This is a genomic window from Herbaspirillum sp. C7C8, assembly GCF_022627875.1.
Classification (GTDB): domain Bacteria; phylum Pseudomonadota; class Gammaproteobacteria; order Burkholderiales; family Burkholderiaceae_D; genus Herbaspirillum.
In genome coordinates, this window is record NZ_JABXGG010000005.1 from 57,672 (window position 1) to 171,094 (window position 113,423).

Below are 113,423 nucleotides of genomic sequence, written 5' to 3' on the forward strand. Positions count from 1 at the left end.
GAGTCCGAGTTCTACGGCGCCATGGACGGTGCCTCCAAGTATGTGCGCGGTGACGCCATCGCCGGCATCATCGTGACCGTGGTCAACATCGTCGGCGGCCTGGTGGTGGGCATGGTGCAGCATGACCTGGCCTTCGATGCAGCCCTGAAGAACTACACGTTGCTGGCCATCGGTGACGGCCTGGTGGCGCAGATTCCCTCGCTGATCATCTCGACGGCCGCCGGTGTGGTGGTCTCGCGCGTGGCCAACGATCAGGACGTGGGCGGACAGCTGATCAATCAGCTCTTCGCCAAGCCGGAGGTGCTCTACATCACCGCCATCATCATCGGCGGCATGGGCATGATCCCGGGCATGCCGCACATTGCCTTCCTGCTGCTGGCGGCGGCCATGGCGGGCGGCGCTTATGCCATCGGCAAGCGTACCGAAAAGGCCAAGACCGAGGCTGCTGCGTCGGCGCCCCAGGCAGCGGCTTCGGCCGCCGCGCCCTCCGAGGCCGAGGAGGCCACCTGGAACGACGTGATGCCGGTCGATACCCTGGGCCTGGAAGTGGGTTATCGCCTCATTCCGCTGGTGGACAAGGGGCAGGGCGGGGAACTGCTCAAGCGCATCAAGGGTATCCGCAAGAAGTTCGCCCAGGAGGTCGGTTTCCTGTCGCCGCCGATTCATATCCGCGACAACCTGGAACTGAAACCCTCGGCCTATCGCATCACCTTGAAGGGCGTGGAAGTGGGCAATGGCGAGGCGCATGCCGGCCAGTACCTGGCCATCAATCCCGGCATGGTGACCGGTCCGCTGCCGGGCATGATGACCTCGGACCCGGCCTTCGGCCTGCCGGCCGTGTGGATCGACAGCGGCCTGCGCGAACAGGCTTCCACCATGGGTTATACCGTGGTCGATGCCGGCACCGTGGTAGCGACCCACCTCAATCACCTCATCACCACCCATGCCGCCGAGCTGCTGGGCCGCCAGGAAGTGCAGAGCCTGCTGGACCACCTGGCCAAGGAAGCCCCCAAGCTGGTGGAAGACCTGGTGCCCAAGATGCTGCCGCTGGGCACCCTGCAGAAGGTCTTGCAAAACCTCTTGCTGGAAGGGGTGCATATCCGCGATATGCGCACTATCATCGAAACATTGGCCGAGCATGCCGCCCGCATTCAGGACCCGACCGACCTCACGGCGATTGTCCGGATTGCCTTGGGCCGGGCCATCGTGCAACAGATTTTCCCGGGCGAGAACGAGCTGGCCGTCATGGCCCTCGATTCCAAGCTCGAACGCCTGCTCATGCAGGCACTGCAAGCCAGCGGCGAGACCGGCGGTATCGAGCCGGGCCTGGCCGATTCGCTGGTACAGCAGACCGAGATGGCCGCGCAACGCCAGGAACAGATGGGCCTGGCGCCGGTGCTGCTGGTCGGCGCACCGCTGCGGACCTTGCTGGCGCGCTTCTTGCGCCGCGCCATGCCGCAGTTGCGCGTGCTGTCGCACGCTGAAGTCCCCGAGTCGAAAACGATTAAAGTTACCAGCCTAGTTGGAGGGCAAGCATGAACGTCAAGAAATTTATCGCCAATTCTTCTCGCGAGGCCTGGCGCCAGGTTCGCGAGGCGCTTGGTCCGGATGCCGTCATTCTCTCCAACCGCAACATTCCTGACGGGGTGGAGATCCTGGCCATGGCCAACGAGGACATGACCACCCTGGTGGCGCCGACCGGCGCACGCGATCCGAATGGACGTGCCCAGGCGGCTTCGCTGCAGCAGCAGTCGGGCTTGCCCAGCGCCCAGCAGCCGCGGCGTCCGGCCCTGCTGTCCTCCCCGGTGGCGCAGCAGCCCACTCGCGCAGCACGCCCCGAGAACGCGCCACTACTGGATCAGCCCGCCCAGGCGCGTACCCCGGCGCGCGCGGCAGAACCTGCATCGGCCAGCGACGCCCGCGTCTGGCGCAGCCGCCGCGCCGAGCAGGCCGCTGGCGGCCGGGCAGCGACCTCGGCGCAGCAGGCGCAGGAGTCCGGCGAGCAGGATATGCGCCCGCGCTCGGCGCTGCCCGAATTCGATGGCAAGGACTATGACGAAATCCTGTCCGAGGTCATGAGTGAAATCCGCTCCATGCGCGGCGTACTGGAAACCCAGTTGGCCGAGATTTCCTGGGGCGGTACGCAAAAACGCGACCCGCTCAAGGGTGTGGTCCTCAAGGAAATGCTGGCGGCCGGTTTTTCGGCCAGCCTGTCGCGTCTGATTACCGAAAACCTGCCCGCCAACTCGAAGTCGCAGGACATCATGTTCTGGGTCAAGTCGGTGCTGGCACGCAATCTCAACACCCTGGCCAACGAAAACGAGCTGCTCGAAAACGGCGGCGTCTTCGCCCTGGTCGGCCCCACCGGCGTGGGCAAGACCACCACCACCGCCAAGCTGGCGGCGCGCTGCGTGATGCGCCACGGCTCCGGCAAGCTGGCCCTGATCACCACCGACGGCTACCGCATCGGCGGTTACGAACAACTGCGCATCTACGGCAAGATCCTGGGCGTGATGGTCCACTCGGTCAAGGATGAGACCGACCTGCGCATCGCTCTGGAAGAGTTGAAAGGCAAGCACACCGTGCTGATCGACACCGCCGGCGTGGGCCAGCGCGATCAGATGGTGGCCGAGCAGGACGCCATGCTGGCCGGTGCCGGCGTGGACATCAAGCGCCTGCTGTGCCTGAACGCCACCGCCACCGGCGGGACCCTCAACGAAGTAGTGCATGCCTATTCCAGCTCCGGTCTGGCCGGCTGCATCATCACCAAACTCGATGAAGCCGCCACCATCGGCAATGTGCTCGATGTGGTGATCCGCCACAAGCTCAACCTGCATTACGTGGCCAATGGCCAGCGCGTGCCGGAAGACCTGCACGTGGCCAACAAGCTGTATCTGGCCGACCGCGCCTTCAAGCAGAAGCGCGAAACCGCGCCCTTCGAGTTCCAGGAGGGCGAGTTGCCGGGCGTGATCGGGCCGACCGCGATGTCGATGAATGACAAGGGCCTGCGCGAGGTGAGCTTTGGCTAGTTACGACATCGACCAGGCAGCAGGACTGCGCCGGATGCTGGAAAGGCCGGTGCCGCGACTGTTTACCTTCTTCTCCGTCCTCGGCGAGGAAGAGAAGAGCGCCATGCTCATCAACCTGGCGGCCTCGCTGTCCCAGGCCAAGCACAGTGTGCTGGTCGTGGATGGCGACGTGGCCAGTACCGGACTGTTGACGCGCATCGGTTTGCGCCATGACGTGGCCACGCTGCAGGAGGTGGCGCGCATGGAGCGTCCCTTGATCGAGGCTACCCGTCTGCTGCCGGAAGGATTTTCGATGGCGCGCATCGCCCGCCGCAGCGTTCCTTCGGCCACCGACCCGCACGCAGGACGGCTGGCCGAGATCTTCGACAGCCTGATTGGCCAGGCCGAGATCACCCTGGTCAATGGCGTGCTGGCGCGCGACCTGTCGCTGCCGGTGCCGACCATGGAAATGGGCGAGATCGTGATCCAGGTCTCGACCACGGCCTCGTCGATCAAATCGGCCTATGTGCTCCTGAAGAGCCTGAGCGACCGTATCGGTCGCCGTCCCTTCAGTCTCATCGTCAACGATGCCACCGAAGCCGAAGCCCGCACCGTCTATGCCAACATGGCCCAGGCTGCCAGCCGCTACCTGGCGGCGCAATTGAATTTCATGGGGTCGATTCCGGCCGATGACCATATCCGCCGGGCCACCGGGCAGGGCCGGGCGGTGATGGACGTGTTTCCCTTCGCCGGGGCGGCGCTGGCGTTCCAGCGCCTCTCCAAGCGCTTTACGGCGACCCCGGACGCGACCGGCAGCAGCTACCGCATGGCCACCGACGGTGCCAGCCTGGGAGTGTGACGTGCATGTATAACGTCAAGGGAAAAAAGGGCAAGAACGATGTGCTGGAGCAGCATGCGCCGCTGGTCAGGAAGCTGGCGCATCAGCTCAAGGCCAAGCTGCCCCCCAGCGTAGAGGTGGACGACCTGATCCAGGCCGGCATGATGGGCCTGCTCGACGCCGTCAACCGCTATGAGGAAACCCATGGCGCGCAGTTTGAGACCTATGCCGTGCAGCGTATCCGTGGCGCCATGCTCGACGAACTGCGCAGCAGCGACTGGCTGCCGCGCAGCATCCGCCAGAATGCGCGCAAGGTGGAAGAGGCCATGCAGACCCTGCTGCAGCAACTGGGCCGCCAGCCGCAGGAGGCGGAAGTGGCGCAGCACATGAAGATCAGTCTGAGTGATTACCAGGCCCTGCTGACCGACTGTGGTGGCCATCAACTGATTTATTACGAGGACTTTCACGACGACGAGGGCGGTCATGAGCACTTCCTGGACCGCTATCAGACCGGCGAGGGTGAGGATGATCCGCTGCAGACCCTGATCAACGGTGGTTTCCGTGAAGCAGTGGTGGATTCCATCAAGGCCCTGCCCGAGCGTGAGCAGCTCCTCATGGCGCTGTACTACGAGCAGGAAATGAACCTCAAGGAAATCGGTGCGGTCATGGGTGTCTCCGAATCGCGCGTATGCCAGCTGCACAGCCAGGCGATTTCGCGCATGCGTTCCTATCTGCGCGAGCATTCCTGGAGCGGGGTGGCCTGAGTCCGCAGTACGACAATGAGCAGCATGCCGTATTTGCCGATGCCTCATTTGCAGACACGTTAACGACAAAGCCCGGCCATGCCGGGCTTTTTGCTGGTACCGCGCCTGAGCGGGAAGCGCTACACCACACCCAGTCGACGGCCCGAGGATTTGATGCTGTTCTGACCGTCGGGGCCATAGAAATTGCCAGTGCCGGTCTTGCCTTGCAGAATCGTGAGTGCGCTCTGGTTGATGGAGAGCTTCTTGCCGATCAGCAGGCCATTGACGCGGTTCAGTTCCTTGGCATCCTGGGCCAGTTCGAAGAGGCCGGCCCAGAGATCGCGGTCGGCCTCGCTGGCCTGTTCATTCATCCACTTCTGCATGCCGGCTTCATCTGCGCTGTAGCCCAGCGTACCCAGCAAGGCATGACGGTTGCCAGCCAGGGTGGACATTTCAGCAACGATGGCAGCTTTTTCGGAAATGATGTCGGTCAGCCCTTCCGCAGTGGCTTCGGCCAGCAGAGCCTGTTCCTGGGTCAGTTTTTCCACCAGGCGCGACATGGCAGCGTGTTCCTGGGACAGTTTGCTGGCCGGATTCATGCGAAAGATCCTCTGCAAAAACGAAAGGTGATCAGGCCGGGCGGGCGCTGATGAGGGTCTTGACGGTATCGATCAGGCCATTGGCGACCTTCTCGGGATCGATCTGGAAGGTGCCATTGGCAATGGCGGCCTTGATCTCGGCCACTTTCTTGGCGTCAAAGCTGCTGCTCTTGCTGTCGCCCTTGGTTTCCAGCGCCTGGTAGGTGCTGGACAGGCGCACGCTGTCCGAGGTGGCGGCGGTGGCAGCCGCGCTGTTGCCGGCGGCAGCGCCGCCCTGGGCGGTGGTGCGGGCTTGCGTCTGCGTCTGCTCGGTGTTGAGGGCAGCGGATTTGAGGGCGTCGTTAACGTTCACGGCAGTATTCCTTGTAGGGTGGGGGCGCAGCGCACCCGCCTGTCGTATGGATTATCGACCAGTTCTGGGCAAACTTTAACATTCCCGCACCTGAAATCAGCGCATTTCGGGTACTTTTCTTCACATTCCTGCCAGGGCGATCCGCTGCGTTCCGCCTGGGCATTGTTCTCCGGGAAATTGCTTCATATCAATAAAGAAACCGGCCTGGCCGGCTCAATAATTGATTTCCAGGATCCCGCCGGCCTTGGCAATGCCGCTGACGACCTGGCCGGTTGCCGTGCGGGCCTGGGCCATCTGGCCTTCGTTGGCATTGGTCAGGGCGCGTGCTTCGGTGGAGATCTGGAAACCCGGTCCCGTCGAAACCACCCGCACCGCCTGGCCCTGCTGCACCACGCGCTGGTTGCGGATGGCATCCAGGCGCAGGGGCGTGCCGGCGCGCAGAGACATGTTGGCCACCCGGCCGATCACTTGCGATTCTTCGGTGACGACCCCGCTGGGCAGGGTCGACATGTCACCATGGATGCGGGTGACGTCACTGGCGCTGATGGTCTGGCCCTGGGCCAGCGGTACGGCGGCGACCAGGTAATCCGAGATCACCTGGACGTTGGCGCGCAGGTAAATGGTCCAGGGGGAGGGCGCCACGCACTTGACGCCGACCGTGGTGCGGCCGAACAGGCGGCCGCCATTGGGCATGAAGGCTTGCGGTTCCAGGCAGGCCGCCAGCGTGAGGCGTGTATCGACCGGATCGATGGTGACCGTGACGCTGCCGGGCAGGCCCGAGGTCTGGCCTTTCAGGAATTCTTCCGCCACTTGTTGCAAGGCTGATAAGTCCTGCTTTTGCGCAGTATTGGGCGTAGCGGAAATATTGGCCGTGTTGGTGCTGTTGGGGCTGCTCTGGGCGTGGGCAGGTGCAAGCGTCCCCAGGCCGGCTGCCAGCAGGGCGAGGGCGGCGAAGGTGCGGCGCAGGGCGCGCAAGGGGTGGTTCAGGTGTTTCATGTTGTGCAACTTGCCGGCAGGGCGTAGGCGAATCTTGGCAGTGATGTTACTTCGCGCGCGCGAGGTCAAAAGCGCAAACAGGGGAGGCTTTTCTCTCTTTATCGCCCCTTAGAGTCCGGGGACCGAACGTATGATCAAGCCTACGTAATTCCATCATCGGCGCAGTCCGCAAGCGGCCAGGCAAGGGCAGGCGAGAGCGGCGCAGCGACGGTATTTCCGGAGGACCCGATGGTCTCTAAGCTCGACGATTTTTTCCGTTTCAACGAGATGGCGCTGAACCTGCGGGCCCAGCGCCAGCAAGTGCTGGCGTCCAACATCGCCAATGCGGACACGCCCAACTACAAGGCGCGTGACGTCAACTTTGCCGATGCGCTCAAGAATGCGCTGGACAGCAAGAGCACCACCCTGCCGCCCCTGCAGCTGGAGCGCACTGCCGCGGCCCACGTGGCCGGTACCGCGCCCGACAATGGTCCGGGCAGCATCGGCGGTTCGCCCTTGCAGTACCGTACGCCGGCCCAGGGCAGCGTGGACGGCAACACGGTCGATCTGGACGTGGAACGCAATGAATTCGTCGACAACGGCCTTCGCTACGAAGCCGGCGTCACTGCCGTGAACGGCCAGATCAAGGCCATGTTGAACGCCATCCAACCGGGTTGATAAACCATGTCTCTTTCCAACATCTTCAACGTGGCCGGCTCGGCCATGAGCGCCCAGGCCCAGCGGCTCAATGCCACGGCCAGCAACATCGCCAACGCCGACAGTGCCACCAGCCCCGACGGTACGCCCTACAAGGCCAAGCAGGTGGTGTTCGAAGCCATTCCCGTGGGCGGGGTCAAGGACAGCGGCGTGAAGGTCGCGGCCGTGGTCGAGGACCAGGCCCCGCCCAAGCTGGTCTATGACCCCAAGCATCCCATGGCCGATGGCAATGGCTACGTGGCCATGCCCAACGTCAATCCGGTCGAGGAAATGGTCAACATGATCTCGGCTTCGCGCTCTTACCAGACCAATGTGGAAACGATGAACACGGCCAAGGCCATGCTCGTCAAGACCCTTACCATCGGCCAATAACCAGGACCTGAATCATGGCAATCGTCTCCAGTGACCTGCTCACCGCAATGAATGGTACGAGCAGCAGCTCGTCCACCACCACCAGCTCTTCCAGTCTGGACGACAACAGCCCGGACGCGATCCAGAATCGCTTCCTGACGCTGCTGATCGCGCAGATGAAGAACCAGGATCCCAGCAACCCGATGGACAACTCGCAGCTCACCACCCAGATGGCGCAGCTCTCGACCGTCTCGGGTATCAGCCAGTTGAACAACTCGCTGTCCACGCTGATGGGCAATCTCAATTCCTCGCAGGCACTGTCCACGGCCAACATGATCGGTCACAGCGTGCTGGCCCCGGGCAACAGCATCCAGCTGACCTCCGATACCACCAAGGACAGCAGCGGCAATGATGTCACCAGCCAGAAGGCCGTCTTCGGCGTGAACCTCTCCGGTACCGCTTCCTCGGTGGTGGTGACCATCAAGGATTCCACCGGCGCCGTGGTGCATACCACCGATCTCGGTACCCAGGCAGCCGGCGTGGTGCCGGTGATCTGGGATGGCACCAACAACACCGGCGGCAAGGTGGCCGACGGCAACTACACCTTCACGGTCAGCGCCTCCAACAACGGTACGGCGGTGAGTGCCTCGACCTTGTCCTTCGGCACCGTATCAAGCGTCTCGACTGCGTCGGACGGCGTCAAGCTCAACGTCTCCAACATCGGCACCATCAAGCCGACCGACGTCGTGCAAATTCTTTAATCGTCATTACCGACAACATTCGGAACAAGGGGATATCTCATGAGTTTTCAACAAGGTCTGAGCGGACTGAATGGCGCAGCCAAGAGCCTGGACGTCATCGGTAATAACGTGGCCAACGCCAGCACGGTGGGTTTCAAGCAGTCGCAGACGCAGTTTGCCGATATGTATGCCAATTCGATGAACCGTTCCGGCAATTCGCCGGTGGGCATCGGCGTGACCGTGGCCAACGTGGCACAACAGTTCACCCAGGGCAACATCAGTTCGTCCAACAATCCGCTGGATATCGCCATCAATGGCGATGGCTTCTTCCAGGTGGCTCCGTCGCTGACCGACCTGTCGCCGATGTACGGTCGCAACGGCCAGTTTCAGCTGGACAAGAATGGCTACATCGTCAATCCCAGCATGAACGGCGCTTACCTGATGGGCTGGGCGGCCGGTACTTCGGGAGGGGACCCGGTTGCGCTGCAGATCGATACCTCGGCCATTCCGGCCACCACGACGACTTCCATCACCACCAAGGTGAACCTGGATTCGCGCCTCGATACGCCGACCACCACGCCGTTCAATGCGGCCGATCCGACGACCTACAACAATTCCACGGGCGTGACCATCTACGACAGCCTGGGTAATCCGTACAGCGTCCAGACCTACTACGTCAAGCACGACCCGGACACCACCGTGACGCCGCCCACCACCAGCTGGGACGTCTACGCCAAGGTGGGTGACAAGACCCTGGTGACCACCAGCGGCGGTTCGGTCCCGCTGTCCCTGGGCACGATGACATTCGATTCCACCGGTGCGCTCATCAGCGGCGGCACGATGAGCATCGACCTCACCGCGACCGGCGCGAACTCCGATGTGGCTGCCGGCGGCGGCAACTTTGCCAGCGCCATCTCGCTCAGCTATACCGGCTCGACCCAGACCGGTTCGGCCTTCGTGAACCTGGCGCAGAGCCAGAACGGCATGCCGCCCGGCACCCTGTCCAGTTTCTCGATCGACAAGGACGGTTCCATCGTCGGCTCCTACAGCAATCAGCAGACCAAGAACCTGGGTACCGTGGTGCTGGTGAACTTCGCCAACCCGAACGGCCTGCAGCCGCTGGGCAACAACCTGTACCAGGCTACCGGCGCAGCCGGCAGCGCGCTGGTGGGCAAGCCGACCACCGGTACCTTCGGCACTCTGCAGGCGCGTGCGGTGGAAGACTCCAACGTCGACCTGACCGCCGAGCTGGTCAACATGATCGTGGCCCAGCGCGTCTACCAGGCCAACTCGCAGACCATCAAGGTGCAGGACACCGTGCTGCAGACCCTGGTCAGCCTGCGCTGATAAGTTTCACAGGATGTGCCCGGCGCGCCGTGCGGCGCGCCTGCTTCAAGGCTGCCGGCGTCGTCGGTGGCCGGTTTGAACCGATGGCGCCAGGGATGGACGCCATTACTAAGGGGTGATATGGATCGTCTGATCTATACAGCGATGTCGGGTGCCAAGCACACGCTTGAGCAGCAAGCCAGCGCCAGCAACAACCTGGCCAATGCCACGACCACGGGTTTTCGCGCCCAATTGAATACCTTCCGTTCGGCGCCGGTGGTGGGCCCGGGCCTGCCCACGCGCGCCTTCGTGGTGGATTCCACGGCCGGCAACGATTTTTCCCAGGGGCCGATTCAGGATACTGGCCGTGCTCTGGATGTGGCAGTGCAGGGCCGTGGCTGGATCGCGGTGCAGACCGCTGACGGTGGCGAAGCCTACACCCGCAACGGCAGCTTCAAGATCAACGAGAACGGCATCCTGCAGACCCAGAACGGCCAGTCCGTGCAGGGCGACGCCGGTCCGATCACGATTCCGCCGGATACCACCGTGGCCATTGCTGCCGACGGCACGGTGTCCTCGATCCCGACCAACGGCATTCCCAATGCGGTCAACGTGCTGGGTCGTATCAAGCTGGTCAATCCGGACGACAAGAATCTCCAGCGTGGTGATGACGGCCTGTTTCGCACCATCACCGGTGCCGCCCAGCCCGACGCCAACGTGCGCCTGGCCAGCGGTGCGCTGGAGGGCAGCAACGTGAACGTGGTGGAAGCGATGGTCAACATGATCAACCTGTCGCGCCAGTTCGAAATGAACATGAAAGTGATCCAGACCGCCGAGAGCGATGCGACCAAGGCGACCTCGATCCTGACGCTGTCCTGATGCTGGTCACGCACTTGACCTCAATGATGTACCCGCAGCGCAAGCGCTGATTACCGGAGAAACAAATGATTCGTTCCCTGTGGATTTCCAAGACCGGCCTGGATGCGCAACAGACGCAGCTGGACGTGATTTCCAACAACCTGGCCAACGTCAGCACCAATGGTTTCAAGCGCTCACGCGCCGTCTTCGAAGATCTGCTGTACCAGACCGTGCGCCAGCCCGGTGCCCAGTCTTCGCAGCAGACGCAATTGCCCTCGGGCCTGCAGATCGGTACCGGCGTGCGTCCGGTGGCCACCGAGCGCATCTTCACCCAGGGCAACGTCAACCAGACCAACAATGACAAGGACCTGGCGATCCAGGGCAATGGCTTCTTCCAGATCCTGCTGCCCGACGGCACCACCGCCTACACCCGCGATGGCTCCTTCCAGACCGACAGCCAGGGCCAGATGGTGACCTCCAGCGGCTACACCCTGCAGCCGCCGATCACCATTCCGCTCAACACCACCAAGCTGACCGTGGGCCGTGACGGTACCGTCTCGATCATGCAGGCCGGTTCCACCGCTACCACGCAGATCGGTACCATCCAGGTCGCCACCTTCATCAACCCGGCTGGCCTGGAAAGCCGTGGCGAGAACCTGTACGTCGAAACCGCCGCTTCCGGTACACCCAACCCGAACACCCCGGGGACCAACGGTGCCGGTGCCCTGTGGCAGGGTTACGTGGAAACTTCCAACGTGAACGTGGTGGAAGAGCTGGTCAACATGATCCAGACACAGCGCGCCTATGAAATCAACAGCAAGGCCATCACCACGTCCGACCAGATGCTGGCCAAGCTTTCGCAGCTGTAAGGCTTCGCGCGGTGGATGTTGAACAAGGTAGTCGGTAGCAGAAGAAGGACGAGGCAGAGATGAAGAGCATGCTGAAATTGGTCACCATGGCGGGCGTGTTGAGCGTGAGTGCTTGCACCACCGTTCCCGACAGTATCGTGACAGGTCCCAAGACGGCGCGTCCGCAGCCGGCGTCCTACGCGCCGCCGACCTCGGGTGCGATTTTCCAGTCGGCGGTCTATCGCCCCTTGCTGGAAGACCGTCGCGCGCGTTTGGTCGGTGACACGCTCACCATCATCATCAACGAGAAGACCAGTGCCGCCAAGTCCGCCGCGAGTTCGGCCAGCAAGACCGGCGAAGTGGCCTCGCCCGCACCGACCATCTTCGGCACCTCGATCAAGGAATTGTCGGCCTCCGGCAGTTCCTCCTCCAAGTTCGATGACAAGGGCGCCACGACCTCCAGCAACACCTTCACCGGTACCATCGGCGTGACGGTGGTGGAGGTGCTGCCCAACGGCAACCTGGTGGTCTCGGGCGAAAAGCAGGTGTCACTGGACAAGGGCGTGGAATACGTGCGCTTCTCCGGCACCGTCAGCCCCGACAACATCCAGACCGGCAACACCGTTTCCTCCACGCTGGTGGCGGATGCGAAAGTCGAATACCGTACCAACACCCGCGTGGACATGGCTGACTTCATGTCTTCGCTGGGCCGATTCTTCTTCAGCGTTTCTCCTTTCTGATGTGGAGTAGTGCAATGACCCGGAAAGGATTTTTCGCCATGGACATGATCAGGATGGGCAGCAAGCTGCTTTCGGCGGCAGCCGTCGCAGCGCTGTGCCTGGCAGCGGCCATGCCGGCCCATGCCGAGCGTCTCAAGGACCTGGCCAGCATCCAGGGCGTGCGCCAGAACCAGCTGGTCGGTTATGGCCTGGTCGTGGGTCTGGATGGCAGTGGCGACCAGACCACGCAGACGCCGTTTACGGTGCAGAGCGTCATCAGCATGCTGCAGCAGCTGGGCGTGAACGTGCCCTCCGGCACCAGCAGCAACATGCAGTTGAAGAACGTGGCTGCCGCCATGGTCACGGCCACCTTGCCAGCCTTCGCCCAGCCGGGCCAGTTGATCGACGTGACGGTGTCCTCCATCGGCAATGCCAAGAGCCTGCGTGGCGGCACGCTGCTGATGGCCCCCCTGAAGGGTGCTGACGGCCAGATCTACGCCATCGCCCAGGGCAACATCGTCATCGGCGGTGCGGGCGGTTCGGCTGCCGGCAGCAGCACCATCGTCAACCAGCTGTCGGCCGGCCGCATTTCCGGCGGAGCGACCGTGGAACGGGCCGTGCCCAGTTCGCTCGGCGGCGGCGACGCAGTCGTGCTGGAGCTCAATGACTATGATTTCTCGACTGCCAGCCGGGTGGTCGATGCGCTCAACAAGCGTTTCGGCAGCGATACCGCCGTGGCTCAGGATGGCCGTGTGATCCGCGTGCGCGCGCCCATTTCCAGTGGCGACCGGGTAGCCTTCCTCGGTGCCCTGGAAAACGTGGATGTCACCCCCGGCAAGCTGGCGGCCAAGGTGATCTTGAATGCCCGTACCGGCTCGGTGGTGATGAACCAGAGCGTGATGCTGGAGACCTGCGCGGTCTCGCACGGCAACCTGTCGGTAGTGATCCAGGCCGACAATGCGGTCAGCCAGCCCAATGCCCTGGCCGGTGGCCAGACGGCGGGGGTGCAGAATGCCCAGGTCTCCATCAACAAGGAGCCGGGCAAGGTCATGCTGTTGAAGGGCGGTGCTTCGCTGTCGGATGTGGTCAAGGCGCTCAATGCCATCGGCGCCACGCCCCAGGACTTGCTGGCGATCCTGCAGGCAATGAAGGCGGCCGGTTCCTTGCGCGCCGAACTCGAAGTGATCTGACGCTGCAGGCCGATCCAACATCCAACGCTTTCCACCAAGGTCATCCATGCTCAACAAGATCAACCCATCCAATCCGACCGAGAGTCTTGCCGTCGATGCGAATGGGCTGAATGGCCTGCGCGAGGCGGCCAAGCAGAATTCACCGGAATCCATCAAGGGTGCCGCCAAGCAGTTCGAGGCCATGTTCCTGAACATGGTGATGAAGAGCATGCGGGATGCCACGCCGCAGAACGGGCCGTTCGACAACGAGCAGACCAAGATGTTTACCTCCATGCTGGACCAGCAACTGAGCCAGAGCCTGGCCCAGCGCGGGGTCGGGCTGGCCGATGTGCTCACGCGCCAGCTCTCGGCCTCGCTGCCCAAGAAGCTGCCTGATGCTCAGGACCTGGACGGCAATTCCACACCGGGCGATGATGGCCTGCCGATGGGCATCCCGCTGGTCAAGGACATGAGCGATGCCGACCGCGCCAAGTTCATCCAGAGCTTCGCCAGCCAGCAGGCCGCCGAAAGCACCGACCAGGACGGTCGCAACAAGCAGCGCCGCAGTTCCAACAAGCCGGCCCATGTGGAAGCCTTCCAGAACCGTTTGCAGGCCGATGCCGAACTGGCCAGCAAGATGACCGGCATCCCGGCCAAGTTCATGCTGGCGCAGGCGGCGCTGGAAACCGGCTGGGGCAAGAAGGAAATCGTCACCCGCGACGGTCGTTCCGCCCACAACCTGTTCGGTATCAAGGCGACCGGCAACTGGACCGGCAAGGTGGTTGAGGCCACCACCATCGAATACATCAACGGCAAGCCGCAGAAGCGCGTGGAAAAATTCCGCGCCTATGATTCCTATGCGGATGCCTTCAAGGATTACGCCAACTTGCTGCGCAGCAATCCGCGCTACGAGAAGGTCCTGGCCAGCGCCCAGGATGCCCACGGTTTCGCCTACGGTCTGCAGCGCGCCGGTTATGCCACCGATCCGCACTATGCGGAAAAGCTCTCGCGCATCATCCGTACCTCACTGTCGGCCTGATCCCGCGCCGCCGCAGGGCATGATCGCGCGGCAAGCTCATCGGTTCCGACCGGAAACAAATTCGGGCCGGAGCCGCTAAAGTTTTGGTCAATCCTGCCGTTGACTTGGTTATTCCGCTAAAAGCTTTCAGGGACGACAACCTAGCATGGCAACTAACATCTTCAGTATCGGGCAAAGCGCGTTGCAGGCGGCCATGGCGGCGCAGGCCACCACCAGCCACAACATCTCCAACGCCACCACTCCCGGCTACAACCGCCAGGAAGTCGTGCAAAGCTCGGCCGGCGGCATCAACTATGGCTACGGCTTCGTCGGCCAGGGTGCCCAGGTCACCCAGATCAAGCGCATCTACAACGATTTCCTGACCAAGCAGGCACTGGCCTCGCAGAGCTCGGCGAGCTCGCTGGATTCGTATTACTCGGAGATCTCGCAGATCAACAACACGGTGGCCGACACCAAGGCCGGTCTGTCGCCGGCCCTGCAGGATTTCTTTGCGGCCGTGCAGAATCTGGCCTCCAACCCGAATACCCAGGCCTCGCGCCAGTCGGTGCTGTCGCAGGCGTCGACCCTGGTGGCGCGCGTGTCCAGCATCAACGACCAGCTCGCCCAGAGCAGCGCCAGCGTCAACAGTCAGATCACCTCGACGGTGACCACCATCAATTCCTACGCGCAACAGCTCGCCCAGTTGAACCAGGCCATCGTCAATGCCGTGGGGACCGGCGGCGGGCAGCAGCCCAACGATCTGCTGGATCAGCGCGACCAGTTGGTGGCGGAGCTCAACAAGTACGTCAAGATCACCACGGTGCCGCAGGATACCGGGGCGGTGAGCGTGTTCATCGGCACCGGCCAGTCGCTGGTGACCGGTGACCAGGTGACCCAGCTGGCGGTGACCAATTCGCCCACCGATGTCTCTCGTCTGCAGGTCGGCCAGGTGCTGCCCGGTGGCGGCACGGCGACCATTCCCGACAGCTTCTTCTATGACGGTGGCAGTCTGGGTGGCCTGCTGAAGTACCGTACGGAAACCCTGGATCCGACCCAGAACGCCCTGGGCCGCATCGCCATCGCCATGGGGACCGCGTTCAATGAACAGCAAAAGCTGGGGCTGGACCAGAACGGTAACGCGGGCACCGACATGTTCAACGTCAGTTCGCCCAACCTGATCGGCTATCCGACCAATACCGGCACCACCAACCTGACGACGACCATCAGCGACCCCTCGGCGCTGAGCACGAGTGACTACACGCTGACCTACGACGGCACCAACTACACCTTTACGCGTCTGTCGGACAACACCAAGACCGTCAAGGCCGCCGGCGACTTCCCGGTCACGCTCGACGGCGTGACCTACTCCGACGGTGGCTCTCCGGCGGGCGCGCCGACCATGGCCAGCGGCAATATCTACAAGATCCAGCCGACGGCCAACGGTGCCGCGGCCTTCTCGCTGCTGCTGAGCAATACCCAACTGCTGGCCACGGCCGCGCCGATCTCGACCTCGATCAACGCGACCAACAACGTCAACGCCAGTACCGGCGCCAGCAACACCGGCAACGCGATCATTTCCAACACCTCGCTGGATCCGAGCTCGTTCAAGCAGGGTTCGTCGGTATCGTTCAGCACTACGCTCGATACCACGGTGACGCCGAACCAGCTCCAGCTGGCCGCCACCTGGACCAACAATACGCCCGCGCCGGACGTGACCTATACCAACCCGGACGGGACCACCGGTACGGCCACGGGCGGGGCCGCGTTCAATTACACGCCGGGCATGACCATCAGCAGCGGCGGCGTGACCTATACGCTGACCGGTACGCCCAGCACCGGTGACACGTTCAATTTTGCCCCGGTGGCGGCCAACAAGGGCACGGCGACCATCAGTACCGGTTCGGTGACGGCGGACTACCTGACCACGACCACGCCGCTGACCAAGCCCACCACGCTGAGCTACGACAGCACGGCCACGCCCCCGGTGTTCGTCATGTCGCCGGCAGCGCCAGGTACAGGCACCATTACCCATCTGGATGGCACGACCACCACGATCAATGCGGGTGATACCAACATCCCGTACAAGGCCGGCGATACCTACGAGATCAGCGGTGTGAAGTTCCAGATCTCCGGCCAGCCCTCCAATGGCGACCAGTTCACCATCTCGGCCAACACCAATGCGGCGTCGGACAATCGCAATGCGCTGGCCATGGCCAACCTGCAGACGGCCAACACCATCAATGGCACCAGCTTCCAGGGTTCCTACTCGCAGCTGGTGGCCACCATCGGCAACAAGACCAACGAGATCAACGTCACCAATACGGCCGAGAAATCGCGCCTGACGGCGATCCAGACCCAGCAGCAGTCCGAGTCCGGTGTCAACCAGGACGAGGAACTGGCCAACATGATCCGCAACCAGCAGCAGTACCAGGCTGCGGCCAAGATCATCCAGGCCGCCAGCGACATGATCAATGTCCTGCTCACCCTGGGCAGCTAATCAGCTAAAGGAAGATGACCATGCGTATCAGCACCCAGATGCTCTATCAGTCGAGCAACAATGACCTGACCAGCATGCAGGGCCAGATCCTGAAGCTGACCCAGCAGGTGACGGCGCAGCAGAAGGTCTTGCTGCCCTCGGATGATCCGGTGGCCGCCGCCCGCGCCCTGGACATGACCCAGACCTCGGCCCTGAACGACCAGTACAAGACCAATCGCCAGAACGCCAACAGCGCCCTGTCGACCGTGCAGGGGACCCTGGACAGCCTGACCAACATGCTGACCAAGCTCAAGTCCAATGTCATCACTGCAGGCAATGCCTCGTATTCGAATGCCGAGCGCATCAACATGGCTTCCGAGATCAAGGGCAACCTCAACGAAGTGCTGGGCTATGCCAATGCCCAGGACGGCCAGGGCAATTACATCTTCGCCGGTTTCAAGAGCACCACCCAGCCCTTCACCCTGGACGGCACCGGCGGCGTGGTCTACAACGGCGACCAGGGCGCCATGACGCTGCAGGTCGACTCGACCCGCCAGATGGATATCAGCGCCTCGGGCCAGACGGTGTTTCAGGGCAATGGTCAGGATATCTTCAAGACCATGACCAACATGATCAATGTGCTGTCCGTGCCGGTGACCGAAGCGGCCAACACTGCCGACGAGACCGCTGCCAACAATTTCGAATATCCGTCCGGTTCCGGCCAGACCCCGATTGCCGCCTACAAGACGGCACAATCTGAACTGGATGCCCTCAAGCCGGACGATCCGACCTATCAGGCCAAGTTCACCGAAACGGCGGCGCTCAAGCTGCAGGCCGATGCTGCCGATGCGGCGCGTACGCCGGTGGCGGGCAGCCAGGCAGCGCTGTCGCGCAACCTGGCCAAGTTCAATACCCAGATCGACTCGATTGCCAGCAGTGTCTCCACCGTCAAGGCGTCCATCGGTGCCCGCCAGAACGAGCTGGACAACCTGGATGCGGCCGGTGAGGTCAACAAGGAAAACTACACCCAGACCATCAACAACCTGCTGGGCCGCAATCTTTCCGATACCAGCGAGCTGATCAGCGACCTCACGCTCAAGCAGACCTATCTGTCGGCAGCCCAGAAGGTCTTCGTCACCACCAGTGGCCTGACTTTGCTGAATTACCTCAAATAATGAAGTTACCTTCACAGCGACGGCGTTGCAGGCCGATCGCAGTGAAGGAAAATGCAAAAAGGCGAACCCGCGGGTTCGCCTTTTTGCTTGGGGCCATCGCGTTTCACCGGGGAGGAGTCGCGCGGGCATCGCCACCCAAGGCCTGGTATAGCGTCATCTGGTTCTTCAACTGGTTCAGCCGCACCTGGGCCAGGGTGTCCTCGGCGCTGCGGCGCTTGTCCTGCTGGTCCAGCCAGGCTTGCAAGGTGGCCGAGCCGGCCCGGTAACGCAGCGCGTAGAGCTGCTCGGCCGCGCGTGCCACCTCGACGTTGCGGGCCTGCAGCGCCTGCTGCCGGGCATATTGCTCGCGCGCCGACAGGGCGTTTTCGACATCGCTGAAGGCGGCGTACAGGGTCTGGCGGAACTGCGTCAGAGCACTGTCGTAGTCGGCTTGGGAGACGCCGACCTTGAGCTTCATCTGGGTCTGTTGCAGGAAGGGCAGGGTCAGTTGTGCGGCCAGCGAAGCCACCGGATTCTGCACCAGACGCAGCAGGGCATCGCTGCTGGTGCCGAGCGAGCCGGTCAGGCTCAGCTGCGGATAAAAGCCGGCCCGTGTCAGGTCGACATTGGCCAGGGCTTCGCGCAGTCGCAATTCGGCTGCCCGCAGATCCGGACGTCGTCCCAGCAGTTCGGCCGGCAGGCCCGCCGCCAGGGACGGCAAGGGCTGCTCCGGCAGGGCCGGCGGCAGTTGGCGACGCTGGCCGGGCGGACTGTCGAACAGGATGGCCAGGGCATTGTCATTTTCCACCCGCTGCTGCACCAGTTCGGTATAGCTGGATTGCTGGCTCAGCAGGTTTTGCCGGGCCGTGAGCACCTCCAGGGATGACACCGCACCGGCACGGTACTGGGTATTGACCAGGTCCAGCGTCTTCTGCGCGTAGGCGATGCTTTGTTCGGCGTTCTGGATGCGCTGGTTCAGGTAGGCACCGGTCCAGTAGAGGTTGGCGGTGGTGCCGACCAGGGCCAGGGCAGTGGCGGCGCGGTCCTGCTCGGTGGCCAGGGCTTCCCAGCGGGCCACGTCGTAGTTGGCGCCCAGGCGGCCCCACAGGTCGACTTCATAGGACAGGCTCACCGAATTCTGGCTGGCGCGGGTGGTCTGGCCGTTGCCATCGAGCGCTTTGCCGGCACTGCTGCCGAGCTGGGCGCTGAGGGCCGGGACGAAGGCATCGTTGGCGATCCCGGCCTGCAATTGGGCGCGCCTGAGCTTGATGGTCGCCACCGCCAGGTCGTTGTTCTTGCGCAGGGCCTCATCGATGAGGCCGTTGAGGGTCTGGTCGTCGAAGGCTTGCCACCACTGGCTGGCGTTGACGCCAGCGGCCGGATCACCCTGTTGCCAGGCCGCAGGGGTCCGGGTCGCCGGTGCGGTGTAGGGAGTGCGCACCAGGCTGCTGCAGCCGCCCAGCAGGGCCAGTGCCAGCAACAGCGTCAGGCGGGAAAGTGAAGGGAAATTCGGGAGCTTGGACATGACGTGCAATTTCATTCGCGGGCGAGGGCGTCCACCGGATTGAGGCGCGCGGCATTGCGCGCCGGCAGGAAACCGAACACCACGCCGATCAGGGTGGAGCAGGCAAAGGCGCTGACGATGGAGACAGTCGAATAGATCAGGTGGAAACTGCTGACGAAGTGGGCAAACACCGCGCCAAAGGACAGCGCCACCAGCACGCCCAGCAGTCCGCCGGCCAGGCAGACCAGCACCGCTTCGATGAGGAACTGCTGCATGATGTCGCCCTGGCGCGCGCCCACGGCCATGCGCACGCCGATCTCGCGGGTACGCTCGGTGACCGAGACCAGCATGATGTTCATCACGCCAATGCCGCCCACCACCAGCGAGATCAGCGCAATCATGGACACCAGCAGGGTCAGCGTGGCGGTGGCCTTCTCGATGGTCTGGCGGATGCTGTCGGTGTTGAAGATGTAGAAGTCCTTGGTGCGATGGCGCAGCGTCATCAGTTGCGTAATGCCCTGCTCGGCGGCCGCGCTGGGGACCTTGTCGCTGACCCGCACGGTGATGCCGCTCAGGTAACGCTGGCCGATCACGCGGGTCATGGCGGTGGTGTAGGGCACCCAGACATTGAGGGCGCTGTTGTTGCCGAAGCCGTTCTCGCGCTTCTGCGTCACGCCGATCACGCGGCATGGCACGCTGCCCAGGAAGATCACTTCGCCCAGTGCATTGCCGCCGTTGGGGAAGAGCTTCTTGTAGGTATTGGCATCGATCACCACTTCCTGCGCCTGGCGGCGGATGCCGTCGTCGTCGAAGCTCATGCCCTGCGCCATCTTCAGCCCGCGTACGCGGAAATATTGCTCGCCCACGCCGTTGATGGTGGCGCTGACCGAGATGTTGCCATAGCGTGCGGAGGAGGCCGTGGACACGCTGGGTGTGACGCTGTCGACGTAGTTCTGCTCGGCCAGGGCGGCGGCATCTGCGGGCGTGAGGGTGCGGATGGCGGCTGATTTCATGTCGCCGAAATCGGTGCCGGGGAAGATGTCGATGGTATTGGTGCCCATGGCGCTGATGTCCGACAGGATCTGTGCACGCGAACCGCTGCCCAGGGCGACCACCGATACCACCGAGGCGATGCCGATGATGATGCCCAGCATGGTCAGGAAGCTGCGCAGGCGGTGCGCATTCATGGCCAGCAAGGACATGCGCAGCGCTTCCTTGAAGCGATCCAGTCCGGCGCGCCAGGCGCTGGCCTGTCGGCTCTGCTGGCCTTGCTGCTTGTGCGCGCTGCTCACCGCTGCCGCTGCGGGTACCTGGTTGCGGCGATCCGCAACGATCACGCCGTCCTTGATCTCGATGATGCGCTGGGCATTGCCGGCCACCTGCATGTCATGCGTGACGATGATGATGGTGTGGCCTTCGGCATGCAGTTCCTTGAGGATGTTCATCACCTCGTGACCGCTGTGGCTGTCCAGCGCGCCGGTCGGTTCGTCGGCCAGGATCACGTCGCCGCCATTCATCAGCGCGCGCGCAATCGAGACGCGCTGCTGCTGCCCGCCCGAGAGCTGGCCCGGCTTGTGGTGGCCGCGCTCGGCCAGGCCCAGTCGCGCCAGCAGTTGCGCGGCGCGCTGGCGGCGCTGGGCCGGTTCCTGACCGGCATAGACCGCCGGTACTTGCACGTTGGCCGTGGCATCCAGGTCCGAGAGCAGGTGGTAGCGCTGGAAGATGAAGCCGAAATGCTCGCGCCGCAATTGCGCCAGTTCGTCCGGCTCCAGCTTGCCGGTCTCGCGTCCGGCGACCAGGTAGCTGCCGGCACTGGGCTTGTCCAGGCAGCCGAGGATATTCATCAGAGTCGACTTGCCCGAGCCGGAAGCGCCGACGATGGCGACCATCTCGCCGGCAGCGATGTCGAGGTTGATGTCGTTGAGCACGGTGATGGTGTCATCACCGGCGGGAAAGTCGCGGCGCAGTCCGCGCAGTTGCAACAGGGGCGTCGTCATGGCCGCCTTACATGCGCGGCGGCGGGCCACGGCGCTCGCTGCTGCTGTCGGCGCTGCCCGCCAGGGCGGTGCCGGTCACCACGCGCTCACCGGCCTTGAGTCCTTCGATGATCTGTACCTGGGCATTGGTGTTGATGCCGATGCGCACCTGGCGCTCCTGTGCCTGGCCTTGCGCATCCAGCACCCGCACGGTGTAACGGCCCTGCGCATCCTTGGCCCCCAGTGCGGTGGAGGGCACCACCAGCGCATCCTTGGCCTCGGCCAGCACGATGTTGACCTGCGTGGTCATGGAGATGCGCAGCTTGCCATCCGGGTTGGGCAGGTCCAGCAGGCCGTTGTAGTAGATCGCCGTGGAGCTGGAACTGCTGCTGGTGCTGGTCGTGGTGCTGGTACTGGTGTCGTCCTGCAGGATCGAATCCGGGGCCGGCTCGATGGCGCGCAGGGTGGTGCGATAGCGGTGGTCGGGGTCGCCCAGGATGGTGAAGTACACCGGCAGGCCAGGCTTGACGCGGACTACGTCGGCTTCCGAGATCTGCGCCTTGACCGTCACGGTATCCATGCGGGCCACCTTGATGATGGTCGGAGTGGACTGGTTGGCGTTCACGGTCTGGCCTTCCTGCGCCACGATGGCCACCACTTCGCCGTCGATGGGTGCGGTAATGCGGGTATAGCCCAGGTTCAGGCGGGCGGTATCGACCTTGATGGCGCCGTCCCTGATCTGCGCCTGCAGGGCGGCGATGTCGGCGCGGGTGGAGTTCAGGGTCGCCTCGGCGCTCTCGAAGTTTTCGCGCGAGCTGGCCTCACCGGCCAGCATCATCTGCTGGCGCGCATAGGCCAGTTGCGCCTGCTTCAAGGTGGCTTGCTTGGAACGCAACTGGGCCTGCAGGTTCTGCAGCGAGTATTCGGCGCTGGCCAGCGCATTGGCCTGGGTCAGGGAATCGATCTCGGCCACCAGTTGGCCCTTCTTGACGTGGTCTCCGAGCGCGACCTTGAGTGACTTGATCTGGCCCGACACCTGGGCTCCCACGCTGACCTGCTTGTAGGCCTTGACGGTACCGCTGGCCAGGACCACGTCCTGGATGTCGGCGATGGCCGCGGTGGCGGTAAGGTAGGCGGGCGGCGGCGGCGGGGTGAAGGCCCGGTACCCCAGATAGCCTGCGAGCAGCAGGATGGCAAGCGCGGCGAAGATGATCTTGGGACGGCGGAAATAGGCGATGTTCATGCGTCAGAAGGCAGTGCGAAGGAAGGCCCTGCGGACCTGGCCGCAGAGGCGACAGTGTGAGGCAATTCGGCCGGAGTGCACGTCAGGAGACGTAAATTTTGTGCAAGCGGAGGTTGCCGGCCTCAGGGCCTGGGCAAGGCATTGACCGGCGGTACGCTGCCCAGCAGCCGCACCATCTCCACGCCCTCGACCAGGAAGCGCTGCAAGGGGGTGAGCATGTAGGGCAGGGCCAAGGCGATCAGGACGAAGCCAGCCAGCATGGTAATCGAAAACCCGATGCCGAACAGATTCAGTTGGGGAGCCGCACGGGTAAGGATGCCCAGGGCAAAGTTGGTGATGAGCAGGGCGATGAGCAGCGGTAGCGACAATTGCACCCCCATGCTGAATACCTTGGCGCCCCACAGGCCCAGTTGATGGAAGCCTTCGGTGGTGATCGGTACGCCGGTGATGGGCAGGGTGTGAAAGCTTTCGGCCATCACCTGCAGCAACACCAGGTGGCCATTCAGGCTCAGGAAGACCATGGTCGCCAGCAGCGAGAAAACCTGGCCAATGACGGCTGTGCGCCCCTGTGTCTGGGGATCGAAGAAGGCCGCGAAGGACAAGCCCATGGTCGAGCTGGTCAGCTCCCCGGCGGCCTCCACGGCGGCAAAGACGATACGCATGGCAAAGCCCATGGACAGACCGATCAGCAGTTGCTGCAACAGGATCAGCAGGCCCGTCATCGACATCGGATCGATGGCCGGCGGCACCGGCACATCCGGTGCCAGCACCGCGCCGATGGCAATGCCCAGCAGCACCTTCACCAGCATGGGGACACTGGTGCTGCCGAAAGGCGGCGCAATGGAGAGCAATCCAAGGATGCGCGTGGTCGGCCAGATGAACATGGCGACCCAGGCATAGAGCTGCTGGCTGGAGAAGGTGAGCATGGTCGGCAAGCGCAGGGCGGCGGCCCCGCGCGCGGGCGTGCTACTGGACCATGGCGGGGATGCCGCTGAACATGGTGTGCATGTAATCGAGGATGATGGTCAGCATCCAGGGACCGGCGATGATCATGGCCAGGAACACGCCGACCAGCTTGGGGATGAAGGCCAGGGTCTGCTCGTTGATCTGGGTCGCGGCCTGGAAGATGCTCACCAGCAGTCCGATGAACAGGGCAGTGAGCAGCATCGGGGCCGCGACCAGGAGGGTGACTTCGATGGCCTGGCGGCCCATGGTCATGACGCTTTCGGGTGTCATAGTGATCCTTGCCTTGGTCGGCGACTAGTAGAAACTCTGGGCCAGGGAGCCGATCAGCAACTGCCATCCGTCCACCAGCACGAACAGCATCAGCTTGAAGGGCAGCGAGACGATGGCCGGCGACATCATCATCATGCCCATCGACATCAGGATGCTGGCCACCACCATGTCGATGATGAGGAAGGGAATGAAGATGGCAAAGCCGATCTGGAAAGCGGTCTTCAGTTCACTGGTAACGAAGGCCGGTACCAGCAGGCGCAGCGGCACGTCTTCCGGGCCTTGCAGGGCCGGTCCGCGCGAGAGCTTCACATACAGTGCCAGGTCGGCCTGGCGGGTCTGCTTGAGCATGAATTCCTTGAGCGGTGCGGCCCCCTTGTCGAGCGCTTCCATCATCTGGATCTTGTTTTCCGAGAAGGGCTGGTAGGCCTCGGTGTAGATGCGGTCGAACACCGGACTCATCACGAAGAAGGTCAGGAACAGCGACAACCCGACCAGCACCTGCGTGGGTGGCGTGGACTGGGTGCCCAGTGCCTGGCGCAGCAAGGACAGCACGATCACGATGCGGGTGAACGAGGTCATCATCAGCATCGCCGCCGGAATGAACGACAGCGAAGTGAGCAACAGCATGGTCTGGATCGGCAGCGAATAATTCGTGCCGCCGCCTGGGGCGGGCATGCTGTTGAGCGCGGGCAGGCCCTGCTGGGCCGAGGCCGCCAGCGGCAGGCACAGCAGCGCCAGCCACCAGTAGGGGCTGCGCAGCAACGCGGCGGTGCGGTGGCGCAGGAAAGAGAGTGTGCCTCGCGGCTTAGGATGTGCTGCCATCATTACCCGGACGGTCGCCGTTGCCGGTACCGCCATTTCGTTTGTCCATGGTGTGCTTGAGCCAGGTGGCAAAGGCCGGTCCGGCCGTGACCGGCTGGGCCGCCACGCCTTCCTGGCGCGGCAGGGTGGCCAGGGCATTGACCCGACCGGGAGCCACACCGACCACGATCCACTGGTCGCCGACTTCGACCACCATCACCCGCTCGCGGGTACCCACCGACACGCCGCCGACGACCTTGGCCACGGCATTGCCGCTCATGCCGCTGGCCAGGCCGAAGCGCTTGAACAGCCAGGCGACTGCGGCCATCACGGCCAGTACCGCGACCAGCCCCAAGAGCATGGTCAAGACACTGCCGGTGGAGGAGGGAAGAGCGCCGGCTGCTGCCGGTGCCGGGACAGCGACGCTGCCGGCGGTGGTGTTGTCGGCCCGGCTTTGGGCCGTGACGGCCAGACTGCCGCCCAGAAAGATCAGGGCGGACACCAGGTCCGCCCGGGACTGACGCAAGGCTTGTCTCATCGATGCTGCGTAAATACGTCTCATGAAACGGAAGTCATTGCGCTCAGCGGTTGAGCTTGCGAATGCGTTCGGCCGGCGTGATGATGTCGGTCAGGCGGATACCGAACTTGTCGTTGACCACCACCACTTCGCCTTGTGCGATCAGGCAGCCGTTGACCAGTACGTCCATCGGTTCACCGGCCATGCCATCGAGTTCCACCACCGAGCCCTGCGCCAGTTGCAGCAGGTTCTTGATGGCGATCTTGGTGCGGCCCAGTTCCACGGTGAGTTGTACCGGGATATCGAGGATGAAGTCGATGTCGTTGGGGGTATTGGTCTTGATATCGGCCGCACTCAGGTCCTTGAAGACGGTGGCCATCGCAGGGGCTGCGGTGATGCCTTTCTCGTCTTCCATCTCGCCTTTTTTCTGCGCCTCTTCGGCCTCGCTCTGCTCGGCCATGGCCGCGCCCCACGGATCGTCTTCCGCTGCGCCTGCGCCTGCTACGTTCTCATCAGCCATTGCTAATCTCCTTGAAAGCTTTCCGGTGTTTCTTGATGGGTGATGGACAGCAGTTTCTCCACGCGCAGGGCGTATTGACCATTGGACTGGCCATAGCTGCATTCCATCACCGGTACGCCGTCAACCTGTGCCTCGACGGTCGTATTGGTCTGCAGCGCGATGACGTCGCCGACCTGCATGTTCAGCAGATCGGTGAAATTGACTCGGGCAGTACCGAAATTGACGATCAGTTCGACCTCGGCGGTCTGGATCTGCTGCTTCATCAGGCGGATCCAGCGCTTGTCCACTTCCAGCGCTTCGCCCTGCATGCTGCTGGTGAGACGGTCACGCACCGGCTCGATCATCGAGTAGGGCGTGCAGATGTGGATCTCGCCCGACACCGGCCCCAGCTCGACGGTGAAGGTGGTCGAGACCACCACTTCGTTGGGCGTGGCGATGTTGGCGAACTGGGTATTCATTTCCGAGCGGATGAATTCGAATTCGATCGGATAGATCGGTTCCCACGACTTGGCGTAGGTCTCGAAGGTGATCTCCAGCACGCGCATGATGATGCGCTGCTCGGTGGGCGTGAATTCGCGGCCTTCGATGCGGGTATGGAAGCGACCATCGCCGCCGAACATGTTGTCCACCAGCATGAACACGAACTGCGGGTCGAACACCACCAGCCCGATGCCACGGAAGGGCTTGATGTGGACCAGGTTCAGGTTGGTCGGGACCACCAGGTTGCGGATGAATTCACTGTACTTGGACACCTTCACCGGACCGACCGAGATCTCGGCGGTACGGTGAATGAAGTTGAACAAGCCGATGCGGAACAGACGCGCGAAACGCTCGTTGATGATTTCCAGCGTAGGCATGCGCCCACGCACGATGCGTTCCTGCGTGGCCAGGTTGTAGGTACGTACCGTACCAGGAGCTTCTTCGACGATTTTTTCTTCGTCTTCATCTCCCGTCACGCCCTTCAAAAGGGCATCGACTTCTTCCTGTGATAGAAAATGCTCGGCCATGGTCGACGATCTCTGACTTCGATACGGTGTTACTGCTGTTGGATCACGAACGAGGTGTAGAACACGTCGGTGATCTGCGGTCCCTTGCCCTTGCCCGAGAACGGCTCGCCCAGTTGGTCGATGATCTCGTCGGTCAGACGGCGCTTGCCTTCGCTGGTGAGCAGTTCGGACGCCTTCTTGCTGGAGAGCACCATCAGCAGGCGGCTGCGCACCTGGGGCATGTACAGCTTGAGGGCTTCGGCGGTCTGGCTGTCCGGCACCTGCAGGGTCATGGCCACTTGCAGGTACTGGTCGCCGGTTTCCTGCTGCAGGTTCACCACAAAGGGTTCGATCACCACGAAGGTCGGCGCCTTGGCCTCGACCTTCTCTTCGGCATGATCCTCACCCTTCTTGCCCTTGCCACCCATCATGAAGAAAGCTGCTGCACCACCGATCACCAGTACCAGCACGACACCGACGATGATGAAGAGCATCTTCTTGCTGGATTTTGCCGGTGCTGCTTCTGCTTCAGCTCCCTTGGCCGGGGCTTTTCCTTTTGTTGCCATCTACTATTCCTTTCAGTTCGTCAGCGCGGGTTGAGGGCTTATCTGCTTATCGGCAGCCAAATCGCATTGTTGAGTCCCGCACGGACGAAAATTGCATGTTTTTTAAGGTTTCCGGTCTCGGCGCTTACACGAAGGTATCGACCAGGCCCAGTCCACTGGAGGTTGCGGCTGCCGTGACGCTGCCGCCGAGGGCGACGTCGCCCTCCTGTTCCTTGCCGAAGCTGGAGGAGGACCCGCTGCGCGCCTGCTGCTGGCCATTGCCTGCCCCCTGATGCTGGTTGGGCATGCCGGTCTGGACATTGGCCTGGCCGAGCTGGATGCCGGCCTGGTCCATCATTTCGCGCAGCTTGGGCAGGGCCGCTTCCAGCGCCTGCTTCACTTCCGGCTGGGCGGTGATGAAGGTGGCATCGGCTTGTTGGTTGTGCACGTTCAGGACCACCTGCATCGGGCCCAGGTCCGGCGGGTTCAGGCTCAGCGAGGCACTCTGCATGCCGGCGGTGGCCATCCAGGTGATCTTGGTGCCCAGGGCCTGGTTCCAGCCGGCGCTGCCGACGTTGGACTGGATCTTGTCGCTGTAGGCCGGGGCGAACACGGCCTGCGTCTGGTTGGCCGCAGCGGTTTGCTGCATGACGGGCAGGGCCAGCGGCTGCGGGGCTGCCTGGGCCTGGTCCTGTCGGGCAGGCGCTGCCATCTCGGGCGCGGTCTTGTTCAGCTGGGCACGTGCGGCCAGGGCACTGGCATCTTCCTTGGGCTCGGCCTTGGCGGCGGCGCTGAGGTCGATGGCTGGCTTGCCGTCCTTGCCGTGGCCGTTTTGCTGGGGCGGGTTGGCCTCGGCGTTGCTCTTGCCGGCCAGTTCGCCGGCGGCGGCACCCTGCTTGCCTCTGGCGGCAGCCAGGGCATCCTGCAGGGCGGCCGGATCGAGCTTGCCTTGCTTGTCTTCGGCCAGGGCTTGCTGCTGATCCGCCAGGGACAGCTTGCCACCGCCGCGCTTGGCCTGGGCCAGCAGGTCGGCCTCGCTGCTCTCGCCCTTGGCCTTGCCATCGCCGGGCTTGACGGCGTTCTGGGCGATGTTGGCCACCAGGGCCAGCAGTTCGGCCGAGGCCTGGGTGGTGGTGTCGCTGCCGTCTTCGTCCTTGTCCTTGTCGCTGACCTGGCTGCTCTCGTCACTGCCGTCGCTCTTGCCGGCGTGACTGGCGCTGTTGGCGGCGTTGGGGGATTGCTGGCTGGCAGCCGATTGACTGGCGGCCGCCTGTTTGGCCGCAGCCTGGGCATTGGCGGCCTGGTTGTCGGCGTTCTGCTGGGCCTGGCGCGCCTGGGCCTGGTTGTCCTGCACGCGCGTGCTGACCTGGCTGTTGAGCACCTGGTTGAAGGGGACATCGGCCGAGAAGCTGTCGGCAGGATTGCCCGAGCGCGCGCCTGTGGCGGCCTGGGAGCCGGTAATCACGTTCAACAACGGCAGGGAAGTGTTCATGATGGTGGGCCTGTCGGTAAGTGCTGTCTGCTGCTCTAGGATGCGGGTTGTGGTGCGTTGCGTACGGTTTCGGTATTGCGTGGCCGGGCGTTTCAGCGCTCAGCGCTTGTAGAAACTGATGCGGGCGGCATGCTCGTCCATGGACTTCTGGTCGCGCTTGTTTTCCTTGCGCTGCTCCTGGTCCCGGGCGCGGGTGGCCAGGGTGTCATAGGACATGCGCTTGCGCTCGCAGGCCTGCCATGCTGCACGGGCTTCGGCCACACGCTGCTGGCTGCTTTGTACCACGTTGACCTGGCCGTCGATGGCGTTGTCGATCTTTTCCAGGAACAACTGGAAATTGCGATAGGCCAGCGCAGTCAGGCCATTGGTCAGTGTTTCCTGGAAGCGCGCGGCGTAATCGTCGCGGTATTGCTGCAGGATGCCCAGCTTCTGCTGTGCTTCTTCACTCACGCGAATAGCCCGACCGAGGCGCTTGGTCGCTTCGTCGGTCTCTTTGGTCGCCAATTCAATCAGCGTATCAAGTGCGGAGGGAGTAGCCATGATCGCTCTGATTATATTTTTGAGGATGCGCGCTCAATCACCCGAATAGAGCGGTAAGTTGCCTCAAGCTCTCTGATACATCGGCTTGCTCATGGATGCCTTGCTGCAAAAAGGCTTCCATTCTTGGCAACAAGGCAATGGCTTCATCCAGGATGGGATCGCTGCCGGCGGCATAGGCGCCCACGCTGATGAGGTCGCGGTTGCGCTGGAAACGTGAATACAATTGCTTCAGATGGCGTGAACGGCGCTGATGGTCGGCGTCGGTAATGCTGTGCATGGCACGGCTGATGGATTGCTCGATGTCGATGGCCGGATAGTGGCCGGCTTCGGCCAGCTGGCGGTTGAGCACGATGTGGCCGTCCAGGATGGCGCGGGCGGCATCGGCGATCGGGTCCTGCTGGTCGTCGCCTTCGGTCAGCACGGTGTAGAAGGCGGTGATGGAGCCGCCTCCCTCATCGCCATTGCCGGCGCGTTCCACCAGGGCCGGCAGCTTGGCGAAGACCGAGGGCGGGTAGCCCTTGGTGGCCGGCGGCTCGCCGATGGCCAGGGCGATTTCGCGCTGCGCCATGGCATAACGGGTCAGCGAATCCATGATCAGCAGCACATCCTTGCCCTGGTCGCGGAAATACTCGGCAATGGAAGTGCAATAGGCGGCGCCCTGCAGGCGCATGAGCGGCGGGGTGTCGGCCGGTGCAGCCACCACCACCGAGCGTGCCAGGCCCTCGGCACCAAGGATCTGTTCGATGAATTCCTTCACTTCGCGGCCGCGCTCACCGATCAGGCCGACCACGATCACATCGGCGCTGGTATAGCGCGCCATCATGCCCAGCAGCACGCTCTTGCCTACGCCCGAGCCGGCGAACAGGCCCATGCGCTGGCCCCGTCCTACGGTAAGCATGGTGTTGATGGCGCGAATGCCGGTGTCCAGGATGTCGCGGATCGGTGCGCGTCCCAGCGGATTGGCGGCACGCACGGCCAACGGGGCCGAGCGTTCGGTATGCAGGGGGCCCAGATTGTCCAGCGGCCGACCGGCACCGTCGAGCACACGGCCCAGCAGTTCGTCACCGACCGGCAGGCGGCGGCTGTGCTCGTCGGCGCGGCGCGGGGTGAAGCTGATGGGGCCGGTGCGCGGCGGTGGACGCACCGGTTCGACGGGATAGACGCGGGTGCCGGGAACGATGCCTTCGACATCGCTCTGCGGCATCAGGAACAAACGTTCATCTTGAAAACCGACGACTTCGGCTTCGATCATCGTGCCGTTGGGCAGCGGCACATTGCAGGGGCTGCCCACAGGAAGCTTCAGTCCGACCGCTTCCATCACCAGTCCGGCCACGCGCGTGATGCGCCCGGCCGTGCGGGTAGGCTCGGCCATGGCCACCAGGCTGCGACAGTTGTGCAGATAGGCTTGCCACAGGCTGCTATGGGATGGCATCGGGGAGTTCATGCGGGTCTCCCGTTCAGGTCGGTATCACGGCGGACACCTCATTCCAGCCAGTCGAGCTGCTTGGACAGCGACTCGCCCAGACGCTGCCAGCGCGTCTGGGTGGTGGCATCGATCTGATTGGTGCGGGTTTCGACACGGCAGCCGCCGCGGTCGAGCAGGGCGTCTTCCTCGATCTTCCAGCCTTGCTGGGCCAGTTCTTCGCCCAGGTGCTTGCGCACCAGCGCGGCATCGTCCGGGTGCAGTGTCAGGCTGGCCGGCAGTTGCAGCACGGGCAGGGCGTGGATGGCGGCACTCACCGTCGGCAGGATCAGTTCGGGGCGCACGTTCAAGGCCGTCTTCAACATGGACTTGGCCAGGTCCAGTGCCAGGTCCAGCAGTTCGGGGGCCATCTTTTCGCTGCACTGGGAGACTTCGGTGCTGAAGTTGACGGCGATCTGGCGGAAGTGCTGGATGACTTCGTTGACTTCCTGCTGGCCTTGCTGCAATCCGGCCATATAGCCCTCCGAGCGGCCGGCCTGCAGGCCGTGCCCGCGGCCTTCGGCAAAGCCCTCCTGGCGTGCGGCCTCGCGGATGGCGTCGAGCTGCTCGGCCGTCAGTTGGGGGACTGGCGGCGGTTCTTCCAGAAACTCTTCCTCTTCCGGCAGCGGTTCCGGCTCCGGTTCGGGCTCTTCGTTGAAGGACGCCAGCTCCCAGCGCTGGTAGGGCGTCATCTCTTCCTTGGGTATGATCTTTGCACGCATGGCTTCTTTGACTCCTCAGGCCGGCATGCCGACAGCATCCTGCATGGACCGCTTCAAGTGCATCAGATGAACGCGTCCTCGCCCTTGGCACCCAGCACGATCTGACCTTCGTCGGCCAGGCGGCGCACGATCTGCAGAATGGCCTTCTGTTGCGCATCCACTTCGGACAGGCGCACCGGTCCCTTGGACTCCAGGTCTTCCTTCATCATCTCGGCCGCACGCTGCGACATGTTGGCGAAGATCTTGTCGCGCAGGCCTTGCGAGGCGCCCTTGAGGGCCACGATCAGCGACTCGGACTGGACTTCGCGCAGCAGCAGCTGGATGCCGCGGCCGTCGATATCGATGATGTTCTCGAAGACGAACATCTCGTCCATGATCTTCTGCGCCATGTCCTCGTCGTAGGAGCGCAGGTTGTTCATCACCGAGGTCTCGTTCTCGCCCGACATGAAGTTGAGGATCTCGGCCGCAGTACGGATGCCGCCCATCTGTTGCTTCTTGAGGCTTTCGTTGCCGGTCAGCAGCTTGGTCAACACGTCATTGAGTTCGCGCAACGCGGCCGGCTGCACGCCGTCCAGGGTTGCAATACGAAGGATGACGTCGTTGCGCAAACGTTCCGTGAAATTGTTGATGATGCCGCAGGCATGGTCGCGCTCCAGGTGGACCAGGATGGTGGCGATGATCTGCGGGTGTTCGTTGCGGATGAGCTCGGCCACCGACTGCGCGTCCATCCACTTGAGGCTTTCGATGCCGGACGCATCGCGTCCGCCCAGGATGCGGTTGAGCAGGGAGGTGGCCTTGTCGTCGCCCAGGGCCTTGGTCAGCACGCTACGGATGTATTCGTCCGAATCCAGTCCCAGCGAGGAGGCCTGGCCGGTCTCGGCGACGAAGGCTTCCAGCACTTCGTTGATTTCTTCGAAGCTGACATTGCGCAGGGCCGACATGGCCGCGCCCAGCTTCTGGACCTCTTTCGGGCCCAGATATTTCATGACTTCGGCGGCCTCATCCTCGCCCAGGGCGAGCATCAGGATGGCGCCTTTTTGAACGCCGTCGTTACTCATTGTTCACCCATGACTTGATGATGCTTGCCACCAGTTTCGGATCATTCTTGGCCCACTGCTTGGCGGTTTCCAGATTGGCCTTGTACTGGGCACGTTCGTCCACTGCCGGCTCGCCGGAGAGGTTGACGATGGCGTCCGGATCGTCCGGATCGAAGCCGGCGGCAACCGCTGCGGCAGCGGCGGCGGCTTCGGCCTCGGCCTTTTCCTTGGCCAGGCGTTCGCGTTCTTCGCGGCCCGACAGCTTCCAGACGATGGGGCGCAGCACGCGGAAGTAGAGGAACAGCAGGACCGCGGCCACCAGCACGTACTTGCCGATTTCCTTGGCCAGTTCGATCATGCCCGGCTGCTTCCACAGCGGCACTTCCGGTTCCATGTCGGTGCTGAACTGGGTATTGACCACGTTGAGCGAGTCGCCGCGATCCTTGTTGTAACCCATCGCCTCCTTGACCAGATCGGTGATCTGGTTGCGCTCGGCTTCGGTCAGCGGGCGCATGACGATCTTGCCGGTGTTGTCCAGGGTGCGCTTGTAGTTCACCACCACGGCCACCGTCAGGCGACGCACGCCACCCATGGGTTGCTGGGTGTAGCGCACCGTCTTGTCGACCTCGTAGTTGATGGTCTCATCCTTGCGCGAATTGCCGCTGGCCGCAGGAGTCGGTGCTGCGCCATTGGGCGTGGCCGCAGTATTCTGGTTGGCTGCACCATTGGCGGCCGCCGGATTGACGATCTGGGCGGTGGCCGGGGCAGGGGGCTGGTTGGTCAGCGCGCCGGGTACGCCCGACGTGCCGGAGGTGGCGCTGTTGGACTCGCTGCTCTGCTTGCTGCGAACGGCGGCGGTGTCGCGGGTCTGATTGGGCTTGTAGGCTTCGGAAGCCTGCTCGGAGCGGGAGAAGTCCACATCGGCCGTGGCCTCGGCACGCACGTTGCCGTTACCGACGATGGGTGCAATGATGGATTCGACGCGCTTGACGATATCCTGCTGCAGATCCTGGACATACTTCAGCTGGGTCGGATCGAGGGTGTTGGTCTGGCCTTGCTTGGTGGTGTCGGAGAGCAGATTGCCGTTCTGGTCGACGATGGTCACGGCCTTGGGCGAGAGCTCGGGGACGCTGCTGGCGACCAGGTGCACGACGGCACTGACCTGTTGCTGATCGAGGTAGCGGCCCGGATAGAGGCTCAGGATCACCGAGGCGGTCGGCTTTTGCTGGTCGCGCACGAACACCGAGGCTTTGGGCAGGGCCAGGTGCACACGGGCGGTCTGGACCGGCGCCAGGGATTCCACCGAGCGCGCCAGTTCGCCTTCCAGGGCGCGCTGGAAATTGACTTGTTCCAGGAACTGGGAAATGCCCAGCTTCTGGTTCTCCATCAGCTCGAAGCCGACATTGCCGCCCTTGGGCAGGCCCTGAGCGGCCAGTTTCAGGCGCGCGTCATGCACCATGTTTTCGGGCACCAGGATGGCCGTGCCGCCTTCGGAATACTTGTAGGGCACGTTCATCTGCTGCAACGAGGCCACGATGGCGCCGCCGTCGCGGTCATTGAAGTTGGCGAACAGGACGCGATACTCGACCTTCTGGCTCCACAGCCAGATGCCGGCCATCAGCGCCAGAGTCGCGGCGGCGGCAATGATGAGCAGAATGCGCTTGCCCTGGGGCGAACGGGCGTAGCCCATCATGCCGCCCTGGGCGGACTGCCCCTGGGGCATGCCCTCGTTGTTGCCGAGTTCGCCCGAATTGTTGGTCTCGCCGGTCATCGTGCCGTCGGCTGCTACCGCCATGATTTCCCCTCTGGCGTTCCCTCGATTGCCAGCTTGATGAATACTTTGATCACTGCCTACCTTTGTGAGGTTTTTTGCTCAGTGTGGATTGTCCGTTGGTAGCGGGAATTTGATCGGCCGAACAGAATGGCAAATTCCCCGCTTATTGGTGCGATTTGTCAATGCAGCAGTGTTAAGGTGCTGCTGTAGATGGCGAAGGTGCGCGTGGTACTTTTGCCAGGCGGCAAAATGAACTCAAGAGGTGGGAAATGGCAATTGACAGCGTGATCGACACCAGCAAGATCGAAGCAATGGTAGCCCAGCTGAAGGCGGCAGCGGCCCGCGCCCAAGGAGGTGTGGACCCGGTTCAGAGCAGCGTGGCAGCCGAAAAACCGGCCCAGCGGGTGGATTTTGCCGACGTGCTCAAGGGCGCGATCGACCAGGTCAACGATTCTCAGCAGAAGGCGGCCAAGATGTCGCAGGCCTTTGCCATGGGGGATGACAACGTGAACCTGTCGGATGTGATGATCGCTTCGCAGAAAGCCAACATTTCCTTCCAGACCAGTATCCAGGTGCGCAACAAGCTGGTCTCGGCTTACCGTGACATCATGACCATGCAGGTGTGAAGTTTTCTGCTTGAGGTCGCCCCTGGCAAGGGACGGTTGTACATGACAAAACACCCCAGAACCGGTGATCCGGTTGCTGGGGTGTTTTGTCATTGGCGCGCCCGGCAGGGCGCACCGGCTTACATCATGCCTGAGGCCTTGGCGTTCTGTTCGCGTTCCAGCTTGGTGATGAAGCGCTGGATCGCGGCCAGCACCGTACGCGGGATGTCGATGAACTGCAGACCGAAGCGATTGACCACCTTGCCATTGGTCATCTTGAATTCCTTGCAGTCGCGCACCTGCAGCTTGACCGATACCAGGGTATTGTCACCCAGCTCCAGCTGGCAATCTTCGTAGGTCACGCCCGGAGTGGTGGGGAGCAGCTTCTTTTCGTCGGTGATGCCCACGCCGCCGGCGCTGATATTGTTGAGCAGCGTAACGACCGTGATGAAGGAGCCATCCGGCTGGGTGATGCGGAAAGTGCAGCGCAGCGGCTTGGCGATCGGCGTGGGGATGCGGAAATACTCGCGGCGCTGCAGGCGCACCAGGCTTTCGGGGATATCGACCCGCAATGCCGGGCGGCTCTGGTATTCGACCTGGCGTGCGCCATCGACGGCAAAGGTAATGCGGATGCTGTTGTAGAGCGCCTCGAAATTGATGCGCTTGCTCGACACGATGCTCTCGTTGAGCATGGCGCTGGGGGCGGCGTCGATGATGAGCGAGTCGTCATCGTCATCGACTTCCAGAATGGAAGTGATCACGGACTCGGATCCGCCCTTGATCAGCAGGCTCAGGAGCTGGTTCTTCTCCATCATGCTGGTCAGCAGGGCAATGATCTCCCTCCGTGAATGAACCCGGTATGGGCTGTCGTCGTCGATCTCGTCGTGGTTAGCCATCTGTGCGTCTTGTACGTCTGAATTCAGCGAGTGGGATCGCTTTCCCCTGAGGATTTGTTGGAATAATTTAACCCCGTATCATACATCACTGACCCGCTTAATTGCATATTTTCAATACGATATAGCCAGGCCAGCAATTCCGCCACGGTGCGGTACAGGGCAGGGGGGATCTGCTGGTCCAGTTCGACCTGCATCAGCAGCGAGACCAGCTCCTTGGATTCATGGACATAGACGCCCGCATCGCGCGCCCGCGCAATGATGGCTTCGGCCACCAGGCCGCGGCCCTTGGCCACCACCTGCGGGGCTGCCTGGCTGGCGTTGTAGGCCAGGGCCACGGCGTTTTGCAGGGGGATATTAGGTTTCTCCATCGGCTTGCTTGACAATCAGTGAGTCCAGGGAGGTGCCGGCAGCCGCCATGGCACCGGAAAACAGCGCGCTGTTGCCGCGCAGGGCAGCGGCGGCGGCTTCGTTGTCGGCTTTCACCTGTACGTGGATCTGCTGACCAATCAACCGGATCGAGGCCGAGACGCTGCCCAGGTGGGCAAAGTTGAAGCGCACCACGCTATGCCAGGTGGGCGTGTTCTCGTCCTCGGCGCCGGCTTGTTCGCGGCTGTTCTGGCCCTGTTCCTGATTGATTTCCCATTCCATCTTCTGGCCGGGCCAGACTTCGCCGTGCCAGACCACGCGCTGCTGTTCCAGGGCGTTGAGCTGGAGGTTGATGATCTGTCCCAACTGATTCTGGGAGGGATCGCTGTCGCTGAGCAGATTGATGTCGCCACCCTGTCGCGCAGCGACCTGGGCTTGCGGTTCCTTCATCAGGTCTGCGGCCGGACGTTGTCCGGCGGCCCAGGCGGCCACGTGCGACTCGTAGAAGACGCCGCTGTTGGCAATGGCATCCTTCAAGGCCGCGGCCATCTGTTCGGGGGCGACCCCGGCCTTGGGCAGCAAGGGGGTGGCCGCATTGATGTGATCGGCCACGTCGCCCTGTTGGGATGCGTGCAACAGCGTGTCGATCAGGCGGCCGGCATGGCTGAGCGTGGTGGTGGTACTGGCGGGAGCGCCCGATTGCCCCTGGCGAGGGCCTTTGGCCTGGGCATCGGCAGCGATATCCTCGTTCTGCGCGATCTGTCCCGCACCGCTTTCGTCGCGGGTAACGAACTGCAGCGACTTCAGATCCTTCTGCATCGCGCGCCCGGCACTGCTCAAGGCCACGGAGGCGCTTTCCTCGTCAGGGTGGATGCTGCCTTCGTTGACCGAGAAAGTCGGGCGGGGATCCTTCGAGACCAGCGTCAGGGTCAGGGTATCGCCTACCTTGGCGCTGTTGGGCAGCACCATGCGCGCGGCCGTATTGGCGATGCGCACCAGGAAGGTGCCGTCGTTGAAATTGGAGAGGATGCGGCCCGACATCTGCTGGCCCACTGCAATCTGGGCCAGGCGACTGAAGGCTTCCTGCCGCGCATCGGCAACCGAAACGACGGCGGTCGCCGCTTCGACAGGATTGACGGGCTGGACGGCGCTGGCAATATCGGCCCGCGGCAACATGGTCAACTACCCATGCCGTAGGTATTGAGGAGCTTCTGTTCGGTCTGGTTGCTCTGGATCATTGCCGACAGTTTGCGCAATCCCGGTTCGGTGAGGTTGCGGATGTCGCGGTCGTCTTCGAGGATCTTCTTGATGATGTCGACCTTGCGATGGCGCAGCGGCTCGGGCAGGGCGACATGTTCCTCGCTGTCGCGCAGGCTGGCGATGTGCTTGCCGCACTGGGCTTCGAGTGCGGCCAGCAAGTCCCAGTCACCGGCACGGGCGGCCGACAGCATCTCGTTGGTCAGCTTCGAGATGGACTCGTAGAGCGCGATGACGTCGTCACCGTTCATGTCAGTCATGCCTTTGCAAAGCTGGAGAGAGGGACGTCTTGCACCATGGTCATCGGCGCAGCGGGCTGCGCTGCATTCGGACCGATCTGTTCCCACGCGGAACGGATATCCTCAAGCAGTCCGTGGATCTCGTCGAGGATGGCCGGGTTGTTGGTCGCGTTGGCCTCGAACAGGCGGCGGCTCATGTATTCATAGAGCGAATCGAGATTGAGCGCCAGTTCGCCGCCGACTTCCTTGTTCAGGCTGGCGCGCAGGCCGTTGTCGATGATCAGGATGGCCTTGGTGATGGATTCGCCCTTGTCCTTGATGTTGCCCTCGCCCATGGACTTCCTGCCCAGTGCGATGGCCACCAGTGCGCCGTCGAAGAGCATGGTGATGAGCTTGTGCGGACTGGCCGCAACCACCCCGGTTTCCACGCCGATATTTGCGTAGGCGTTGGCCCCGCGTTTCATGGTTCCGAACATGACGTTCTCCTATGTTCGCGGTGTCACTTCAACTGCTCTTGGCCAGGCTGGCCAATTGCTGGGTCAGGTAGCTCTGGGTGGACTGCATGCTGGCCAGCGTGACGTTGAGGCGGTTGAACTGATTGGTATAGTCGTCTTTCAGATTCGACAGACGGGTCTGCACCGCGGTCTGGCGATCCTGGTTGATCTTCAGACTGGCTTGCAGTCCGTTGGTCTTGGAGGCAATGATGCCGGTATCGCTGAGCAGATTGGTCATCAACGTCTGCAATTTGGTGACGATACCATTTTTGGACGATGTGGTGTTGGTCGGATCCGGATCAGTGGCAGTGAACAGATTGGCAATGCCCGCGAAGTTGTTGGTGGTCGCCGTCGACAGCTTGGTGGCATCCAGTGCCAGGGTGCCGTCCTTCTGGAAGGCGATGCCGATGTCGGAGAGGGTGCTGATGCCGTTGCCGCCATCCACACTGGAGAACAGGGTGTTGCGCAGCTGGCTCATGATGGTCTGCACCGACGACTCGCTGGCCAGCGGTGCCGACGTATTGGCCTCGCCCAGGGTGGTCGAGGGTGTCTGCGAGGTCATGCTGGCCACGGCCTTGGCCAGGGTGTTGTAGGCCGATACGAAACTGTTGGCCGCCGTGGTGATGCCGGAGGTGTCGTTGCTGATGTTGAGCGTGAAGCTGTCGGACGAGGTGGTGACCTTGGACAGGTTCAGTGTCACGCCCGAAATGACGTTTTCGACCTTGTTGCTGGTGCTGGTCACGGTCACGCCGTCGATGGACAGCTTGGCATCCTGTGCCTTGAGCAATTGGCCCATGCCGCTCATGGTCAGCCCGGAATAATCACCGGTCCCGGTCAGTGAAACAGCCGCCGTCGCGCTGCTGCCGGTGGGTGTGAGCACCAGGTGGTCGTTGCTGCCATCGTTGCTGATGGAGGCGGTCACGCCTGCGCTGGCACTGTTGATGGCGCTCATGACCTGGTTCAGGTCGATGTTGCCGCTGCCGTTGGCAGTGGGGTTGATGGCCACGGTGGTGTCGCCCACCTTCAGGTTCAGCGTGCCGGAACTGTAGGTCTGGCTGGTGCTGACGTTGGGTGAGATCACCGTGCCGCTGGGGTCCGAGCTGAACACCGAATAATTGCCGGTGCCGGTGATCTTGATGGTGTTGGCCGCACCGCTGTCCTTGGCCGTGATGACCAGGTGGTCGTTGGTACCGTCGCTGACAATGGTGGCGTTCACGCCGGCATCGCTGCTGTTGATGGCATCACGCACGCCGGTCAGGCTATTGGTGGCAGGCTGGATGATGGTAGTCGAGCCGGTGCCGGTCTTGATGGCCAGGATGCCACTGTCGAAGGTGGTGCCGGGGGCGATGCTGGCCGAACTCAGCTTTTGAGTTTGCGCCAGCTGCGACACGCTGACCGAATAAGTGCCCGAGGCCGCCTTGGTGGCGTCACGCGGCGCCTGGGTCTGGGTCATGGTGCTCGGTGTCGAGCTGGACGGGTCGTAAGCGAAGGCGGACAGGCTGTTGTTGGCGCTCACCTTGATGGTGTTGGCCGTGCCGCCGGTGTTGGACTCCAGCACCAGGTGATCGCCGCTGCCATCGGTGACGACGGAGGCGGTCACGCCAGCCTTGGCGGCATTGATCGCGTCGCGTACGCCGGCCAGGGTAGCGTTGGCCTTGAGGGTGATGAAGGTCGGTGAACCCGTGCCGATCTTGATCGCAATCGAATCCCCGGCATTGTAGGTGGTGCCGCTGCTTACGCCGGCCGACTGGATCTTCTGCGCCAGGATCTTGGTGGAGTCGTCGCCGTTGATATCGGCGGTGAACGGATCGGTGGTCAGAGTGGACCCGGTACCGGCGTTGTTGACTGTGCTTTTCTGCGAACTGAAGCTGGCCGACGTGAGTGACTTGATCGCCGACTGGTAGCTCGACAATGCACTCTTGAGGCTTCCATACGCGGAGATGAGCGTGTTGTAGCTGCTCGCCTGGGTGGTCAGCGGGGTCAGTTGCGATTGACTCTCGGCCGAAACCAGCTGGCTTACGAGAGTGGCTACATCAAGCGGGCCTGCCGATGTGGAAATGGTGCCGGTGGAAGTCGCCACGGTTCAACTCCTGATACTTTGCGTGAAGCACAGCGCTGTGCAGTTTCCAGCGCGGTCAAGAGGAGACGGGCTCTCGAGTACGGCGTCGGGGAAAGAGGGACGCTGTGCGGGATGACTATCTGAATCCGTTATGAACTAGAGTAGTCGAATCCGACATGCGCAATGAGCGAGCATTGGCGCATGCGGTTATTCGAGCCACTGCAGTTCGTACCAGACTCGAGCTGACACTCAAGCCTTGTCCTTGATCAACAGGCCTTGCATCTTGTCGATGGACTTTGCGATGGCAATCGCTTCTTCGCTGGGAATCTGGCGAATCACGGTGTCAGTCGCAGTATCAACGACCTTGATGATGGTCTTGCCGGTATCCTGGTCCTTGGAGAAATTCAAGGCGGCGGCATTGGCGGCGGCAAAATCGTTGAGTTTGCCGACGGCATCATTGACTTCGCTTTCGGTTGCGCGGCGGGCTTCCGGAGTGGCCGCCGGTGCGACCGTCGATACCACGGGATTGGGCTTGTCGGCAGCCTTCGGTGCTGCATATGCAGTACCGGAGTCGCCAGCAGCAGTGATGTTAAGTGGGGCAATCGACATGGTACTACTCCCTTCCTTAAAGGAACGTGCGGAGAATAAGGTCTATCCCCCGCACGTCATCCTACCTAGCTATCAGGCTTATTTCAACAGCGACAGCACTTGCTGGGGTGCCGAGTTCGCCTGCGACAGCATGGCGGTACCAGCTTGTTGCAGGATCTGCGCACGGGTCAGGTTCGCGGTTTCCTGCGCGTAGTCGGTATCCATGATACGGCTGCGCGACGAGGTGATGTTCTCGCTCGACACTTGCAGGTTGCTGATGACGGCGCTGAAGCGGTTCTGCACTGCACCGAACTCTGCGCGCTTGGAGGAGATCAGGCTGATGGCCTTGTCCAGGTTCTTGATCGCCTTCTGGGCATCGCTCTGTGCCGACGGAGCAGCCACTGCCTTGTCCAGGGACAGCTTGGCGCTGTCCACGGCCTTCTGCAGGGTCACAGCCGAAGCAGCCAGGGCGCTGGCCGACAGCGAGGAGCCGGTGGCGAACAGGTTGTCCAGGGCAGCCTTGGCCGAGGTGTAGGTGGTTTGAGCAGCGCTCACGCCGGAGGTGTCGCCCAGACCGATCAGACCCTTGGCGCTGGTGCCGATGACGTCGGCCATGGTGCCGTTGTTGGACAGGTCATCCAGAGTGATGGTGATCTGGTCGTTGAGCTTGTTGTCCGACACGTTGGCGCCGACCTGGAAGGACAGGGTCAGCGAAGCCTTGACGTTGGCCGACGAAGAGCCCACGCCAGCCGAAGCACCTTGACCGACACCGGTGAACAGGTTCTGGCCGTTGAAGCTGGTGCCGTTCAGAACGCGGAACACTTCCTGCGACAGCTGGGTATATTCGTCGTTGAGGGTCTTGCGGTCTTGTGCGCTGTTGGTGCCGTTGGCAGCCTGCACAGCCAACTCACGCATACGTTGCAGGTTGTCGCCGACGGTCGACAGAGCGCCTTCAGCGGTCTGCGCCATCGAGATGCCGTCGTTGGCGTTACGCTGTGCAACTGCCAGGCCCTTGATCTGGGCGTTCATGCGGTCGGCAATGGCCAGACCGGCGGCGTCGTCCTTGGCGCTGTTGACGCGCAGGCCCGACGACAGACGTTGGATCGAGGTGTTCAGCGACGCTTGCGACGAATTCAGATTGCGCTGGGTGTTGAGCGACGCAATGTTGGTATTAATGACTGCTGCCATGTTAATTCTCCTAAGATTTGAGACCGATGATCCGAGTTTCAGTGCTTAACTTTGGTCTTCTACCCATGAGCCCCAGGCGTTTCAACCGCTGTTGATTGCTTTATCGGGCAGTCTTGGAAAAAGTTTAGGGTTTGCTGCAAAAAAATCTTTTTCAAGGCTTTCCGACCTAAAACTACGTGCTTTGAAACTCCAAGCACATGTTTTTCGACGGCACTTCAGAAAACTTTAGCGATTTTTTGTTGAAACTGAGAAATTTTGTCCGCCGCTGACAAAAAGCCCCGCTGGTGCTGCGCACAAAGCGGGGCGGTCTCTGGAGAAGGGCGTCTTATCCCTGCATTTTTTTCTGTTGCAAGATGACCAATTCGTCGGCAAGCCGGGTCAGGACCGAGTCCCAGTCACTGATGGCGGGCTGGCGGAACAGGCGCATGCTCGGATACCAAGGGGAGTCGTCGCGATTCTGGAGCCAGCGCCAATCCGGTACATGTGGCACCAGGGCCCAGGTCGGATGGCCCAGGGCACCGGCCAGGTGAACCACGGAGGTGTCGACGCTGATCATCAGGTCCATATTGTGGATGGCTGCGGCGGTATCGGCGAAGTCCGTGCACAGATCGCCCAGGTTGTGAACCTTCTGGTCTGGCGGCAGGGTGCGCAGCCCTTCAGTGGGCTTGCCTTTCTGTAAAGAGTAGAACTCGATGTTCGGCAGGCTGAACAATCTGGCAAATTTGTTCAGGCTGATGGAGCGATGGCGGTCGTTGCCGTGTTCCGGATTGCCGGCCCAGACTACGCCCACACGCAGCTTGCCGGGTGCCGCGCCGCCCATGGCGGCGATGCGCTCGCGCCAGACCTCGACCAGGGCCGGATCGGCTGCCAGATAGCTCGGGAATGCCGGGATGTCTTCCACCGTATCGGTTCCCAGTGCGTAGGGCAGGCTCATGAGCACATAGGCGCAGTCGCAGGGTGGCAGCGGATCGCTTTCGCGGATGAGCGTGATTTCCGGTGTGAAGGACTGGAACAGCCGGTACAGAGGATTCTTGACGTGCAGCGCCACCCGCGCGCCCTGTGCGACCAGCAGCCGGACATAACGGAGGAACTGGATGCTGTCGCCGAAGCCTTGCTCGTGCATCAGGAGGATGTACTTCCCGGCCAGCGAGGACTTTCCATCCCATTTCGGGATGATGCCGAAGAGCTTGTGGATCAACTTGTAGACATGGGCGCGCTCGCGCGTGACCAGACGGCTTTCGTGGCAGGCCCAGCCTTCCTTGAGTTCGCCGTGCAGCAACAGGCTCAAGGCCAGGTTGTGTTGCGCCGTCGGATAGTTGGGGCGCAGCGTCAATGCCTTGCGGAAGTTGGCTACGGCCTCATGGGTGTCGCCGTGATCATGCAGGACCGCGCCCATGTTGTTGTAAGTCAGCGCCTGCCTGGGATCCAGTTCGAGGGCCTTGTTGAAGAGCTGCATGGCATCCTCGAAGCGGTCCTGGGTCGCAAAGAGGCTGGAAGCAAGGCGGATGTAGCTGTTGGGATCCCTGGGGGCAATCTCGATGATGCGTTGCAGGTGCTCGTGCGCTTCGCTGATTTTCTCCAGTTTCAGATAGGCATCGGCGATCTTGATCTGGGCATAGGTGTCTTGAGGGTCGAGCAGGATGGCCGTCTTGAGCGATTCCAGTGCTTCCTTGTACATCTCCATGCCGTAAAACGCCTCGCCCAAGGCGGTATGTCCGGGTGCGAAACTGATGTCCAGTTCCAGCGATTTGAGAATCGTGGCCACCGCCTCCTGGTAGCGTTTGGCCTCGACCAGGGCGCGACCGAGGTGGGACAGGGGGCCGGGGGCATCCGGCTCCCGTTTGACCGCGTCCTCGAAGTAGGCAATGGAGGCTTCCGGGTCATTCTTTTCGTGCAGCGCATTGGCCAGGCCGATGCGTGCTGCCCGGTTTTCCCGGTCCAGCGAGATGGCCTGCTCGTACAGCTTGATGGCCTCGTCCACCCGGTCCTGTGCCAGCACGGCGGCGGCCAGGTTGCTGAGGTATTCGGCATTGGCGGGATCGGCCGCAAAGGCCTTGCGCAAATAGTGCTCAGCCTCCGGGTGCAGGCCCTCCTGGGTGGCGATCAGGCCGCGCGCGTGATTGGCAAAGACCAGTTCAGGGTCGCGTTTGAGAACGGCCACGCAGATGGCCTTGGCTTGTTCGGTCTGGCGACTGTCCAGCAGATCGAGACTCTTGCGGACATCCAGCAGATCCTGCAGGTTGGCCTTGGCGGCGGCCGGGGCCGGAACGGGTTTGCCGTGCTTGTTGCTGCTCTTGCGCGTCGACATCGAAAGGGGTCCTCTTGGTTGGGCGCATCGCTGGCGCCGGACATAGCTATCCAGCAGACATGATATGCGCAACCCGTCACTTGCGAAGAGCTGAATAGAAAGCAAAAAACCTCCGTTTTAGGCGGAGGTTGATGCAGCAAGAGACGGCGCGCAGCCTGCTGGAGCGGCTTGCGGCCTGCTCGCCTGGTGCGGGGTGGTGGGCCGCCCCGGGCTCAGTTCCAGCTGCGCAGCAATCCGACGGCCAGTCCTTCGAGGGCGAACTGGTCTTCTTCCGGCTTGACGATGATGGGTTCGAATTCCGGATTCTCGGGGAAGAGGGTGATGACGCTGCCGGTCTTCTGATAGCGCTTGACCGTGACTTCATCGGCCAGGCGGGCCACCACGATCTGGCCGTTGCGCGCCTGATCGGCGCGGCGCACTGCCAGCAGATCGCCGTCGAGGATGCCGGCGTCGCGCATGGACATGCCGCGCACCTTGAGCAGGTAATCCGGCTTGGCCGGGAACATGGCCGGGTCGACCTGGTAGGTCTTTTCCACATGTTCCTGGGCGAGGATGGGCGAACCCGCCGCCACCCGTCCGATCAGTGGCAGGCTCAGCTGCATCAGCGCCGGATGGGGCAGGGCCATTTGTCGTGCTGCCACGGATCCTGGGAGTGCGCCGGACTCGCGCAGGCGGATGCCGCGCGAGGTGCCGGGAGAAATCTCGATGGCCCCCTTGCGGGCCAGGGCCTGCAGATGCTCTTCGGCCGCATTGGCGGAGCGAAAGCCCAATTCGGCGGCGATCTCTGCGCGCGTGGGAGGGAAGCCGGTGTTCTCGATGGCGTTCTTGATCAGGTTCAGGATCTGTTCCTGGCGCGCAGTCAGTTTGAGCATGGGGGTGGCCTTTCTCGGAGGGAAGGCTGTCTGGATGAACAGTCTGTATTTTTATACAGGTACAATCCTTGTGTCAACGGCAACATGCACTTTGCGAGGCGGAAAAGGCAATCTTTCTCCTGCATATATATAGGCAGACACATGAGATTTGATGCCGCCAAGTCGGAAAGTGTGGCGCGCTGACCGCTCGATCTCACCGCCGGGGCGGCGTTTGTGGGCTCCGACATTGCCCTGGTGGGCGAAAGCTAGTATGATCTCTGGTTTTCTTCTTCCCACACCCGTCTTGACGCCGGGGTGGGCGTCTTCAATAAGTCCATAAGGAGTCTACATGCGTCATTATGAAATCGTATTTATCGTCCACCCGGACCAAAGCGAGCAAGTGCCGGCGATGATCGAGCGTTACAAGGGCATCGTCACCACCCGCGGCGGCAAGGTCCACCGTGTCGAAGATTGGGGCCGTCGTCAACTGGCCTACCAGATCCAGAAGCTGGCCAAGGCTCACTACGTCTGCCTGAACATCGAAGTCGACAGCGAAACGCTGGCTGAAATCGAAACCGGCTTCAAGTTCAACGACGCCGTCCTGCGCCACCTGACCGTCAAGATGAAGAAGGCCGAAACCGGTCCTTCCCCCATCCTGAAGGCAGTGCAGAAGGAAGACGCGGCCAAGAGCCGTACCGAAGCACCGGCAGCTTAAGCGCTGCGAACATCGCGGAGAGTGAACCAGTTTCAAGTCATCGCCAGCCTGGCAGAACGTGATGTTTTACGTTACACGCCGGCCGGTATCCCGATTGTCACTGCCAGGTTGCAGCATCAGTCGGAACAGATGGAAGCTGGCATGCAGCGTCAGGTCGAATTCGAGATCGCAGCGCTGGCAGCAGGAGAAATCTCCGGTGCGCTCAACAGGGCAGCGCTGGGGGAGGTCTTCCGGTTCACCGGCTTTCTGGCCCGCAGGAATCGCAACAGCAAGAGTGTCGTGTTTCATATCGTTGATTTTGGCCCGGTCGCGTCGGATTGAAGACGCAAGGTAGCCAAACAGACCTTACCCAATTTTTAGATACAGGAGCCAACCATGGCATTCGGTAAAAAGTTCGATAAAAGCAAGCTGAAAAACAAGCGTCAACAGCAAAACCCGCTGTTCAAGCGCAAGAAATTCTGCCGTTTCACCGCCGCTGGCGTTGAACAGGTCGATTACAAGGACGTGGACACCCTGAAGGACTTCGTCCAGGAAAACGGCAAGATCATGCCGGCACGCCTGACCGGTACCAAGGCCCACTACCAGCGTCAAGTTGACACCGCCATCAAGCGCGCGCGTTACCTGGCCCTGCTGCCGTACACCGATCTGCACAACGCCTAATCAGCGTCGAGAAATAGGAGAAAAACATGCAAGTCATTCTGTTGGAAAAAATCGTGAATCTCGGCGGTCTGGGTGATGTCGTGCGCGTCAAGGACGGTTTCGCACGCAACTTCCTGATCCCGCAACGCAAGGCCCGCCGCGCTACCGATGCAGCCATCGCTGAATTCGAAGCCAAGCGCGCCGAGCTGGAAAAGGCCGCTGCCGAGAAGCTGGCCGCCGCTCAAGCCCAAGGCGAAAAGCTGGCTGGCGCCACCGTGGAAGTCGCTCAGAAGGCCGGTGTTGACGGTCGTCTGTTCGGTTCCGTGACCAACTTCGACATCGCTGAAGCGCTGGGCAAGAAGGGCTTCGCCGTCGAAAAGTCGCAAGTGCGTCTGCCCAACGGCCCGCTGAAGATCGTTGGCGAACACCCGGTGTCGGTGGCTCTGCACACCGACGTGGTGGTCGACGTCACCATCGCAGTCAAGGGCGAGCAAGCGTAATACGCCTGTTTGCTGCAATTCGTTTTGCAATGGAAAAGCCGGGTTCGCCTGGCTTTTTTATTGTCTTTGCCTCCGGCGTCCCGCTGGCGGTCGTCGCGATCCGCCGGGATGTCGGGGGCTTCATATGGCATTCGTTCATATGAAGCGGCAGGTCGTGCAAAAACGTTCGGCCTGACCTACGGCTTCACATCAGCAGGTTATAATGCGCGCCATGAAAGAATCGTCCCGCGGCAATCCAGAATTTTTCCGTGGCCAGAAGGAGTCCTCCGATCCCCAGATCGATGCGCTCCGCGTGCCGCCACACTCCATCGAGGCCGAGCAGTCGGTGCTGGGCGGCCTGCTGCTGGACAACGCAGCCTGGGACCGCATTGCCGATTTCGTCAGCGCTGACGACTTCTATCGCTACGACCATCGCATCATCTTCGAGCACATCGTCAAGCTCATCAACAGCACCAAGCCGGCTGACGTCATCACCGTCTATGAAGCCATGTCCACCAGCGGCAAGGCCGAAGAGGTGGGTGGCCTGGTGTATCTGAATGCGCTGGCGCAAAACACCCCTTCTGCTGCCAACATCCGCCGCTATGCCGAGATCGTCCGTGATCGCGGTATCCTGCGCAAGCTCATCACGGTGGCCGACGAAATTTCCGGTAACGCCTTCAATCCGCAGGGCAAGGATGTGAAGTCCATGCTGGACGAGGCCGAATCCAAGATCTTCGCCATCGCCGAAGAAGGTTCGCGTGGCTCCCAGGGTTTCATGGAAATCCAGCCGCTGTTGACGCAGGTGGTCGAGCGCATCGACGAACTCTACAACCGCGACAGCTCCAGCGACATCACCGGCGTACCCACCGGCTTCATGGACCTGGACAAGATGACTTCCGGCCTGCAGCCGGGTGACCTGATCATCGTCGCGGGTCGTCCTTCCATGGGTAAAACCGCTTTCTCGATCAATATCGGCGAACATGTGGCCATCGAGTCGGGTCTGCCGGTGGCCGTATTTTCCATGGAAATGGGCGGGGCCCAGCTGGCCATGCGTATGCTGGGTTCGGTTGGTCGGCTGGATCAGCACCGCCTGCGTACCGGCCGCCTGCTCGACGAGGACTGGCCGCGCCTGACGCACGCCATCCAGAAGATGAACGATGCTCAGTTCTACATCGATGAAACCCCGGCGCTGTCGCCCATCGAATTGCGCGCACGTTCGCGCCGCCTGGCGCGTCAATGCGGCAAGCTGGGCCTGATCATCATCGACTACCTGCAGCTCATGTCCGGCAACGGCGGCAGCTCTTCTGAAAACCGCGCCTCCGAAATCTCGGAAATCTCGCGTAGCCTGAAGGGCCTGGCCAAGGAACTCAATTGTCCGGTGATCGCCCTGTCGCAGCTGAACCGCTCGCTGGAACAGCGTCCCAACAAGCGTCCCGTGATGTCCGACCTGCGCGAATCGGGTGCCATCGAGCAGGATGCGGACGTCATTTTGTTCATTTACCGCGATGAAGTTTACAATCCGGACTCGCCCGACAAGGGCACGGCGGAAATCATCATCGGCAAGCAGCGTAATGGCCCCATCGGCAGCATTCGCCTGTCCTTCCTGGGGATGTATACCAAGTACGACAACTATATCGGCAATCTGGCGCAGCCTTACGGCGGCGACTGAGGCCATGGGCGACGCGCCGGTCAGGTGCGTCGCCGGAGGATCACGGGCAGCCTTGGGGCGCCCGTGGCATGCAAGGCGGACGGCTCCCAAGGCCGTTCGTGCAGGACCGGCAGGGCGGGATACCGGCTTCCATGGGGGCAGCCGCAGGCCGGTTCGAAACGGCGCTTGAACCGGGCGCTAACCATTGATGAGAGAGAAAAATGTTTGGACGATTGATGCCGACTGAAGGCAAATTCTTTGACCTTTTCAATCAGCATGCAGAGCTGGCGGTCAAGTGTGCGAAGGAAATGGTAGCGCTGATGACCAATTTCGATGACCTCGAAATCCGTGTGCATGCCATTGAAGCCGTCGAGAAGGAAGCCGACAAGATCACGCACAATGCCATCGAACTGCTGCACAAGACTTTCATCACGCCGCTGGACCGTGATGACATCCACCAGCTGATCACGCGCATGGACGATATCCTGGACCTGCTGGAAGACGCTGCCCAGACCATTTCGCTGTACGACATCAAGTCCATCACGCCGGAGGCCAAGCGCCTGGCCGAGCTGTGCCTGTCCTGCGCCGAGAAGGTGCAGGCGGCCGTGGGCCTGCTGTCGAACATGGACAATTCGCGCCAGATCCTGGCGATCTGCCAGGAAATCGACCGCCTGGAATCCGATGCCGACCACGTCATGCGTGCGGCCATGTCCAAGCTGTTCCGCGATGAACCTGATGTACGCACCCTGATCAAGCTCAAGGCCATCTACGAAATCCTGGAAACCGTCACCGACCGCTGCGAAGACGTGGCCAACATCATCGAAGGCATCATCGTCGAAAACGCCTGATCTGTCGGCGTAGCGGCGATTCCCTCGATTTCCGACGGGGACGCCGCTGCTTTCACACAACGGTTTCCCCATGCAAACAATCCAAATCAGCTTACATATTCTCGCGTTGTTGATCGTCCTGGCCTTGCTGTTCGATTTCATGAACGGTTTCCACGATGCCGCCAACGCGATCGCTACCGTGGTCTCGACCGGCGTGCTGCGCCCGCAGACCGCCGTGGCCATGGCGGCCTTCTTCAATCTGGCCGCCGTGTTCGTGTTTCACCAGCTGCACGTGGCGGCCTCGGTGGGCAAGGGCACCATCGAGCCAGCCATCGTTGACCAGTACGTCATCTTCGGTGCCCTCATCGGTGCCATCTTCTGGAACCTGGTGACCTGGTACTACGGTATTCCGTCCTCGTCCTCGCATGCCCTGATCGGCGGCCTGGTCGGTGCGGCCGTGGCCAAGGCCGGTACCGGGGCGCTGATCTCGGCGGGTCTGTTGAAGACGATTCTCTTCATCGTGCTGTCTCCCTTGCTGGGCCTGGTGTTCGGCTCGCTGATGATGCTTGCGGTATCGTGGATCTTCTACCGCTCCACGCCGCGCAAGATCGACGGCTGGTTCCGGCGCCTGCAATTGCTGTCGGCCTCCATGTACAGCCTGGGCCACGGCGGCAATGATGCGCAGAAGACCATCGGCATCATCTGGATGCTGCTGATCGCCTCCGGCTATTCCTCGCCGGATGCACCGCCGATGTGGGTCATCATTGCCTGCTACTGCGCCATCAGCCTGGGTACGCTCTTCGGTGGCTGGCGCATCGTCAAGACCATGGGCCAGAAAATCACCAAATTGAAGCCGGTCGGTGGTTTCTGCGCCGAAACCGGTGGCGCGATCACTCTGTTCATCGCCACGGCGCTGGGCATTCCGGTCTCGACCACGCACACCATCACCGGCGCCATCGTCGGCGTGGGGGCAGCACAGAAGATGTCGGCCGTGCGTTGGGGCGTGGCCAGCAACATCGTCTGGGCGTGGATCTTCACCATCCCGGCCTCGGCCTTCGTGGCGGCGATCGCGTGGTGGATCGGCGTGCACGTGCTGTAAGTCGTTCCCGTTGGCGCGGCACTCGCCGCGCCGTGCAAAAGCAAAAAGCCACGTTTTCACGTGGCTTTTTGCATTGATGCTGAAGAAAAATGATTACAACACGTCGCTGGCGTGATCGGCCAGGCGCGAGCGTTCGCCCCGCGCCAGGGTGACATGCCCGCTGTGCGCCCAGCCCTTGAAGCGGTCGACCACATAGGTCAGGCCGCTGGAGCCTTCGGTCAGGTAGGGCGTGTCGATCTGGGCAATGTTGCCCAGGCAGACGATCTTGGTGCCGGGACCGGCGCGCGTGACCAGGGTCTTCATCTGCTTGGGCGTCAGGTTCTGGGCCTCGTCGATGATCAAGAACTTGTTCACGAAAGTGCGGCCGCGCATGAAGTTGAGCGACTTGATCTTGATGCGCGAGCGGATCAGATCCTGGGTTGCAGCGCGACCCCATTCACCGGCATCGCCATCGGACTTGTTGAGCACTTCGAGGTTGTCATCGAAGGCGCCCATCCAGGGGCCCATCTTCTCTTCTTCCGTGCCCGGCAGGAAACCGATGTCTTCACCGACCGGCACCGTCACGCGGGTGACGATGATTTCGTTGTAGAGCTTGGTCTCCAGCACCTGCGCCAGGCCCGAGGCCAGTGCCAGCAGGGTCTTGCCGGTACCGGCCTGGCCCAGCAGGGTGACGAAATCACACTCCGGGTTCATCAGCAGGTTCAGCGCGAAGTTCTGCTCGCGGTTGCGTGCAGTGATGCCCCAGACACTGTTCTTGGCATGGCCAAAGTCGCGCAGGGTCTGCAACACGGCGGTCTTGCCGTTGATCTGGCTGACCTGACCGTAGAAGGCCGGCTCGCCATTCTTGGGTTCGATGAAGACGAACTGGTTGACCAGCAGCGACGGCACGTAGGGGCCGGTCACACGGTAGTAGGTATAGCTGCTGCCGTGGCGGCTTTCCTGCCAGGACTCCATGCCTTTGCCGTGCTTGTTCCAGAAGTCATCCGGCAACTGCTGGATACCCGAATACAGCAGGTCGGTATCTTCCAGCACATGGTCATTGAAGTAATCTTCGGCGGGCAGACCGATGGCACGCGCCTTCAGACGCATGTTGATGTCCTTGGAGACCAGCACCACCGGACGTTCCGGATACTGCTGGTCCAGCGCGCGCACCACACCCAGGATCTGGTTGTCGGCCTTGCCCTCGGGCAGGCCTTCGGGCAGGGCGGCGTTCTGCAGCTTGGTCTGGAAGTACAGACGACCCTTGGCATCCTTGTTGCCCAGCTTGGACAAGGGAATGCCCAGGTCGATCGCATCTTCGGCAATATCCGACACCAGCGCATCCAGCGAACGCGAAATCTGGCGCGCATTGCGGGCCACTTCGGACATGCCCTTCTTGTGGTTGTCCAATTCTTCCAGCGTGACCATGGGCAGGTAGATGTCGTGTTCCTCGAAGCGGAACAGCGAGGTCGGATCGTGCATCAGCACGTTGGTATCCAGCACGAACAGCTTGGACTTGCCCAGCTTGTCGGCCACGCGGCTGGTGGGCGACTTGGGACGGACTTCGGTGCTCTTGGGAGCGACCTTGGGTTTCTCGGCCACGGCGGCAGTCTTGCCGGTGATGCGCGCACGGGGCGCTGCGACCTTGGTGTCGGAGACGTCGGCAACGGCAACTGCAACTTCTTGTGGTGCAACTACGGGAGCGGAGGTTTCAACGAGAGTGATGTTCGGTTTGACGGGCTTGTTGCGATCGGCCTTGGGATAGTCCTCGGGAGACAGCATCGAAGCTGGTTTGCTCGGCATTTTGGGCAGGGGCATCAGGACCTCGGAAGTGGATGAAGAAAACACCGCTTTGTCAGAGCGAACAGGTGAAGCAATACATCAGACAGCAAAGGGAGGGATCTTGCTGCGGGGCCGGGCATGCCAATGAAATCCTTGCACCTGTCGTGCAGCGTGCCGGACGGGTCCGGACGGTATGCCGACAGGCAATGGGCGAGGGCTTGATTGGCCTGGACGGCGAGGGTGGCAAAGTAAAAAGTAAAAAAGCCGTTTCGGCAGGCCTCGGGCCTTAACCTGAAACGGCTTCCAGCAAACGTTTTTCTGTTTGAATTCAATGGCTTGTATCGTTTGACCGCATGGTTGGAACACGTCGCAGGCACTTGCCAGGTACCGGCGCCGCGGCCTGAATCGAAGTCTGCTGCCGGAGGCTGGACGCAGCAGCCTGATGGGCTATTGCGATGCAGCAACCGGACCGCTCGTTCAGGTATGAGACTTCATTCAGGCCAGGGTTTTGATGAAGGACAGCACCTCATCCACGTGTGCAGGAACCTTCACTCCACGCCATTCTTTCACCACTTTGCCTGCGGCGTCAATCACAAACGTGCTGCGCTCCACGCCGCGCACCTGCTTGCCATACATGTTTTTCATCTTCATGACATCGAACATGGTGCACAGGCTTTCGTCGGGATCGGAGATCAGCTCGAAGGGCATGCCCAGCTTGCCCTTGAAGTTTTCGTGGGACTTCAGGCTGTCGCGGCTGATGCCGAAGATTTCGGTATTGGCGGCCTGGAACTCGGGATGCAGGTCGCGGAACTGCATGCCCTCGGTGGTGCAGCCGGGGGTGTTGTCCTTGGGATAGAAGTACAGGACCAGGTTCTTGCCGCGATAGTCGGCCAGGTTGAAGGTCTTGCCACTGGTCATGGCGGCCGAGAAGTCCGGCACGGTCTTGTTCAGGAGGGATGGTCGGTCTGTCAAAGTGGCGCCCCGTAGGTGAAATCTTGTTGGTGGAGGGTTGGCTGGCGGGATTACATGGCCTGCACGATCATCTCGCCTGAACGGCCGGGCAACTCGCCCCAGGCGATCGGCAGGATGGGCAGGACGTCATTCTTGATGCTCTGGTAGTAGTCGCCCATGGACACCAGTTCATAGCCTTGGGCACGCCAGCCGGTGAGCAGTCGTTCGAAAATGGGGCCGAGTTTCTGTCCTTCAAGTTCCGCGTGCAGAGTGAAAACGTGATCACGTGGTTCTTTGGTCAACTGAAGCAAAAACTCAGCGGCATTGTCCGCATCGATCATCTTGCCGCCGATCTCGCGGCCCAGGATTTCGTCCAGCGTGGGCAGCGTGGTCGGCAATTGCACGCAGGACAGCGGTTTGCCGAAGGCCGAGAGGCGATGCGGGCCCGCATCGGCATCGGCCAGGCGGCCATCCTCGCGCAACTGCGCGCGGCCGTCCGAAGAATAGGCCATGCCGAACTGGTCCAGCTGGACGAAGGCGTGATCATTCATCTGCCAGCCGGCTGCACCGTGGGTACGCGGCGCCTGGCCGAAGATCTCGCGGTAGCGGGCATGGGAGCGGTGCATGGTTTCGACCGTCCATTGGGCCGGGGCGGTGCGCACGTCGTCCTGCCAGACGCGGTGGTCCCAGGTATGGATGCCGCATTCGAAGCCGGCATCCCGGGCTGCGCGCATGAATTGCGCGCAGGTCTTGCCGATATCGGGGGCCGGCAGCAGGGTGCCGTACATCAGGGTCTTCAGGCCGTAGTGTTCCACCACCGAGGTGCGCGAGACCTTGCTGAAGAAACCGGGGCGGAAGATCTGTTTGAGTGCCCAGCCGGTATGGTCCGGGCCCAGCGAAAAGAGGAACGTGGCGCCCGCACCATGGCGACGCAGCTGATTGATCAGGTTGGGGACGCCCACGCGGGTGCCGCGGTAGGTATCGGCGTCGATCTTGAGAGTGAGTTTGGGCAATTCGCTGGACCGGAAAAGAAGGTAATCGGCGGTGGTCCGCCATGTTCTGGGCGTGGCGCCAGGCGTTGGTCTGCGGTGACGGACGACAAGTTGCGAGACTAGCATCCTGCGCGGGATAGAACAATATGCAGCGGCGCAGCATTGAGGGGCAATGCAGTGTCAGCTAAGGGATCTGTTCTGCATTCAAGCCGGCCGGGAAATGAGCAAAAAAGCAAAACCGCGCCGAAGCGCGGTTTGCCTTGGTCCATCTGACAAGCAGACGATCAGTCCATCAGCGCACGAGCCTGAGCCACCTGGCTGCGGTAGGCGTCGAAGATATTGCGCAGGGTGTCGGCCATGGTGGTCTTGGGCGCCCAGTTCAGTTCTTCGCAGGTGTTGGTGATCTTGGGCACGCGGTTCTGCACGTCCTGGTAACCCTTGCCGTAGTAGGCCGCGGAGGTGGTCTCGACCAGTTGCACCTGCTTGGCGGTCTCGGCGTACTCAGGATACTCGGCGGCCAGCTTCAACATCATGTCAGCCAGATCCTTGATGGAGTAGTTGTTGGTCGGGTTGCCGATGTTGTAGATCTTGCCGGAGGCTACGCCGCCTTCGTTGGCGATGATCTTCATCAGGGCATCGATGCCGTCATCGATGTAGGTGAAGGCGCGCTTCTGCTGGCCGCCGTCGACCAGGGAGATGTTCTCGCCACGGACGATGTGGCCGAAGAACTGGGTCACCACGCGCGACGAACCTTCCTTGGGGGTGTGGATCGAGTCCAGGCCGGCGCCGATCCAGTTGAACGGACGGAACAGGGTGAAGTTCAGGCCCGATTCCATGCCATAGCCCCAGATCACGCGGTCCATCAGTTGCTTGGCGCAGGAGTAGATCCAGCGCGGCTTGTTGATGGGGCCGCAGATCAGTTCGGATTCTTCCGGATCGAACTCCTCGTCATGGCACATGCCATAGACTTCCGAGGTCGAGGGGAAGACCAGGTGCTTCTTGTACTTGGCCGCCGAACGCACGATCGGCAGGTTGGCTTCGAAGTCCAGCTCGAAGACGCGCAGCGGGGCATTCACGTAGGTCGACGGGGTGGCGATGGCCACCAGTGGCAGGATCACGTCGCACTTCTTGACGTGATATTCCACCCATTCCTGATTGATGGTGATGTCGCCCTCGAAGAAGTGCATGCGCGACTTGTAGGCCTCGTTTTCCAGAATGTCGGTGATGCGGTCGGTCATCATGTCCATGCCATAGACGTGCCAGTCCGTGGTTTCCAGGATGCGCTTGGACAGGTGATGGCCGATGAAGCCGTTGACGCCGAGAATGAGGACTTTTTTCATAATGTTGAGAGCTAGTGAATGGCCGGACTTCAGGAGGCCATGTATTTCAGGTAATTGTTGAGTGAAGCATCCTGATCATTGATCTGGATGCCCAGAATCTGCAGGAAGTTGCCATCGCCACAACGGGCGTACAACTTGCCACCTTCGAAGAACTTGTCCTGCGTACCGTGGGCCCGCTGCAGCGCGGGATGGGCCGCTGGCGGAACCAGCCGGGTTCTCGTGACCGTAATTTTATCACCCGCGATTTCTTCGAAGGCGCCAGGATAGGGCGGGGCCACCGCGCGCACCAGATTATGGACCTCGCCGGCGGTACGGCGCCAGTCGATGCGGCCATCTTCGGGCTTGCGGCCGCTGAAGTAGCTGCCTTGCGAGAGCTCATTGGGCAGGTTGGGGGTCTGGCCGGCCAGCATGGCCGGCAGCACGTTCCAGAGCGTCATTTCGGCGGCCACGACGACCTTGCCGAAGACTTCATGGGCGGTGTCGTCGGGCAGGATGGGCACGGCCGTCTGCGCCACGATGGCGCCGGCGTCCGGCTTGACCGTCATTTCATGCAGGGTGGCGCCGGTCTCGGTTTCGCCGTGCAGCACCGCCCAGTTGATGGGCACGCGCCCGCGATACTTGGGCAGCAGCGAGCCGTGCATGTTGTAGGCACCGCGCCTGGCGCAGGCCAGTACTTCCACCGGCAGCATATGGCGGTAATAAAAACTGAAGATAAAGTCCGGCTGTGCGGCCTGCAGCTGGGCCAGCAACTGCGGCGAGCGCGCATCGGCGGGGGTGATGCAGGCAATGCCGTGCTCGCGGCACAGGCCGGCCACCGAACCGAACCAGATGTTCTCGGCAGCGTTGTCCTCATGGGTGACCACCAGGGACACCTGCACGCCGCGGGCGAGCAAGACCTTCAGGCAGCGTACACCCACATCATGGTAGGCAAAGACGACGGCGTTCATAGGGCTTGCTTGTCTTCTGAAGTAGCTTGCTCAAGGATGGCCTGCACCACATAGCGCGGGCGCGAGCGCACCTGCATGTAGATGCGGCCGATGTATTCGCCCAGCAGGCCGATGGAGAACAGGATCACGCCCATCAGGAAGAAGGTGATGGCGAACAGCGTGAACACCCCGCCCACTTCGGCACCGATGAGCAGGCGGCGCAGCACGATGAGGATGAACAGCGCGGCCGAAGCGAACGACAGGGCAATACCCAGCAGCGAGAAGAATTGCAGCGGCACCAGCGAGAAGCCCGTCACCAGGTCGAAGTTCAGGCGGATCAGGCTGTAGAAGGAATATTTCGATTCCCCGGCCGAGCGTTCTTCATGTTCCACTACGATCTCGGTCGGATTGCGCGCGAAGGTGTAGGCCAGCGCCGGTACGAAGGTATTGACCTCGCGGCACTGATTGACTAGGTCAATGACATTGCGACCATAGGCGCGCAGCATGTTGCCCTGGTCGGTCATCTTGATGCGGGTGATCTTTTCACGCAGGCGGTTCATGGCCTTGGAGGCATAGGTGCGCCAGGCCGAATCCTGGCGCTTGCGGCGGATCGAGCCGACGTAGTCGTAGCCTTCACGCATCTTGGCCACCAGGTTGCCGATTTCTTCGGGCGGATTCTGCAGGTCGGCGTCCAGGGTCACCACGACTTCGCCACGGGTGGCCTCGAAGCCGGCCATGATTGCCATGTGTTGACCATAGTTGCCATTGAAGAGCACCACGCGCGTCACATCCGGGCGGATGCGGTATTGCTCGGCCAGGATGCCGGCGGAGCGGTCGCGACTGCCATCGTTGACGAAGATGACTTCATAGCGGTATCCGAGGGCGTCCAGCGCCGGGTAGAGGCGCTCGAACAGTTTGGAGAGCCCGGATTCCTCGTTGTATACCGGGATGACGACGGACAGTTCTGGTTTCATCAAATATCGTAAATTGCTGGAATTGCGTGGTGTCGGCACGGACGGAGCCGTATCGACGTCCATAAATCAAAGGCCCGATGCGCCACGATCAGCTTCATCGCGGCGTTCAGGCCAGGGAGTGTGCTGCTGCGACATTGCAGGAATGCAAATAAATCGAATTATGCCGAATTTCTTCGCATCAACCGCAAAAATCAGCCAAGCACCGATTTTACCGTTTCAACTGCGCGCTCAACGTCTTCTTTACTCATTGCATTGAACATGGGCAGCGAGACGATGCGCTGGCCGACGCGCTCGGCCACCGGGAACATGCCTTCCTTGAAGCCGCGTTCACGGTAGAGCTTGAGCAAATGAATGGCCGGGTAGTGATAGCCAATGCCGATCTGCTTTTCCATCATCTTTTCCATGAAGGCGGCGCGGGTGATGCGTTCTGGCAGGACCAGCTGGAACATGTGCCAGTTGGAGTTGTCGAGATCGGCCACCGGCAGCTGGGCGCCGTAGTTGGCTTCGAAGTCGCTGCCGAAGCAGGCGAAATAGTGGCGTGCCAGCGCCTTGCGATGGGCGGTAATGGCGTCGATATGGGCGAACTGCCCCAGGCCGATGGCGGCGGCCACATCGGTCATGTTGAACTTGCCACCCAGGACGTCCACTTCCAGGCCGTCGAAGCCGCTGCGGGTGACGCCCTGCAGGCGGTATTTCTCGGCCAGGCGGGCTTCCTCGGCATTGTTGAGCACCAGGAAACCGCCTTCGGAGCTGGTGACGTTCTTGTTGGCCTGCAGGCTGAAGGAAACGAAGTCGCCGAAGGCGCCGATGCGCTTGCCGTTCCAGGTCGATCCCAGTGCCTGGGCGGCGTCTTCCACCACGCGCAGCTGGTGCTTGGCGGCAATGGCGTAGAGGCGGTCCATGTCCACCGGCAGGCCGGACAGGTAGATCGGGATGATGGCCCTGGTACGCGGGGTGATGGCCGCCTCCAGCTGATCCAGGTCGATGTTGCGGGTGACCGGATCAATGTCGGCAAAGACCGGGGTGGCGCCGGTCTCCAGGATCACGTTGGCGGTGGCGACCCAGGAGATCGGGGTGGTGATGACCTCATCGCCCGGCCCGATGCCAGCGATGCGCAGGGCGATTTCCATCGTGCAGGTGCCGGAACTGAAGGTGCGTACGATGCGCCCGTCCAGGTACTCCGACAAGGCCTTTTCGAAGGCCTGCACCTTGGGGCCGCTGGTGATCCAGCCCGATCGCAGCACGTCGCCGACGGCGGCGATGGTGGCTTCATCGATGGTGGGTTTGGCAAACGGCAGAAAGGGCAGGCTCATGGTGAAATCCGGTCAGACGATATTCAGGGGGGAGGGCCGCGCCAGGCGGCAGGGCTGTTGCCGGCGCGCCGGGCGCACGGCAACGCGGTATTGTAAATCAGCTTCTGGTCAGCAAGACCACACCGACGATGATCACGCCAATGGCCAGCAGGCGCTGCGGGGTGACCGCCTCACCCAGGAAGTACCAGGCACCGATGGCATTGATGATGTAGCCCAGGGAAAGCAGCGGGTAGGCGATGGTCACATCCACGCGCGACAGGCCGATGATCCACACGCCGACCGAAATCACGTAGCAGGACAGGCCACCGATGATGGGCAGCTGGGTGGCCAGCTTGAGCCCGGTGGAAAACCAGTTGTCCGCCGTCAGGTGGATCGCGCCGACGGCATTGGTGCCGGCCTTGAGCAGCAATTGTGCAACTGCGTTCAGGCAGATGCCGACAAAGATGAAGCCAAATGTCGTCAGGTTCATTTCGCGGCCTTCTTCTCGCCAGCGGCCGGAACGGCGGGGGCCGGATCATTGGCCACGATCACCCGGCGCGGGTCCTGGCCGATCAGGCGCATGGGCAGCTTGCGCTCGACCAGCTGCTTGTAGATGGTCGGATCGATGATGGCGATATCCTTCTTGCCGGCGGCATGGTCGGCCACCCACTGTGCCACGAAGGCATCGACGGTCGGCAGCCACAGTTGCGGTTCCTGCTTGAGGCCGAACTCCATCTCATCGGCATGCTCCACCAGGATCATGGTGCGGCGCAGATAGAAGGGCAGGGCCTGTTCATAGCGGCCGACCAGATAGATCGGTGTTTCCGGCTTCAGTTCGGCCTGCAGGACGGGCACGTAGTCCACGCCTGCGGAATAGCGGCCTTGCGGGTCATGGCCCAGCATCAGCAACTGGCCGGCCAGGAAGGCGGTGGTCGCCAGTGAGGTCACGGCCCAGTCCTTGTGCTGACGCGCCAGACGGATGGCGGCGATGCCGCCGACGAAGAAGATCAGGGCACCCGCATACAGGTAGGGCACGTGGGCTTCGATCAGCGGCAGGGAGTAGGCGTTCTTGGCCAGCGAGGGCACGCGCGGGATGAAGGCCAGCGCCACCGCCGAGGGCAGGGCCACCAGCGAGCCGGCCCAGGCCAGCGCCTTGTAGTCGGCTTCTTCCAGATAGCAGGCGATCAGCAATGCCAGCGCCGGGAAGATCGGCAGGATGTAGGAGGGTAGCTTGGAGTCCGAGATGCTGAAGAACACGAAGATGAATACCGCCCACACCAGCAGCAGTCGCTTGGGCTGGAAGCGTCCGCCGTTGAGACTGTTGTAGCCGGCCGTATCGCGCTGTTCGCGGGTGCCTTTCCACAGGCTCTGGAAGAACACGCCCAGCCAGGGAATGATGCCCAGTACCAGAATGGGGATGAAGTAGTACCACGGACCGGTGCGGCTATGAATCTTGGTGGTGAAGCGCTGGAAGTGTTCGTGGATGAAGAAGAACTGCGGGAACTCCGGATTGCGCAGCGACACCGCCAGGAACCAGGGGGTGCAGATCGCAAAGAACAGGATCAGGCCCTTGATCAGGTGCAGCCGCTTCCAGATCGCCCAGTCGCGCGCGAAGATTGAATAGAGTACCAACACCGCGCCCGGCAGGACGATACCGATCAGACCCTTGGACAGCACCGCCAGCGCCATGCCGGCCCAGCACAGCAGCATCCAGTTGCGCTGGCTCTCGCGGGAGGCGCCGTCGCGCTGCGCCATCAGGAGCGAACAGAGGGCGATGGTCATCATCCCCGACAGCCCCATGTCCAGCGTATTGATGTGGCCCATGCCCGCCCAGAAGAAGCTGGAGGCCAGCACCAGTGCCGCATAGAAGCCCACGCGGCCATTGAAGATGCGGGTGCCGGTATAGCTCGCCAGGCCGATGCCGAGCAGGCCGCACAGGCCCGTCCACAGGCGCGCCTGCCATTCACCCAGGCCAAACAGCTCGAAGGTGATGGCATTCATCCAGGTTTGCAGGGGTGGCTTCTCGAAGTACTTGATGCCGTTCAGGCGGGTGGTGATCCAGTCTTGCGTGGCCACCATCTCGCGCGCCATTTCGGCATAGCGGCCCTCGTCGGTGGGCACCAGCACGCGGGCGCCCAGCATCCAGAACCAGACCAGCAGGAAGAGAATGATCAGCGTCCAGACGAACGCCTTGGATTTGTACAGTTCGCGCATTGACAGCGGTTCCTTGTTGCGTGTTCTTCGGTTTCTTGTCGCGGCAGGTGCCGGCGTCAGGCCTGGGGTGCGATGATCAGCGCCAGGGCCACCTTGCGCCCTTCGGCCATGAGAATGTTGTAGGTGCGGCAGGCCGCCTGGTTATCCATGCACTCCACGCCGATGCGGCGCGCGGTCAGCGCCGTGGTCAGCCTGGGATGCACGAAGCGCTGGCGTTCGCCGGTGCCCAGGATGACCACATCGGGCGCGGTAGCATCGATCTGGGCGAAATGCTCGGTGGTGAGTGCCTCGAAGCGCTCTACCGGCCACGGCACCGGTTCACTTTCGGGCAGTACCAGCAGGCTGTTGGTGAACCGGATGGCATTGAGCTCGACACCGTCTTCGTCGTAGGCGGTGACGGTCTGGTATTGCTTGGTTTCGGTCGAATGGAGCTTCATCGCAGATGGGCAGGATGGGTTGCAGGCGGCCCCGCGGGGCGAACGTCCAGGCCATGATGTCAGGTCGACATACATCGCGGCAACCTGGTCGTAAAGTGCGCCATTGTAGCCGTTTCCGACCCTGGCGCACGCCTATTTGATTGATAAAATGCTTAGCTTTGGGCAAAATGGCCGGTTCCCGGCAAGCCCATGGGGCGCCGCCGCAGGCCTCTTTGCAAGTGCTTTACACTGCACTGCAGCAGGCAAAAACATGCAGGAAAATGACGGCAAGCGTGGTAATGGAGAGAACCGCGAGGTAAAGGTTCCGGTCCGGCGCATGCGGCCGATGAAGCAGGGCAGGCCCGGCCGGCAGCCGGTGCGGCCTGGCGCGAAACGAATAGAGGAAGAGCTGTGCGACCGATTCAGAAATCCAAGAAGCTGGCAGATGTGTGTTACGACATTCGGGGTCCCGTGCTGGAAAAAGCGCGTCAGATGGAGGAAGAGGGCCACAAGATCATCAAGCTCAATATCGGCAACCTGGCCGCCTTCGGCTTCGATGCGCCCGACGAGATCGTGCAGGACATGATCCGCAACATGGGCAATGCCTCCGGCTACACCGATTCCAAGGGCCTGTTCGCCCCGCGCAAGTCGGTCATGCACTACACCCAGCAAAAGAAGATCGAGGGTGTCACCATCGATGACATCTATCTCGGCAATGGCGCCTCCGAACTGATCGTCATGAGCGTGAACGCGCTGCTCAACACCGGTGACGAAGTGCTGGTCCCTTCGCCCGACTATCCGTTGTGGACGGCGGCGGTGAGCCTGTCGGGCGGTACTCCGGTCCATTACGTCTGCGACGAGCAGCAAGGCTGGCAGCCCGACATCGCCGATATCAAGAAGAAGATCACGCCCAACACCAAGGCCATCGTCGTCATCAATCCCAACAACCCGACCGGCGCGCTCTATTCGGTGGACGTGCTCAAGGAAATCATCGAACTGGCGCGTCAGCACCAGTTGATCATTCTGGCCGACGAGATCTACGACAAGGTGCTCTACGACGGCAACACCCATACCTCGCTGGCCTCGCTGGCCGATGACGTGCTGTTCATCACCTTCAACGGCCTGTCCAAGAACTATCGTTCCTGCGGCTACCGCGCCGGCTGGATGGTGGTGTCGGGGGAGAAGAAGCATGCCCGCGACTACATCGAAGGCTTGAACATGCTGGCCTCCATGCGCCTGTGCGCCAATGCGCCTGGCCAGTTCGCCATCCAGACCGCCTTGGGCGGCTATCAGAGCATCAACGACCTGGTGGCGCCCAATGGTCGCCTCACCAAGCAGCGCGACCTGGCACACCGGCTCCTGACCGATATCCCCGGCGTGACCTGCGTGAAGCCCAAATCGGCGCTGTACATGTTCCCGCGCCTGGATCCGGAGATCTATCCGATCAAGGACGATCAGGAATTCGCCTACGAGCTGCTGGCCGAGGAAAAGGTGTTGATCGTGCAGGGCACCGGCTTCAATTGCCCCACGCCGGACCACTTCCGCGTGGTGTTCCTGCCCAACACCGACGACCTGACCGAGTCCATGGGGCGCATTGCGCACTTCCTGGAAGGCTACCGCCGTCGTCACGGTACGGCCTGATCCGTTTCTGCAGTCCCCGTCATGCTGCGGCCAGCGGCGTGACGGTCATTTTTCATCAACCACGAAGACAATATGAAATCCATCAAAGTAGGTTTGCTCGGCATCGGCACCGTGGGTTCCGGTACTTTCAATGTTCTCCAGCGCAACCAGGAAGAGATTGCGCGCCGTGCAGGCCGGGGCATTGAAATTACCATGGTCGCCGCTCGCAATACTGCCCGCGCGACCGAACTGACCCAGGGAAAAGTCAAGGTCGTCAACGACGGCAACCTGGTGGTGAACGATCCCGGGATCGATATCGTCGTGGAACTGATCGGCGGTGATGACATCGCCCGCGACCTCGTGCTCAAGGCCATCGCCAACGGCAAGCACGTGGTCACGGCCAACAAGGCCCTGATCGCCAAGCACGGCAATGAAATCTTCAAGGCGGCGCAGGAAAAGGGCGTCATGGTGGCCTTCGAGGCCGCCGTGGCCGGTGGCATCCCCATCATCAAGGCGCTGCGCGAAGGTCTCACCGCCAACCGCATCCAGTGGGTCGCCGGCATCATCAACGGCACCACCAATTTCATCCTCTCCGAGATGCGCGACAAGGGGCTGGACTTCGACGTGGTGCTCAAGGAAGCGCAACGCCTGGGCTATGCCGAAGCCGACCCGACCTTCGACATCGAAGGCGTGGACGCGGCCCACAAGCTGACCATCATGGCCTCGATCGCCTTCGGCATCCCGGTGCAGTTCGACAAGGCCCATGTGGAAGGCATCACCAAGCTGCAGGCCAGCGACATCACCTACGCCGAGAAGCTGGGCTATCGCATCAAGCTCCTGGGCATTACCCGCCAGACCGAGAAGGGCATCGAGCTGCGCGTACACCCGACGCTGATCCCGGCCTCGCGCCTGATCGCCAATGTCGAGGGCGCGATGAATGCCGTGGTGGTGCGCGGCGATGCCGTGGGCGAAGCGTTGTACTACGGCAAGGGTGCCGGTTCCGAGCCGACCGCCTCAGCGGTCATCGCCGACCTGGTCGACATTACCCGCCTGGCGACCGCCGATCCGGAGCACCACGTGCCTTCGCTGGCCTTCCAGCTCAATGCCATGGCCGATACCCCGGTGCTGCCGATGAGCGAAGTGGTGACCAGCTACTACCTGCGCATCCGCGTGGCCGACCAGGCTGGCGTGCTGGCCGATGTGACGCGCATCCTGGCTGATTCGACCATTTCCATCGATGCCATGCTGCAGAAGGAGCCGGCCGAAGGCGAGCAGCAGACCGACATCATCATGCTGACCCACCAGACCCAGGAAAAGAACATCGAGGCCGCCATCGCCAAGATCGAATCCCTGGCGACCGTGGTTGGTCAGGTCACCAAGATCCGCCTGGAAGAACTGGGCTGATCAGCGCTCAAGGCAGCAATGAAAAACGGAGCTCGCGGGCTCCGTTTTTCATTAAATCGGGAAAGGGGGTGGTCAAGGCCCCCTATGATCATTTCTTCAGTTCGAAATTGCAGACCGCCTGCAGCATGGCGTCGCCCACCGACATCGGTTTGGGCTTGTTGAACTCTTGTCCCTTCAGGGCATCGCTGTGGTCACGCTTGTCGCCCTTGCCATCGTTCTCGGCGAAGATGATTTCACGCACCAGCTTCATGGAGCCGGCCTTGCAGTTGTACTGGTGCAAGTCCTTGTAGGACTTCAGGGTCGGGAAGCTCGGGTCGCCGTTGTTGGGGCGGGCTTGCTTGAAGTTCCACATCGACCAGGCCTCGCGGATGCCGCCGGATTCGATGATGGAGTCGGTGTCCACCAGCAGCTCGGAGCTGTCCGTGCCGCCCAGCGATTGCCAGTTCTCGGCATGCGCCGGCAGGCTCGCCAGCAGGGCGCCGAACAGGCCGGCCGTGGCCAGCAGGGTCTTGATCTTGTGGTTCATGCCGTTTTCCATCCTTTTGAGTGTGAAATGCGTCTTTGATGTGGCCAGCGCGCAAACATTCCCGCCATCCCGGCGGTGCTGCACGAAGTGGCGCAGCATAGCCCGGCCATGCGCGGCTTTCAAGGGCGGTAACGTTTTATTTCAGCTGCCCTCCATGCCATGATGATTCGGTGCAACATTGGCCGTGCACGACCAGCATCGTTGGCCATGGCACGGCATCCCGGTGCAGCTTTCTTCCATGCCGCGCTTTTGTGCAGCGCCCGCTGGCCGTATAATCGAGGACTTTCCTCCCACTCCACGCTCTCGCCGCCTGCCGGCGCATCCTATCGACATGCACTACGTTTCCACCCGCGGTCACGCTGCAACTCCTTCCTTTTCTGACATCCTGCTGGGCGGCCTGGCCCCTGACGGCGGCCTGTACCTGCCGGCAGCGTATCCGCAGGTCAGCGGCGCCGAACTGGATCAGTGGCGCACGCTGTCGTATGCCGACCTGGCCTTCGAAGTCCTCAAGAAATTCGCCACCGACATTCCGGAAGCGGACCTCAAGGCGCTGGCCCACAAGACCTATACCGCCGACGTCTACCGCAACGCCCGCGTCGGTGAAGATGCCAGCCAGATAACCCCGCTGCGTACCCTGCAGGACGAGCAAGGCAAGAAGCTGGTGCTGCAAAGCCTGTCCAACGGCCCCACGCTGGCCTTCAAGGACATGGCGATGCAATTGCTGGGCAATCTGTTCGAATATGCGCTGGCCAAAAAGGGCGCGGAATTGAACATCGTCGGCGCCACCTCAGGCGACACCGGCAGCGCTGCCGAATACGCCATGCGTGGCAAGAAGGGCATCCGCGTCTTCATGCTGTCGCCGCACAAGAAGATGAGCGCCTTCCAGACCGCCCAGATGTTCAGCCTGCAAGACCCCAACATCTTCAACCTGGCGGTCGAAGGCGTCTTCGACGATTGCCAGGACATCGTCAAAGCCATCTCCAACGACCTGGAGTACAAGGCCACCAAGAAGATCGGTACCGTCAACTCGATCAACTGGGCACGCGTGGTGGCCCAGGTGGTGTACTACTTCCGGGGCTACCTGGCCGCGACCACCAGCAATGAGCAGAAGGTGTCCTTCACCGTCCCTTCGGGCAACTTCGGCAACATCTGCGCCGGCCACATCGCCCGCATGATGGGCTTGCCCATCGACAAGCTGGTGGTGGCCACCAACGAGAACGACGTGCTGGACGAATTCTTCCGCACCGGCCACTACCGCGTGCGCAAGTCGGCCGAGACCTACCACACCAGCAGCCCGAGCATGGACATCAGCAAGGCCTCCAACTTCGAGCGCTTCGTCTATGATTTGCTGGGCCGCGACAGCGCCCGCGTGAAAGCCCTGTTCCACAAGGTCGAGACCGAGGGCGGCTTTGACCTCAGCGGCCAGGCCGGCAGCGACGGCAATGAATTCGCCAGCGTCATGCAGTACGGTTTTGCCTCCGGCAAGTCGACCCACGCCGACCGTCTGGAGACCATCCGCTTCGCCGAGAAGGCCTATGGCATTACCGTCGACACCCACACTGCCGACGGCATCAAGGTGGCCCGCGAACATCTGGTACCAGGCGTGACCATGATCGTGCTGGAAACCGCCTTGCCGGCCAAGTTCAATGAAACCATCCGCGAAGCCCTGGGCCGCGATGCCGATCGTCCCGCCGGTTTCGAGAACATCGAGGCGCTGCCGCAGCGCTTCGAGGTGATGCCGGCCGATGCCGCCCGCGTGAAGGCTTACGTGGCCGAGCATACCGACCTGTAAGCCGCGCAGTCGTCATTGCAACGCCGTCCGCGCCCAGCGCCCGGACGGCGTTTTTCATGGAGCGCGGCGGGGCGCTGATTGCATTAGAATGTCGGGTCGCTGTATCGACCAGAAAACAACGCTCACCCGTCATCCGATCTTCTCCCTCAGGCTTGCCATGTCCTCCACGTCCACTCCCACCGTCGCCCCCTCATCCGACCAGCCGCCCCGTGCTCCCATGCAGGACGTCAGCCAGGCGCTCGACACCTTGCTGGCGGCTGCCGTGCCGGTGCTGGAACACGAGAGCGTTGATGTCCTGGAGGCTGGTGGCCGCGTGCTGGCCGAGCCGGTCACGGCCTGCATCGACGTGCCCGGCATGGACAATTCGCAAATGGATGGCTACGCCGTGCGTGCGGCCGATTGCGCATCGGGCCAGGCCCGCCTGCGCGTGTCGCAGCGCATTCCGGCGGGCCACGTGGGCCAGCCGCTGGAACCGGGTACGGCGGCGCGCATCTTTACCGGTGCGATGATGCCGCAGGGCGCTGACGCCGTCGTCATGCAGGAAGCCTGCGAGACCGAGGGCGACTACGTGGTGATCCGCCATGTCCCCAAGAGCGGTGAATGGGTGCGCATGATCGGTGAAGACATCCGCCAGGGCAGCACCATCCTCGCGGCCGGCACCCGCCTGCGCCCGCAGGAACTGGGGTTGGCGGCCTCCATCGGTCAGGCGCGGCTGCAGGTGCTGCGGCCGGTGCGTGTGGCGGTGTTCTTCACTGGCGATGAACTGACCATGCCCGGCCAGCCATTGAAGCCGGGCGGCATCTACAATTCCAATCGCTTCTTGCTGCGCGGCCTGTTGCAGAAACTGGGCTGCCAGGTGAGCGACTTCGGCATCGTGCCCGACAGTCTGGAGGCGACCCGCCTGACCCTGCGCGAGGCCGCTCGCGAGCACGACCTCATCATCACCAGCGGCGGCGTCTCGGTGGGGGAAGAAGACCATGTGAAGCCCGCTGTCGAAGCTGAGGGCCGTATCAACATGTGGCAGATCGCCATGAAGCCTGGCAAGCCGCTGGCGTTTGGCCAGGTGCGGCGCGGAACAGAGGTGGGTGAAGAGGGAAGTGAAGCTTTCTTCCTGGGATTGCCGGGCAATCCGGTGTCGTCCTTTGTGACCTTCCTGCTGTTCGTACGGCCCTTCATCCTGCGCCTGCAAGGGCTGCCGCACGAGTCCGTGTTGCCGCAGCCGGTGGCCATGCGGGCCGACTTCGACTGGCCGCGCGCCGACCGCCGCCGGGAATTCCTGCGGGTACGTCGCAACGCTCAGGGCGGGCTGGATCTTTTCCCCAGTCAGGGGTCGGCGGTGCTGACCTCGACCGTCTGGGCCGATGGTCTGATTGACAATCCGCCCGGACAAACCATCGCTGCCGGCGATACGGTGCAGTTCCTGGCGTTCGATGCGCTGCTGAACTGAAGCCGACGGAGCTCCGATGAGACTGGCTGACATCGATCAGTACCTGAGCAGCAGCATTCCCAGCGAGGCCACCGGCTGGCGTCGCTTCGTGCTGGAATTTCTCGTGTTCGGCATCAAGGAAGCGCGCTGTTGCCTGTTTGCGGGCCTCTTCTTCGCCGCCGTTTTCCTGATGCCGCGCGCTGGACTGCTCGGCCTTCCCCGCTATGATGCCTTGCTGCTCTTCGCCTTGCTGGTGCAGGCATGGATGGTCTCGACCCGGATCGAAACCATGGCCGAACTCAAGGCCATCAGCGTCTTCCACGTGGTCGGTTTTGCGCTGGAGGTGTTCAAGACCTCGGGGGCGATCCAGTCCTGGAGTTATCCTGACTTCGCCTATACCAAGCTGTTCGGGGTGCCGCTGTTTTCCGGATTCATGTATGCCGCCGTGGGCAGCTACATCATCCAGGCCTGGCGCCTGTTCGACCTGCGCATCCAGCATCATCCCCCGTACTGGATGGCGACCCTGATCGCCTTGCTGATTTACGTCAATTTCTTCACGCATCATTACATCGGCGACTACCGCTGGTATCTGGCGGCTTGCGCACTGGGTCTGTATGCCCGCTCCACGGTGCTGTTCCGCCCGCTGGACCGGGACCGCAAGATGCCGCTGCTGCTGGCGTTCCTGCTGATCGGGTTCTTCATCTGGCTGGCCGAGAACATCAGTACCTTCTTCGGCATCTGGCGCTATCCCAACCAGATGGGGGCCTGGTCCACCGTGCACCTGGGCAAATGGAGTGCCTGGTCGTTGCTGGTGATGATGACCTTTACCATCGTGGTTCATCTCAAGCATATCCGCAGCAAGATTCATATCGCCCACTGAGGGTCTGCTGCCATCATCAAGGACATCCCATGAAAATCGAACTCCGTTTCTTCGCCAGCGTGCGCGAAGCCCTGCAGACCTCGCAGGAAATCATCGAGCTGCCCGACAGCGTCAAGACCGTCGGCGACGTGCGCGCCTTCCTGATGGGCCGGGGCGGCATCTGGGCCGAAGTGCTGGGACCGGAAAAGAACCTGCGCATGGCCTACGACCATGAAATGACTGAGGCCGATACCGAGATCGTCGATGGTGGCGAGGTGGCCTTCTTCCCGCCCGTCACCGGGGGCTGACATGAGCATCGGTCGCGATCCGGTAGTGGGCACGATTGCGCACTACAGCAGCAACGCGCAAAGTTTCCGCGAGGGGACCTGGGATCATGACGTCAGCCAGAACATGGCGGCCCTGCTCGATGCCCTGCACGCCAGGTCGGGGCCAGCCGGGCAGGGGCCGTTCACGATCCTGGACCTCGGCTGTGGTCCGGGACGAGACCTGATCGAATTCACCCGGCGTGGCCATGTGGCCGTGGGGCTGGACGGCACGGCCGAATTCGTCGAGATGGCGCGCGCGGCCAGCGGCTGTGAAGTCCTGCATCAGGATTTCCTGCAGCTGGATCTGCCGCTGGCACGCTTTGACGGCATCTTTGCCAATGCCTCGCTGTTTCACGTGCCGTCCACCGAGCTGCCGCGCGTGCTGGGACAGCTGCATGCCAGCCTGAAGCCGGGTGGCATCCTCTTCAGTTCCAATCCGCGCGGCAATGATCTGGAAGGCTGGAGCGGTCCGCGCTATGGGGTCTGGCATAGCCTGGAAGGCTGGCGGCGCTATGTGGTGCCAGCGGGCTTCGTTGAATTGCGGCATTATTACCGCCCTGACGGTTTGCCGCGCGAGCAGCAACCGTGGCTGGCCAGCGTCTGGCAAAAGATGTAAGACCCGCATCCAGCGGGCTGAGACCGGACATTCGGCATGCCGGATTCTTTGGGAGGAGACCAGGCCTGCCCCAAACAGGCTTGCGGAGGGGTGCAAAAGACATCGTTCAATGAAGCGATGCGCATTCATCCACACCTGTAGAAGGATCTATCTTGATTTCGACGCATCTGGCCGCCTGGGCGGCCCAGGACACGCAATTGCTGCTGGTGACGCTGGCCGCACTGGTCACCATTGTGGTGCTGATCAGTTTCCTGTCCATCGCTCCTTTCCTCTCCATCCTCATCGGCACCTTCGTGGCCGGCATCGGTGCCGGCCTGCCGCTGGAAGACATCGCCAAGGCCTTCAGCAAAGGGGCCGGCAGCCTGCTCGGTGAAGCCGGCATCATCATCGCGCTGGGCGCCATGCTGGGCGCGCTCATGGCCGAATCGGGCGCAGCCGACCGCATCGTCAACACGCTCCTGCGCTATGCGCGCGGCAGCATCATCCCCTGGATGATGGCGCTGGTGGCGCTGGTGGTCGGCCTGCCGCTGTTCTTTGAAGTGGGGCTGGTGATGATGGCCCCGATCATCTTCGTCATGGCGCGTCGTTCCGAACTGCCGATCATGCGCGTGGCCATTCCCGCGCTGGCAGGCATGACCACCTTGCACGCGCTGCTGCCGCCGCATCCGGGCCCGCTGATCGCCGTTTCCGCGCTGCATGCCGACCTGGGCACGACCATGTTGCTGGGCTTCATCGTGGCCATTCCGGCGGTGATCATTGCCGGTCCGCTGTACGGCAACTTCATCGCGCCGCGCCTGAACCTGGCCGAACCGGACCAGATCGGCAAACTCTTCAGCGCCCGTGAAGGCCAGTCGCAGCCCAGCTTCCTGGTGGCGCTGGTGACCATCCTGCTGCCGGTGGTGCTGATGCTGGGCCGCACCGTGGCGCGCATCTGGGTCACGCCCAAGACCGAGCTGTTTGAAATGCTCAACTTCTTCGGTGAACCGATTATTGCGCTGACCGTGACGGTGCTCTTTGCCGTGGTGGTGCTGGGCTGGGGCCAGGGCAGCAGCCGCTTTGAAGTCGGCGCCACGCTGCGCCGTGCCTTGCCGCCCATCGCCGGTCTCCTGCTGACCATCGGCGCGGGTGGCGGACTGAAGCAGACCCTGCTGTCGGCCGGTATCAGCGACACCATCACCAAGATCGCCGATGGCACCCACGTCCCGCTGATCCTGCTGGCCTGGATCATCGCCGTGGCGCTGCGCCAGGCAACCGGTTCGGCCACCGTCGCCACGACTGCCACCGCCGGCATCGTCGCGCCGCTGGTGGCGGGCCTTTCTGCCACCCACAATTCGCTCATGGCACTGGCCATCGGTGCGGGCTCGGTGTTCTTCTGCCACGTCAATGACGCCGGCTTCTGGATGGTCAAGGAATACTTCGGCCTGAACCTGAAGCAGACCCTGGCCACCTGGTCGGTGATCCAGACGCTGGTCTCGGTGATCGGGCTGGGCATGACGCTGCTGCTATGGGGACTGCTGGTCTGATCCCGCTGCACTCGCGGGCGGGCTGGCGCTGGTAGAATCGCAGCCTGCATTCATTTCCGGTTGAACCATGCCCGTCCGCGTCCAGACTGCCGATTTCGATCTCTCCACTGAAGTGGCGCAGCTGCGCCTGGCCAATCCGCGCGTCGGCGCAGTAGTCAGTTTCGTGGGCACCGTGCGCGATCTCAATGAGGGCGCGGCGGTCTCGGAGATGGAGCTGGAACACTATCCCGCCATGACCGAGCGCGCCCTGGAACAGATCGTGGAGCAAGCCAAGGCACGCTGGCCGATCTTCGATGCGCTGGTGATCCATCGCGTCGGTCCCATGCAGCCGCGCGAGCAGATCGTGCTGGTGGCGGTGACTTCACCGCATCGCGGCGAAGCCTTTGCCGCCTGCGAATTCATCATGGATTACCTCAAGACCCAGGCCCCGTTCTGGAAGAAAGAACAGACGCCGGACGGCGCACGCTGGGTCGACGCCCGCGAGAGCGACGACACGGCGCTGGCCAAGTGGGCGCAATAAGGCAGCATCGCCCGGGACGTTGATCCCGGCGACGCCATCAACGGCACACAGGGGGATTTTCGTCTTGCCATTCACTTTCCGCTTTCCCCGCATCCCGGGTTTGCCCACGACGGCCACGGCTCCGTTCTGCCCTTCCGAAGTCGCCGGTACCGTCAACGTACCGCGCGGTGCTTCGGTCTGGCAGAAGCTGCGCATCTACGTGGGGCCGGGCCTGCTGGTCTCGATCGGCTACATGGACCCCGGCAACTGGGCGACATCGATCCAGGCAGGTTCACAGTTCGGTTACCAGCTGCTGTTCGTGGTGATGCTCTCCAGCCTGGCCGCCATCGTGCTGCAATGCCTGTGCGCGCGGCTGGGGATCGCTACCGGCAAGGACCTGGCAGTGCATTCGCGGGAGCACTATCCACCGGCTGTGGGCAAGGGCATGTGGGTGCTGGCCGAGCTCTCCATCATCGCCTGCGATCTGGCCGAGGTGCTGGGCTGCGCGCTGGCCTTCAACCTGCTGTTGGGAGTGTCGCTGCCGGTGGGCGTGCTGCTGACGGCGCTGGACACGCTCATCGTGCTGGGATTGAAGGGCAGGGGATTCCGCCAGGTCGAGGCCATCATCCTGGGCCTGGTCATCACCATCGCCGCCTGCCTGCTGGCGCAGCTGGCCTTCGTCAAGGCGGACTGGCATGAGGTGATGCAGGGCTTCGTCCCCTCGCTGCAGGCCATCTCCAGCCGCGAACCGCTGTACCTGGCCATCGGCATCATCGGTGCCACGGTGATGCCGCACAATCTCTACCTGCATTCCTCCATCGTTCAGACCCGCAGCGTGCAGCGTGATCCGGCGTCGCTGCTGGAGGCGGTACGCTACACGCGGGTCGATACCACGGTCTCGCTGTTGATCGCCATGGTCATCAACGCCACCATTCTGATCCTGGCGGCAGCGGCCTTCCACAAGAGCGGCAATACGCAGGTCGCCGAGCTGGATGAGGCCTATCACCTGCTGGACCCCATCACCGGGTCGGCCATGGCCGCCATTCTGTTTGGCGTAGGCTTGTTCGCTTCCGGACAGAGTTCGACCTTCACCGGCACCATTGCCGGGCAGGTCATCATGGAGGGTTTTCTCAAGCTCAAGATTCCCTGCTGGCAGCGCCGCGTCATCACCCGCGCGCTGGCCCTGGTGCCCGCGTTGATCGGCGTGCTCACCCTGGGACCGCATTCGGTAGGCAAGCTGCTGGTCGCCAGCCAGGTGGTGCTGTCGCTGCAGCTGCCCTTTGCCATGTATCCGCTGATCCGCCTCACCAGCCGCCGGGATCTGATGGGCGACCTGGTCAATCGCTGGTGGGTGAGCGCGGTGGCCTGGCTGCTCTTCGTGACCATTTCGGCGGCCAATGTGTGGTTGGTGTGGCAGGTGTTTGCGGAGTAGCAAAAAGACATTTGCACATCAAACTATCACGATTATCATGGCTTTTCGGGTCAATGATGATAGTATGATGTGTATATGAAGACTTCCTGCACACTTCAAGTTCATATCGACGGGGCCTGGCGGCAGGCCGGTGCGTTGTCGTTGACTGCGCCGGTCGAGCTGGGCATGGCTGCCTCGACTTACTTCAGCTATGACGCCGTGCACGCCATCGATTACATGGGCAGGCGCGATGCTGCGGCCTTGTCGGTGAACGTGCCGGTGGGGTTGGAGAGCCTTAGTGAGGCGCGCTGGCCAGCTTGCCTGATCGATCTGCTGCCGCAAGGTTACGGTCGTGGCGAACTGTTGCGCCAGCTGGGTCTGGATGAGCGCGCCGAAGCCAGCGCCGACTGGCCGCTGCTATGTGCTGGCGCGGGCAATCCCATCGGCAACCTGCGCGTGCAGGAAGCCTGGGAGTGGGCGCAGGCGCGCAGCGGACCGCAGCTGCGCGGCTTTGCGATGGAGGACATCGCTGCACGCTCCGAAGACTTCAATGAATACCTCGCCCAGCATGGCCTGTTCCTGGCGGGCTCGTCGGGGGTACAGGGCGAGTGGCCCAAGATCCTGCTCACCCGTGCCCGCGATGGCCTGTTCTACCTCGACCACGCCTTGCCCGATGAGCTGGCCGAGCGCCATTACATCGTCAAGTTCGGACGCGGGCCCGACCCGGATCTGGCGCACATCCTGCGTCTGGAGGCACCCTACATGCAGCTGGCGATGCACTTGGGCCTGAAGGTCCACGGCGCGCTGGAACTGCATGGCAAGGCCTTGTTCATCCCCCGTTTTGACCGCGAAGTGCGCGGGACCGCAGTCGTGCGCCACGCCCAGGAAAGCATTGCTTCCCTGTGCGGCGTGACGGGCTTTGCGGCCATCCCGTCACACAATGCTGTCTGCGCCAGGCTGGGTGAAGTCGCCACCGATCCGCTCCCCGAGATCATCGAATACCTGAAGCGCGACATCGCCAACATCGTCCTGCGCAACAAGGACAATCACGCCCGCAATACCGCCATCCGGCGCGATGCGCAGGGGCGGATCGGCCTCACGCCGCTGTTCGACTTTGCCCCGATGTGGCTGCATCCGGATGGCATTGCACGGCGCATGCGCTGGGAACGCGACGATGGGGGCTCGCCGCAGTGGGCCAGCGTCATCACGCAGGCCTGCGAAGCCGCGCAGATCGAACAGTTACCGGTCAGGTCGGCCGTGCGTGGGATGGCATTGCCGTTGGCGGACTTGCTGCAATATGGCCGCAGCCTGGGTATCGAAGGCACTTTCCTCGATCCGCTGGCGGCCACCGTGGACCAGGTACGGGCACAGCTGGAGGCGCTCTGAATGGACAAGCGCTTCAAACCCCTGAGCGCCATCGAGCAGATGGAAGAGCGCCGCGCACTCTTCGATGAACTGGCCGCCGATCCCACCTTGCCGGTACCGGCCGTGGTTCGCAAGATTCGCACCACCTTGCGCCTGACCATCGCCGAATATGCCAAGGTGTGCGGCGTATCGGCCCGTACCCTGCAGGACATTGAACGCGGTGAATCCAGTCCCACCCTGGCCACGGCCGACAAGCTGCTCAAGCCGGTCGGCATGTGCGTTGGGGCCGTGATGCGCAAGCGCCCATGAAAAAGGCGACCCGTCGCCAGGTCGCCTCATCGTTTCATCTCACTGCAAGGTCATCAATTCTTCGCTACCGGCTGCTGCTTGCCGCTGCCCGGCTCCAGCACCACCGTGCAGGTCAGTCCCGAGGCCAGCAGCACGTTTTCCGGCACCTTGTCGAGGTGGATACGCACCGGGATGCGCTGGGCCAGGCGGACCCAGTTGAAGGTCGGGTTGACGTCGGCCGTCAGTTCGCGGCTCTGCGGGTTGTCGCGGTCGTAGATGCCGCGGGCGATGCTGTCCACGTGGCCTTCCATGGAGGCGCCGTTGATCAGCTGGATCTTCGCACGGTCACCGATGGACAGCAGTGGCAGCTTGGTTTCCTCGAAGTAGGCATAGACCCAGAAGGAATGGCTGTCGATCAGCGCGATCTTGGCCGCACCGGCGGCGGCATAGTCCCCCCGCCGCACGTTCAGGTTGGTGATGTAGCCATCCACCGGTGAGAAGACCTTGGTGCGCTCCAGGTTCAGCTTGGCGGTATCGCGTTGCGACAAGGCTGCCTGGTATTGCGCCTGGGCGCCTTGCAGCTGGGCCTGGGCCGCTTCCAGCTGGGCTTGCGAGGCGGTGACCTGACTGCCGGCATCCTCGCGGGCTTCACGCGAGACCACCTGGGCGTCCACATCGGCGCGGCGGCGGGCTTGCGCACGGCGCATGTTGAGCTCGGCGCGGCGAGCGTCCACTTCTGCCTTGCGCACCTCCAGCTCGGCCTTGCGGGCGGTGACGGCGGCGTCGGCCTGCTGCAGCGCCAGCGTGTAGCGAGCCGGGTCGATCTCCATCAGCAGGTCACCTTTCTTGACCAACTGGTTGTCACGGACCGGCAATGCCACGATCTGGCCGGAGACATCCGGAGCGACGTTGACGACCTCGGCACGGACGCGACCGTCGCGCGTCCAGGGCGAGTGCATGTAATGCTGCCACAGGCTCCAGGCCAGCAGGATGGCCAGCAGGAAGATGGCCGAGGTGATGAGAACGCGGAAAATCGATTTGACCGACATGGTGAACTACTCCTGTTTGTTTCTTTATCTTTTCGTAAGGGATGCGTGCGTCAGGGGCGCCTGGCTAGCGGTATACCGCCAGCCCCAGCAAGGCCGCCAGGCAGACGAACAGGCTCACCCGGAACAGCGCCGGATGCCAGGTCAGCTCGTAGAAGCCCAGGCGCACCAGCACGCGGTCGGCCAGCATGGCCAGCACGGCGGCCACCACGGCCAGCAGCAGGACGGTCGGGATGTAGGCGTCGAAGAAGGAAATCTCACGTGGCATGGCGGGCTCCCGTTGTATTGTGCGCAGCCCCGGCGCGCATGGTGTGCAGCGGCGATTGCTCGTCGAGCAGGGCGGTACGGATGAAATGCAGATAGCTCAAGGTGCGTTGCAGACGATGGCGTTGGCTGCGTTCGCGGTAATGCGGGCCAATGGCGGCCTGGACTTCGGCGATGGTGGCATCGTTGGCGGCCAGGGCGGTGGCCAGGCTCGCCGCCGAGGGCCGGGCGAACAGCGCCGGGATGGCTTCGCGCAGGCGGTTCAGGGCAGCATAGGCGGAGGCCGGCAGCAGATCCGGTGCTTCCGTACGAATGCCTTGCAGCTCGTTACGCAGTTCGATGATGGCGTGGCCCACTTCCAGCGTAGCGAACATCCAGCCCAGCGCCTTCTGGCGCAGTAGCGGACGGCTGCTGGTGAACATGGTGATCTGGTGCATCAGGTCGCGGGTGCCGCTCTCGAACTTCAGGGCCAGATGAGCGAGCTTGCCGAAGCAGGCATCGACCACCTGCTTGCGCAACTGTCTCTCCAGCACGCGCACGGTCCAGTCAGTGGTCGGCGGCAGCAGCACCATGAAGGCCGCGGCCGTGACCAGCAGGGAGATCACCAGCGCCACCGATTCGTTCAGATAAGCCGCCGCATTGAAGTGCGCAAAGTTGTCCGGCACCGCCAGGAAGGGGAAGAAAATGCAGATCCCCAGGCCGTAACCTGCATAAGCGGGACGGGTGGTCAGGTAGACGGCCAGCATCAGTACCGGCATCAAGGCGCTGGCCAGCATCCAGTACCCATCCAGGCGCGGCAGGATATGGAAGGTGTAGACGTAACCGGCCACGGCGGCAAACAGCACACCGATGGCAACCGTCCGGGTGGCCTTGGCCGGATCGGGCGCAGCCGAGGTGATGGCGCAGAAGGCGGCGGCGTTGAGCACGGCCACGTCACCGCTGGGCCAGCCGCTGGCGATCCAGAATCCGGCCAGGGCCAGCATCACGATGGCCGCACGGGCACCGGCAATGAGGGCGGTGGTCATGCTGGTCTTGGGGGCGTACGAATGTTCCCACTGCTCGCGCTCGTGGTGGCGCTGGGTCAGGGAGGCATAGGTCAGCGTGTAGGCGTGCAGTTCCTCGATGACGCGATAGAGCAGCTCGGAGGCCGTATCGAAGTCCAGCATGGCGCTGTCGCTCTGGCACTGTTCGGACAGCGTGTTGCGGGTGGCACGCACGCGGCGCGGCAGATCGCGCTTGTAGGCGTCCAGCTTCAGGGCCGCATCGGCGGCGTCCAGCGCACTCATGACCGGCTCCCCGCTGGCGCGGGTGAGCAGGGGCTGTACTTCGCGGTAGTAGGGAGAGAGGGCGTCGATCACCACCTGTGCGCCGGGTGCCGGGTTGGCGTGCAAGCGGTTCATCAACTGGTGCAATGCGTGCATGCGGGTGGACAGGGCCATGAACTCGCTGTTCATGCGTGTGAGACGGCCACTGCGCAGACGTACTTCGGGATCCTCGAAGATGGCCGAACTGCGCATGGCCTCCAGCCCGATGATGTCGCCCACGAAGCGGGCATTGGCGGCTTCGAGCTGCTTGCGGTCAGCGCTGCCGCCGAGCGTGGCGCTGATCAGATCGACGAAGGCCGTGAAGCGGCCACGGATGACGCGTACCAGCCCCGGTGCGCTGGCCTGCGGGAACACCAGTGCGCTGACCAGGCCGACACAGACGATGCCGACCATGATCTCGCTGACGCGCGTCATCACCGAATCGAAAGTGATGGCCGGATGCAGGGCCGACGGCAGGCCGATCAGGGCGACCGTATAGCCCGAGAGCACGAAGCCATATGAACGAAAATTCCGGTTATGGGCCGAGCCCACGGTACACAGACCGATCCACAACGCCGAGGCCAGCAGGAACAGTTCCGGTGTCTGTGCAAACAGATCGACGAAGACCACAATGGCTGCCGAGCCGACCAGAGTGCCGATGACCCGATAAAAGCTCTTGGCCAGGATCATGCCGCTTTGCGGCTGCATGACGATGAACACGGTGATGAGCGCCGAGCGCGGCGATTCCAGGTCCAGCCCATAGCCGATGCCCAGTGCCAGCAGGCCGGCGAAGACCATCTTGAAGACATAGACCCAGGTGGCTGCATCGCTGCGCCACCAGTCGGTGGCAGCCTCGCGCAACTGGGCCTTCAGGGAAAGGGCAGGGGTATTCATTGCGCCGCCACCCTGGCAGGTGCTTCATCGTCGATGCCGCCCCCCAGCGCCGTCTGCAGGGCCGCAAAGGCGGCCAGTCGCTGTGCCTGCAATTGCTGCACGATCTGCTGCTGACGCAGCCATTGGGTTTGCGCATGCAGCACGTTGAGGTAGTCGGTCAGGCCGCGCTGGTAGGCACGGGTGGCGATGTCCACGTTCTTCTGTGCGGCCCGCACCGATTCCTGCGCCTGCTTCTGCTGGCGCACTACCGATTGCAGGGTCACGACCTGGTCGGAGATCCCTTTCAAGGCCTGCGACAGCAGGCCGTTGTAGTGCTCCACCGCAATGTCATACCCGGCACTGGCGGCACCGAGCTGGCCGCGCAGGCGCCCGCCCTCGAAGATCGGCAGCGAGATGGCCGGGCCGTAGGTGGTCTGCAGATTGGGCGCGGAGAGGAAGGAGAACAGCCCGCCGCCGGCCGCCGCCGGGCCGATGCCGGCCAGCAGGTTGATATTGGGATAGAAGGCCGCCTTGGCCACCGATATGCCCTTGGCCGCCGCCTCCACGCGCCAGCGGGCGGCACTGATGTCCGGACGGCGACCCACCAGATCAGCCGGCAGCACGCTGGGCAGGCCGAGGGTGCTGTGCAACTGCAGGGTCGGACGGGTGATGCCGTCGGCGGCACCGGGGCCGGCGCCCAGCAGCGCGGCCAGTTGATTGCGGATCAGGGCGATGTTTTCCTGCAGGGCTTCGATCTGACGACGGGTTTCCGGCAGCGGCGCTTCGGCCTGGGTGATCTCCAGCTGGGTGCCAAGCCCCCCCGTGAAGCGGCGCCGGGCCAGGTCGAGGATATTCTGCTCTTGCTTGAGCATGGCTTCGGTGTTCTCCAGCAGCCCGTATTGCAGTGCCAGTTGCACATAGGTGCGCACCACATTGCCTTCCAGGTCCAACTGGGCGGCGCGTGCATCAGCGGCCACGGCGTGCATTTCATCCTGGGCGCGCAGGGTGGTGTTCTTGTTGCGGTCCCACAGGTCGACGTTGTAGGACAGGCCCAGGGTCGCCGTGTTGTTCCAGGTCAGCTTGTCGCGGAAGGCTGCACCGTAATAGACGTTGTCGGACCAGTCCTTGCGGCCGACCGCCACATCCAGTTGGGCGCCGGGCAGTTCACCGGCATGCGCCACCACGGCCATCGACTGCGCCTGGCGCACACGGGCTGCGGCCACCGCCATGCCGGGATTGCCCGCCACCGCGCGGAGCACCAGCGCATCGAGTTGCGCATCGCCGTAGGCCTGCCACCAGGCGCGCTGCGGCCAACCGGCCTCGCTGGCGGCCCGGCTGATGGCCTGGCCGACATCGAGCACGGCCACGTCCCGCACCTGGGCCTGTGGCTGGATGCCGCCCTGGTCGGCACAGCCGGCCATTGTCAGCGAAAGCGCAATGACGCTCAGCGCGGGCAGCTTGGAGAAGGCGATACGTGTCATGGAATTACCCAAAAATATGCAAATATCAGAAGTTACGTATTCTATTTTGTAAATATCTCAGAAAAAATCCGCTATTTGGCAAAGGTTTATATCGAATACAGCAATAATGATTGATCCATTCTGAGTAACAATGCTGCCGTGGCGTAGTGCGTCTTTTTGCAGGCAGTGTTGTGTCTGTGCATGCCTGCGCCTTGTACAGTGATAGGAAAACGATGGATACCCTGCAAAACATGCGCGTGTTCGCGCGCGTGGTCGAGGCTGGCAGCTTCACCCAGGCGGCCCAGCAGATGGGCTTGACTACGGCCCATGTCTCGCGGGCGGTGGCCGATCTGGAGCGTCATCTGCGCACGCGCCTGATGAACCGAACCACCCGGCGCATCGCCCTGACCGAAGCGGGCGAACGCTATCTGCTGCGCTGCCAGCAGATCATGGCCTATGTCGACGAGGCCGAGGCCGAGGCCAGTGCGGCCTACGTCAAGCCCTCCGGGCGCCTGCGCATCCATGCCATGACCAGCTTCGGGCAGCGCTACGTGATCCCGTCGATCTCGGGCTACCACAAACGCTATCCGGACGTGGCGGTAGAGCTGACGCTGGCCCAGCGCATTCCGGACATGCTCGAAGAGGGCTATGACGTCTCGCTGGTGCTGGCGCGCGAATTGCCCGATTCCGGCCTGATTTACCGCCAGCTTGGTACCACCTTCAGCATGCTGTGCGCTGCACCGGCCTATCTGGATAAATACGGTGTGCCGCAGCAGCCGGCCGATCTGCTCAATCATGCCTGCCTGCAACTGGTGAGCCCCATCTCGCCGCTGGACGAGTGGGTGCTGGAAGGGCCGGAAGGCGGGGCGGTGATTGCCGTCAAGAGCAATTTCCAGGTCAACGTGGCCGAGGCCATGCTCACCGCCATCCGCGAAGGCATGGGCATTGGCGTGCTGCCCATCTATTCGGCGGTGGACGCCCTGCGCGCCGGCACCATCGTACGGGTGCTGCCGCAGCATCGCCTGCAGGACATGGGCGTCTATGCACTGTATCCTTCCCGTCAGTATCTGGACGCCAAGATCAGCACCTGGGTGGACTGGATGCACGAAACGGTGGACAAGACCTTGCAGGAAGATCATCAGGCCCTGGAACGCCTGGGCAGCCTGCGCGAGGAAATGCAGGGCCTGGCGCTGCGCGGCGGCCAGCTGGCCTGATCAATCAAGGGAGAGCGCCATGGGATGGCTGGCAGTGGGAATGGGAGCGGCACTGGGCGCCTGGCTGCGCTGGCGTATTTCGGTCGTCTGGAACGTCGACGGTCACTTCGTGCCGCTGGGCACGCTGGCGGCCAACTGGATCGGCGCCTACGTGATCGGCTTCCTGGTGGCCTATTTTGAGCAGCATCCGGCGCTGGCGCCCGAATGGCGGCTATTTGCCGTCACCGGGGTGCTGGGCGGACTGACCACCTTCTCGACCTTCACGGCCGAATCCATGATCCTGTTGCAGCGCGGTGATTACCTGTGGGCCATCGGCCACTCCGGCCTGCATCTGCTGGGTTCCATCGTGCTCTGCGTTGCCGGCTTTGCAAGCTATCGTGCATTGGCCGGATGATCACTCCGCGCGACCTGATGCAGATCAAAACGGACGGCACGATCATTGCTTGAAAATCGCAGGCGCAGGCCCAACTTTCATCTCATTGAAAAATTGGAGCGAACCATGCGTCTCGACAAACTCACCACCAAATTGCAGGAAGCGCTGGCCGATGCGCAATCCCAGGCAGTCGGCCACGACAATCAATACATCGAACCCGTTCACCTCATCCTGGCACTGCTGAACCAGGATGACGGCGGCGCCCGCTCGCTGCTGCAGCGCGCCGGGGTGAACGTCAATGGCCTGACCACGGCCTTGCAGGCGGCCGTCAAGCGCCTGCCGCAGGTGTCCGGCAATGGCGGCGAAGTGCAGGTCGGCCGCGAGCTGGTGGCCTTGCTCAACCTGGCCGACAAGGAAGCGCAAAAGCATGGCGACCAGTTTGTCGCCAGCGAAATGGTGCTGCTGGGCCTGGTGGACGACAAGTCCGAGGCCGGCCGTGCCGCGCGCGAGAACGGCCTGACGCGCAAGTCGCTGGAAGCCGCCATCACGGCCGTGCGCGGCGGTGCTTCGGTGTCCTCGCAACAGGACGAAGGCCAGCGCGAAGCCCTCAAGAAGTACACCCTGGACCTGACCGAGCGCGCCCGCGCCGGCAAGCTCGACCCGGTGATCGGCCGCGACGATGAAATCCGCCGCGCCATCCAGGTGCTGCAACGGCGCAGCAAGAACAATCCGGTACTCATCGGCGAACCCGGCGTGGGCAAGACCGCCATCGTTGAGGGCCTGGCCCAGCGCATCGTCAATGGCGAGGTGCCGGACAGCCTCAAGTCCAAGCGCGTGCTGTCGCTGGACATGGCGGCCCTGCTGGCCGGCGCCAAGTATCGTGGCGAATTCGAAGAGCGTCTGAAGGCGGTCCTGAAGGAAATCGCCCAGGACGAAGGTCAGACCATCGTCTTCATCGATGAGCTGCACACCATGGTCGGTGCCGGCAAGGCCGAAGGCGCCATGGATGCCGGCAACATGTTGAAGCCTGCCCTGGCGCGCGGCGAACTGCACTGCGTGGGCGCCACCACCCTGGATGAATACCGCCAGTACATCGAAAAGGATGCGGCCCTTGAGCGCCGCTTCCAGAAGATCCTGGTCGACGAGCCCAGCGTGGAAGCCACCATCGCCATCCTGCGTGGTTTGCAGGAAAAATATGAAGTGCACCATGGCGTGGACATCACCGACCCGGCCATCGTGGCGGCCGCCGAGCTGTCGCATCGCTACATCACCGACCGCTTCCTGCCGGACAAGGCCATCGACCTGATCGACGAAGCCGCTTCCAAGATCAAGATCGAAATCGACTCCAAGCCGGAAGTCATGGACAAGCTCGACCGTCGCCTGATCCAGCTGAAGATCGAGCGCGAAGCCGTCAAGCGCGAGAAGGACGAAGCCTCGCAGAAGCGCCTGCAACTGATCGAGGAAGAGATCGAGAAGCTCGAGCGCGAATATGCCGACCTGGAAGAAATCTGGAAGGCCGAGAAATCGACTGCCCAGGGTGGCCAGCAACTGAAGGAAGAAATCGAGAAGGTGCGCCTGCAGATGGAAGAGGCCACCCGCAAGAGCGACTGGCAGAAGGTCTCCGAACTGAAGTACGGCAAGCTGGCCGAGCTGGAAGCCGCCCTGGAAGTGCAGAACAAGAAGGATGCGGCAGGCGTCAAGAACGAGAAGCCCAAGCTGGTCCGTACGCAAGTGGGCGCCGAGGAAATCGCCGAGATCGTCGCGCGCGCCACCGGCATCCCGGTCTCACGCATGATGCAGGGCGAACGTGAAAAATTGCTGCATATGGAAGACGTGCTGCATGAACGCGTGGTCGGCCAGGATGAGGCCATCGTGGCCGTCTCCGACGCCATTCGCCGTTCCCGCGCGGGTCTGGGCGATCCCAGCAAGCCCTACGGTTCCTTCATGTTCCTGGGCCCCACCGGCGTGGGCAAGACCGAGCTGTGCAAGGCCCTGGCCTCCTATCTCTTCGATACCGAGGAAGCCATGATCCGCATCGACATGAGCGAATTCATGGAGAAGCATTCCGTGGCCCGTCTCATCGGCGCGCCGCCTGGCTATGTCGGCTACGAGGAGGGCGGCTACCTGACCGAAGCGGTGCGGCGCAAGCCCTACAGCGTGATCCTGCTCGATGAAATCGAGAAAGCGCACCCGGATGTCTTCAACGTGCTGCTGCAGGTGCTCGATGATGGCCGTATGACCGATGGCCAGGGCCGCACCGTGGACTTCAAGAACACCGTGATCGTCATGACTTCCAACCTGGGTTCGCACAAGATCCAGAGCATGGAAGACAGCGATCCGGCGCTGGTCAAGCTGGCAGTGATGGCCGAGGTGCGTACGCACTTCCGCCCGGAATTCATCAACCGGGTGGACGAGATCGTGGTCTTCCACGCCCTGGACGCCAAGAACATCGGCGCCATCGCCAAGATCCAGCTGCGCATCCTGGAGCAGCGCCTGGCCAAGCTGGAGATCGGCCTGGAGATCAGCGAGGCCGGCCTGCAGAAGATCGCCGAGGCCGGCTTCGATCCGGTCTACGGTGCCCGACCGCTCAAGCGCGCCATTCAGCAGGAGATCGAGAACCCGCTGTCCAAGCAGATCCTGGCCGGCCAGTTCGGTCCCAAGGACGTGGTCCACGTGACGGTGCAAAACGGCCAGCTGGTCTTCAGCAAGGCTTGAAGGAGCAGGCCCGGGCCTGCGTCATCGAGGTGAAGGCCCCTGCGCCGGCAGGGGCAGAAGCGGCGGGTACATGTTCATGTCCCGCCGCTTTTTTATGGCGCTTGTGGCAATAAAGGTGCAAGGACGAGTCCTGGTATTGGACAGGCGTTCCCGAAAGTTGTAATACATTTAGAATGCCAGGTGAATTTCCATTCCTCCGCGCCCAGTGCGGGTCCTGGCGAGGTTGACGGTCGTGCTTTATTACGCCGCATTGCAAAAAAACCTCCCCGAGAGAGGGGGAATGTGATATTTACTTCAGTCTTAGGGGGACGCGCCTGAATTATCGAGACCGGTGCGCCATCGATGAAAGATGCAAGCCAGCGCGGCTGCGGCCGGGTCGGTTTGCCATGCTGGCAGCAAGGAATTCATGGTCATATCCGTCAATTGCGGTCACGTCAGCAGCACCGGCGTATGGGGGCGATTCTGAAGCGATCGTCCCTGCAGCGGCTGTTCATCTTGCCGTTCATCTTCCTGATGGTCTGCCTGATGCTGACCATCGGCTGGTTTCTGTATCGGGCCGGCGATGACGCCACCGAGGTCCTGGCGCGCAATGCGCTCACCGAAGTGATGGGGCGCGTGAGCCAGGCCATCACCCGCCAGACCATGGGTGCCCGCGAAACCCTCAACGTGATCGCACCGCCGCCGGTACCGCCGGCCGAGGCCGGGCAGGCGCCCGCTGCGCTGCCTTTCCCAAAGAGTCGCAAGGAGCTGGAAGACCGCCTGTGGTTGGCCAATTCGCTCTTCGACGCGCCCAGCTACGTCTATTTCGGCGGCGCTGACGGGAGTTTCCTGGGGATCAAGCAGGAGCAGCCTTCGCTGTTCATGTACAGCGTGCGCGAGCCGGGCGAGAAGAATTTCGTGTATTACCTGCGCGGTCCCGGCACCGAGATGAAGCTCACCGCCGTGCAGGACTACGAACCACGCAAGCGGCCCTGGTATCTGCAGGCAGTGCAGCAAGGGCGGGAGACCTGGTCACCGGTCTATGTGGATTACCGCAACAAGGCCATTGTCGGCATCAACCTGTCCAAGCCGATCTACGCCGAGGACGGCAGCCTGCTGGGCGTGGCCAACAGCAGCATCGGTCTGCAGCAGCTGACCGATCTGTTGCGCCAGGTACCGCTGAGCGCGCAGGGGGTCGCCTTTGTCACCGAGTTGAAGGGAGATATGGTGGCCACCTCCCTGGATGAACCGATCTACCAGGCCGGCGAGGGTGGCGGCGAACCCTTGCGGCTCAATGCCAGCCAGAGCAGCTCGCTGCTGGTTCGGCAAGCCTATGAGGAGGTGCGGCGCTACCTGAGCGTGCACACGGGCGAGCCCGACAGGCTGGTCCTGCTGGGCGCACGTAGCCAGGGCAGCAAGATCGAGGTGGCGTTCCGCCTGGTGCGCGATCCGGCCGGGCTGGCATGGCTTGCCATCAGCGCGGCACCGCGCTCGGATTTCCTGGGGTCGGTGACCAGCGGTGTCTATCAGACCCTGGTCCTGGGCCTGATGGCGGTCTGCCTGACCTTCGTGATCGGTTTCCTGCTCCTGCGCTGGGTGCTGCGCGACATCCGCAAGCTGACCCTGGCGGCCAAGAGCATCGGCAACGGCAGCCCCTTCCCGGCGCTCAACATCGACCGCAACGATGAAATCGGCCAGCTCGCCCAAAGCTTCGTGGAAATGGAGCGCAACCTGCGCACCGACCGCCTCACCAACGTCCTCAATCGCGATTCGCTGATCGCCCAGATCGATTTCCGCCGTCGCAACAGCTCGCAGGCGGTGCCGCTGCATTTCGCCTTGCTCTTCATCGATCTCGACCGCTTCAAGGCGGTCAACGATGAATACGGCCACGACGAGGGCGACAAGGTCCTCATCGCCATCGCCGATCGTTTGCAGCATAGCCTGCGCCATGATGATTCGGTGGCGCGCTTCGGCGGTGATGAATTCGTCGTCTACCTGCATGGCGTGACCGAGATGGAAGTGGCGCGCAGCATTGCCGACAAGATCCGCCACGCCGTCAACAAGCCCATCGAGGGACGCGATGGCCAGCGCTACACGGTGGACGCGTCGGTGGGCGTGTCGCTCTACCCGGACGACGGCCTGGATGTGGAAACCTTGCTGCGGGTGGCCGATTCACGTATGTTCGACCAGAAGCGCCTGCATCGCATCTTGTCGGTGTAACCGCAGCCGCAGCTCCCGACCATCCCATCCATCCCATCGAACGTTCCGGAGAAATTCATGACCCTTGCCAGCTTTGCCACCTGCGACCTGTGCGACGCCAACGAAGACAAGCTGGCCGCCGGGACGCTGCACGTATTGCCACCGATCTTTGCCTCCTTCGGCCGCAGGCAGGTCTTCGCCGGTCCGGCCAGGACGCTCAAGGTCTTCGAGGACAACGTGCTGGTGCGCAAAACCCTGGAGACCCCGGGCAATGGTCAGGTGCTGGTGGTCGATGGCGGCGGCAGTCTGCGCTGCGCGCTGGTCGGTGGCAACCTGGCGCAACTGGCCCAGGACAACGGTTGGGCCGGCATCCTGGTCAATGGCTGTGTGCGCGATGCGGCTGAACTCAATGCCTGCGAGGTCGGTATCCGGGCACTGGCCACCCATCCGCAGCGCAGTTTCCGCAAGGGGGCAGGGGATGCCGATATCAAGGTCGGCATCGCCGGCGTGGCCGTGCATCCCGGCGACTGGATCTATGCCGATGTGGATGGAGTGCTGGTGTCGCGCAGCCAACTTTGAGCGTTTTTCTTCAGTTTCCCTGGTGCACCCGCAAGCCCGCCACGCGCGGGCTTTTGTTCCTGCCCGCGCAGCCGCTCAGTCCGGCGCCTTGCGCAGTACCTGATCGATGGCCGCAGTCTGGCTGACAATTTCCTTCAGATCCTGATTCAGCAGGCTGGTACGGCGGCGCAGGTTGTCCCAGCCTGACCAGGCGCTGGCTTCGACCGGCACCGGTTCCGGCGCGACCGGCCCGATCAGTTCGATCTTGCCCGACAGGGCCTTGTCCTCGGCGGCTTCGGGCGCCACCACCACGGCACCGCCGCGCTTTCTCGGCTGAGGTGCCAGCAGGCGCTGGGCTTCGGCCAGGTGCTGGCTGGCTTCGAGGTAGGTTTCTTCAATCAGCCGGGTCACTGCGCTGTGCGGCATGTTCTCCTGATGACGCCGCAGCATCAGGCGCAAGGCGGCGATGTGGGCCGCCACCAGGTAGTTCTGCACGATGAAGCGGTTCAGTTCGCGTACGGCGCGCTGTTTGGTCGCCGGTTCGTCCATCATGCGCACCAGGGCCGAGATGAGCGCGGCCAGGCTGTCCATGAAGCCCTTGCGGCAGACCCGGTAGAAGAAGTCATCCTTGACCTTGCCTTCCAGCAGGTCGCGGCTGGCCGTCAGATAGCGCTGGCTGGCCTTGAGCACGTTGCGCAGCAGCTTGGGCAGGTCGCGGTACTCCCAGGCCGGCAGTACGTAGCTGAAGACCGTGGCGATGAGCACCCCGATGATGGTATCGATGAGCCGCTCGCCGATGACGCCCTGATGCCCGGCCGGCACCAGCAGGTTGAGCAGCATCAGGATCTGCACCGAGGCGGCAATGGCGGTGTAACGGTACTTGATGTAGGTGAAAGCGGGCGCGGCCACGCTGGCGGCAAACAGGACCGCCAGCTGGCCCAGCGGATTGTGAACGAAGCGCAGGATCAGCATGGTGATCAGGCAGCCGATGATGGTGCCGATCAGGCGGTCCGACATGCGCTGCTTGGTGGCGCTGAAATTGGGTTTGAGGATGATGACGATGGTCAGTACGATCCAGTAGCCGTGCGACATGTAGGGCAGGTGGTCGGCGATCCACAGGCCCGTGGTCACCGCCAGCGCCACGCGGATGGCAAAGCGGAAGATCGGCGACTGCCAGCGCAGGTTCACCAGCAGCATGTTGAACTTGAATTTCTGCTGGGTCAGGAACGGCGTCATGTCCGAGCCCGGCAGGATGGGCAAGGGATCCACCGGGTTCTGCGTGGCCTGGTGCAACTGGCCGATGAATTCAATGATGTCGCCGATCTTGTTGTAGGTCACCCGCAGCAGGGTCAGGGCTTCCCGGGATGCCTGGCGCGGCCCGGGCTGGGCCAGTTCCTGCATCTCGAACTGCACGGCGCGCAGTTCGGCCTTGTAGTTCACGCTGGGTTCGGAAGCCTTCTTGCGGGTAATCGCATAGGCGATCGATTCGATATCCTGCGCCGCCTTGGTCGCCAGGTCGCGCAGGAAGATCATCACGTCGGACTCGCCGAAGTGCTGGCGCAGCAAGGCATAGTCGGCGTGGGTCGAGAGCACCTGTTCATAGAGCTCCAGCATCGACAGGTGCACCTGCACCAGCAGGCCATCCTGCTTGGTATGCAGGTCGCGCAGAATGAGGTCGCGCGAGGCTTGCTGCTTGTCGGCCACCACGATCTGCTGGCGCACCAGCTGGTTGAACTGGCTGGCCAGGTCATGCCTGACATCGTAGAAGTCGGCCTTGATGCGCAGGTAGCGCGCCAGCTCGAAGAGCGCCTCGGCCAGTACCTGCTGCTTGATGCGGCGGCGCAGGAACCACGACACCGTCATCGAATAGGCCAGGTAACCCAGCCCGCCGCCCAGGAACAGGGCCGCATGCAGGAAGGCATCGGTGATGGGCACCTGGTTTTCCATCGACAGGGTCATCACCATGAGCGCGGCGAACTGCAGCGGCATGGTCTTCTTGCCGTAGACCACCATCATGCTGGCAAAGAAGCTCACCACCACCATCATGGCGCTGACCAGCCAGGGCACCGGCGCGCACAGGCTGATGACCAGCATGACCACGGTACAGAGCAGCACCCCGGCCAGCATTTCGTTGAACTTGTGGCGCAGCGGGCTGGGCAGGTCCATCAGGCTGGTACAGAGTGCACCGAGGAAGACCGTCATCGTGGTCGGCATGTCGGCCACGTTGAACACCAGCAGGGTCAGGCCGACCACCCCGATCGCGATCCGCACACCCGTATAGAAATAATGACTGAAGAGGAAGGTGCGAATGTCCAGGGCGTAGTGCATGTAGACAGGGCGGCGTTGCATCGCCGTTTCTAGAATGAGTCAGGGGCTTATTCTCTGCCTTCTTTTCCAATTAGACAACCCGAGTGCATCGGGTGAAGAAAGACAGTTAAACAAGCGGCAAGATGAACAAAAAAGCTGATTTCGTACCGCCTTGGCGGCCCGGATCGGTAAAAAGCATCATCAATGATCGCGTTGCTATGAACAATACGCGTGCAAGAGGTTTCATATCGGCGTCTTTTTTACGATACGAAATCGCCATTTCGTATTGTGAAAAGCTCGAGTGCGCTGCATCAAAATTCTTTTTCATTCTCCGGATTTTCGTTTCGTATCGCAAAATAGAGTGTTCAAGTCATTGATTTAATTGGTATAAAAATTTTACAGATATCTTATATAAGACATTGTTGCTCCGCGCCGCCAGGCCTACTATGAAGTCATGGAATCAACGATTTCATCCGGTTTCAAGCCACTTCATATTGACCAACAAGGAGATCCACATGAGCACACGTGAACAGCAAATCCAGGCCCTGGAACGCGATTGGGCAGAGAACCCGCGCTGGAAGGGCATCAAGCGCAACTACAGCGCTGCCGACGTGGTCCGCCTGCGCGGCTCGCTGCAGATCGAGCACACCCTGGCCAAGCGCGGTGCCGACAAGCTCTGGAACCTGGTCCACAACGAACCCTTCGTCAACGCCCTGGGCGCGCTGACCGGCAACCAGGCCATGCAGCAGGTGAAGGCCGGTCTGAAGGCGATCTACCTGTCTGGCTGGCAAGTGGCCGGCGACGCCAACCTGGCCGGTGAAATGTATCCCGACCAGTCGCTGTACCCGGCCAACTCGGTGCCGATGGTGGTCAAGCGCATCAACAACACCTTCGCCCGCGCCGACCAGATCCAGTGGTCCGAAGGCCGTGACGACATCGACTTCTTCGCGCCCATCGTGGCCGATGCCGAAGCCGGTTTCGGCGGCGTGTTGAATGCCTTCGAACTGATGAAGTCGATGATCGAAGCCGGTGCCGCCGGCGTGCACTTCGAAGACCAGCTGGCCTCGGTCAAGAAGTGCGGCCACATGGGGGGCAAGGTGCTGGTGCCGACCCGCGAAGCCTGTGAGAAGCTCAACGCTGCCCGTCTGGCCGCTGACGTCATGGGCACCAAGACCTTGGTGATCGCCCGTACCGATGCCGAGGCCGCGGACCTGCTGACTTCCGACGTGGATGCCAATGACAAGCCCTTCCTGTCGGGCGAGCGCACCGTGGAAGGCTTCTTCAAGACCCATCCGGGCATTGATCAGGCGATCTCGCGTGGCCTGGCTTATGCCGAGTATGCGGACATGGTCTGGTGTGAAACCGGCAAGCCCGACCTGGCTTTCGCCAAGACCTTCGCTGAAGCCATCCATGCCAAGTTCCCGGGCAAGCTGCTGGCCTACAACTGCTCGCCGTCCTTCAACTGGAAGAAGAACCTGGACGATGCCACCATCGCCAAGTTCCAGCGCGAGCTGGGCGCCATGGGCTACAAGTTCCAGTTCATCACGCTGGCCGGTTTCCATGCGCTGAACTACTCTATGTTCAATCTGGCCCATGGCTATGCCCGCAACCAGATGTCGGCCTTCGTGGAACTGCAGGAAGCCGAATTCGCTGCCGCCTCCAAGGGCTTTACCGCGGTGAAGCACCAGCGCGAAGTCGGCACCGGCTACTTCGATGCCGTGACCCAGGCCATCCAGCAAGGCCAGTCGTCGACCACGGCGCTGCACGGTTCGACCGAAGATGAACAATTCTTCGATGACAAGGCCAAGAAGGCGGCCTGAAGCGAGACAGTTCCGAGTCCTGAGTGAATGTGTGTGAGGAAAACCGGCCCGCATCCTTGCGCGGGCCGGTGGGGCGATCCCCGAACTTGATGCCGTACTCCACAAGAGTGCGGCTTTTTTTCGTCCCTGTTGGGCGATCAGCCGTGATGCAGGCGACCGTCGCGCAGTTCGAAGACGGTCTGCCCCAGTGCTTGTACATCGGCCGGATCGTGCGTGATCAGCAGCATCGGCACCTGCAGCCGGGTTTGCAGCTCGGCCAGCTCGCTGCGCATGCGCTGGCGCAGCGACAGATCCAGGGCCGAGAAGGGCTCGTCCAGCAGCAGCATGTCGGGTTCGGCCACCAGTGCCCGCGCCAGCGCCACCCGCTGGCGCTGGCCGCCGGAGATCTGGGCCGGGCGGCTGTGGGCGATGGCTTCCAGTTCAAACGCCTGCAGCCACTGGCGCACCTTGGGATGTTGCGCCGGGTGGAGCAGGTTGAAACTGCCGCGCGCCAGGCCGAAGGCGATGTTCTGCGCCACCGTCAGATGCGGGAAGAGGGCGTAATCCTGGAACAGATAGGCGACGTTGCGCTCCTGCACCGGTACATCGATGCCTTGCGCTCTGTCGAAGAGCGAGCGTCCCTGCACTCGGATGTGGCCGCTGTCAGGCCGCATGAGCCCGGCGATGGCCTTGAGCGTGAGGCTCTTGCCCGAGCCCGAGGGACCGTAGAGCACGATACGCTGACTGTCCGAGGCGAGGGTGATATCGAGCGAAAAGACACGGTCGGCGGCGCGCAGTTGCTTCTGGAGGTGGAGGTCGACGCTCACGTGATCGTTCAGGTAACAGGAGAAAAGAGGAAGAATCTTAACGGAGCGGCAGCCGCGCGCGGTCCGGCATCAGGCGCCCGGCCACCATCAACAGCACGATGCAGGTGAGCGAGGTCACCACGACCAGGAAGGTGGCCGTGCCGTCGTCACCGGCCTGCACGGCTTCGTAGATGGCGACCGACAGGGTTTGCGTGCGTCCCGGCAGGTTACCGGCCACCATCAGCGTGGCACCGAACTCGCCCAGCGCGCGCGCGAAGGCCAGCAGTACGCCAGCCGTGATGCCGCGCGCAGCCAGCGGCAGGCTGACGCGGAAAAACACGCCCGCTTCGGACACGCCCAGTACGCGGGCGGCATCCTCCAGTTGGTGATCCACGCTCTCGAAGGCCGCCCGCGCCGCCTTGAGTACCAGCGGAAAGGCCACGACGGTGGAGGCCAGCACCGCCCCCTGCCAGGTGAAGACCAGCTCGATGCCCCATTGCTCCAGCCAGGCGCCCAGCGCGCCACGGCGGCCGAACAGCACCAGCAGGTAATAGCCCAGTACGGTCGGCGGCAGCACCAGCGGCAGGGTCAATACCGAATCGATGAAGTCGCGCAGCGGCGAACGCCAGCGTGAGAGGCCGAAGGCCGCCGCCACGCCCAGCACCAGGTTGAGCAGGGTGGCCAGTCCCGCGACCTTCAGCGAGAGCAGCAGGGGTATCCAGACCGGGTGCATCAGGCGCGCCGCGTCGGGGCTTCAGGGTTTCTGGAAACCGTAGCGCATCAGCACCGCCTGTCCGTTGGCCGACAGCACATGGGCCACGAACTGCGCCGCCAGCGCCTGTTGCCGGCTACCAGAGGTCACGGCGATGGGGTAGGTGGCCGGGGTGGTGGACGGGATGCGCAGGGCGACCTTGACCTTGTCGGGCATGATGGCCGCATCGGTGGCAAAGACGAAGCCGGCATCGACCTCGCCACGCGCCACGTAGTCCAGGCTGGTGCGCACGTTTTCGGCCAGTACACCCTTGGCCTGTACTTGCGTCCACAGTCCGGCCTGCTCCAGCGCTGCCTTGGTGTAGCGGCCGAAGGGGACGGAGGCCGGATTGCCCAGGGCAATGCGCTGGTAGGCCGTGCCGGTCAGGTCGGCCAGCGTGGCCGGTTGCTCCCTGGCGTCGTGCGGGACGATGAGCACGATCTGGTTGGCGGCAAAGGTCTTGCGCGTGGCCGGGTCCACAGCCTTTGCTGCAACGGCCTTGTCCATGGCGGTCTGGTCGGCCGAGGCGAAGACGTCAGCCGGAGCGCCGCGCACGATCTGCTGCATGAGGATGTCGGAGGCGCCGAAGTTGGTAATGACCTTCACGCCGGGATGCTGCTGTTCGAAGCTCTGTGCCAGTTCCTTGAAGGCATTGGTCAGGCTGGCTGCCGCCGACACCACCAGGTCGGTGGCGTGCGCGCTGGTAGTAGCCAGCAGCAGCGTGGCGGCGCAGACGGCGCCCAGGGCGGCCTTGAGGCGGGCGGTTTTCAACATGGTGCAGTCCTTGGTCGTGACAACTGAAGAAAAAGACAAAAAAACGAAGCAAGTCAAGTCGGCGAAATATACGCAAGGATATAACGAACGTCAATTGCGTGCAGCTGCCTCGCCGCTTTGTCTGCCCGCTAGTACAATCACGCGCATGAATGATTCCAAGACCCTAAGAGTGCGCGTGATGCAGGGGCAGACCATTGCCTTCGGCCCGGGGAAGGCCGACCTGCTGCAGGCGATCGCGCAGACCGGTTCGATTTCCGCGGCGGCGCGCAAGATGCAGATGTCCTATCGGCGTGCCTGGCTGCTGGTGGAGGAGATGAACCGCTGTTTTGCCAGTGCGCTGGTGGCCACCGCCACCGGGGGCGCACGCGGGGGCGGGGCGGCGGTGACCGAGCTGGGGCAGGAAGTGCTGGCGCGTTATCGCCGCATGCAGAAGAAAGCGGCGGCCAGCATCGCCGCCGATCTCGCGCATCTGCAGGGGCTCATGCGCGCCCCTGACGACGCCGGCCATGCAGCGCGCGATGAAGAGGGTGACGGTCACGATGCGTGAACTCTGGATCAAGTCCCGGCTGCGCGTCTTGAATGCCTGCCGCGTGTCCGAAAACCATTCCATGCTGCTGTGGGGCGCGCTGGCCGGCTTCGTCGGTGCACTGGCCACGATTGCCTTCCGGGAATGTATTGCGCTGCTGCAGATCTGGCTCACCGGTCACGATGGCAGCTTTGTCGATATCGCCAAGGGCTTGTCCTGGCCGGTGCGCCTGCTGCTGCCGGCCTGTGGCGGGGTCGTCGCCGGCTTGTTCCTGGTCTGGGCCAAGCGCACGCCGGCCGGCAATGGCGGCGACTACATGGAAGCGGTGGCCATCGGTGATGGCGCCATCCCCGTGCGCAATACGCTCTTGCGCAGCATTTCCTCGCTGGCCTCGATTGCCTCTGGGGGCTCCATCGGTCGCGAAGGTCCCATGGTGCAACTGTCGGCACTGTGTGCATCGCTGATGGGCAAGTTTTCGCATTTTCCTTCATCTCGCCTGCGCCTGCTGGTGGCCTGCGGGGCCGCAGCGGGCATTACCTCGGCCTATAACGCGCCCATCGCGGGCGCTTTCTTCATTACGGAGATTGTGCTCGGTTCGCTGGTGATGGAAAGCTTCGGCCCTGTCGTGGTGGCCTCGGTGGTGGCCAACATCACCATGCGCGAACTGCCCGGCTACCGCGCCAGCTACCAGATGCCGTATTTCCCCGAGATCGGCGGCTGGGAAGTGCTGCTGTTTCTGGTACTGGGCGTGCTGGCCGGGATTCTGGCGCCGCAGTTCCTGCGCGTGCTCGAACTGGGCAAGCAGGGCTTCGCCAGGTTCAGGCTGCCGCTGCCGGTGCGACTGGGCGTGGGTGGCTTGCTGGTGGGACTGATCTCCGTTGAGGTGCCGGAGGTCTGGGGCAATGGCTACAGCCTGGTCAATTCGCTGCTGCATACCACCTGGCTATGGCAGGCAGTGCTGGTGGTGCTGGTGGTCAAGGTGCTGGCCACGGCCATCACGGTCGGATCGGGGGCGGTCGGCGGTATCTTTACGCCCACGCTCTTCGTCGGTGCGGCGGTGGGCTACCTGTTCGGCGATGCCGCGCAGGCCTTGCTGCCCTTCCACATGTCGCAGCCCTTCGCCTATGCCATGGTGGGCATGGGAGCCTTCCTGGCGGCGGCGTCCTATGCGCCGCTGATGGCCATCCTGATGATCTTCGAGATGACCCTGAGCTATCAGGTCGTGCTGCCGCTCATGCTGTCCTGCGTGGTGGCCTATGTGGTGGCGCGCAGCGTCGATGGTCGCTCGATGTACGAGATCACCCTCAAGCGCCACCATGACAACGAGGAGCGACTGCGCCTGCGCGGCACCCAGATGAGCGAGCTGATCCGGCCGGCGGAGACGGTACTGCCCGAGACGGCCAGTCTGCAAGAGCTCAGCGCGCTGTTCCTGAAGTATCCGGTCAAGTATGTCTATATCGTCGATGCGCAAGAGCGCTACCAGGGTGTGGTGGCCTTGCAGGACATCACCTCCTGGCTGCTGGACAAGAAGGAAGCGACAGGCCGCGTGGCGCGCGATTTCCTGCGGCCGCATTTCCTGCATGAGGTCACGCCCGACATGTCCCTGGGCGAAGCGCTGCAGTTGTTCCTCGATCACCAGGGCGAGCGCCTGCCGGTGATCGCCAGCGCCGACGATCCGCGCCTGCTGGGCGTGGTCTTCAAGACCTCGCTGCTGGATGCCTATTTCCGCCTTGATCGCGCCGGCAACTGAGGATGTCGGCGCGCATCCGCAGCGACCCGCACCGGTGCAGGGCAGAGCGCTGCGGCAGGCGTTGTTTGTAACAATGACAGAGTAGTCCGACAACTGCTCACTTATCCTTGATAAAATGCGAAACGTTTCCGCCTCATCGGTGGTCTTGGCGCAAACTGCATTCGCATCCGTGCGTCATCCGATTTCAACCCCCATCCTAGAAGTGAATTTTCCATGCTGAGTTATCGCCACGCTTTTCACGCCGGCAACCATGCCGATGTCCTGAAGCATATGGTGATCATCCAGTTGATGCGCTATCTCGGGCAGAAAGACACTGCCTACATGGTCATCGACACCCATGCCGGCGCGGGCGTCTACGCGCTCGATGGAGATTACGCCAGCAAGAACGCCGAATATGAAACTGGCATCGCCAAGCTGTGGGACCGCAAGGACCTGCCGGCGGTGGTGAAGGAATATGTCGATCTGGTCAGGTCGCTCAATCCCAGCGGCAAGATGCGTTACTACCCCGGTTCGCCCTACTGCGCCGAGAAGACCATGCGCGAGCAGGATCGCCTGCGCCTGTTCGAAATGCACCCCAGCGAAGTGAAGGTGCTGGAAGACAACTTCCGCAAGCTCGAAGCCCACGCCGCCGCCCAGGGCCAGCGTCCGTCCGCGCGCGGCAAGCGGGTGATGGTGAATCGGGGAGACGGTTTCCAGGGGCTCAAGGCGCTGTTGCCGCCTCCGTCGCGGCGTGGCCTGGTACTCATCGACCCGCCCTATGAAGACAAGCGTGACTACACCCATGTGGCCCAGGTACTGGCCGATGCGCTCACCCGCTTCCCCACCGGCACCTACGCGGTGTGGTACCCGGTCCTGCAACGCAATGAATCACGTCAGTTGCCCGAGCGTCTCAAGCGCCTGGGCGCCAAAAGCTGGCTCAATGTCACCCTGGCCATCCATGGCCCGGCGCCGGATGGCTTCGGCCTGCACAACAGCGGCATGTTCATCCTCAACCCGCCCTGGACCCTGGAGGCGCAGTTGAAGGAAGTCATGCCCTACCTGATCGAGGTGCTGGGCGTGGACGACAGCGCAGAGTATCTGCTCGAATCGGGCGAAAACTGAGCCATGCAGGTCTGGTGTGTGAATATTCGTGATTTTTTTACCGGGAGTGGCGGCAATGTCGCTGAAACCATGCCAAATCGGCATACAATAAGCGGATTGCTGCACGTCAAGATAGATCGCAACACCAGGGGCCCGTAGAAGAACAACCATGTCAGACCAGTCCGCCGACCCAACCGCATCGCCCCTTCCCGCACACCAGGCCTTGGATTTCTTCCTGGCGCGCCAGCCCATCCTGAGCCGTGAGCAAGACCTGATCGGCTACGAACTGCTGTTTCGCAGTGCCGCCTTCGGTCCGGCCAATGTGAAGGATGACGTCACGGCCACCGCAGCCGTGATTGCCCATGCGTCCGAGCTGGGGCTGTCCAACGTGATCGGCAATCTGCACGGCTTCATCAATGTCGATGCAGCTGTGCTGATGAGCGACTTCATCTATTTCCTGCCGGCCGACAAGGTGGTGCTGGAGATCCTGGAGACAGTACGCGTGACGCCCGAGCTGGTGATGCGGGTGCGTGAACTGGTGGCGGCCGGTTACGTCTTTGCGCTGGACGACGTGGTGGCCGAATCGCAGGAGATCGAAGAGCTGCTGCCGCTGGTGAAGATCATCAAGATCGATGTCATGGAGGTCGATCCCAGCAAGCTGCTCAAGCTGTCGGTGCACTTCAAGCGGGCGCAGAAGGAACTGCTGGCCGAGAAGGTCGAGAGCCTGCAAGTGTTCAATGACTGCATGACCTTCGGTTTCGACTACTTCCAGGGATATTACTTCGCCAAGCCGATGATCCTCCAGGGCAAGAAGCTGGAAGCCTCGAAGATGATCATCATGCACCTCTTGACCCTCCTGGTGCGCAATGTCGACAACGCCGAGATCGTGCGTTACATCAAGCGCGACGTGGCCTTGTCACTCACGCTGCTACGGCTGGTCAACACGCCCGTCTACGGTTTCCAGAAGTTCATCGATTCGCTGGGACAGGCGCTCATCGTACTGGGTCGCCGCCAGCTCAAGCGCTGGCTGCAGATCCTGCTGTTTGCCAATACCGACAAGGATCGCTCCCATGCCATGTCGCCGCTGATGATCCTGGCGGCCACGCGCGGCAAGATGCTGGAACTGATCACCGCCAGGATTCGCCCGGGTCGTCGCAAGATGTCGGAGATGGCCTTCACGGTCGGCATCATGTCGCTGGTCGATGCACTCTTCGGCATGAGCATGGAAACCGTGCTGCGCCAGATTACCGTCAGCACCGAGATCCGCGAAGCGCTGCTGCGGCGCACCGGCTTCTATGGCACCGTGCTGCGCCTGGTGGAGTGCACCGAGCTGCGCGCCCCCGACCAGGCCGAGATGCAGCGCCTGCTGGAAGAGCTGCAACTGTCGGCGGACGATTTCTTTGCCGCCGAAAAACAGGCCTTTGAGTGGGGCAACAGTATCGCCAACAACAATATCGGCCAGCATGCCACCATGCAGATGTCGCCCCCGCCAGAAGGCTACATCGATGACGATGATGACGATGACTGAGCCCGCCGCTCCCCAGGGCGAACCCGTATCGCCATGAAAATCCGGGCTGCATTTTTGCAGCCCGCTTCATATCTGCGATCAGAAATCTGAATCTATTTGCTACGCATGCGGGCCACCAGCCGGCGCAGCAGCCGCAACAGCCGGGCTGACGGCGCTGTAGGCGCGGTGGTCATGCGGGCCGCCAGTGTGTGTCTGAGGGTGGCGATGGAGCTCTTCACCGCCCGCAGCAGGCGCTGCACCCGCTGCCACAGCGCCGTGGCTTGCAATTGCGCCGTGAGCCTGGCTTTGAGCGCGAGCAGTCGGTCGTGATAGCGCTGGAACCATGCCAGTGACAGCAGGCTGCGCTTTGTCAGTGCATAGATGCGCGCCACCAGGGCGGTGCCCAGCACCTTGGCGGCCAGCACGATGATCAGGCCCAGGGTTGGGTGGCCGTGCGTGATCGACAGCAGTGCCAGGATCTTCACCGGCAGCAGCAGCAAGGTCGGCGCCAGGAAGACCGCCAGTGCCGCATAGGGTGAGCGCCGTTCCACCCAGCGCTGCAGGCGGACCAGCCAGGGCCAGTCGGGGATACGCGCCAGTACGGCCTCGGTAGCCTCCCATAGCCATTCTTCCAGCATCAGCAGCAGGGCCGCCGTGTAGATCAAGGGGGCCAGCAGGCGTCGGCGCCAGCGGGAGGGCCGACGCGGCGGCGCAGTGGCGTCAGTCATCCGGCAATCAGACGGCGCGCGCCTTGATGAGCGAGAGCCAGCGGTCCCCCCATTTCACGTCGCTCATGCAGGAGGCGTAGCCGGTGACGGTGCGGGCGGCGCGTTCCAGCAGTTGGATATCGGCTTCGTGCTGGCGGGCTACGTGCGGGTCTTCGAGGAACAGCACGCGGCGGCACTGACGTTCGAGGATCAGTTCGGCGATCTGGGCATCGCCCCCAAGGGGCCCGGAGAGGAAGGGCTTGACCCAGTGGCGGCCCGCTTCGCCCTTCTTCTTCATGGCCAGCTGGTTGAGCAGGCCGCCGGTGGTGCCGGTGGCGCAGCGGAAGGCGAACTGGTCGAGCACCTCGAAGTGCTTTTCGGCCAGTTCCAACATGCGCGTCTTCATGGCGTCGTGGGCGATGAGGGCAATCCCTTCGTCTTGCAGATGGAAACGATCATCCAGGAAACTGTCCGGTGCCGCACCGTTGGCCAGGGCTTCCAGCTCGAACCATTCCTGGGCGCCCGCCAGGGTCGAGAGGAAGGGCTTGCCGTGGATCACGCACTGGCGCTTCAGGGCCACCGCTTCCGGGAAGGTGGAGGAGGGATCGACCGGGTCGATCAGGTAGATCACGGCATCGAGGGTGCGCTCCGGATCGGGATCGACGGTGCGCGAGACCAGCTTCATCAGGCCGCCATGACGACCATAGGGAAAGCGTACCAGGTGTTCGTAGCCGGGCAGCAGATTCATCTGGCCGATGGCATCGAGCGTACGGCCGACCACGATCAGTTCAGGTTGCAGGCTTTCGATGCGATGGCGCGAGCCGGTCAGCAACTGGACCAGGGCGGAATCGGAAGCGTCCTGATGGGCGCGGTTGGCAATGAGACCGATGCGATAGCGGGGAGCGATGGAAGACATGGGCGCAAGCAGGCGAGTTGGAGGACCTGGCATGGAGAGCATGCGCAGGCGCGAGTGCAGATTATCGCCGAGTGCGCCGCAAAGGGCGAGCCTGACACAGTGCCACGCGCATTAATGGACGCAACTGTACCGTTGCACGCCCCCGCATGCGGCTACAATAAGCGCAAACCTGCATACCAACTCCACTCCAGCATGAACAAGGCTTTTGTAAAAGAATCCGACGGTGCCGACGACGATGACGAGATCGCCTTGCCGGCCATTCCGCCCGGCAGCAAGAATTACATGACCCCGCAGGGGCATCAGCGCATCAAGGATGAACTGCTGCACCTGATCGATGAAGAGCGGCCGGAAGTGGTACGTGTGGTGTCCTGGGCTGCCTCCAATGGCGACCGTTCCGAAAACGGCGACTACCTCTACGGCAAGAAGCGGCTGCGCGAGATCGACCGTCGCATCCGCTTTCTCACCAAGCGGCTGGACAATGCCGAGGTGGTCGATCCTTCGGTGCATCACGGCAGCGACCAGATCTTCTTCGGTGCCACCGTGACCTACGAAAATCAGCGCGGCGAAGAGCACACCGTGACCATCGTCGGCATCGATGAACTCGATCCCCTGAAGGGGCGCATCAGCTGGATCTCGCCGGTGGCGCGGGCACTGACCAAGGCGCGCGAGGGCGACGAGGTGGTCTTGCAGACCCCGTCCGGCGTGGAGCAACTGAGCATCCTGGAAGTATCCTACCCGGCGCCGCAGTAGCGTCGGTGCCCGCTGCATGGGGCAGGCCGCTGCCGTCGGCGATGCTCCCGGCGCCGGGGACACCCCATTTCAATCCTCCACGAGAACCTTCATGTCCATCGTCTTTGCCAGCCTGAATCACCCGCAGCGCGTCGTCCTGGCCGCCGAGGTGCATTCGCGCCCCTTTCTGCAGCTCACGCGCTCGGAAACCCTCACGCACCTGGCCGTCTACGTGCGCGAGGACGGTAACAGCGGCCGTCACGCCAGTGCCCAGCATGCCCTGCTGGACGAGCTGTGCGCGCATTTCGGCGTGGTGGCGCCGGGTGGCGAGGCCAAGCACTTCTATCACGATTTCGGGCGGTTTCGCCTGAAGTGGGAATGTCACACCGAGTTCGCCACCTATACCTTCGCCCAGGCCCATGAAGAAGACCTGGGCACCGATGAGGCCTTCGCCCGCGCGCCGCTGGCGCATATTCCGCAGCATTGGTTGCTGGGGCTCAAGGGAAAGCTGATGGTGGCCGCCCACGTGGTGGTCGAGCCGGGCGCCGATGATACCGCTGCGACCGCGCGCCAGATGCAGCGCATCTTCGAGGGCAAGCTGATGAGTTCCAGCAAGGTCTTGCAGGGTGGCGAGATATGGACCGATTTCCAGATCCAGTCGGATGGTTTCTCGCGTTTCGTGGTGCGTGACATCGGCCTGCGTGAACTGCAGGGGGGACGTCTGGCACAACGCATCCTGGAGATCGAGACCTACCGCATGATGGCGCTCCTGGGCTTGCCGCATGCCCAGCAGTCCGGTCCCTTGCTCAACGAGATCGAAGGTGATCTGGCCGCCCTGACGGCCGCCATGGTGCAGTCCGAGCAATCCACCAGCGGCACGCCCGAGGAGATGGCCGAAGATGAGCGCATCCTGCGCAGGATCACCGGGCTGGCTGCGCGGATCGAAAAGCTGTCGCTGGAAAACAGCTATCGCTTCTCGGCCTCGCAGGCCTATTTCCGTCTGGTGCAGGCGCGTATCGAGGAATTGCGCGAGCAGCGCATCGAAGGGGTGCCCACCATCGGCGAATTCATGGAGCGTCGCCTCGCCCCGGCCATGAACACCTGCCAGGCCATCGCCCGTCGCCAGGAAGCACTGGCCGAGCGCATCGCCCATACCAACGACCTGCTGCGTACCCGCATTGGCATCGTGCAGGAGCGCCAGAACCGCCAGATCCTCGAATCCATGAATGCCCGGGCCGCCCAGCAACTGAAGCTGCAGCAGGCGGTGGAGGGCCTGTCGGTGGCGGCAATCTCGTATTACGTGATCGGCCTGCTGGGTTATGCCGGCAAGGCGGCCAAGGCGGCGGGGCTGCCCATCAATCCCGACCTGGCCACGGGCCTGGTGGTGCCGGTGGTGGCGGCCTGCGTCTGGCTGGGCTTGCGGCGCATGCACAAGGACCTGGGCAACCATTGAAGACGCTCCAAAGCCAACGGGGCGCACCGCGTTGGCGGCGCGCCCCGTTGCAGGGAATTGTTCAGGCGAGGATCAGACCGCAGCGTTGATCTTGGCTTGCGCATCGGCCACGGCGGCCTTGGCGGCTTCTTCACCCATGGATACGCCTTCTGCGACCACCAGTTCCACATCGGTGATGCCGATGAATCCCAGCGCGCCCTTGAGGTACTTGCCCTGGAAGTCCAGCGCTTCCATCGGGCCTTCGGAATACTTGCCGCCGCGCGAGAGGATGATGACGGCCTTCTTGCCGGTGGCCAGGCCGACCGGGCCGGTCTCGGTGTACTTGAAGGTACGGCCGGCGCGGAAGACGTGATCGATCCAGGCCTTCAGGGTCGACGGCGGGGCGAAGTTGTACATCGGTACGCCGATGACGATGGTGTCGGCGGCCAGCAACTCGTCTACCAGGGCGTCGGACTGCTTGATCACTTCTGCCTGCTCGGCGCTGCGAGCGTCAGCCGGGGTGAAATAGGCACCCAGCAGCGATTCGCTCAGGTGCGGCAGGGCATTGGCCGCCAGGTCACGGTGCACCACCTTGCCGCCGGGGTTCTTGGCTTGCCATTGCTGGGCGAAGGAAGCGGTCAGTTGACGGGAGATGGAACCGCCGCTGCGAGCGCTGGAGTCGATGTGCAGGAGAGTGCTCATGGTATGTCCTTTCGTTGTTCGGTGGGCAACGCCTCCAATGAGGGCGTTTGCATTGGGGTCAACGATACCCAGTTTTCATTTCTTCCAATAGATGCGAGAATCGCATTTCACTGATCCATTTTTGGTGGGAATCGACTATCGCCATGCTAGACCTCAACGACATCTGGCTGTTCGTCCATGTGGTGCGCGCCGGCAGCTTTGCAGCGGCCGGGCGCAAGCTGTCCATGCCGCCCAATACCATCAGTCGCCGCTTGCAGGCGCTGGAGGCGGCCATGGGCGTGCGGCTGCTGCAACGTTCCACGCGCCAGCTCAACATGACCGCGGCGGGACGCGAATTCTTCGCGCGCTGCGCGCCGGGTCTGGAAGACATCGAACACGCCAGCGTCAGCCTGACCGAAAGCCAGGGCGAGCCCTCCGGCAGCCTGCGGGTGGCGGCGCCGGTGGATTTCTTCGACAATTTTTCCATCGAGTGGATGCACGAGTTCATGTATCTGTATCCCAAGGTGCAGTTGGAGTTCGTGCTCAACGATGGTCGTGCCGATCTGATTGCCGAGGGTATCGACCTGGCCTTTCGCGGCGGTGTCCTGCCTGATTCCAGCCTGGTGGCGAGGAAGCTGGTGCAAAGTCACATGGCCCTGATTGCCAGCCCGCGTTATCTGGAATGCAGGGGCACGCCGCAGACCCTGGCCGATCTGGTCGGACATGCCTGCCTGGCGACCTCGCAGGCCCCGCAGCATACGGTGTGGAAGCTGGAAGGGCCGCACGGTCCGGAAAGCGTGCGGGTGGTGCCGCGCCTGTGCATCAATACGGCACAGGGGCAATTGCGGGCCGCGCGCTCCGGCCTGGGGATTGCGCTGCTGCCGACCATGCTGGCCTCCGAAGATCTGCGCAGCGGCAGCCTGGTCAACATCCTGCCGGATTACCAGCGCGACACCATGGGCTTTTATGCGGTGTACGTGCACCGGCGCCAGTTGCCCAGCGCGGTGAGCGCACTCATCGAATTCTTCGCCGACAAGCTCGAGCGCGGCATCGCCGACAAAGGTGCGCAGGCTTGCCAGAAAATTCTGGAAGACGAGGGCAAGGGCATTTCGGTGCCAGTCAAGGCGGTGGCCTGAACGACCGCCTGGCCCGGCTCAATGACAAACGCCCGCAGTCAGCGGGCGTTTGTCATGGCGGGCAGGCAAGACGGCTCAGCCGCGTTCGCGCAGGATACGCGCCACGCTGTCAATCTTGCGGATGCCGCGCATGAGGCGCGCCAGATGGACGCGATCCTCAACCTGGATGGTGAAGCGCAGATACTTCATCGAGGCATTGCCCCCTTCGTCATCCATGGCCACCGACACGATGTTGGCGTCCGATTCGCCGATTTCGGCGGCAATGCGCGCCAGCGTACCGCGCTCGTTGTGGATCAGGATGGTGATGCGGCAATCGAAGCGACGGTTCAGGTCGTGGCCCCAGACCAGATCGATCCAGCGGTCGGGTTCCTTCTCGTGCAGGCGCTTGGCGGTGTCGCATTCCTGGGTATGTACGATCAGGGTCTGGTCCGGCTTGAGGTAGCCGGTCAGGCGATCACCCGGGATCGGCATGCAGCAGGAGGACAGTTGCGCCGAGGCTCCCTCGCTGCCGGTGATGACCACCGGATCGGGCTTGTTGGGCAGCATGTGACCTTCCGGATCGAGCTGCGGCACGCTCGCGCCGGTATCCATCATGGTCATGATGTGGCGCGCCACCAGCGGCGCCATGCGGGTGCCGATGCCGATCTCGGCATACAGGTCATCCATGGTCTTGGCGCTGGATTCGTTGAGCAGACGCTCGACGATATGGGAAGGAAGTTCAGGTTCAATGCCCAGCGTATGAAGAGCGTTGCCCAACAAGCGGCGTCCGACGGCTTGTGACTCGACGCGATTGGCCGTGCGCAGGCGGTGGCGGATGGCCGAACGCGCCTTGCCGGTGCGTACATAGCCCAGCCAGTTGGGGCTGGGGCGCGAGGTCGGCGAGGTGATGATCTCGACGATGTCGCCGTTGTGCAGCTCCGAGCGCAGCGCGGCCGGTTCGTGGTTGATGATGGCCGAGGTGGTCTGGTCGCCGATGTCGGTGTGGATGCTGTAGGCGAAATCGAGCGCCGTGGCGCCACGGGGCAGGGCGATGATCTTCGATTTGGGCGTGAAGACGTAGACCGAATCGGGGAACAGGTCGACCTTGACATGCTCCAGGAACTCGGCCGAATCGCCGGTCTGCTTCTGGATGTCCAAGAGCGACTGCAGCCAGGCATGGGTGCGCTGCTGCAGGTCGGTGAGGCTGCCCTCGTCGTCCTTGTAGAGCCAGTGGGCGGCCACGCCGGACTCGGCCACGCGGTGCATGTCGGTGGTGCGGATCTGGAACTCGACCGGTGTGCCGTAGGGGCCGATCAGGGTGGTGTGCAGCGACTGGTAGCCATTGAGCTTGGGAATGGCGATGTAGTCCTTGAACTTGCCCGGCATGGGCTTGAACAGCGAGTGCAGGGTACCCAGCGCCACGTAGCAGTTGGCGAAGCTGTCCACCACCACGCGGAAACCGTAGACGTCCAGCACCTGCGAGAAGCTCAGGTGCTTGTTGCGCATCTTGCGGTAGATGCCGTAGAGGGTCTTTTCACGGCCATCGACCTGGGCCGGGATGCCGGCGGCGATCAGGGTGCTGGTGACCGATTCCATGATCTTGGTCACCACTTCGCGGCGGTTGCCGCGCGCGGCCTTGACTGCCTTGGACAGGGTGCGATGGCGCAGCGGATACAGGTGCGAGAAGGACAGCTCCTGCAACTCGCGATAGATGTTGTTCAGGCCCAGGCGGTGCGCGATGGGCACGTAGACTTCCATGGTCTCGCGCGAGATACGGCGCTTCTTCTCGGGCGGCATGGAGCCCAGCGTGCGCATGTTGTGCAGGCGGTCGGCCAGCTTGACCAGGATCACCCGTACGTCGCGCGCCATGGCCAGGAGCATCTTGCGGAAGTTCTCCGCCTGCGCTTCGACCTGGCTCTGGAATTCGATCTTGTCCAGCTTGGACAGGCCATCCACCAGCGAAGCGACCGAGGCGCCGAAGCGTTCGATCAGCTCTTCCTTCTTGACGCCCTGGTCTTCCATGACGTCGTGCAGGAAGGCCGCCATCATGGCCTGGGCGTCCAGCTTCCATTCGGCGCAGATCTCGGCCACCGCCAGCGGATGCGAGATATAGGGCTCGCCGGACTTGCGCATCTGGCCCAGGTGCATCTCGTCGGCGAAGCGATAGGCTTCCTTGACCTTCTTCAGTTCGGAAGGGGTCAGGTACTCTTCAAGCTTGGGGATCAGATGCGCAAAAGTCGCCACGCCGCTGTGGGCGGTCGGGGCGACTTCAGGGAGAGATGCGGTGCGGCCGGAACCGGCGGCACGTTTGGAGCTAGCAGCGGCTGATAAGGTGGAGTCGGTAGTGGTGAGGCTCATACTGGTCCGTTATCAGCTTCATGGACGGAGCAGGATCAGGCCGGAACCTTCTTGAGCATCTCGATGCCGACCTTGCCGGCGGCGATTTCGCGCAGGGCGGTCACGGTCGGCTTGTCCTTGGCTTCCACCTTGGGGGTGTGGCCTTGCAGCAGCTGGCGGGCGCGGTAGGTGGCCGACAGGGTCAACTGGAAACGGTTGGGGATCTGCTTGAGGCAATCTTCGATGGTAATGCGGGCCATGTGATACTCCTGAATGACGGTCTTGCTTGTGGATTGATGGGTCCGGCGCCGGTGGCTGGTTCGCCTCGTGCCGCTCAGCTCGCGTGGATGCCCAGCTGGGTGAAGAGGTAGGCATTGCGGGCGGCTTGCTGCGGGAAGCGGCAGCGGGCGGCCTGGACAATTGCCGTCAGTTCGGACAAAGCGACGGCAAATTCTTGATTGATAATAACATATTCGAACTCCGGCGAGTGAGCGATTTCGCCGCCCGCGGCCAGGATGCGGCGCGTGATGACGTGGGGTTCATCCTGGCCGCGCTTCTTGAGGCGCTCTTCCAGTGCCGCAATGGAAGGCGGCAGGATGAAGATGCCGATCGCATTGGAAAACTGTTTCTTGACCTGCTGCGCACCCTGCCAGTCGATTTCCAGCAGCACATCGGTACCGTTGGCGATCTGGTCGGCAATCATCAGGCGCGAAGTGCCATAGTAATTGCCGTGCACCTCGGCCCATTCGAGGAATTCGCCTTCTGCTTGACGCTTCAGGAAATCTTCGGCATCAGTGAAATAATATTCACGACCATGTTCCTCGCCCGGGCGCGGCGGGCGGGTGGTGTAGGAGATCGACAGCTTGATGGCCGGTTCCTGCTTGAGCAGGGCGTTGACCAGGGTGGATTTGCCGGCGCCGGATGGGGCGACCACCATGAAGAGGCTACCGGAAGTGGGTTTTTGGACGGGCATGGGGTCCTCGCTGAAAATGTCTTTTAACTGATCAAGGTCGGGGCGGAATGGGGCCGTGGCAGCGTCATTCCAGATTCTGCACCTGCTCGCGCATCTGGTCGATGAGCAGCTTCAGTTCCATGGAGGCATCGGCCAGCTCCTTGACGGCGGCCTTGGAGCCGACGGTATTGGCCTCGCGGTTCAGTTCCTGCATCATGAAGTCCAGTCGTTTGCCGACCTGGCCGCCCTTGTTGAGGATGTGGCGGGTTTCGGCCAGGTGGGCCGACAGACGCGCCAGCTCTTCGGCGATGTCGATGCGGATGCCGTAGAGGGTAACTTCCTGGCGGATGCGTTCCAGCGACTCTTCACGGGTGGCCACCGGGGCGGCGCCGTTCTGGGTCTGCAGGGCCAGACCCAGGGCTTCGGTCATGCGTTCGGTAGCCTTCTGCTGGAATTGCTCTACCAGCTGCGGCACCAGCGGGGTGATGCGGGCCACGATGGCTTCCATCGCATCCACCCGCGCCAGTATCACGGCTTGCAGGGCAGCACCTTCACGGGCGCGCGATTCGACGAAGGCGTCCAGCGTCTGCTGCATGGTGGACAGGATGTCGGCTTGCAGGGCGTCCTGGCTGATTTCGGCCTCTTCCATCACGCCGGGCCAGCGCAGCAGCTCATTGATCGACAGCGGCGCGGCATCGGGGAACTGGGCGCGCAGCTGGTCTTGCAGGCTGGCCAGCTGGCCTATCAAGGTGTGGTTCAGGGCCTGGCTGTTGCCACTGGCGACCTTGCGGCCGAAAGACAGACGGCATTCCACCTTGCCACGCACCAGGCGGCCCATGATGGCTTCGCGCAGCATGGGTTCGACTGCGCGCAGGTCATCGTTGATGCGGAATTGCAGGTCGAGGAAGCGCGAATTGACGCTCTTCATTTCCAGGGTGACCGTGCCGGCAGTGGTTTCACGGGTGGTGACGGCATAGCCGGTCATGCTGTAGATGGTCAAGGTCGGGACTCCATAAAGCGGGCGGACGGCGCAGCCAGGGCGCGCCGGCGGATCGTGTTGCGGGTGGGGTGGGCGAGGGGCAGGGACTATGTTCGATGACCGATGCCGCGACGGCAGGCATCGTGTTCCTTTACAATGCCGGACTTGAATGTTCCGGCGCTGCTTGCGGCCTGCCCGGGTGCCACCCGGTCGGAGCCCGCATTTTAATGAAGTTTGGCGGCGCCGCGCTATCAAAAACATCAATCGGCCGGTTTTTGGCGGCGATTGGCCCCCGACAAGCCGCATTGTGCGCCCGTGGGCCGGCCCGCCCCCGGACCAGCCACGCTCAGACCAAGACAAGGAACACCATGACCACTTCCCACCGCCCCAGCGGCCGCAGCGTTTCGCAATTGCGCGACGTGCGCCTGACCCGCCAGTACACCAAGCACGCCGAAGGCTCGGTGCTGGTGGAGTTCGGTGATACGCGCGTGCTGTGCACCGCCTCCATCGAGGAAAAGGTCCCCGGCTTCCTCAAGGGCAAGGGACAAGGCTGGCTGACCGCCGAGTACGGCATGCTGCCGCGCTCCACCCATACCCGCATGGACCGCGAAGCCGCCAAGGGCAAGCAGTCCGGTCGCACCCAGGAAATCCAGCGCCTGATCGGCCGCGCCCTGCGCGCCGCCTTCGACCTGGAAGCTTTTGGCGAGCGCACCCTGCAACTGGACTGTGACGTGCTGCAAGCCGATGGCGGTACCCGCACCGCCGCCATCACCGGTGCCATGGTGGCCGCCTATGACGCTTTCAACGTGCTCAAGTCGCGCGGCCTGATCGAGACCATTCCGGTCAAGCAATTCGTGGCGGCGATCTCGGTGGGCGTCTACCAGGGCGTGCCGGTGCTGGATCTGGACTACCTGGAAGACTCGGATTGTGATACCGACATGAACGTGGTCATGACCGATGGCGGCCACTTCGTCGAAGTGCAGGGCACCGCCGAAGGTGCGGCGTTCGATCGCGCCACCTTGAACAGCCTGCTGGACCTGGCCCAGCAGGGCATCACCACGCTCAACGGCTTGCAGAAGCAGGCCCTGGGCCTGTAAGCCTCGGCCACGTCCCGGCGCAAATCGCCGTACAATGCGGTTGAGAAGCGATATGAACAAAAACGCCATGTGCCACACCGACATGGCGTTTTTCATTGGAGACGCGGTGGCGAAGATGCCCATCCCGCGCGCTCCGTAGAGATCAGGACCAGACATGCAGCCCAAGCAAAAGATCGTGATGGCGTCCAACAACGCCGGCAAACTGAAGGAATTCGCCAGTCTCCTGGGCGAGATCGGACTGGACGTCCGCCCCCAGGGCGAGTTCGACGTACCCGAGGCGGAGGAGCCCTTCGGCACCTTCGTCGAGAACGCGCTGGCCAAGGCCCGCCATGCCGCCCGTCTGACCGGCCTGCCGGCGCTGGCCGATGATTCCGGGGTCTGCGTCAATGCCCTGGGCGGTGCGCCGGGCGTATACTCCGCCCGCTATGCCGGCGAGCCCAAGTCGGACGCCAACAACAACGCCAGGCTCATCGCCGAGCTGGCAGCGCATGCCGACAAGTCCGCCTATTACTATTGTGTGCTGGTCTATGTGCGTCATGCCGACGATCCGCAGCCGGTCATCGCCGATGGCCTCTGGAAGGGCGAGATCATCGATCAGCCGCGCGGGCAGGGCGGTTTTGGCTATGACCCGTACTTCCTGCTGCCTGCGTTGGGCAAGACCGCTGCCGAACTCACGGCGGCCGAGAAAAATGCCGTCTCCCATCGTGGGCAAGCCCTGCGTGCCCTGGTCGGGAAGCTGGCATGATCCCGATCAAGCCGGTACCGGCCGATGATATCCCGGCCAGCCGCGCGGCCAGCGGCCCGGCCCAGGCCGCGCTGGCCTTTTTGAAGCCGGGCAGCCTGCAGCTGACGGCCTTGCCGCCTTTGTCGCTTTACGTGCATTTCCCCTGGTGCGTGCGCAAGTGCCCTTATTGCGACTTCAATTCCCATGAAGTGAAGGGCAGTTTCCCGGAAGAGGCTTATCTGGATGCGCTGCGCAGTGATCTGGAGCAGTCACTGCCGCTGATCTGGGGACGCAAGATCCACACCATCTTCATCGGTGGTGGCACCCCCAGCCTGCTGTCGGCGGCCGGCCTGGACCGCCTGCTGTCCGATCTGCGCACCTTGCTGCCCTTCGATAACGACATCGAGATCACCATGGAAGCCAATCCGGGGACCTTCGAGGCTGACAAGTTCCGCTCCTATCGGGACAGCGGCGTCAACCGCCTCTCCATTGGCATCCAGAGCTTCAACAGCCGGCATCTGCATGCCCTGGGGCGCATCCATGATGGCGATCAGGCGCGCAAGGCGGTGGAGATCGCGCACGCCAACTTCGACAATTTCAACCTCGACCTGATGTACGCGCTGCCGCAGCAGACGCTGGAAGAGGCCCGCACCGACATCGCCACGGCCATCGGCTTTGCACCGCCGCATCTGTCGCTGTACCACCTGACGCTGGAGCCCAACACGCTCTTTGCCAAGTATCCGCCGCCGGTGCCGGATGACGACACCAGCGCCGACATGCAGGACATGATCGCCGAGCTGACCAATGCTGCCGGCTACGCCAACTATGAAGTCTCGGCCTACGCCCAGCCCAAGCGCCGCGCCCGGCACAATCTGAATTACTGGCAATTCGGCGACTACCTCGGCATCGGTGCGGGGGCGCATTCCAAGCTATCCTTCCCGCATCGCATCGTGCGCCAGATGCGGTACAAGCATCCCCAGGCCTATCTGGACCATGCCCGGGCCGGTACGCACATTCAGGAGGAAGCCGAAATCGGCCGTGATGCCCTGGGCTTCGAATTCATGCTCAATGCCTTGCGCCTGACCGAAGGATTCTCACCGAATCTCTTTGCCGAGCGTACCGGCATGAGCTTGAACCAGATCGGGAAAGCGCTCGACCTGGCCGAGCAGAAAGGCATGTTGTATCGCGATCACGCTTTGATCCGGCCAAGCGATCTCGGACGTCGTTTTCTGAATGATTTGCAGGAAATTTTCTTGTCAGAGTAAAGCCATGTTGCAAGGTGGCTTTTATCAGGTATATTTAGAAAAAATTTAATTTTAATTAAGTATTCTGCTGGGAAACTTGTTAATATTCTTTTAACATTGCAGAGCGTCTCAGCAAATCGATGCGGCGCGCCACGATAAAAATATGGCTGTTCAGGATAAAAGCGTTCCATTTCCACTCGTGTTTTTGCAGCCCGTTGCGGACGTTCATCACGTCTGGACCGCGTTGTCGCTGCACATTTCACCTGCGGTGGAAGACGACAATGCCTTGCTGTCTCGCCTGTTCAATGAATTTGACCTGCATGACGCACTGGGCGGCCTGAGCTGCATCATCCCGGTGCGTGATCCGGCCGTCTTCGCGCCGGAATTCCAGCACGAGATTCCGCAAGGTCAGCTCGCATTGCGCGTGCCGGTTGAACATTGCGTCGATCCCGGCAAGATCGATGCCCTGGACTGGCTCTACAGCCGGGGTTTTGCCATCATCGCTGATGGCTTGCCGGCACAGGGGGCCAGTGTCTTCCCCTTCGTCGAATCGATGGCGCTGGACGCCGGTGTCGGCCACCTGCCTGAAACGGGTCAATGGCTGCAACGCCTGCGCGGTCCGCATCTGGCCGAGAACGTGGGCGATGCGATTCAGTTCGATGCCTGCCGGGTGGAAGGTTTTCGCTGGTTCTCGGGCGACTACGCCCTGCATCCCGACAGCCGCCTGTCGCAAAAGAATTCCATTTCCCGTGCGCGCCTGCTCAAGCTGCTTGAGCTGGTGGCGCGCGATGCCGACGCCAATGAACTGGAATCCCTGTTGAAGCAGGATCCGGCCTTGTCCTATCAGCTTTTCAAGCTGGTCAGCTCGGCCGCCTTCGGCTTCTCGGCGCATATCACCAATTTCACCCAGGCCATCAACCTGCTGGGCCGTCGCCAGCTGCAGCGCTGGCTGCAATTGCTGCTGTATGCGCGCTTCCCCGGCGACGAGTCGGCCAATCCGCTGCTGCCGCGCGCGGCAGCCCGTGCGGCGATGATGGAGGCGATGGCACAGAAGGTCACCTGCACCCAGGAAGAACTGGATCGGGCCTTCATCACCGGCATGTTCTCGCTGCTGGACATCCTGCTGGGCATGCCGCTCAATGACATCATCGAGCCGCTCAAGCTGCCGGTGGATATCGTCAATGCGCTGGTGCATCGCAGCGGTCGGCTGGGCAAGCTGCTGGACGTGGTCGAGCGCTCCGAAGATGGCCGCATTCCGCTGCGCCACGTGGATCTGGATGCGGCCGGTCTTGATGCCGAGGTGTATTGCCGTTGTCTGATCCAGGCCTTCAATTGGGCTACACGCGTCAGTACTGAGGCGTGATGACGATGATTTCCTCCGTGGGCACTGACGATCTGGCATGCTGTTCGGCACTGCTGGACGCCATGCAGAGCCTGCAGGGCATGGCCCTGCATGCCGCACTCGGAGGGATTGCGTCGGGTTTTCTCAAGCGTCCCGGTGGACGCTATGTCCTCAGCCCGCCAATGGAAGCGCCCAACGGGCTGTGCCAGGCGGTGGAGCATGAGGGCGCCCAGTTCGGTTACTTCGTCTTCCCGGCCCTGACCCGTCCTTACACCGAGCTGGAGCGCACCCGCCTGACCATGCTGGCGGCCTTCCTGGGCCGACTGATGCAGCGTCGCGCCGAGACCGACAAGCGCGCCCGCTCGCTGGACCAGATCGAGGCCAAGCTGGAGCAGCAGGCGCAGATCCTCAATCAGATGCACGAGTCCGTCATCACCATGGACCCGGCCGGTTTCATCACCAGCTGGAACCGGGGCGCCGAGCAGCTCTTCGGTTACAGTGCGCTGGAGGCCATCGGTCGCAATGTGCTGTTCCTCTATGAGAACGAAGAGCAAGAGGATTGCCTGCACGACCTGTTCCTGGAGCAGGGCGGCCGCGAAATGGAAGTGCGTCGCCGCAAGAAGTCCGGCGAGGTGTTCTGGGCCAGTCTGTCTCTGTCGGTCATGCGCGACCAGAATGGCCATCCGATCGGTCTGATCGGTTATCTCAACGACATCACCGAACGCAAGAATGCCGAAAAGCTGATCCATCACCTGGCCTATTACGACGCGCTGACCGGACTGCCCAACCGCACCTTGCTCACGCGCACGGTCGACCAGGCGCTCACGGAAGCGCGTCATGAAGACATGCACGGCTGCG

The 113,423-nt window shown here is 62.5% G+C and carries 109 protein-coding genes (2 of these 109 cut by a window edge); 53 read left to right on the forward strand and 56 right to left on the reverse strand.

What is annotated here, in order from left to right; all coding sequences use genetic code 11:
* The 4 genes in view from flhA to HWE01_RS08180 are tightly spaced (at most 34 nt apart) and all read left to right on the forward strand, a layout consistent with a single transcriptional unit that may run on beyond the window.
* Positions 1-1,539 carry the 3' portion of a flagellar biosynthesis protein FlhA gene (flhA, locus tag HWE01_RS08165; RefSeq protein WP_008328124.1) on the forward strand. It extends 570 nt beyond the left edge of the window, so the window shows 1,539 of its 2,109 coding nt (coding positions 571-2,109); the start codon falls outside the window, past its left edge; its stop codon occupies positions 1,537-1,539.
* Positions 1,536-3,029, forward strand: a complete 1,494-nt coding sequence (gene flhF, locus HWE01_RS08170) for a flagellar biosynthesis GTPase FlhF (protein WP_008328127.1) — start codon at positions 1,536-1,538, stop codon at positions 3,027-3,029. Before flhA ends, flhF begins: the two co-directional genes overlap by 4 nt.
* Before the next feature lie 34 nt (positions 3,030-3,063).
* Complete coding sequence (locus HWE01_RS08175) at positions 3,064-3,867, forward strand: MinD/ParA family ATP-binding protein (protein ID WP_008328129.1); 804 nt, start codon at positions 3,064-3,066, stop codon at positions 3,865-3,867.
* A gap of 5 nt (positions 3,868-3,872) precedes the next feature.
* On the forward strand, positions 3,873-4,610 hold the full coding sequence (locus tag HWE01_RS08180) for an RNA polymerase sigma factor FliA (protein ID WP_008328132.1): 738 nt from the start codon (positions 3,873-3,875) through the stop codon (positions 4,608-4,610).
* A gap of 119 nt (positions 4,611-4,729) precedes the next feature.
* Here the strand turns inward: HWE01_RS08180 and HWE01_RS08185 are convergent, their stop codons facing one another.
* The 3 genes from HWE01_RS08185 to flgA form a co-directional block, all read right to left on the reverse strand.
* On the reverse strand, positions 4,730-5,188 hold the full coding sequence (locus tag HWE01_RS08185; protein WP_175342436.1) for a flagella synthesis protein FlgN: 459 nt from the start codon (positions 5,186-5,188) through the stop codon (positions 4,730-4,732).
* A gap of 31 nt (positions 5,189-5,219) precedes the next feature.
* On the reverse strand, positions 5,220-5,540 hold the full coding sequence (gene flgM, locus HWE01_RS08190) for a flagellar biosynthesis anti-sigma factor FlgM (protein WP_241821521.1): 321 nt from the start codon (positions 5,538-5,540) through the stop codon (positions 5,220-5,222).
* A gap of 213 nt (positions 5,541-5,753) precedes the next feature.
* Positions 5,754-6,536 (reverse strand): flagellar basal body P-ring formation chaperone FlgA, encoded by a 783-nt coding sequence (gene flgA / locus HWE01_RS08195; protein ID WP_241821522.1) that lies wholly within the window; start codon positions 6,534-6,536, stop codon positions 5,754-5,756.
* A 228-nt stretch (positions 6,537-6,764) separates the two neighbouring features.
* On the opposite strand from flgA, the gene flgB reads away from it, so the two are divergent.
* The 11 genes from flgB (at position 6,765) to flgL (ending at position 17,912) form a co-directional block, all read left to right on the forward strand.
* Positions 6,765-7,193: a flagellar basal body rod protein FlgB gene (gene flgB, locus HWE01_RS08200; protein WP_008328136.1), complete on the forward strand. Its 429-nt coding sequence runs from the start codon at positions 6,765-6,767 to the stop codon at positions 7,191-7,193.
* Between the two features lie 6 nt (positions 7,194-7,199).
* Positions 7,200-7,604: a flagellar basal body rod protein FlgC gene (flgC, locus tag HWE01_RS08205; protein ID WP_008328139.1), complete on the forward strand. Its 405-nt coding sequence runs from the start codon at positions 7,200-7,202 to the stop codon at positions 7,602-7,604.
* A 14-nt stretch (positions 7,605-7,618) separates the two neighbouring features.
* Positions 7,619-8,344 (forward strand): flagellar hook assembly protein FlgD, encoded by a 726-nt coding sequence (locus HWE01_RS08210; protein ID WP_008328141.1) that lies wholly within the window; start codon positions 7,619-7,621, stop codon positions 8,342-8,344.
* Positions 8,345-8,383: 39 nt separating this feature from the next.
* On the forward strand, positions 8,384-9,670 hold the full coding sequence (gene flgE / locus HWE01_RS08215; RefSeq protein WP_008328143.1) for a flagellar hook protein FlgE: 1,287 nt from the start codon (positions 8,384-8,386) through the stop codon (positions 9,668-9,670).
* Between the two features lie 120 nt (positions 9,671-9,790).
* Positions 9,791-10,528 carry a flagellar basal-body rod protein FlgF gene (flgF, locus tag HWE01_RS08220; RefSeq protein WP_008328146.1) on the forward strand — a complete coding sequence of 246 codons (738 nt, stop codon included), beginning with the start codon at positions 9,791-9,793 and terminating at the stop codon, positions 10,526-10,528.
* A 65-nt stretch (positions 10,529-10,593) separates the two neighbouring features.
* A complete protein-coding gene (gene flgG, locus HWE01_RS08225) occupies positions 10,594-11,376 on the forward strand; it encodes a flagellar basal-body rod protein FlgG (RefSeq protein ID WP_008328148.1) in 783 nt (260 codons plus the stop codon).
* Positions 11,377-11,435: 59 nt separating this feature from the next.
* Complete coding sequence (locus HWE01_RS08230) at positions 11,436-12,095, forward strand: flagellar basal body L-ring protein FlgH (RefSeq protein ID WP_175342439.1); 660 nt, start codon at positions 11,436-11,438, stop codon at positions 12,093-12,095.
* Positions 12,096-12,133: 38 nt separating this feature from the next.
* Positions 12,134-13,264, forward strand: a complete 1,131-nt coding sequence (locus tag HWE01_RS08235; protein WP_008328152.1) for a flagellar basal body P-ring protein FlgI — start codon at positions 12,134-12,136, stop codon at positions 13,262-13,264.
* 46 nt (positions 13,265-13,310) lie between these two features.
* Positions 13,311-14,282 (forward strand): flagellar assembly peptidoglycan hydrolase FlgJ, encoded by a 972-nt coding sequence (gene flgJ, locus HWE01_RS08240; protein ID WP_008328154.1) that lies wholly within the window; start codon positions 13,311-13,313, stop codon positions 14,280-14,282.
* A gap of 145 nt (positions 14,283-14,427) precedes the next feature.
* Positions 14,428-16,758: a flagellar hook-associated protein FlgK gene (gene flgK / locus HWE01_RS08245; RefSeq protein WP_008328156.1), complete on the forward strand. Its 2,331-nt coding sequence runs from the start codon at positions 14,428-14,430 to the stop codon at positions 16,756-16,758.
* Positions 16,759-16,778: 20 nt separating this feature from the next.
* Positions 16,779-17,912, forward strand: coding sequence for a flagellar hook-associated protein FlgL (gene flgL, locus HWE01_RS08250; protein WP_008328160.1), 1,134 nt, complete (start codon positions 16,779-16,781; stop codon positions 17,910-17,912).
* 103 nt (positions 17,913-18,015) lie between these two features.
* On the opposite strand, the gene HWE01_RS08255 is transcribed toward flgL, so the two are convergent.
* The 16 genes from HWE01_RS08255 to fliF all read right to left on the reverse strand — a co-directional run bounded on the left by HWE01_RS08255 (position 18,016) and on the right by fliF (position 34,267).
* Entirely contained in the window at positions 18,016-19,416 is a 1,401-nt protein-coding gene (locus HWE01_RS08255; RefSeq protein ID WP_241821523.1) for an efflux transporter outer membrane subunit, read from the reverse strand.
* Between the two features lie 11 nt (positions 19,417-19,427).
* Positions 19,428-21,392: a MacB family efflux pump subunit gene (locus HWE01_RS08260; RefSeq protein ID WP_241821524.1), complete on the reverse strand. Its 1,965-nt coding sequence runs from the start codon at positions 21,390-21,392 to the stop codon at positions 19,428-19,430.
* A gap of 7 nt (positions 21,393-21,399) precedes the next feature.
* Positions 21,400-22,614 (reverse strand): efflux RND transporter periplasmic adaptor subunit, encoded by a 1,215-nt coding sequence (locus HWE01_RS08265; RefSeq protein ID WP_175342443.1) that lies wholly within the window; start codon positions 22,612-22,614, stop codon positions 21,400-21,402.
* 122 nt (positions 22,615-22,736) lie between these two features.
* Positions 22,737-23,540 carry a flagellar biosynthetic protein FliR gene (fliR, locus tag HWE01_RS08270; RefSeq protein ID WP_175342444.1) on the reverse strand — a complete coding sequence of 268 codons (804 nt, stop codon included), beginning with the start codon at positions 23,538-23,540 and terminating at the stop codon, positions 22,737-22,739.
* Positions 23,541-23,580: 40 nt separating this feature from the next.
* A complete protein-coding gene (gene fliQ / locus HWE01_RS08275) occupies positions 23,581-23,850 on the reverse strand; it encodes a flagellar biosynthesis protein FliQ (RefSeq protein WP_008328172.1) in 270 nt (89 codons plus the stop codon).
* Positions 23,851-23,874: 24 nt separating this feature from the next.
* Positions 23,875-24,672: a flagellar type III secretion system pore protein FliP gene (gene fliP / locus HWE01_RS08280; protein ID WP_369770097.1), complete on the reverse strand. Its 798-nt coding sequence runs from the start codon at positions 24,670-24,672 to the stop codon at positions 23,875-23,877.
* Entirely contained in the window at positions 24,656-25,189 is a 534-nt protein-coding gene (gene fliO / locus HWE01_RS08285) for a flagellar biosynthetic protein FliO (protein WP_157174203.1), read from the reverse strand. The genes fliP and fliO overlap by 17 nt, the downstream gene beginning before the upstream one ends.
* Before the next feature lie 43 nt (positions 25,190-25,232).
* Positions 25,233-25,688 (reverse strand): flagellar motor switch protein FliN, encoded by a 456-nt coding sequence (gene fliN, locus HWE01_RS08290; RefSeq protein WP_008328178.1) that lies wholly within the window; start codon positions 25,686-25,688, stop codon positions 25,233-25,235.
* A 2-nt stretch (positions 25,689-25,690) separates the two neighbouring features.
* A complete protein-coding gene (gene fliM / locus HWE01_RS08295) occupies positions 25,691-26,695 on the reverse strand; it encodes a flagellar motor switch protein FliM (protein ID WP_008328180.1) in 1,005 nt (334 codons plus the stop codon).
* Positions 26,696-26,724: 29 nt separating this feature from the next.
* Positions 26,725-27,240, reverse strand: coding sequence for a flagellar basal body-associated protein FliL (fliL, locus tag HWE01_RS08300; RefSeq protein WP_241821525.1), 516 nt, complete (start codon positions 27,238-27,240; stop codon positions 26,725-26,727).
* A 124-nt stretch (positions 27,241-27,364) separates the two neighbouring features.
* Positions 27,365-28,711, reverse strand: coding sequence for a flagellar hook-length control protein FliK (locus HWE01_RS08305; RefSeq protein ID WP_241821526.1), 1,347 nt, complete (start codon positions 28,709-28,711; stop codon positions 27,365-27,367).
* A 99-nt stretch (positions 28,712-28,810) separates the two neighbouring features.
* Positions 28,811-29,251, reverse strand: coding sequence for a flagellar export protein FliJ (fliJ, locus tag HWE01_RS08310; protein WP_034350233.1), 441 nt, complete (start codon positions 29,249-29,251; stop codon positions 28,811-28,813).
* 37 nt (positions 29,252-29,288) lie between these two features.
* The gene (fliI, locus tag HWE01_RS08315) at positions 29,289-30,695 is read right to left on the reverse strand and encodes a flagellar protein export ATPase FliI (RefSeq protein WP_034350235.1); all 1,407 of its coding nucleotides are present in this window, start codon (positions 30,693-30,695) and stop codon (positions 29,289-29,291) included.
* 38 nt (positions 30,696-30,733) lie between these two features.
* On the reverse strand, positions 30,734-31,435 hold the full coding sequence (gene fliH, locus HWE01_RS08320) for a flagellar assembly protein FliH (protein ID WP_008328191.1): 702 nt from the start codon (positions 31,433-31,435) through the stop codon (positions 30,734-30,736).
* 62 nt (positions 31,436-31,497) lie between these two features.
* A complete protein-coding gene (gene fliG, locus HWE01_RS08325; RefSeq protein WP_006462657.1) occupies positions 31,498-32,493 on the reverse strand; it encodes a flagellar motor switch protein FliG in 996 nt (331 codons plus the stop codon).
* A complete protein-coding gene (gene fliF, locus HWE01_RS08330) occupies positions 32,486-34,267 on the reverse strand; it encodes a flagellar basal-body MS-ring/collar protein FliF (RefSeq protein ID WP_008328195.1) in 1,782 nt (593 codons plus the stop codon). The genes fliG and fliF overlap by 8 nt, the downstream gene beginning before the upstream one ends.
* Positions 34,268-34,515: 248 nt before the next feature.
* Between fliF and fliE the strand changes: the two genes are divergently transcribed.
* Complete coding sequence (gene fliE, locus HWE01_RS08335) at positions 34,516-34,872, forward strand: flagellar hook-basal body complex protein FliE (protein ID WP_008328197.1); 357 nt, start codon at positions 34,516-34,518, stop codon at positions 34,870-34,872.
* A gap of 119 nt (positions 34,873-34,991) precedes the next feature.
* On the opposite strand, the gene HWE01_RS08340 is transcribed toward fliE, so the two are convergent.
* From HWE01_RS08340 to lexA, 10 genes are all read right to left on the reverse strand, one after another.
* Positions 34,992-35,747: a flagellar brake protein gene (locus tag HWE01_RS08340; RefSeq protein ID WP_008328199.1), complete on the reverse strand. Its 756-nt coding sequence runs from the start codon at positions 35,745-35,747 to the stop codon at positions 34,992-34,994.
* A gap of 23 nt (positions 35,748-35,770) precedes the next feature.
* Entirely contained in the window at positions 35,771-36,115 is a 345-nt protein-coding gene (locus tag HWE01_RS08345; RefSeq protein ID WP_034350237.1) for an EscU/YscU/HrcU family type III secretion system export apparatus switch protein, read from the reverse strand.
* Entirely contained in the window at positions 36,102-37,289 is a 1,188-nt protein-coding gene (gene fliK / locus HWE01_RS08350; RefSeq protein ID WP_241821527.1) for a flagellar hook-length control protein FliK, read from the reverse strand. The genes HWE01_RS08345 and fliK overlap by 14 nt, the downstream gene beginning before the upstream one ends.
* Positions 37,290-37,291: 2 nt before the next feature.
* Complete coding sequence (locus HWE01_RS08355; protein ID WP_175342608.1) at positions 37,292-37,621, reverse strand: flagellar protein FliT; 330 nt, start codon at positions 37,619-37,621, stop codon at positions 37,292-37,294.
* Positions 37,622-37,626: 5 nt separating this feature from the next.
* Complete coding sequence (gene fliS, locus HWE01_RS08360; protein ID WP_008328208.1) at positions 37,627-38,085, reverse strand: flagellar export chaperone FliS; 459 nt, start codon at positions 38,083-38,085, stop codon at positions 37,627-37,629.
* A 28-nt stretch (positions 38,086-38,113) separates the two neighbouring features.
* Entirely contained in the window at positions 38,114-40,183 is a 2,070-nt protein-coding gene (gene fliD / locus HWE01_RS08365) for a flagellar filament capping protein FliD (protein WP_241821528.1), read from the reverse strand.
* A 228-nt stretch (positions 40,184-40,411) separates the two neighbouring features.
* Complete coding sequence (locus HWE01_RS08370) at positions 40,412-40,771, reverse strand: flagellar protein FlaG (protein ID WP_008328211.1); 360 nt, start codon at positions 40,769-40,771, stop codon at positions 40,412-40,414.
* Between the two features lie 78 nt (positions 40,772-40,849).
* Positions 40,850-41,938: a flagellin N-terminal helical domain-containing protein gene (locus tag HWE01_RS08375; RefSeq protein ID WP_008328213.1), complete on the reverse strand. Its 1,089-nt coding sequence runs from the start codon at positions 41,936-41,938 to the stop codon at positions 40,850-40,852.
* A gap of 325 nt (positions 41,939-42,263) precedes the next feature.
* Positions 42,264-44,246, reverse strand: a complete 1,983-nt coding sequence (locus HWE01_RS08380; RefSeq protein ID WP_008328215.1) for a tetratricopeptide repeat protein — start codon at positions 44,244-44,246, stop codon at positions 42,264-42,266.
* 212 nt (positions 44,247-44,458) lie between these two features.
* Positions 44,459-45,118, reverse strand: coding sequence for a transcriptional repressor LexA (gene lexA, locus HWE01_RS08385; protein WP_241821529.1), 660 nt, complete (start codon positions 45,116-45,118; stop codon positions 44,459-44,461).
* Positions 45,119-45,446: 328 nt separating this feature from the next.
* On the opposite strand from lexA, the gene rpsF reads away from it, so the two are divergent.
* The 7 genes from rpsF to HWE01_RS08420 all read left to right on the forward strand — a co-directional run bounded on the left by rpsF (position 45,447) and on the right by HWE01_RS08420 (position 50,504).
* The gene (gene rpsF / locus HWE01_RS08390) at positions 45,447-45,812 is read left to right on the forward strand and encodes a 30S ribosomal protein S6 (protein WP_006462645.1); all 366 of its coding nucleotides are present in this window, start codon (positions 45,447-45,449) and stop codon (positions 45,810-45,812) included.
* A 21-nt stretch (positions 45,813-45,833) separates the two neighbouring features.
* Positions 45,834-46,133 carry a primosomal replication protein N gene (gene priB / locus HWE01_RS08395; RefSeq protein ID WP_241821530.1) on the forward strand — a complete coding sequence of 100 codons (300 nt, stop codon included), beginning with the start codon at positions 45,834-45,836 and terminating at the stop codon, positions 46,131-46,133.
* A 54-nt stretch (positions 46,134-46,187) separates the two neighbouring features.
* On the forward strand, positions 46,188-46,472 hold the full coding sequence (gene rpsR, locus HWE01_RS08400; protein WP_006462643.1) for a 30S ribosomal protein S18: 285 nt from the start codon (positions 46,188-46,190) through the stop codon (positions 46,470-46,472).
* A gap of 26 nt (positions 46,473-46,498) precedes the next feature.
* Positions 46,499-46,951 carry a 50S ribosomal protein L9 gene (gene rplI, locus HWE01_RS08405; RefSeq protein WP_008328229.1) on the forward strand — a complete coding sequence of 151 codons (453 nt, stop codon included), beginning with the start codon at positions 46,499-46,501 and terminating at the stop codon, positions 46,949-46,951.
* Between the two features lie 202 nt (positions 46,952-47,153).
* On the forward strand, positions 47,154-48,599 hold the full coding sequence (locus HWE01_RS08410) for a replicative DNA helicase (protein ID WP_008328230.1): 1,446 nt from the start codon (positions 47,154-47,156) through the stop codon (positions 48,597-48,599).
* Between the two features lie 200 nt (positions 48,600-48,799).
* Positions 48,800-49,426, forward strand: a complete 627-nt coding sequence (locus HWE01_RS08415) for a DUF47 domain-containing protein (RefSeq protein ID WP_008328231.1) — start codon at positions 48,800-48,802, stop codon at positions 49,424-49,426.
* Between the two features lie 70 nt (positions 49,427-49,496).
* Complete coding sequence (locus HWE01_RS08420; RefSeq protein WP_034350240.1) at positions 49,497-50,504, forward strand: inorganic phosphate transporter; 1,008 nt, start codon at positions 49,497-49,499, stop codon at positions 50,502-50,504.
* Positions 50,505-50,597: 93 nt separating this feature from the next.
* Here the strand turns inward: HWE01_RS08420 and HWE01_RS08425 are convergent, their stop codons facing one another.
* From HWE01_RS08425 to HWE01_RS08470, 10 genes are all read right to left on the reverse strand, one after another.
* Entirely contained in the window at positions 50,598-52,301 is a 1,704-nt protein-coding gene (locus HWE01_RS08425; protein WP_241821531.1) for a PhoH family protein, read from the reverse strand.
* Between the two features lie 459 nt (positions 52,302-52,760).
* Positions 52,761-53,237, reverse strand: a complete 477-nt coding sequence (locus HWE01_RS08430) for a peroxiredoxin (RefSeq protein ID WP_081486042.1) — start codon at positions 53,235-53,237, stop codon at positions 52,761-52,763.
* Positions 53,238-53,287: 50 nt separating this feature from the next.
* Positions 53,288-54,229, reverse strand: a complete 942-nt coding sequence (locus HWE01_RS08435) for a polysaccharide deacetylase family protein (protein WP_241821532.1) — start codon at positions 54,227-54,229, stop codon at positions 53,288-53,290.
* 263 nt (positions 54,230-54,492) lie between these two features.
* Complete coding sequence (locus tag HWE01_RS08440; protein ID WP_008328236.1) at positions 54,493-55,548, reverse strand: bifunctional UDP-4-keto-pentose/UDP-xylose synthase; 1,056 nt, start codon at positions 55,546-55,548, stop codon at positions 54,493-54,495.
* Positions 55,549-55,577: 29 nt separating this feature from the next.
* Positions 55,578-56,495 (reverse strand): formyltransferase, encoded by a 918-nt coding sequence (locus HWE01_RS08445; protein ID WP_008328237.1) that lies wholly within the window; start codon positions 56,493-56,495, stop codon positions 55,578-55,580.
* The gene (locus HWE01_RS08450; protein ID WP_034350243.1) at positions 56,492-57,448 is read right to left on the reverse strand and encodes a glycosyltransferase; all 957 of its coding nucleotides are present in this window, start codon (positions 57,446-57,448) and stop codon (positions 56,492-56,494) included. The genes HWE01_RS08445 and HWE01_RS08450 overlap by 4 nt, the downstream gene beginning before the upstream one ends.
* A 191-nt stretch (positions 57,449-57,639) precedes the next feature.
* Positions 57,640-58,761 (reverse strand): DegT/DnrJ/EryC1/StrS family aminotransferase, encoded by a 1,122-nt coding sequence (locus HWE01_RS08455; protein WP_241821533.1) that lies wholly within the window; start codon positions 58,759-58,761, stop codon positions 57,640-57,642.
* A 97-nt stretch (positions 58,762-58,858) separates the two neighbouring features.
* The gene (locus HWE01_RS08460; RefSeq protein WP_008328240.1) at positions 58,859-59,230 is read right to left on the reverse strand and encodes a DMT family transporter; all 372 of its coding nucleotides are present in this window, start codon (positions 59,228-59,230) and stop codon (positions 58,859-58,861) included.
* Positions 59,227-60,954 (reverse strand): glycosyltransferase family 39 protein, encoded by a 1,728-nt coding sequence (locus HWE01_RS08465; RefSeq protein WP_008328241.1) that lies wholly within the window; start codon positions 60,952-60,954, stop codon positions 59,227-59,229. Before HWE01_RS08465 ends, HWE01_RS08460 begins: the two co-directional genes overlap by 4 nt.
* 56 nt (positions 60,955-61,010) lie before the next feature.
* The gene (locus HWE01_RS08470; protein WP_008328242.1) at positions 61,011-61,391 is read right to left on the reverse strand and encodes an Mth938-like domain-containing protein; all 381 of its coding nucleotides are present in this window, start codon (positions 61,389-61,391) and stop codon (positions 61,011-61,013) included.
* A gap of 390 nt (positions 61,392-61,781) precedes the next feature.
* Here HWE01_RS08470 and HWE01_RS08475 point away from each other — a divergent pair, with 390 nt between their 5' ends.
* Together HWE01_RS08475 and HWE01_RS08480 are read left to right on the forward strand one after the other, a co-directional pair.
* Positions 61,782-63,011 carry a pyridoxal phosphate-dependent aminotransferase gene (locus HWE01_RS08475; RefSeq protein WP_034350244.1) on the forward strand — a complete coding sequence of 410 codons (1,230 nt, stop codon included), beginning with the start codon at positions 61,782-61,784 and terminating at the stop codon, positions 63,009-63,011.
* Positions 63,012-63,083: 72 nt separating this feature from the next.
* A complete protein-coding gene (locus HWE01_RS08480; protein ID WP_008328246.1) occupies positions 63,084-64,394 on the forward strand; it encodes a homoserine dehydrogenase in 1,311 nt (436 codons plus the stop codon).
* Positions 64,395-64,482: 88 nt separating this feature from the next.
* Here the strand turns inward: HWE01_RS08480 and HWE01_RS08485 are convergent, their stop codons facing one another.
* Positions 64,483-64,920: a surface-adhesin E family protein gene (locus tag HWE01_RS08485; RefSeq protein ID WP_034350578.1), complete on the reverse strand. Its 438-nt coding sequence runs from the start codon at positions 64,918-64,920 to the stop codon at positions 64,483-64,485.
* Positions 64,921-65,251: 331 nt separating this feature from the next.
* Between HWE01_RS08485 and thrC the strand changes: the two genes are divergently transcribed.
* The 10 genes from thrC to HWE01_RS08535 all read left to right on the forward strand — a co-directional run bounded on the left by thrC (position 65,252) and on the right by HWE01_RS08535 (position 75,046).
* On the forward strand, positions 65,252-66,712 hold the full coding sequence (gene thrC / locus HWE01_RS08490; RefSeq protein ID WP_241821534.1) for a threonine synthase: 1,461 nt from the start codon (positions 65,252-65,254) through the stop codon (positions 66,710-66,712).
* Positions 66,713-66,869: 157 nt separating this feature from the next.
* Positions 66,870-68,159, forward strand: coding sequence for a molybdopterin molybdotransferase MoeA (locus HWE01_RS08495; RefSeq protein WP_241821535.1), 1,290 nt, complete (start codon positions 66,870-66,872; stop codon positions 68,157-68,159).
* A 16-nt stretch (positions 68,160-68,175) separates the two neighbouring features.
* Complete coding sequence (locus HWE01_RS08500; protein ID WP_241821536.1) at positions 68,176-69,018, forward strand: DUF817 domain-containing protein; 843 nt, start codon at positions 68,176-68,178, stop codon at positions 69,016-69,018.
* Between the two features lie 29 nt (positions 69,019-69,047).
* Positions 69,048-69,305: a molybdopterin converting factor subunit 1 gene (gene moaD, locus HWE01_RS08505; protein WP_008328251.1), complete on the forward strand. Its 258-nt coding sequence runs from the start codon at positions 69,048-69,050 to the stop codon at positions 69,303-69,305.
* A 1-nt stretch (position 69,306) separates the two neighbouring features.
* Positions 69,307-69,939 (forward strand): class I SAM-dependent methyltransferase, encoded by a 633-nt coding sequence (locus HWE01_RS08510; protein WP_241821537.1) that lies wholly within the window; start codon positions 69,307-69,309, stop codon positions 69,937-69,939.
* A gap of 152 nt (positions 69,940-70,091) precedes the next feature.
* The gene (locus HWE01_RS08515) at positions 70,092-71,462 is read left to right on the forward strand and encodes a GntT/GntP/DsdX family permease (RefSeq protein WP_241821538.1); all 1,371 of its coding nucleotides are present in this window, start codon (positions 70,092-70,094) and stop codon (positions 71,460-71,462) included.
* Between the two features lie 67 nt (positions 71,463-71,529).
* The gene (gene moaE / locus HWE01_RS08520) at positions 71,530-71,982 is read left to right on the forward strand and encodes a molybdopterin synthase catalytic subunit MoaE (protein WP_241821539.1); all 453 of its coding nucleotides are present in this window, start codon (positions 71,530-71,532) and stop codon (positions 71,980-71,982) included.
* A 64-nt stretch (positions 71,983-72,046) separates the two neighbouring features.
* Complete coding sequence (locus HWE01_RS08525; RefSeq protein ID WP_008328255.1) at positions 72,047-73,393, forward strand: Nramp family divalent metal transporter; 1,347 nt, start codon at positions 72,047-72,049, stop codon at positions 73,391-73,393.
* 75 nt (positions 73,394-73,468) lie between these two features.
* A complete protein-coding gene (locus HWE01_RS08530) occupies positions 73,469-74,758 on the forward strand; it encodes a type II toxin-antitoxin system HipA family toxin (protein WP_241821540.1) in 1,290 nt (429 codons plus the stop codon).
* Positions 74,759-75,046, forward strand: coding sequence for a helix-turn-helix domain-containing protein (locus tag HWE01_RS08535; RefSeq protein WP_008328257.1), 288 nt, complete (start codon positions 74,759-74,761; stop codon positions 75,044-75,046).
* Positions 75,047-75,099: 53 nt separating this feature from the next.
* Here HWE01_RS08535 and HWE01_RS08540 read toward each other — a convergent pair whose 3' ends face one another.
* The 4 genes from HWE01_RS08540 to HWE01_RS08555 all read right to left on the reverse strand — a co-directional run bounded on the left by HWE01_RS08540 (position 75,100) and on the right by HWE01_RS08555 (position 79,993).
* Positions 75,100-76,074 (reverse strand): HlyD family secretion protein, encoded by a 975-nt coding sequence (locus HWE01_RS08540; protein ID WP_241821541.1) that lies wholly within the window; start codon positions 76,072-76,074, stop codon positions 75,100-75,102.
* A gap of 64 nt (positions 76,075-76,138) precedes the next feature.
* Complete coding sequence (locus tag HWE01_RS08545) at positions 76,139-76,339, reverse strand: DUF1656 domain-containing protein (protein WP_008328259.1); 201 nt, start codon at positions 76,337-76,339, stop codon at positions 76,139-76,141.
* Positions 76,329-78,533: an FUSC family protein gene (locus tag HWE01_RS08550; RefSeq protein WP_241821542.1), complete on the reverse strand. Its 2,205-nt coding sequence runs from the start codon at positions 78,531-78,533 to the stop codon at positions 76,329-76,331. The genes HWE01_RS08545 and HWE01_RS08550 overlap by 11 nt, the downstream gene beginning before the upstream one ends.
* Positions 78,530-79,993, reverse strand: coding sequence for an efflux transporter outer membrane subunit (locus HWE01_RS08555; RefSeq protein ID WP_008328261.1), 1,464 nt, complete (start codon positions 79,991-79,993; stop codon positions 78,530-78,532). The genes HWE01_RS08550 and HWE01_RS08555 overlap by 4 nt, the downstream gene beginning before the upstream one ends.
* Positions 79,994-80,205: 212 nt before the next feature.
* Here HWE01_RS08555 and HWE01_RS08560 point away from each other — a divergent pair, with 212 nt between their 5' ends.
* From HWE01_RS08560 to rraA, 5 genes are all read left to right on the forward strand, one after another.
* Positions 80,206-81,186 carry a LysR family transcriptional regulator gene (locus tag HWE01_RS08560; protein WP_008328262.1) on the forward strand — a complete coding sequence of 327 codons (981 nt, stop codon included), beginning with the start codon at positions 80,206-80,208 and terminating at the stop codon, positions 81,184-81,186.
* 19 nt (positions 81,187-81,205) lie between these two features.
* A complete protein-coding gene (gene crcB / locus HWE01_RS08565) occupies positions 81,206-81,580 on the forward strand; it encodes a fluoride efflux transporter CrcB (RefSeq protein ID WP_008328263.1) in 375 nt (124 codons plus the stop codon).
* Between the two features lie 105 nt (positions 81,581-81,685).
* Positions 81,686-84,274 (forward strand): ATP-dependent chaperone ClpB, encoded by a 2,589-nt coding sequence (gene clpB / locus HWE01_RS08570; RefSeq protein WP_241821543.1) that lies wholly within the window; start codon positions 81,686-81,688, stop codon positions 84,272-84,274.
* A 450-nt stretch (positions 84,275-84,724) separates the two neighbouring features.
* Positions 84,725-86,473 (forward strand): diguanylate cyclase, encoded by a 1,749-nt coding sequence (locus HWE01_RS08575; protein WP_241821544.1) that lies wholly within the window; start codon positions 84,725-84,727, stop codon positions 86,471-86,473.
* Positions 86,474-86,530: 57 nt separating this feature from the next.
* Positions 86,531-87,031, forward strand: coding sequence for a ribonuclease E activity regulator RraA (gene rraA / locus HWE01_RS08580; protein WP_008328267.1), 501 nt, complete (start codon positions 86,531-86,533; stop codon positions 87,029-87,031).
* 75 nt (positions 87,032-87,106) lie between these two features.
* Here rraA and HWE01_RS08585 read toward each other — a convergent pair whose 3' ends face one another.
* Together HWE01_RS08585 and HWE01_RS08590 are read right to left on the reverse strand one after the other, a co-directional pair.
* On the reverse strand, positions 87,107-89,338 hold the full coding sequence (locus HWE01_RS08585; protein ID WP_008328268.1) for an FUSC family membrane protein: 2,232 nt from the start codon (positions 89,336-89,338) through the stop codon (positions 87,107-87,109).
* 106 nt (positions 89,339-89,444) lie between these two features.
* Complete coding sequence (locus HWE01_RS08590; protein ID WP_175342471.1) at positions 89,445-89,645, reverse strand: hypothetical protein; 201 nt, start codon at positions 89,643-89,645, stop codon at positions 89,445-89,447.
* Positions 89,646-89,832: 187 nt separating this feature from the next.
* Between HWE01_RS08590 and aceA the strand changes: the two genes are divergently transcribed.
* Positions 89,833-91,137 (forward strand): isocitrate lyase, encoded by a 1,305-nt coding sequence (gene aceA, locus HWE01_RS08595; RefSeq protein WP_034333643.1) that lies wholly within the window; start codon positions 89,833-89,835, stop codon positions 91,135-91,137.
* Between the two features lie 137 nt (positions 91,138-91,274).
* Here aceA and HWE01_RS08600 read toward each other — a convergent pair whose 3' ends face one another.
* From HWE01_RS08600 to modA, 3 genes are read right to left on the reverse strand one after another with little or no spacing between them, the layout of a single operon-like run.
* Positions 91,275-91,943 (reverse strand): sulfate/molybdate ABC transporter ATP-binding protein, encoded by a 669-nt coding sequence (locus HWE01_RS08600; protein ID WP_241821545.1) that lies wholly within the window; start codon positions 91,941-91,943, stop codon positions 91,275-91,277.
* Between the two features lie 37 nt (positions 91,944-91,980).
* The gene (gene modB, locus HWE01_RS08605; RefSeq protein WP_008328274.1) at positions 91,981-92,655 is read right to left on the reverse strand and encodes a molybdate ABC transporter permease subunit; all 675 of its coding nucleotides are present in this window, start codon (positions 92,653-92,655) and stop codon (positions 91,981-91,983) included.
* A 21-nt stretch (positions 92,656-92,676) separates the two neighbouring features.
* Entirely contained in the window at positions 92,677-93,447 is a 771-nt protein-coding gene (gene modA / locus HWE01_RS08610; protein WP_241821546.1) for a molybdate ABC transporter substrate-binding protein, read from the reverse strand.
* 145 nt (positions 93,448-93,592) lie between these two features.
* On the opposite strand from modA, the gene HWE01_RS08615 reads away from it, so the two are divergent.
* From HWE01_RS08615 to HWE01_RS08630, 4 genes are all read left to right on the forward strand, one after another.
* Positions 93,593-93,994 (forward strand): winged helix-turn-helix domain-containing protein, encoded by a 402-nt coding sequence (locus HWE01_RS08615; protein WP_034350251.1) that lies wholly within the window; start codon positions 93,593-93,595, stop codon positions 93,992-93,994.
* Positions 93,987-95,723, forward strand: a complete 1,737-nt coding sequence (locus HWE01_RS08620; protein WP_008328280.1) for a ClcB-like voltage-gated chloride channel protein — start codon at positions 93,987-93,989, stop codon at positions 95,721-95,723. Before HWE01_RS08615 ends, HWE01_RS08620 begins: the two co-directional genes overlap by 8 nt.
* A gap of 213 nt (positions 95,724-95,936) precedes the next feature.
* Positions 95,937-96,824 (forward strand): 23S rRNA (adenine(2030)-N(6))-methyltransferase RlmJ, encoded by an 888-nt coding sequence (locus HWE01_RS08625; protein ID WP_241821547.1) that lies wholly within the window; start codon positions 95,937-95,939, stop codon positions 96,822-96,824.
* Positions 96,825-96,972: 148 nt separating this feature from the next.
* Positions 96,973-98,331: an EAL and HDOD domain-containing protein gene (locus tag HWE01_RS08630; protein WP_034350253.1), complete on the forward strand. Its 1,359-nt coding sequence runs from the start codon at positions 96,973-96,975 to the stop codon at positions 98,329-98,331.
* A 92-nt stretch (positions 98,332-98,423) separates the two neighbouring features.
* Here the strand turns inward: HWE01_RS08630 and HWE01_RS08635 are convergent, their stop codons facing one another.
* A complete protein-coding gene (locus HWE01_RS08635) occupies positions 98,424-99,038 on the reverse strand; it encodes a hypothetical protein (protein ID WP_008328286.1) in 615 nt (204 codons plus the stop codon).
* A 7-nt stretch (positions 99,039-99,045) separates the two neighbouring features.
* Positions 99,046-99,933 (reverse strand): methylglyoxal synthase, encoded by an 888-nt coding sequence (locus HWE01_RS08640; RefSeq protein ID WP_008328288.1) that lies wholly within the window; start codon positions 99,931-99,933, stop codon positions 99,046-99,048.
* 192 nt (positions 99,934-100,125) lie between these two features.
* Here HWE01_RS08640 and greB point away from each other — a divergent pair, with 192 nt between their 5' ends.
* Entirely contained in the window at positions 100,126-100,683 is a 558-nt protein-coding gene (gene greB / locus HWE01_RS08645) for a transcription elongation factor GreB (RefSeq protein WP_175342479.1), read from the forward strand.
* Between the two features lie 91 nt (positions 100,684-100,774).
* Positions 100,775-102,115: a DUF3422 family protein gene (locus tag HWE01_RS08650; RefSeq protein ID WP_008328292.1), complete on the forward strand. Its 1,341-nt coding sequence runs from the start codon at positions 100,775-100,777 to the stop codon at positions 102,113-102,115.
* Between the two features lie 72 nt (positions 102,116-102,187).
* Here the strand turns inward: HWE01_RS08650 and HWE01_RS08655 are convergent, their stop codons facing one another.
* Complete coding sequence (locus tag HWE01_RS08655) at positions 102,188-102,796, reverse strand: FMN-dependent NADH-azoreductase (protein WP_008328294.1); 609 nt, start codon at positions 102,794-102,796, stop codon at positions 102,188-102,190.
* Positions 102,797-102,939: 143 nt separating this feature from the next.
* Between HWE01_RS08655 and HWE01_RS08660 the strand changes: the two genes are divergently transcribed.
* Entirely contained in the window at positions 102,940-103,911 is a 972-nt protein-coding gene (locus HWE01_RS08660) for a LysR family transcriptional regulator (RefSeq protein WP_241821548.1), read from the forward strand.
* A 75-nt stretch (positions 103,912-103,986) separates the two neighbouring features.
* Here HWE01_RS08660 and HWE01_RS08665 read toward each other — a convergent pair whose 3' ends face one another.
* From HWE01_RS08665 to HWE01_RS08680, 4 genes are all read right to left on the reverse strand, one after another.
* Complete coding sequence (locus HWE01_RS08665; protein ID WP_241821549.1) at positions 103,987-106,248, reverse strand: RelA/SpoT family protein; 2,262 nt, start codon at positions 106,246-106,248, stop codon at positions 103,987-103,989.
* 35 nt (positions 106,249-106,283) lie between these two features.
* A complete protein-coding gene (gene rpoZ, locus HWE01_RS08670; protein WP_008328299.1) occupies positions 106,284-106,487 on the reverse strand; it encodes a DNA-directed RNA polymerase subunit omega in 204 nt (67 codons plus the stop codon).
* A gap of 74 nt (positions 106,488-106,561) precedes the next feature.
* Positions 106,562-107,200 (reverse strand): guanylate kinase, encoded by a 639-nt coding sequence (gene gmk, locus HWE01_RS08675; protein ID WP_008328301.1) that lies wholly within the window; start codon positions 107,198-107,200, stop codon positions 106,562-106,564.
* Between the two features lie 64 nt (positions 107,201-107,264).
* A complete protein-coding gene (locus HWE01_RS08680; RefSeq protein ID WP_241821550.1) occupies positions 107,265-108,179 on the reverse strand; it encodes a YicC/YloC family endoribonuclease in 915 nt (304 codons plus the stop codon).
* Between the two features lie 347 nt (positions 108,180-108,526).
* On the opposite strand from HWE01_RS08680, the gene rph reads away from it, so the two are divergent.
* The 5 genes from rph to HWE01_RS08705 all read left to right on the forward strand — a co-directional run.
* A complete protein-coding gene (gene rph / locus HWE01_RS08685; protein WP_008328305.1) occupies positions 108,527-109,255 on the forward strand; it encodes a ribonuclease PH in 729 nt (242 codons plus the stop codon).
* Between the two features lie 154 nt (positions 109,256-109,409).
* On the forward strand, positions 109,410-110,000 hold the full coding sequence (gene rdgB / locus HWE01_RS08690) for an RdgB/HAM1 family non-canonical purine NTP pyrophosphatase (RefSeq protein WP_008328307.1): 591 nt from the start codon (positions 109,410-109,412) through the stop codon (positions 109,998-110,000).
* Entirely contained in the window at positions 109,997-111,244 is a 1,248-nt protein-coding gene (gene hemW / locus HWE01_RS08695) for a radical SAM family heme chaperone HemW (protein ID WP_241821551.1), read from the forward strand. The genes rdgB and hemW overlap by 4 nt, the downstream gene beginning before the upstream one ends.
* Before the next feature lie 142 nt (positions 111,245-111,386).
* Entirely contained in the window at positions 111,387-112,586 is a 1,200-nt protein-coding gene (locus tag HWE01_RS08700) for an EAL and HDOD domain-containing protein (RefSeq protein ID WP_034350257.1), read from the forward strand.
* 5 nt (positions 112,587-112,591) lie between these two features.
* Positions 112,592-113,423, forward strand: the beginning of a protein-coding gene (locus HWE01_RS08705) for a putative bifunctional diguanylate cyclase/phosphodiesterase (RefSeq protein WP_034350580.1). 1,241 nt of this gene lie beyond the right edge of the window; 832 of the gene's 2,073 nt are visible here — the first part of the coding sequence; its start codon is at positions 112,592-112,594; its stop codon lies off the right edge, out of view.

Excerpts from the sequence above, each read along its gene's own strand:
- flhF (WP_008328127.1), top strand. The coding sequence starts at position 1,536 with ATGAACGTCAAGAAATTTATCGCCAATTCTTCTCGCGAGGCCTGGCGC.
- HWE01_RS08175 (WP_008328129.1), top strand. The coding sequence starts at position 3,064 with ATGCTGGAAAGGCCGGTGCCGCGACTGTTTACCTTCTTCTCCGTCCTC.
- HWE01_RS08180 (WP_008328132.1), top strand. The coding sequence starts at position 3,873 with ATGTATAACGTCAAGGGAAAAAAGGGCAAGAACGATGTGCTGGAGCAG.
- HWE01_RS08185 (WP_175342436.1), bottom strand. The coding sequence starts at position 5,188 with ATGAATCCGGCCAGCAAACTGTCCCAGGAACACGCTGCCATGTCGCGC.
- flgA (WP_241821522.1), bottom strand. The coding sequence starts at position 6,536 with ATGAAACACCTGAACCACCCCTTGCGCGCCCTGCGCCGCACCTTCGCC.
- flgB (WP_008328136.1), top strand. The coding sequence starts at position 6,765 with ATGGTCTCTAAGCTCGACGATTTTTTCCGTTTCAACGAGATGGCGCTG.
- flgC (WP_008328139.1), top strand. The coding sequence starts at position 7,200 with ATGTCTCTTTCCAACATCTTCAACGTGGCCGGCTCGGCCATGAGCGCC.
- HWE01_RS08210 (WP_008328141.1), top strand. The coding sequence starts at position 7,619 with ATGGCAATCGTCTCCAGTGACCTGCTCACCGCAATGAATGGTACGAGC.
- flgE (WP_008328143.1), top strand. The coding sequence starts at position 8,384 with ATGAGTTTTCAACAAGGTCTGAGCGGACTGAATGGCGCAGCCAAGAGC.
- flgF (WP_008328146.1), top strand. The coding sequence starts at position 9,791 with ATGGATCGTCTGATCTATACAGCGATGTCGGGTGCCAAGCACACGCTT.
- flgG (WP_008328148.1), top strand. The coding sequence starts at position 10,594 with ATGATTCGTTCCCTGTGGATTTCCAAGACCGGCCTGGATGCGCAACAG.
- HWE01_RS08230 (WP_175342439.1), top strand. The coding sequence starts at position 11,436 with ATGAAGAGCATGCTGAAATTGGTCACCATGGCGGGCGTGTTGAGCGTG.
- HWE01_RS08235 (WP_008328152.1), top strand. The coding sequence starts at position 12,134 with ATGGACATGATCAGGATGGGCAGCAAGCTGCTTTCGGCGGCAGCCGTC.
- flgJ (WP_008328154.1), top strand. The coding sequence starts at position 13,311 with ATGCTCAACAAGATCAACCCATCCAATCCGACCGAGAGTCTTGCCGTC.
- flgK (WP_008328156.1), top strand. The coding sequence starts at position 14,428 with ATGGCAACTAACATCTTCAGTATCGGGCAAAGCGCGTTGCAGGCGGCC.
- flgL (WP_008328160.1), top strand. The coding sequence starts at position 16,779 with ATGCGTATCAGCACCCAGATGCTCTATCAGTCGAGCAACAATGACCTG.
- HWE01_RS08255 (WP_241821523.1), bottom strand. The coding sequence starts at position 19,416 with ATGTCCAAGCTCCCGAATTTCCCTTCACTTTCCCGCCTGACGCTGTTG.
- HWE01_RS08260 (WP_241821524.1), bottom strand. The coding sequence starts at position 21,392 with ATGACGACGCCCCTGTTGCAACTGCGCGGACTGCGCCGCGACTTTCCC.
- HWE01_RS08265 (WP_175342443.1), bottom strand. The coding sequence starts at position 22,614 with ATGAACATCGCCTATTTCCGCCGTCCCAAGATCATCTTCGCCGCGCTT.
- fliR (WP_175342444.1), bottom strand. The coding sequence starts at position 23,540 with ATGCTCACCTTCTCCAGCCAGCAGCTCTATGCCTGGGTCGCCATGTTC.
- fliQ (WP_008328172.1), bottom strand. The coding sequence starts at position 23,850 with ATGACACCCGAAAGCGTCATGACCATGGGCCGCCAGGCCATCGAAGTC.
- fliP (WP_369770097.1), bottom strand. The coding sequence starts at position 24,672 with ATGGCAGCACATCCTAAGCCGCGAGGCACACTCTCTTTCCTGCGCCAC.
- fliO (WP_157174203.1), bottom strand. The coding sequence starts at position 25,189 with ATGAGACAAGCCTTGCGTCAGTCCCGGGCGGACCTGGTGTCCGCCCTG.
- fliN (WP_008328178.1), bottom strand. The coding sequence starts at position 25,688 with ATGGCTGATGAGAACGTAGCAGGCGCAGGCGCAGCGGAAGACGATCCG.
- fliM (WP_008328180.1), bottom strand. The coding sequence starts at position 26,695 with ATGGCCGAGCATTTTCTATCACAGGAAGAAGTCGATGCCCTTTTGAAG.
- fliL (WP_241821525.1), bottom strand. The coding sequence starts at position 27,240 with ATGGCAACAAAAGGAAAAGCCCCGGCCAAGGGAGCTGAAGCAGAAGCA.
- HWE01_RS08305 (WP_241821526.1), bottom strand. The coding sequence starts at position 28,711 with ATGAACACTTCCCTGCCGTTGTTGAACGTGATTACCGGCTCCCAGGCC.
- fliJ (WP_034350233.1), bottom strand. The coding sequence starts at position 29,251 with ATGGCTACTCCCTCCGCACTTGATACGCTGATTGAATTGGCGACCAAA.
- fliI (WP_034350235.1), bottom strand. The coding sequence starts at position 30,695 with ATGAACTCCCCGATGCCATCCCATAGCAGCCTGTGGCAAGCCTATCTG.
- fliH (WP_008328191.1), bottom strand. The coding sequence starts at position 31,435 with ATGCGTGCAAAGATCATACCCAAGGAAGAGATGACGCCCTACCAGCGC.
- fliG (WP_006462657.1), bottom strand. The coding sequence starts at position 32,493 with ATGAGTAACGACGGCGTTCAAAAAGGCGCCATCCTGATGCTCGCCCTG.
- fliF (WP_008328195.1), bottom strand. The coding sequence starts at position 34,267 with ATGGCGGTAGCAGCCGACGGCACGATGACCGGCGAGACCAACAATTCG.
- fliE (WP_008328197.1), top strand. The coding sequence starts at position 34,516 with ATGGCAATTGACAGCGTGATCGACACCAGCAAGATCGAAGCAATGGTA.
- HWE01_RS08340 (WP_008328199.1), bottom strand. The coding sequence starts at position 35,747 with ATGGCTAACCACGACGAGATCGACGACGACAGCCCATACCGGGTTCAT.
- HWE01_RS08345 (WP_034350237.1), bottom strand. The coding sequence starts at position 36,115 with ATGGAGAAACCTAATATCCCCCTGCAAAACGCCGTGGCCCTGGCCTAC.
- fliK (WP_241821527.1), bottom strand. The coding sequence starts at position 37,289 with ATGTTGCCGCGGGCCGATATTGCCAGCGCCGTCCAGCCCGTCAATCCT.
- HWE01_RS08355 (WP_175342608.1), bottom strand. The coding sequence starts at position 37,621 with ATGAACGGTGACGACGTCATCGCGCTCTACGAGTCCATCTCGAAGCTG.
- fliS (WP_008328208.1), bottom strand. The coding sequence starts at position 38,085 with ATGTTCGGAACCATGAAACGCGGGGCCAACGCCTACGCAAATATCGGC.
- HWE01_RS08370 (WP_008328211.1), bottom strand. The coding sequence starts at position 40,771 with ATGTCGATTGCCCCACTTAACATCACTGCTGCTGGCGACTCCGGTACT.
- HWE01_RS08375 (WP_008328213.1), bottom strand. The coding sequence starts at position 41,938 with ATGGCAGCAGTCATTAATACCAACATTGCGTCGCTCAACACCCAGCGC.
- HWE01_RS08380 (WP_008328215.1), bottom strand. The coding sequence starts at position 44,246 with ATGTCGACGCGCAAGAGCAGCAACAAGCACGGCAAACCCGTTCCGGCC.
- lexA (WP_241821529.1), bottom strand. The coding sequence starts at position 45,118 with ATGCTCAAACTGACTGCGCGCCAGGAACAGATCCTGAACCTGATCAAG.
- rpsF (WP_006462645.1), top strand. The coding sequence starts at position 45,447 with ATGCGTCATTATGAAATCGTATTTATCGTCCACCCGGACCAAAGCGAG.
- rpsR (WP_006462643.1), top strand. The coding sequence starts at position 46,188 with ATGGCATTCGGTAAAAAGTTCGATAAAAGCAAGCTGAAAAACAAGCGT.
- rplI (WP_008328229.1), top strand. The coding sequence starts at position 46,499 with ATGCAAGTCATTCTGTTGGAAAAAATCGTGAATCTCGGCGGTCTGGGT.
- HWE01_RS08410 (WP_008328230.1), top strand. The coding sequence starts at position 47,154 with ATGCGCGCCATGAAAGAATCGTCCCGCGGCAATCCAGAATTTTTCCGT.
- HWE01_RS08415 (WP_008328231.1), top strand. The coding sequence starts at position 48,800 with ATGTTTGGACGATTGATGCCGACTGAAGGCAAATTCTTTGACCTTTTC.
- HWE01_RS08420 (WP_034350240.1), top strand. The coding sequence starts at position 49,497 with ATGCAAACAATCCAAATCAGCTTACATATTCTCGCGTTGTTGATCGTC.
- HWE01_RS08425 (WP_241821531.1), bottom strand. The coding sequence starts at position 52,301 with ATGCCCCTGCCCAAAATGCCGAGCAAACCAGCTTCGATGCTGTCTCCC.
- HWE01_RS08440 (WP_008328236.1), bottom strand. The coding sequence starts at position 55,548 with ATGAAAAAAGTCCTCATTCTCGGCGTCAACGGCTTCATCGGCCATCAC.
- HWE01_RS08445 (WP_008328237.1), bottom strand. The coding sequence starts at position 56,495 with ATGAACGCCGTCGTCTTTGCCTACCATGATGTGGGTGTACGCTGCCTG.
- HWE01_RS08450 (WP_034350243.1), bottom strand. The coding sequence starts at position 57,448 with ATGAAACCAGAACTGTCCGTCGTCATCCCGGTATACAACGAGGAATCC.
- HWE01_RS08455 (WP_241821533.1), bottom strand. The coding sequence starts at position 58,761 with ATGAGCCTGCCCTTTCTGCCGTTTGCCAAACCCACCATCGATGAAGCC.
- HWE01_RS08460 (WP_008328240.1), bottom strand. The coding sequence starts at position 59,230 with ATGAACCTGACGACATTTGGCTTCATCTTTGTCGGCATCTGCCTGAAC.
- HWE01_RS08465 (WP_008328241.1), bottom strand. The coding sequence starts at position 60,954 with ATGCGCGAACTGTACAAATCCAAGGCGTTCGTCTGGACGCTGATCATT.
- HWE01_RS08470 (WP_008328242.1), bottom strand. The coding sequence starts at position 61,391 with ATGAAGCTCCATTCGACCGAAACCAAGCAATACCAGACCGTCACCGCC.
- HWE01_RS08480 (WP_008328246.1), top strand. The coding sequence starts at position 63,084 with ATGAAATCCATCAAAGTAGGTTTGCTCGGCATCGGCACCGTGGGTTCC.
- HWE01_RS08485 (WP_034350578.1), bottom strand. The coding sequence starts at position 64,920 with ATGAACCACAAGATCAAGACCCTGCTGGCCACGGCCGGCCTGTTCGGC.
- thrC (WP_241821534.1), top strand. The coding sequence starts at position 65,252 with ATGCACTACGTTTCCACCCGCGGTCACGCTGCAACTCCTTCCTTTTCT.
- HWE01_RS08495 (WP_241821535.1), top strand. The coding sequence starts at position 66,870 with ATGTCCTCCACGTCCACTCCCACCGTCGCCCCCTCATCCGACCAGCCG.
- HWE01_RS08500 (WP_241821536.1), top strand. The coding sequence starts at position 68,176 with ATGAGACTGGCTGACATCGATCAGTACCTGAGCAGCAGCATTCCCAGC.
- moaD (WP_008328251.1), top strand. The coding sequence starts at position 69,048 with ATGAAAATCGAACTCCGTTTCTTCGCCAGCGTGCGCGAAGCCCTGCAG.
- HWE01_RS08510 (WP_241821537.1), top strand. The coding sequence starts at position 69,307 with ATGAGCATCGGTCGCGATCCGGTAGTGGGCACGATTGCGCACTACAGC.
- moaE (WP_241821539.1), top strand. The coding sequence starts at position 71,530 with ATGCCCGTCCGCGTCCAGACTGCCGATTTCGATCTCTCCACTGAAGTG.
- HWE01_RS08530 (WP_241821540.1), top strand. The coding sequence starts at position 73,469 with ATGAAGACTTCCTGCACACTTCAAGTTCATATCGACGGGGCCTGGCGG.
- HWE01_RS08535 (WP_008328257.1), top strand. The coding sequence starts at position 74,759 with ATGGACAAGCGCTTCAAACCCCTGAGCGCCATCGAGCAGATGGAAGAG.
- HWE01_RS08540 (WP_241821541.1), bottom strand. The coding sequence starts at position 76,074 with ATGTCGGTCAAATCGATTTTCCGCGTTCTCATCACCTCGGCCATCTTC.
- HWE01_RS08545 (WP_008328259.1), bottom strand. The coding sequence starts at position 76,339 with ATGCCACGTGAGATTTCCTTCTTCGACGCCTACATCCCGACCGTCCTG.
- HWE01_RS08550 (WP_241821542.1), bottom strand. The coding sequence starts at position 78,533 with ATGAATACCCCTGCCCTTTCCCTGAAGGCCCAGTTGCGCGAGGCTGCC.
- HWE01_RS08555 (WP_008328261.1), bottom strand. The coding sequence starts at position 79,993 with ATGACACGTATCGCCTTCTCCAAGCTGCCCGCGCTGAGCGTCATTGCG.
- HWE01_RS08560 (WP_008328262.1), top strand. The coding sequence starts at position 80,206 with ATGGATACCCTGCAAAACATGCGCGTGTTCGCGCGCGTGGTCGAGGCT.
- crcB (WP_008328263.1), top strand. The coding sequence starts at position 81,206 with ATGGGATGGCTGGCAGTGGGAATGGGAGCGGCACTGGGCGCCTGGCTG.
- clpB (WP_241821543.1), top strand. The coding sequence starts at position 81,686 with ATGCGTCTCGACAAACTCACCACCAAATTGCAGGAAGCGCTGGCCGAT.
- HWE01_RS08575 (WP_241821544.1), top strand. The coding sequence starts at position 84,725 with ATGGGGGCGATTCTGAAGCGATCGTCCCTGCAGCGGCTGTTCATCTTG.
- rraA (WP_008328267.1), top strand. The coding sequence starts at position 86,531 with ATGACCCTTGCCAGCTTTGCCACCTGCGACCTGTGCGACGCCAACGAA.
- HWE01_RS08585 (WP_008328268.1), bottom strand. The coding sequence starts at position 89,338 with ATGCACTACGCCCTGGACATTCGCACCTTCCTCTTCAGTCATTATTTC.
- HWE01_RS08590 (WP_175342471.1), bottom strand. The coding sequence starts at position 89,645 with ATGAAAAAGAATTTTGATGCAGCGCACTCGAGCTTTTCACAATACGAA.
- aceA (WP_034333643.1), top strand. The coding sequence starts at position 89,833 with ATGAGCACACGTGAACAGCAAATCCAGGCCCTGGAACGCGATTGGGCA.
- modB (WP_008328274.1), bottom strand. The coding sequence starts at position 92,655 with ATGCACCCGGTCTGGATACCCCTGCTGCTCTCGCTGAAGGTCGCGGGA.
- modA (WP_241821546.1), bottom strand. The coding sequence starts at position 93,447 with ATGTTGAAAACCGCCCGCCTCAAGGCCGCCCTGGGCGCCGTCTGCGCC.
- HWE01_RS08615 (WP_034350251.1), top strand. The coding sequence starts at position 93,593 with ATGAATGATTCCAAGACCCTAAGAGTGCGCGTGATGCAGGGGCAGACC.
- HWE01_RS08620 (WP_008328280.1), top strand. The coding sequence starts at position 93,987 with ATGCGTGAACTCTGGATCAAGTCCCGGCTGCGCGTCTTGAATGCCTGC.
- HWE01_RS08625 (WP_241821547.1), top strand. The coding sequence starts at position 95,937 with ATGCTGAGTTATCGCCACGCTTTTCACGCCGGCAACCATGCCGATGTC.
- HWE01_RS08630 (WP_034350253.1), top strand. The coding sequence starts at position 96,973 with ATGTCAGACCAGTCCGCCGACCCAACCGCATCGCCCCTTCCCGCACAC.
- HWE01_RS08635 (WP_008328286.1), bottom strand. The coding sequence starts at position 99,038 with ATGACTGACGCCACTGCGCCGCCGCGTCGGCCCTCCCGCTGGCGCCGA.
- HWE01_RS08640 (WP_008328288.1), bottom strand. The coding sequence starts at position 99,933 with ATGTCTTCCATCGCTCCCCGCTATCGCATCGGTCTCATTGCCAACCGC.
- greB (WP_175342479.1), top strand. The coding sequence starts at position 100,126 with ATGAACAAGGCTTTTGTAAAAGAATCCGACGGTGCCGACGACGATGAC.
- HWE01_RS08650 (WP_008328292.1), top strand. The coding sequence starts at position 100,775 with ATGTCCATCGTCTTTGCCAGCCTGAATCACCCGCAGCGCGTCGTCCTG.
- HWE01_RS08655 (WP_008328294.1), bottom strand. The coding sequence starts at position 102,796 with ATGAGCACTCTCCTGCACATCGACTCCAGCGCTCGCAGCGGCGGTTCC.
- HWE01_RS08660 (WP_241821548.1), top strand. The coding sequence starts at position 102,940 with ATGCTAGACCTCAACGACATCTGGCTGTTCGTCCATGTGGTGCGCGCC.
- HWE01_RS08665 (WP_241821549.1), bottom strand. The coding sequence starts at position 106,248 with ATGAGCCTCACCACTACCGACTCCACCTTATCAGCCGCTGCTAGCTCC.
- rpoZ (WP_008328299.1), bottom strand. The coding sequence starts at position 106,487 with ATGGCCCGCATTACCATCGAAGATTGCCTCAAGCAGATCCCCAACCGT.
- gmk (WP_008328301.1), bottom strand. The coding sequence starts at position 107,200 with ATGCCCGTCCAAAAACCCACTTCCGGTAGCCTCTTCATGGTGGTCGCC.
- rph (WP_008328305.1), top strand. The coding sequence starts at position 108,527 with ATGACCACTTCCCACCGCCCCAGCGGCCGCAGCGTTTCGCAATTGCGC.
- rdgB (WP_008328307.1), top strand. The coding sequence starts at position 109,410 with ATGCAGCCCAAGCAAAAGATCGTGATGGCGTCCAACAACGCCGGCAAA.
- hemW (WP_241821551.1), top strand. The coding sequence starts at position 109,997 with ATGATCCCGATCAAGCCGGTACCGGCCGATGATATCCCGGCCAGCCGC.
- HWE01_RS08700 (WP_034350257.1), top strand. The coding sequence starts at position 111,387 with ATGGCTGTTCAGGATAAAAGCGTTCCATTTCCACTCGTGTTTTTGCAG.